General features: G+C 73.0%; 86 protein-coding genes, 3 pseudogenes and 1 riboswitch. Of the genes and pseudogenes, 38 read left to right on the forward strand and 51 right to left on the reverse strand.

The window, feature by feature from the left end; genetic code table 11:
- Nucleotides 1-118: 118 nt before the first annotated feature.
- Together ACZ5NJ_RS32140 and ACZ5NJ_RS32145 are read right to left on the reverse strand one after the other, a co-directional pair.
- Nucleotides 119-1,186: a Rossmann-fold NAD(P)-binding domain-containing protein gene (locus ACZ5NJ_RS32140; RefSeq protein ID WP_468769558.1), complete on the reverse strand. Its 1,068-nt coding sequence runs from the start codon at nt 1,184-1,186 to the stop codon at nt 119-121.
- 198 nt (nt 1,187-1,384) lie between these two features.
- On the reverse strand, nt 1,385-3,331 hold the full coding sequence (locus tag ACZ5NJ_RS32145; RefSeq protein ID WP_468769561.1) for an ATP-binding protein: 1,947 nt from the start codon (nt 3,329-3,331) through the stop codon (nt 1,385-1,387).
- A 167-nt stretch (nt 3,332-3,498) separates the two neighbouring features.
- Between ACZ5NJ_RS32145 and ACZ5NJ_RS32150 the strand changes: the two genes are divergently transcribed.
- A complete protein-coding gene (locus tag ACZ5NJ_RS32150) occupies nt 3,499-4,569 on the forward strand; it encodes an Lrp/AsnC family transcriptional regulator (RefSeq protein ID WP_468769565.1) in 1,071 nt (356 codons plus the stop codon).
- 134 nt (nt 4,570-4,703) lie between these two features.
- On the opposite strand, the gene ACZ5NJ_RS32155 is transcribed toward ACZ5NJ_RS32150, so the two are convergent.
- The 7 genes from ACZ5NJ_RS32155 to ACZ5NJ_RS32185 all read right to left on the reverse strand — a co-directional run bounded on the left by ACZ5NJ_RS32155 (nt 4,704) and on the right by ACZ5NJ_RS32185 (nt 10,688).
- Nucleotides 4,704-6,092 carry a nucleobase:cation symporter-2 family protein gene (locus ACZ5NJ_RS32155; protein WP_468769696.1) on the reverse strand — a complete coding sequence of 463 codons (1,389 nt, stop codon included), beginning with the start codon at nt 6,090-6,092 and terminating at the stop codon, nt 4,704-4,706.
- A 361-nt stretch (nt 6,093-6,453) separates the two neighbouring features.
- Complete coding sequence (locus ACZ5NJ_RS32160; protein WP_468769567.1) at nt 6,454-7,857, reverse strand: 8-oxoguanine deaminase; 1,404 nt, start codon at nt 7,855-7,857, stop codon at nt 6,454-6,456.
- A 185-nt stretch (nt 7,858-8,042) separates the two neighbouring features.
- A complete protein-coding gene (gene pucL / locus ACZ5NJ_RS32165) occupies nt 8,043-8,966 on the reverse strand; it encodes a factor-independent urate hydroxylase (protein ID WP_249768523.1) in 924 nt (307 codons plus the stop codon).
- Between the two features lies 1 nt (nt 8,967).
- Entirely contained in the window at nt 8,968-9,357 is a 390-nt protein-coding gene (uraH, locus tag ACZ5NJ_RS32170) for a hydroxyisourate hydrolase (RefSeq protein ID WP_468769570.1), read from the reverse strand.
- A gap of 2 nt (nt 9,358-9,359) precedes the next feature.
- Nucleotides 9,360-9,875 carry a 2-oxo-4-hydroxy-4-carboxy-5-ureidoimidazoline decarboxylase gene (uraD, locus tag ACZ5NJ_RS32175; RefSeq protein ID WP_468769572.1) on the reverse strand — a complete coding sequence of 172 codons (516 nt, stop codon included), beginning with the start codon at nt 9,873-9,875 and terminating at the stop codon, nt 9,360-9,362.
- Nucleotides 9,876-10,029: 154 nt separating this feature from the next.
- Nucleotides 10,030-10,440 carry a helix-turn-helix domain-containing protein gene (locus ACZ5NJ_RS32180; RefSeq protein ID WP_468769574.1) on the reverse strand — a complete coding sequence of 137 codons (411 nt, stop codon included), beginning with the start codon at nt 10,438-10,440 and terminating at the stop codon, nt 10,030-10,032.
- On the reverse strand, nt 10,437-10,688 hold the full coding sequence (locus tag ACZ5NJ_RS32185) for a thiamine-binding protein (protein ID WP_395508186.1): 252 nt from the start codon (nt 10,686-10,688) through the stop codon (nt 10,437-10,439). The genes ACZ5NJ_RS32180 and ACZ5NJ_RS32185 overlap by 4 nt, the downstream gene beginning before the upstream one ends.
- 126 nt (nt 10,689-10,814) lie before the next feature.
- Between ACZ5NJ_RS32185 and ACZ5NJ_RS32190 the strand changes: the two genes are divergently transcribed.
- The 3 genes from ACZ5NJ_RS32190 to ACZ5NJ_RS32200 all read left to right on the forward strand — a co-directional run bounded on the left by ACZ5NJ_RS32190 (nt 10,815) and on the right by ACZ5NJ_RS32200 (nt 14,308).
- Nucleotides 10,815-11,648: a TIM barrel protein gene (locus ACZ5NJ_RS32190; RefSeq protein ID WP_468769576.1), complete on the forward strand. Its 834-nt coding sequence runs from the start codon at nt 10,815-10,817 to the stop codon at nt 11,646-11,648.
- Between the two features lie 75 nt (nt 11,649-11,723).
- On the forward strand, nt 11,724-12,623 hold the full coding sequence (locus ACZ5NJ_RS32195) for a 2-hydroxy-3-oxopropionate reductase (RefSeq protein ID WP_468769578.1): 900 nt from the start codon (nt 11,724-11,726) through the stop codon (nt 12,621-12,623).
- A gap of 227 nt (nt 12,624-12,850) precedes the next feature.
- Nucleotides 12,851-14,308: a catalase gene (locus tag ACZ5NJ_RS32200; protein ID WP_468769580.1), complete on the forward strand. Its 1,458-nt coding sequence runs from the start codon at nt 12,851-12,853 to the stop codon at nt 14,306-14,308.
- A gap of 405 nt (nt 14,309-14,713) precedes the next feature.
- Here ACZ5NJ_RS32200 and ACZ5NJ_RS32205 read toward each other — a convergent pair whose 3' ends face one another.
- Both ACZ5NJ_RS32205 and gcl read right to left on the reverse strand, forming a co-directional pair.
- The gene (locus ACZ5NJ_RS32205) at nt 14,714-15,397 is read right to left on the reverse strand and encodes an alpha/beta fold hydrolase (protein ID WP_468769582.1); all 684 of its coding nucleotides are present in this window, start codon (nt 15,395-15,397) and stop codon (nt 14,714-14,716) included.
- Nucleotides 15,398-15,596: 199 nt separating this feature from the next.
- Nucleotides 15,597-17,384 carry a glyoxylate carboligase gene (gene gcl / locus ACZ5NJ_RS32210; protein ID WP_468769584.1) on the reverse strand — a complete coding sequence of 596 codons (1,788 nt, stop codon included), beginning with the start codon at nt 17,382-17,384 and terminating at the stop codon, nt 15,597-15,599.
- 268 nt (nt 17,385-17,652) lie between these two features.
- Here gcl and ACZ5NJ_RS32215 point away from each other — a divergent pair, with 268 nt between their 5' ends.
- Both ACZ5NJ_RS32215 and ACZ5NJ_RS32220 read left to right on the forward strand, forming a co-directional pair.
- Nucleotides 17,653-18,540: a hypothetical protein gene (locus ACZ5NJ_RS32215; protein WP_468769586.1), complete on the forward strand. Its 888-nt coding sequence runs from the start codon at nt 17,653-17,655 to the stop codon at nt 18,538-18,540.
- Nucleotides 18,541-18,632: 92 nt separating this feature from the next.
- Nucleotides 18,633-19,121, forward strand: coding sequence for a glutathione peroxidase (locus ACZ5NJ_RS32220; RefSeq protein ID WP_395508181.1), 489 nt, complete (start codon nt 18,633-18,635; stop codon nt 19,119-19,121).
- 118 nt (nt 19,122-19,239) lie between these two features.
- Here the strand turns inward: ACZ5NJ_RS32220 and ACZ5NJ_RS32225 are convergent, their stop codons facing one another.
- Together ACZ5NJ_RS32225 and ACZ5NJ_RS32230 are read right to left on the reverse strand one after the other, a co-directional pair.
- On the reverse strand, nt 19,240-20,922 hold the full coding sequence (locus ACZ5NJ_RS32225) for an AMP-binding protein (protein ID WP_468769698.1): 1,683 nt from the start codon (nt 20,920-20,922) through the stop codon (nt 19,240-19,242).
- A gap of 51 nt (nt 20,923-20,973) precedes the next feature.
- Nucleotides 20,974-22,074 carry a winged helix DNA-binding domain-containing protein gene (locus ACZ5NJ_RS32230; RefSeq protein WP_468769588.1) on the reverse strand — a complete coding sequence of 367 codons (1,101 nt, stop codon included), beginning with the start codon at nt 22,072-22,074 and terminating at the stop codon, nt 20,974-20,976.
- A 173-nt stretch (nt 22,075-22,247) separates the two neighbouring features.
- On the opposite strand from ACZ5NJ_RS32230, the pseudogene ACZ5NJ_RS32235 reads away from it, so the two are divergent.
- Nucleotides 22,248-22,720 (forward strand): annotated as a pseudogene (locus ACZ5NJ_RS32235) (CorA family divalent cation transporter); the annotation flags it as partial.
- A gap of 139 nt (nt 22,721-22,859) precedes the next feature.
- On the opposite strand, the gene ACZ5NJ_RS32240 reads toward ACZ5NJ_RS32235, so the two are convergent.
- Nucleotides 22,860-23,261: a DUF5958 family protein gene (locus tag ACZ5NJ_RS32240; protein ID WP_468769590.1), complete on the reverse strand. Its 402-nt coding sequence runs from the start codon at nt 23,259-23,261 to the stop codon at nt 22,860-22,862.
- 453 nt (nt 23,262-23,714) lie between these two features.
- Between ACZ5NJ_RS32240 and ACZ5NJ_RS32245 the strand changes: the two genes are divergently transcribed.
- Both ACZ5NJ_RS32245 and ACZ5NJ_RS32250 read left to right on the forward strand, forming a co-directional pair.
- Nucleotides 23,715-24,242: an SMI1/KNR4 family protein gene (locus ACZ5NJ_RS32245; RefSeq protein WP_468769591.1), complete on the forward strand. Its 528-nt coding sequence runs from the start codon at nt 23,715-23,717 to the stop codon at nt 24,240-24,242.
- A gap of 1,512 nt (nt 24,243-25,754) precedes the next feature.
- Nucleotides 25,755-28,790 (forward strand): hypothetical protein, encoded by a 3,036-nt coding sequence (locus tag ACZ5NJ_RS32250; protein WP_468769593.1) that lies wholly within the window; start codon nt 25,755-25,757, stop codon nt 28,788-28,790.
- 349 nt (nt 28,791-29,139) lie between these two features.
- Here ACZ5NJ_RS32250 and ACZ5NJ_RS32255 read toward each other — a convergent pair whose 3' ends face one another.
- The 4 genes from ACZ5NJ_RS32255 to ACZ5NJ_RS32270 form a co-directional block, all read right to left on the reverse strand.
- Nucleotides 29,140-30,336 (reverse strand): amidohydrolase family protein, encoded by a 1,197-nt coding sequence (locus tag ACZ5NJ_RS32255; protein ID WP_468769595.1) that lies wholly within the window; start codon nt 30,334-30,336, stop codon nt 29,140-29,142.
- 61 nt (nt 30,337-30,397) lie between these two features.
- Entirely contained in the window at nt 30,398-31,615 is a 1,218-nt protein-coding gene (locus tag ACZ5NJ_RS32260; RefSeq protein WP_468769597.1) for an FAD-dependent oxidoreductase, read from the reverse strand.
- 356 nt (nt 31,616-31,971) lie between these two features.
- Nucleotides 31,972-33,375 carry an FAD-dependent oxidoreductase gene (locus tag ACZ5NJ_RS32265; RefSeq protein ID WP_468769599.1) on the reverse strand — a complete coding sequence of 468 codons (1,404 nt, stop codon included), beginning with the start codon at nt 33,373-33,375 and terminating at the stop codon, nt 31,972-31,974.
- Nucleotides 33,372-34,808 (reverse strand): FGGY family carbohydrate kinase, encoded by a 1,437-nt coding sequence (locus ACZ5NJ_RS32270; protein WP_468769602.1) that lies wholly within the window; start codon nt 34,806-34,808, stop codon nt 33,372-33,374. Before ACZ5NJ_RS32270 ends, ACZ5NJ_RS32265 begins: the two co-directional genes overlap by 4 nt.
- A 386-nt stretch (nt 34,809-35,194) precedes the next feature.
- Here ACZ5NJ_RS32270 and ACZ5NJ_RS32275 point away from each other — a divergent pair, with 386 nt between their 5' ends.
- Both ACZ5NJ_RS32275 and ACZ5NJ_RS32280 read left to right on the forward strand, forming a co-directional pair.
- Nucleotides 35,195-36,175 (forward strand): hypothetical protein, encoded by a 981-nt coding sequence (locus ACZ5NJ_RS32275; RefSeq protein ID WP_468769700.1) that lies wholly within the window; start codon nt 35,195-35,197, stop codon nt 36,173-36,175.
- Between the two features lie 93 nt (nt 36,176-36,268).
- Nucleotides 36,269-37,801, forward strand: a complete 1,533-nt coding sequence (locus ACZ5NJ_RS32280) for an amino acid permease (protein WP_468769604.1) — start codon at nt 36,269-36,271, stop codon at nt 37,799-37,801.
- A 63-nt stretch (nt 37,802-37,864) separates the two neighbouring features.
- Here the strand turns inward: ACZ5NJ_RS32280 and ACZ5NJ_RS32285 are convergent, their stop codons facing one another.
- From ACZ5NJ_RS32285 to ACZ5NJ_RS32330, 10 genes are all read right to left on the reverse strand, one after another.
- Nucleotides 37,865-38,101 carry a DUF6213 family protein gene (locus ACZ5NJ_RS32285; RefSeq protein WP_468769606.1) on the reverse strand — a complete coding sequence of 79 codons (237 nt, stop codon included), beginning with the start codon at nt 38,099-38,101 and terminating at the stop codon, nt 37,865-37,867.
- Between the two features lie 46 nt (nt 38,102-38,147).
- Nucleotides 38,148-38,618 carry a CBS domain-containing protein gene (locus tag ACZ5NJ_RS32290; protein WP_468769608.1) on the reverse strand — a complete coding sequence of 157 codons (471 nt, stop codon included), beginning with the start codon at nt 38,616-38,618 and terminating at the stop codon, nt 38,148-38,150.
- Between the two features lie 86 nt (nt 38,619-38,704).
- Nucleotides 38,705-40,042: an MFS transporter gene (locus tag ACZ5NJ_RS32295; protein ID WP_468769610.1), complete on the reverse strand. Its 1,338-nt coding sequence runs from the start codon at nt 40,040-40,042 to the stop codon at nt 38,705-38,707.
- A gap of 136 nt (nt 40,043-40,178) precedes the next feature.
- Complete coding sequence (fusA, locus tag ACZ5NJ_RS32300) at nt 40,179-42,242, reverse strand: elongation factor G (protein WP_468769611.1); 2,064 nt, start codon at nt 42,240-42,242, stop codon at nt 40,179-40,181.
- A gap of 352 nt (nt 42,243-42,594) precedes the next feature.
- On the reverse strand, nt 42,595-46,698 hold the full coding sequence (locus ACZ5NJ_RS32305) for an SAV_2336 N-terminal domain-related protein (protein ID WP_468769612.1): 4,104 nt from the start codon (nt 46,696-46,698) through the stop codon (nt 42,595-42,597).
- Entirely contained in the window at nt 46,695-47,813 is a 1,119-nt protein-coding gene (locus tag ACZ5NJ_RS32310; protein ID WP_468769613.1) for an AAA family ATPase, read from the reverse strand. The genes ACZ5NJ_RS32305 and ACZ5NJ_RS32310 overlap by 4 nt, the downstream gene beginning before the upstream one ends.
- A gap of 62 nt (nt 47,814-47,875) precedes the next feature.
- Entirely contained in the window at nt 47,876-49,951 is a 2,076-nt protein-coding gene (locus ACZ5NJ_RS32315) for a VMAP-C domain-containing protein (RefSeq protein WP_468769614.1), read from the reverse strand.
- A complete protein-coding gene (locus tag ACZ5NJ_RS32320; protein ID WP_468769616.1) occupies nt 49,948-51,204 on the reverse strand; it encodes a hypothetical protein in 1,257 nt (418 codons plus the stop codon). Before ACZ5NJ_RS32320 ends, ACZ5NJ_RS32315 begins: the two co-directional genes overlap by 4 nt.
- Before the next feature lie 104 nt (nt 51,205-51,308).
- Nucleotides 51,309-51,977 (reverse strand): O-methyltransferase, encoded by a 669-nt coding sequence (locus ACZ5NJ_RS32325; protein ID WP_468769618.1) that lies wholly within the window; start codon nt 51,975-51,977, stop codon nt 51,309-51,311.
- Between the two features lie 112 nt (nt 51,978-52,089).
- Nucleotides 52,090-53,214, reverse strand: a complete 1,125-nt coding sequence (locus ACZ5NJ_RS32330; RefSeq protein WP_468769620.1) for an AMP-binding protein — start codon at nt 53,212-53,214, stop codon at nt 52,090-52,092.
- Between the two features lie 207 nt (nt 53,215-53,421).
- Here ACZ5NJ_RS32330 and ACZ5NJ_RS32335 point away from each other — a divergent pair, with 207 nt between their 5' ends.
- Nucleotides 53,422-55,692, forward strand: a complete 2,271-nt coding sequence (locus ACZ5NJ_RS32335) for an immune inhibitor A domain-containing protein (RefSeq protein ID WP_468769622.1) — start codon at nt 53,422-53,424, stop codon at nt 55,690-55,692.
- 70 nt (nt 55,693-55,762) lie between these two features.
- Here the strand turns inward: ACZ5NJ_RS32335 and ACZ5NJ_RS32340 are convergent, their stop codons facing one another.
- The gene (locus tag ACZ5NJ_RS32340) at nt 55,763-56,791 is read right to left on the reverse strand and encodes a phosphatidylinositol-specific phospholipase C domain-containing protein (protein WP_468769623.1); all 1,029 of its coding nucleotides are present in this window, start codon (nt 56,789-56,791) and stop codon (nt 55,763-55,765) included.
- Nucleotides 56,792-56,987: 196 nt separating this feature from the next.
- Between ACZ5NJ_RS32340 and ACZ5NJ_RS32345 the strand changes: the two genes are divergently transcribed.
- Nucleotides 56,988-57,884, forward strand: a complete 897-nt coding sequence (locus ACZ5NJ_RS32345; RefSeq protein ID WP_468769625.1) for a trypsin-like serine peptidase — start codon at nt 56,988-56,990, stop codon at nt 57,882-57,884.
- Between the two features lie 81 nt (nt 57,885-57,965).
- Here ACZ5NJ_RS32345 and ACZ5NJ_RS32350 read toward each other — a convergent pair whose 3' ends face one another.
- Nucleotides 57,966-59,450: an FAD-dependent oxidoreductase gene (locus ACZ5NJ_RS32350; protein ID WP_468769627.1), complete on the reverse strand. Its 1,485-nt coding sequence runs from the start codon at nt 59,448-59,450 to the stop codon at nt 57,966-57,968.
- Nucleotides 59,451-59,746: 296 nt separating this feature from the next.
- Here ACZ5NJ_RS32350 and cbiE point away from each other — a divergent pair, with 296 nt between their 5' ends.
- The 4 genes from cbiE to ACZ5NJ_RS32370 all read left to right on the forward strand — a co-directional run bounded on the left by cbiE (nt 59,747) and on the right by ACZ5NJ_RS32370 (nt 63,193).
- Entirely contained in the window at nt 59,747-60,997 is a 1,251-nt protein-coding gene (cbiE, locus tag ACZ5NJ_RS32355) for a precorrin-6y C5,15-methyltransferase (decarboxylating) subunit CbiE (protein ID WP_468769628.1), read from the forward strand.
- Nucleotides 60,998-61,072: 75 nt separating this feature from the next.
- Nucleotides 61,073-61,822, forward strand: coding sequence for a precorrin-4 C(11)-methyltransferase (cobM, locus tag ACZ5NJ_RS32360; RefSeq protein ID WP_468769630.1), 750 nt, complete (start codon nt 61,073-61,075; stop codon nt 61,820-61,822).
- Nucleotides 61,812-62,591: a cobalt-precorrin-6A reductase gene (locus tag ACZ5NJ_RS32365; RefSeq protein ID WP_468769632.1), complete on the forward strand. Its 780-nt coding sequence runs from the start codon at nt 61,812-61,814 to the stop codon at nt 62,589-62,591. Before cobM ends, ACZ5NJ_RS32365 begins: the two co-directional genes overlap by 11 nt.
- Before the next feature lie 83 nt (nt 62,592-62,674).
- Nucleotides 62,675-63,193 carry a hypothetical protein gene (locus ACZ5NJ_RS32370; RefSeq protein WP_468769634.1) on the forward strand — a complete coding sequence of 173 codons (519 nt, stop codon included), beginning with the start codon at nt 62,675-62,677 and terminating at the stop codon, nt 63,191-63,193.
- 87 nt (nt 63,194-63,280) lie between these two features.
- On the opposite strand, the gene ACZ5NJ_RS32375 is transcribed toward ACZ5NJ_RS32370, so the two are convergent.
- From ACZ5NJ_RS32375 to ACZ5NJ_RS32385, 3 genes are read right to left on the reverse strand one after another with little or no spacing between them, the layout of a single operon-like run.
- A complete protein-coding gene (locus ACZ5NJ_RS32375) occupies nt 63,281-64,792 on the reverse strand; it encodes a precorrin-2 C(20)-methyltransferase (RefSeq protein WP_468769636.1) in 1,512 nt (503 codons plus the stop codon).
- The gene (locus ACZ5NJ_RS32380) at nt 64,789-65,436 is read right to left on the reverse strand and encodes a precorrin-8X methylmutase (RefSeq protein ID WP_468769638.1); all 648 of its coding nucleotides are present in this window, start codon (nt 65,434-65,436) and stop codon (nt 64,789-64,791) included. The genes ACZ5NJ_RS32375 and ACZ5NJ_RS32380 overlap by 4 nt, the downstream gene beginning before the upstream one ends.
- Nucleotides 65,433-66,776 (reverse strand): cobalamin biosynthesis protein CobG, encoded by a 1,344-nt coding sequence (locus tag ACZ5NJ_RS32385; protein WP_468769702.1) that lies wholly within the window; start codon nt 66,774-66,776, stop codon nt 65,433-65,435. Before ACZ5NJ_RS32385 ends, ACZ5NJ_RS32380 begins: the two co-directional genes overlap by 4 nt.
- Nucleotides 66,777-67,145: 369 nt before the next feature.
- Nucleotides 67,146-67,224: riboswitch (cobalamin riboswitch) on the forward strand.
- Between the two features lie 53 nt (nt 67,225-67,277).
- On the opposite strand from ACZ5NJ_RS32385, the gene cobN reads away from it, so the two are divergent.
- Both cobN and ACZ5NJ_RS32395 read left to right on the forward strand, forming a co-directional pair.
- On the forward strand, nt 67,278-70,898 hold the full coding sequence (cobN, locus tag ACZ5NJ_RS32390) for a cobaltochelatase subunit CobN (protein WP_468769640.1): 3,621 nt from the start codon (nt 67,278-67,280) through the stop codon (nt 70,896-70,898).
- A 467-nt stretch (nt 70,899-71,365) separates the two neighbouring features.
- Nucleotides 71,366-71,815, forward strand: a pseudogene (locus ACZ5NJ_RS32395) (tyrosine-type recombinase/integrase); the annotation flags it as partial.
- A 680-nt stretch (nt 71,816-72,495) separates the two neighbouring features.
- On the opposite strand, the gene ACZ5NJ_RS32400 reads toward ACZ5NJ_RS32395, so the two are convergent.
- A complete protein-coding gene (locus tag ACZ5NJ_RS32400; RefSeq protein ID WP_468769642.1) occupies nt 72,496-72,873 on the reverse strand; it encodes a DNA/RNA non-specific endonuclease in 378 nt (125 codons plus the stop codon).
- On the reverse strand, nt 72,768-75,746 hold the full coding sequence (locus ACZ5NJ_RS32405; RefSeq protein WP_468769644.1) for a polymorphic toxin-type HINT domain-containing protein: 2,979 nt from the start codon (nt 75,744-75,746) through the stop codon (nt 72,768-72,770). Before ACZ5NJ_RS32405 ends, ACZ5NJ_RS32400 begins: the two co-directional genes overlap by 106 nt.
- A gap of 104 nt (nt 75,747-75,850) precedes the next feature.
- Between ACZ5NJ_RS32405 and ACZ5NJ_RS32410 the strand changes: the two genes are divergently transcribed.
- Nucleotides 75,851-77,833: a ricin-type beta-trefoil lectin domain protein gene (locus ACZ5NJ_RS32410; RefSeq protein WP_468769645.1), complete on the forward strand. Its 1,983-nt coding sequence runs from the start codon at nt 75,851-75,853 to the stop codon at nt 77,831-77,833.
- Nucleotides 77,834-78,067: 234 nt separating this feature from the next.
- Complete coding sequence (locus ACZ5NJ_RS32415) at nt 78,068-80,290, forward strand: terpene synthase family protein (RefSeq protein WP_468769647.1); 2,223 nt, start codon at nt 78,068-78,070, stop codon at nt 80,288-80,290.
- 43 nt (nt 80,291-80,333) lie between these two features.
- Here ACZ5NJ_RS32415 and ACZ5NJ_RS32420 read toward each other — a convergent pair whose 3' ends face one another.
- The 8 genes from ACZ5NJ_RS32420 to ACZ5NJ_RS32455 all read right to left on the reverse strand — a co-directional run bounded on the left by ACZ5NJ_RS32420 (nt 80,334) and on the right by ACZ5NJ_RS32455 (nt 90,630).
- Complete coding sequence (locus ACZ5NJ_RS32420; RefSeq protein WP_468769648.1) at nt 80,334-81,572, reverse strand: GNAT family N-acetyltransferase; 1,239 nt, start codon at nt 81,570-81,572, stop codon at nt 80,334-80,336.
- 62 nt (nt 81,573-81,634) lie between these two features.
- Complete coding sequence (locus ACZ5NJ_RS32425; RefSeq protein WP_468769650.1) at nt 81,635-82,174, reverse strand: septum formation family protein; 540 nt, start codon at nt 82,172-82,174, stop codon at nt 81,635-81,637.
- 57 nt (nt 82,175-82,231) lie between these two features.
- Entirely contained in the window at nt 82,232-83,533 is a 1,302-nt protein-coding gene (locus tag ACZ5NJ_RS32430) for a YncE family protein (RefSeq protein ID WP_468769651.1), read from the reverse strand.
- A gap of 134 nt (nt 83,534-83,667) precedes the next feature.
- Complete coding sequence (locus ACZ5NJ_RS32435; RefSeq protein WP_468769653.1) at nt 83,668-84,831, reverse strand: XdhC family protein; 1,164 nt, start codon at nt 84,829-84,831, stop codon at nt 83,668-83,670.
- 116 nt (nt 84,832-84,947) lie between these two features.
- Entirely contained in the window at nt 84,948-86,411 is a 1,464-nt protein-coding gene (locus tag ACZ5NJ_RS32440) for an NCS2 family permease (RefSeq protein ID WP_468769655.1), read from the reverse strand.
- A 321-nt stretch (nt 86,412-86,732) separates the two neighbouring features.
- A complete protein-coding gene (gene pucD / locus ACZ5NJ_RS32445) occupies nt 86,733-89,132 on the reverse strand; it encodes a xanthine dehydrogenase subunit D (protein WP_388955319.1) in 2,400 nt (799 codons plus the stop codon).
- A gap of 2 nt (nt 89,133-89,134) precedes the next feature.
- A complete protein-coding gene (locus tag ACZ5NJ_RS32450; RefSeq protein WP_468769657.1) occupies nt 89,135-89,734 on the reverse strand; it encodes a (2Fe-2S)-binding protein in 600 nt (199 codons plus the stop codon).
- Nucleotides 89,735-89,736: 2 nt separating this feature from the next.
- Entirely contained in the window at nt 89,737-90,630 is an 894-nt protein-coding gene (locus ACZ5NJ_RS32455) for an FAD binding domain-containing protein (RefSeq protein WP_468769659.1), read from the reverse strand.
- Nucleotides 90,631-90,882: 252 nt separating this feature from the next.
- On the opposite strand from ACZ5NJ_RS32455, the gene ACZ5NJ_RS32460 reads away from it, so the two are divergent.
- Nucleotides 90,883-92,559 (forward strand): PucR family transcriptional regulator, encoded by a 1,677-nt coding sequence (locus ACZ5NJ_RS32460; RefSeq protein ID WP_468769661.1) that lies wholly within the window; start codon nt 90,883-90,885, stop codon nt 92,557-92,559.
- Between the two features lie 172 nt (nt 92,560-92,731).
- Nucleotides 92,732-93,490: a hypothetical protein gene (locus ACZ5NJ_RS32465; protein WP_468769704.1), complete on the forward strand. Its 759-nt coding sequence runs from the start codon at nt 92,732-92,734 to the stop codon at nt 93,488-93,490.
- An 88-nt stretch (nt 93,491-93,578) separates the two neighbouring features.
- On the opposite strand, the gene ACZ5NJ_RS32470 is transcribed toward ACZ5NJ_RS32465, so the two are convergent.
- Nucleotides 93,579-94,346, reverse strand: a complete 768-nt coding sequence (locus tag ACZ5NJ_RS32470) for a GntR family transcriptional regulator (RefSeq protein WP_468769663.1) — start codon at nt 94,344-94,346, stop codon at nt 93,579-93,581.
- A gap of 23 nt (nt 94,347-94,369) precedes the next feature.
- Here ACZ5NJ_RS32470 and ACZ5NJ_RS32475 point away from each other — a divergent pair, with 23 nt between their 5' ends.
- On the forward strand, nt 94,370-95,233 hold the full coding sequence (locus tag ACZ5NJ_RS32475) for a (2Fe-2S)-binding protein (RefSeq protein ID WP_468769665.1): 864 nt from the start codon (nt 94,370-94,372) through the stop codon (nt 95,231-95,233).
- 192 nt (nt 95,234-95,425) lie between these two features.
- On the forward strand, nt 95,426-96,484 hold the full coding sequence (locus tag ACZ5NJ_RS32480; protein ID WP_468769667.1) for a DUF2637 domain-containing protein: 1,059 nt from the start codon (nt 95,426-95,428) through the stop codon (nt 96,482-96,484).
- An 87-nt stretch (nt 96,485-96,571) separates the two neighbouring features.
- Here ACZ5NJ_RS32480 and ACZ5NJ_RS32485 read toward each other — a convergent pair whose 3' ends face one another.
- Together ACZ5NJ_RS32485 and ACZ5NJ_RS32490 are read right to left on the reverse strand one after the other, a co-directional pair.
- Nucleotides 96,572-96,949 (reverse strand): ATP-binding protein, encoded by a 378-nt coding sequence (locus ACZ5NJ_RS32485; protein WP_468769706.1) that lies wholly within the window; start codon nt 96,947-96,949, stop codon nt 96,572-96,574.
- A 548-nt stretch (nt 96,950-97,497) separates the two neighbouring features.
- Entirely contained in the window at nt 97,498-98,688 is a 1,191-nt protein-coding gene (locus ACZ5NJ_RS32490) for a protein phosphatase 2C domain-containing protein (protein ID WP_468769668.1), read from the reverse strand.
- Between the two features lie 141 nt (nt 98,689-98,829).
- Between ACZ5NJ_RS32490 and ACZ5NJ_RS32495 the strand changes: the two genes are divergently transcribed.
- Together ACZ5NJ_RS32495 and ACZ5NJ_RS32500 are read left to right on the forward strand one after the other, a co-directional pair.
- Entirely contained in the window at nt 98,830-99,810 is a 981-nt protein-coding gene (locus ACZ5NJ_RS32495; RefSeq protein ID WP_468769708.1) for a helix-turn-helix domain-containing protein, read from the forward strand.
- 24 nt (nt 99,811-99,834) lie between these two features.
- Complete coding sequence (locus tag ACZ5NJ_RS32500) at nt 99,835-100,317, forward strand: DUF456 domain-containing protein (protein ID WP_468769670.1); 483 nt, start codon at nt 99,835-99,837, stop codon at nt 100,315-100,317.
- Between the two features lie 43 nt (nt 100,318-100,360).
- On the opposite strand, the gene rsgA is transcribed toward ACZ5NJ_RS32500, so the two are convergent.
- The 5 genes from rsgA to ACZ5NJ_RS32525 form a co-directional block, all read right to left on the reverse strand.
- On the reverse strand, nt 100,361-101,464 hold the full coding sequence (gene rsgA / locus ACZ5NJ_RS32505; RefSeq protein WP_468769672.1) for a ribosome small subunit-dependent GTPase A: 1,104 nt from the start codon (nt 101,462-101,464) through the stop codon (nt 100,361-100,363).
- A gap of 259 nt (nt 101,465-101,723) precedes the next feature.
- Nucleotides 101,724-102,404, reverse strand: coding sequence for a response regulator (locus tag ACZ5NJ_RS32510; protein WP_468769674.1), 681 nt, complete (start codon nt 102,402-102,404; stop codon nt 101,724-101,726).
- Nucleotides 102,401-103,492: a sensor histidine kinase gene (locus tag ACZ5NJ_RS32515; RefSeq protein ID WP_468769676.1), complete on the reverse strand. Its 1,092-nt coding sequence runs from the start codon at nt 103,490-103,492 to the stop codon at nt 102,401-102,403. Before ACZ5NJ_RS32515 ends, ACZ5NJ_RS32510 begins: the two co-directional genes overlap by 4 nt.
- Nucleotides 103,493-103,548: 56 nt before the next feature.
- Nucleotides 103,549-104,013 carry a CcdC protein domain-containing protein gene (locus ACZ5NJ_RS32520; RefSeq protein WP_468769678.1) on the reverse strand — a complete coding sequence of 155 codons (465 nt, stop codon included), beginning with the start codon at nt 104,011-104,013 and terminating at the stop codon, nt 103,549-103,551.
- Between the two features lie 111 nt (nt 104,014-104,124).
- Nucleotides 104,125-105,249: a YihY/virulence factor BrkB family protein gene (locus ACZ5NJ_RS32525; protein ID WP_468769680.1), complete on the reverse strand. Its 1,125-nt coding sequence runs from the start codon at nt 105,247-105,249 to the stop codon at nt 104,125-104,127.
- A 17-nt stretch (nt 105,250-105,266) separates the two neighbouring features.
- Between ACZ5NJ_RS32525 and ACZ5NJ_RS32530 the strand changes: the two genes are divergently transcribed.
- The 11 genes and pseudogenes from ACZ5NJ_RS32530 to ACZ5NJ_RS32580 all read left to right on the forward strand — a co-directional run.
- A complete protein-coding gene (locus ACZ5NJ_RS32530) occupies nt 105,267-105,494 on the forward strand; it encodes a hypothetical protein (protein WP_468769682.1) in 228 nt (75 codons plus the stop codon).
- Between the two features lie 437 nt (nt 105,495-105,931).
- Nucleotides 105,932-107,221: a GAF domain-containing protein gene (locus ACZ5NJ_RS32535; RefSeq protein WP_468769710.1), complete on the forward strand. Its 1,290-nt coding sequence runs from the start codon at nt 105,932-105,934 to the stop codon at nt 107,219-107,221.
- A gap of 5 nt (nt 107,222-107,226) precedes the next feature.
- Nucleotides 107,227-107,790 (forward strand): GNAT family N-acetyltransferase, encoded by a 564-nt coding sequence (locus ACZ5NJ_RS32540; protein WP_468769684.1) that lies wholly within the window; start codon nt 107,227-107,229, stop codon nt 107,788-107,790.
- Between the two features lie 189 nt (nt 107,791-107,979).
- Entirely contained in the window at nt 107,980-108,063 is an 84-nt protein-coding gene (locus ACZ5NJ_RS32545) for a putative leader peptide (RefSeq protein WP_344166751.1), read from the forward strand.
- A gap of 216 nt (nt 108,064-108,279) precedes the next feature.
- Nucleotides 108,280-109,986 carry a nitrite/sulfite reductase gene (locus ACZ5NJ_RS32550; protein ID WP_468769686.1) on the forward strand — a complete coding sequence of 569 codons (1,707 nt, stop codon included), beginning with the start codon at nt 108,280-108,282 and terminating at the stop codon, nt 109,984-109,986.
- The gene (locus ACZ5NJ_RS32555) at nt 109,983-110,162 is read left to right on the forward strand and encodes a hypothetical protein (protein WP_355969574.1); all 180 of its coding nucleotides are present in this window, start codon (nt 109,983-109,985) and stop codon (nt 110,160-110,162) included. The genes ACZ5NJ_RS32550 and ACZ5NJ_RS32555 overlap by 4 nt, the downstream gene beginning before the upstream one ends.
- Nucleotides 110,159-110,866: a phosphoadenylyl-sulfate reductase gene (locus ACZ5NJ_RS32560; protein WP_468769689.1), complete on the forward strand. Its 708-nt coding sequence runs from the start codon at nt 110,159-110,161 to the stop codon at nt 110,864-110,866. The genes ACZ5NJ_RS32555 and ACZ5NJ_RS32560 overlap by 4 nt, the downstream gene beginning before the upstream one ends.
- Nucleotides 110,866-111,456 carry an adenylyl-sulfate kinase gene (gene cysC, locus ACZ5NJ_RS32565; RefSeq protein WP_468769690.1) on the forward strand — a complete coding sequence of 197 codons (591 nt, stop codon included), beginning with the start codon at nt 110,866-110,868 and terminating at the stop codon, nt 111,454-111,456. Before ACZ5NJ_RS32560 ends, cysC begins: the two co-directional genes overlap by 1 nt.
- A complete protein-coding gene (gene cysD, locus ACZ5NJ_RS32570; protein ID WP_468769692.1) occupies nt 111,453-112,394 on the forward strand; it encodes a sulfate adenylyltransferase subunit CysD in 942 nt (313 codons plus the stop codon). Before cysC ends, cysD begins: the two co-directional genes overlap by 4 nt.
- 2 nt (nt 112,395-112,396) lie before the next feature.
- Nucleotides 112,397-113,725 carry a sulfate adenylyltransferase subunit 1 gene (locus ACZ5NJ_RS32575; RefSeq protein ID WP_468769694.1) on the forward strand — a complete coding sequence of 443 codons (1,329 nt, stop codon included), beginning with the start codon at nt 112,397-112,399 and terminating at the stop codon, nt 113,723-113,725.
- Between the two features lie 218 nt (nt 113,726-113,943).
- A pseudogene (locus ACZ5NJ_RS32580) lies at nt 113,944-114,196 on the forward strand (sulfate ABC transporter substrate-binding protein); the annotation flags it as partial.

Here is a 114,196-nt window from a genome sequence, read left to right on the forward strand (position 1 = left end):
TTTCGGGCCCTCGACGCTTGGGCGGGCCCCCCCTTCCTTGGCTGTCTTTTTTCCCCCGCCAAGGCGCCGAGGTGCGGTGCCGGGCGGCGCGGGCCAGGCACGATCCGGAAGAGACGGCCTACGCCGCCCGGTCCGGGCGGGTGAGTGCCCGCATCGCCGTGGTGAAGGCGTCCCGGCAGCGCAGCCAGTCCGGGTCCGGGGCGGGGGCGTGCAGGTCGACGAGCTTGGGCAGCAGGTCCGCGGAGAAGGCCCGGGCCGCCTCGGCCGGGAGCAGCGAGGGCAGGTTGTCGATGGCGATCACGTCGACCGGCCGGCCGCCTCCGCGCAGCCGGCGGGCCGGGGCCGCCCAGTCGGTGAGGCGGTCGTAGACGGGCAGCAGGTGCAGTTCTGATCCTGTGTCACAGGTGATGTCGGCGATCACCGAGAGCCGGCCGGTACCGGACTCCAGGTCGGCGGGGGTCAGGAACGGCGGCACGGGCCGGGTGGTGAGCACGGCGTTGACCAGGATGTCGTGGTCCAGCAGTGCGGCCCGGTCCAGCCGGCGGGTCGCCCCGCGCCCCCAGCGGGTGACCGCGATCCCGGCGGTGGCGAGGGCGTCGCAGGCGCCGCGCCCGCTGCGCCCGCCCGCGCCGATCACCAGGGCCCGTAACCCGTCGGCCGGCGCGTCGCGCAGCCGGGCGTCCAGCTCCGGCCGGGGCGCCGGGACCAGGGGCGCCGTGAGCCGGCCCCGGGCGTGCAGGGCGGCCAGGGCGGCGCCCGCGTACCCGGCCCAGTAGCCGAAGGCGGCCAGCCGGCGGCCCTGCGCGTCGGCCAGGTACTCCAGGTCGAGCAGGGTCCCGCCGCCCGCGGCGAACCGGCGCAGCAGTCCGGGGGCCTGGGGCTGGCCCTTGTAGGCGTGGCCGAAGTAGACGTGCCGGTGGTGCAGGGCCTCGGGCGCCGGCGGGAGTTCCTTGAGGCCGAGGACGTACGCCGATCCGGGTGCGGCCCGCGTCCAGGAGCCGGCCGGCACGGTGCGGCAGCCGGCGGCGGCGTACGCGTCGAGCGGGAAGACGCGGTGACCGGAGTCCTCCACGGTGATCCGTACGCCCTGCCGGACGAGGAACCCGGCGTCGTCGGGGGTCAGCGGCGCGCGCCGCTCGGTGGGTCGGGTCTCGCTGCGCATCCACAGCTGCGGGGTTTCGGCCATCGCTGTACCACCTGTCCGGTCAGAGGGGTGGGGCGGGCAGAGGAGCGGGGGCGAGCCGGCGCTCTAGCGATGTCTTTCCGCGTCCTGTACGCCGTACGCCGGATCGGGCCGGCAACTCCGGGCCCCCTGGCACCCCGTGCCCCGCCGCGCCCCCAGGGCCTCAGCACCACCCTCGGTACGGCCGTGGCGGGGCCGGGGTCACCGTTCCGCGAGGAGCTCCCGCAGCGGGGTCCGGGTGCCCTCCGCGTAGGCCGTGCGCAGGGCCTCCGGGGACAGGCGCAGCCGCAGGACGCGTTCGGCGCGCGGGGCGCGCGCGGAGGCCGGGCGGTGTCCGGAGACCGCGCCGAGCAGCCGGGCGGCGAACTCGTAGCGGCCCAGGTCGGCCTCCATCTGGGCCAGCAGCTCCGCCGACAGGGCCTGGCCCAGCCGGTCCCCCAGGGCGAACTGGGTCTCCAGGGAGCGCAGCAGCCAGGTGCGGGCCAGCGCGGGGCGGCCCTCGCGGCGCTGGAGCAGAGCCTGCGCGTAGCCGGCCCAGGAACGGGCCCACAGGTCGGGGCCGTCGGAGGTGCCCTCGGTGAACGGGAGGGCCTGCGGGTCGGTATGTGCGACGGCCATCGCCAGGGCGGCCTCCAACGCCGCCCGGCCGGGCCCGAACTCGGGCTCCTCCGGCAGCAGTTCGAGGGCCTCGCGGTACTCCTCGGCGGCCTCGGCGGGCCGGTCCCGCCACAGGGCGACGGTACCCCGGACGTGCGCGAGGTAGGCCAGGACGGCGTCCTCCCCCTCCTGCACGGCCGCCGTCCAGGCCTCCACCAGCAGCGGATCCGCCTCCTCCGCCTGGCCGAAGCTCGCCACCAGCCAGGCCGCCAGCCACAGCGGCCGGGCCGGCCGGGGCGCCGGGTGCGCCGCCAGGGCCCGCTCCAGATGGCCGCGCCCCTCCTCCATGAGCCCGCAGGCGGACCAGAGGAACCACAGCGACACGGCGATCTCCAGCGCGCCGGCCGGGCCGGCCGGCGAGCCGGGGTCCATCGCGAGCCGCAGCTCGGGCAGCTCCCGCAGGGCCAGGGCGCGTGCCTCCAGCTGCGCCCCCGACCGCCACAGCTGCGCGGCCCGTTCGGCGCTGACGCGGCACCGCTCGTGGTGGCGGCGGGCGGCGATGGCCGCGTCGCCGCGCGGACCGCGGGCCGGCCGCCGGGCCGCGTAGGCCCGTACGGCCAGCGGCAGCCGGTAGCGGCCGGCGTGCCCGGGCTCCGCCAGCAGGGCGGGGGCCAGCCGGCGCAGGGCCTGGACCGCGGCGTCCGGGCCGAGCTCGCCGAACCCGCACACCTCCGCGACTGCGGCCTCGTCGAAGGAGCCCGCGAAGACCGGGAGCCGCTCCCACAGCAGCCGCTCCCCGGCCGGTGCCAGCCGGCACAGGCGCAGCGCGTCCGCCCCGCCGGCCCGCCCGGCGCCGCCGGCGAGGAACCCCAGCGGATCGGCGGTCAGCCGGCGCAGCGCCTCGGCGGGTCCGTGGCGGCGGGCCCGGGCGGCCGCGAGCTCCAGTACCCCGGGGATCCCGTCGAGGGCGCGGCACAGGGCGGCCACGGCCCCGGCGTTGTGCTCGGTGAGCTCGAAGCGGGGGTCGGCCCCGCGCGCCCGCTCCGCGTAGAGGCGTACGGCGGCGTAGCGGGCGACCGCGGCCGGCGGGAGCGGGGCGTCCGGGTCGTCGGGCGCGGGGGGCAGGGGCAGCGGGCCGACGGCGAGCAGGGCCTCTCCGTCCACTCCGAGGATCCGCTGCGATGTGGCCAGAATCCGTACCCCGGCGCAGCGTGCGAGCAGCTCTTCCACGAGCTCACCGGCCCGTTCGCCGAGCTGCTCGCCACCGTCGAGGACCAGGAGCGCCTCGCGCCCGGCGAGTCCCTCGCACAGCTCCGCGGCCAGGGTGCCCGCACGGGCGGACGACAGCCGGGACAGGCCGGCCCAGACGATGTCGGCGCCGCTCCCTCCGCAGAGCTCGCGGGCGGTGCGCACGGCGACCCGGGTCTTGCCCACTCCGGCCGGGCCCGTGAGCGTGACCAGGCGTTCTGTGGCCAGCAGGGCCCGGGCACGCGCGACTTCGCCGGCCCGCCCGACGAGGCTGGACAGCTCGGCGGGCACCGCTTGAAGCACGCTTGAGCCGGCCTCCCCCATACGTCCTCCCGCTGCTCTCCTGGGGCTGCACACGTCCGTCCCGTCCGGCCCGACCGTCCGATGCGGCGGTTCGGCGTATGAAGAGAGATGATCAGTCGAAAGTCCGGTTAACCGGTCCGGGGCCGGGAAAACCGCCAGGGGTAAGTATGAACTCGGCCATTTCCACCATTGACGACACCGACCGGGCGCTCGTGCACGCGCTCCAGCTCGCCCCCCGCGCCAGCTGGGAGCGGCTGGCCCCGGTGCTCGGGGCGCGCCCGGAGACTCTGGCGCGCCGCTGGGAGCGGATGACGTCGGCCGGGGAGGCATGGGTTTCGGGGCTGGGGCTGCGGACGGGGAACCATGCGCCCTGTATGGCCTGGGTGGAGGTGATGTGCGCGGCGGGCACCTCGCCGGCGGTGGGCGCGGCCCTGACGGGGGACCCCCACACGCTGGGGGTGGAGCACACGACGGGCGGGCGCGACCTGCTGGCCTTCGTGGCCGTACCGGACCTGCACATGCTGTTCCGCTACCTCTCGTTCCGGGTCCAGCGGATCCCCGGGGTGACCGGCACCCGCTCCTCGATGGTCACGGCCGTGCACTCGGCTCCCGACCGCTGGCGGATGGACCACCTGTCGCCGGCCCAGACCGCCCTGCTGACCGGGCGGACGCGGCGCGCCCCGGGGCCGCCGGGCCCGGGGGCCCCGACGGTCGCCCCGGTCCCGGAGGAGGACCGGCCGCTGATGATGGCACTGGCCGCGGACGGGCGGCGCAGCGTGGCCTCGCTGGCGCGGGAGTCGGGGATGAGCGAGTCGACCGTACGGCGGCGGCTGGGCCGGCTGGAGGCGGGGCAGAGCCTGCGCTACAGCTGTGCGATGGCCTCGGGGCTGTCCGGCTGGCCGGTGTCGGCGACCCTGTGGGCGGAGGTGCGCGAGCACGAGGTGCCCGACTGCGCGGCGGTGGCGGCGGGGCTGCGCGAGACCCGGACCTGTATGTCGGTGAGCGGCACGTGGAACTTCGTGATCAGCGCCCGGCTGCGCACCATCGAGGGGCTGGCGCGCTACACCGCCGACCTGTCACGGCGGCTGCCGGGGCTGCGGATCACCGATACCGCGGTGGCCCTGCACGTCCGCAAGTCGGAGGCGCAGGAGCTGGACCAGTGGGGGCGGCGGGTACGGACGGTGCCGCCGGACATCTGGACGGACCCGGCGCCGGGGGTGCCGGACGACCGGACCTGAGCCGTACGACCGCACCCGCGACGGCGCCCCCGGCGGGCGGGGGGGGGGGGGGGGGGGGGGGGGGAAAGGGGGGGGGGGGGGGGGCCCCCCCCCCCCCCCCCCCCACACCCGCCGGGGGCGGGGTGCGCGGGTCCTCAGTGCACGAAGGCCGGTTCCGGGGCGGGTTCCGCCGCGGTCCTGCGGACTCCGAGGTGGTTGAAGGCCAGGTTGAGCAGGATGGCGACCACGCAGCCGGTGCTGATGCCGGAGTCGAGGACGACGAGGAGGTCCTTCGGGAAGGCGTGGTAGAAGTTCGGCGCGGCGATCGGGATCAGGCCGATGCCGACCGAGGCGGCGACGATCAGGGCGTTCTCGCCCTTCTCCATGGCCGCGCCCGCCAGGGTCTGGATGCCGCTGGCCGCCACCGAGCCGAAGAGGACGATGCCGGCGCCGCCCAGGACGGGCAGCGGGACGACCCCGATGACGGAGGCGGCCACCGGACACAGGCCCAGCAGGATCAGGATGCCGCCGCCCGCGGCGACGACGAAGCGGCTGCGGACCTTGGTCATGGCGACGAGTCCGATGTTCTGCGCGAAGGCGCTGCACATGAACCCGTTGAACAGGGGGCTGAGCGCGCTGCCGAGGGTGTCGGCGCGCAGGCCGCCCTCGATGGTCCTCGCGTCGGCCGGGCGGCCCACGATCCTGCCGAGGGCCAGGATGTCGGCGGTGGACTCGGTCATGCAGACCAGCATCACGATGCACATCGAGATGATCGCCGCGACCTGGAACTGGGGGGCGCCGAAGTGGAAGGGGGTCGGGAAGCCGACGAGGTCCGCGTTCCGGACGGCGTCGAAGTGCGCCATGCCCAGCGGTATCGCGATGAGGGTGCCCGCGACCAGGCCGAGCAGGATGGAGATCTGCTGGAGGAACCCGCGCAGCAACTTGCGCATCACCAGGACGATCGCCAGGGTCAGGGCGGCCATGCCGATGTTCTTCATGGAGCCGTAGTCGGCGGCGGTGCGGTTGCCGCCCTGGGACCAGTTGAAGGCCACGGGCAGCAGGGAGACGCCGATCAGGGTGATGACGGTGCCGGTGACCACGGGCGGGAAGAACCGGACGAGCTTGCCGAAGTAGGGGGCGGCGAGGAACCCGACGACTCCGGCGACGATGATCGCGCCGAAGATGACGGGAATGGCGTCGTGCCCCTGCCCCTTGCCGATGGCGATCATCGGGGTCACACCGGCGAAGGAGACGCCGTTGACGAAGGGGAGTTTGGCGCCGATCTTCCAGAACCCGAGGGTCTGGAGGAGGGTGGCGAGCCCGGCGGTGAAGAGGGAGGCGCCCATCAGGAAGGCGGTCTCGGTCGCGGAGAGGCCCACGGCGGGGCCGACGATCATGGGCGGGGCCACGACACCCGCGTACATGGCGGCCACGTGCTGGAGGCCGCTGGTGAACATGCGGAGCGGAGGCAGGGTCTCGTCGACCGGGTGCTTCTCCTCCGGTACTGCGACTGCATCTTTGCGGAACCTGGGCGCATCGGCCACGGCTTCCTCCGGTCGGTTAGACACGTCGGCAGGGACGTGGGTGTCAGGGAGGTGGTGCGAAAGCGTGCTGGTCGAGCCTGTATGGAGTTGTGGGTGGAGCGACTTCCTGGTCCCAAGGGGTGCGGAATCGATTCGCCCAAAAACCGGTTCCACGCGGTGGTGCCAGCCCGGTCAGGGCTGGGGGTGCCGTGGCGTCGGCGCGGGTGACGCGCCGTGCTGGGGTGTGGTGTCACGAGTCACCGCCCCCGGGGGCGCCGTCGGATCTCTCCTCGGGCGCTTCCCGGGAACGGCTGCCGCGGACCCCGCTCGGGTCCGCGGCCGCCGGCCGAGGGCCGTCCCCCCCGGCCGGACTCCGTGGGGGTCAGGCCTGCGCGGAGATCCGGGCCAGGCGCTGGGCCTCCGCGCGGGTGGACACCGCGATGGCGTCCTCGTCCGCGAAGAGCAGCCGGTTGTTCTCGACGATCTGCTTGCCGTTGACGAACGAGGCGGTGACCGGGGCGGCCGCGCCGAAGACGAGCGCGGTGACCGGGTCGGCGATCGAGGAGTGCAGGAAGGTGTTCAGGTTCCACAGCACCAGGTCGGCGCACTTGCCGACCTCCAGCGAACCGATGTTGTCGGCGCGGCCGAGGACCTGGGCGCCGCCGTAGGTGCCCAGGCGCAGCGACTGGCGGGCGTTGAGCGCGGCCTCGCGGTGCACCGGGTTCAGGCGGTTGATCAGCAGCGCGTTGCGCAGCTCGGTGTGCAGCTCACCGGACTCGTTGGAGGCGGTGCCGTCCACGCCGAGGCCGACCGGGACACCGGCGGCCAGCATGTCCGGGACGCGGGCGATGCCGGCGGCCAGCCGCGCGTTGGAGGAGGGGCAGTGCGCGACACCGGTCTTGGTGCGGGCGAACGCGGCGATGTCGGAGTCGTTCATGTGGACGCTGTGCGCCATCCACACGTCCTCACCGAGCCAGCCGGTCGACTCGAAGTAGTCGGTCGGGCCCATGCCGAAGAGCTCGTGGCAGAACTTCTCCTCCTCGACGGTCTCCGAGCCGTGCGTGTGCATGCGCACACCGAGGCGGCGGGCCAGCTCGGCGCCCTGCTTCAGCAGCTCGGTGGAGACCGAGAAGGGGGAGCACGGGGCGACGGCGACCTGGGTCATCGCGTCGAAGGAGGCGTCGTGGAACTTCTTGATGGTCGCCTCGGTGTCCGCGAGGGCACCTTCGAGGGTCTCGACGGCGTGGTCCGGCGGCAGGCCGCCGTCCTTCTCGCTGCGGTCCATGGAGCCGCGGGCGAGGGTGAAGCGGACGCCCATCTCGGACGCGGCGCGGATGATCGCGCCGGAGAGGTCGCCGGAGTTCTTGGGGTAGACGTAGTGGTGGTCCATCGCGGTGGTGACACCGCCGCGGGCCATCGCGGCCAGGGAGCCCTGGGCCGCCGTGTACGCCATCTGCTCGTCGATGCGCGCCCAGGTCGGGTACAGGGCGACGAGCCAGTTGAAGAGGTTGTGGTCGGTGGCCAGGCCACGCGTGATCCACTGGTAGAAGTGGTGGTGCGTGTTGACCAGACCGGGGGTCACGAGGTGCCCGGTGCCGTCGATGCGGCGGACGACGTTGTCGAGGTTCTCGGGGGCTTTGCCCGCGCCGACGAACTCGATCTTGTTGCCTGCGATGACGACGTGACCCGAGGCGTACTCGGTGTCGTTGGCGTCGACGGTCGCGATCGCACAGTTCTCGATGACGGTGCGCGCTACGGCGCCGTCATGGGCTGCCGATGCTGCCATGGGACTTCCTCGTGCTTTCAGTGGCGGTGCGGGCACGGCAAAGCCCTGGGGATTTGAGTGCCGGAGCCGGGGGCCTGACAGCTGACAGTACTGCCGCCCCGTGTGGTGCGTCCGGGTGCCGATTCAGGAAGCTGTGGGGTGTCGCCCCGGGGCCACTGCGGAGCCCCGGGACGCGCGTGCGCTGCTCAGAGGTTGGTCATGTCCACGGGGATACGGGCGTCGGCGCCGTCGCGGAGGACCGTCGCCTCGATCAGACCGTACGGACGGTCCGCGGCGAAGTACACCTCGTTGTCGTTCTTGAGGCCGAAGGGCTCCAGGTCGACGAGGAAGTGGTGCTTGTTCGGGAGCGAGAAGCGGACCTCGTCGATCTCCGAACGGTGGTTGATGATGCGCGAACCCATCTGGTACAGGGTCTGCTGGAGCGACAGGGAGTAGGTCTCCGCGAAGGCCTGGAGCATGTGCTTCTTGGTCTCGGCGTAGGACTTCTCCCAGTTGGGCATCCGCTGCTCGTCGTCGGTCCAGTTGAAGCGCCAGCGGCCCGACACCTGGGTGGCCAGGATGCGGTCGTACGCCTCCTGCAGGGTCGTGTACTTGTCCTTCACGTAACCCCAGAACTCGGAGTTCGTGGAGTTCATGACGATCAGGTCCTTGAGGCCGGAGATGACCTCCCAGTTCTGGCCGTCGTACGTGATCTGGGTGACGCGGGTCTCCATGCCCTTGCGGACGAAGGAGTGGTTGACCTCGTCGGAGCCGATGAACTTGGAGTTGGCGTCCGAGGTGGCGATCCGGTCCCAGGCGTACTCCTCGATCCTGATGCGCGCGCGCTGGATCGGCTCCTGGCTGTTCACGAACCAGCGGGCCAGGTGGATGCCGAACTGCTCGGCGGACTCGATGCCGTACTCCTTGGCGAACGCGTACACCGTGTTCTTGGTGGTGTCCGTCGGGAGGACGTTGGCGTTCGAGCCGGAGTAGTGGACGTCGTCCATGTCGCCGGAGAGGGCGACCGAGACGTTCAGGTCCTTGATGTGGTGCGTGTCGCCGTCCCGCGTGATCTTGACGACGCGGTTCTCTGCTTTGCCGTACTGGTTCTGGCCCAGAATCGTGGCCATGCTAGCTCCCTCGGTAAACGGAGTAGCCGAACGGGTTGAGCAGCAGCGGTACGTGGTAGTGCTCGCCCGGGTTCACCGCGAAGGTGATGGTTACCTCGGGGAAGAACGCACCGCTGTCCCTTACGCGGGGGGCGTCCTGCTGCGCCTCGGCTTGCTTCTTTGAGAAGTACGTCTCGGTCTCGAAGTCGAGACGCACGTGTGTGGTGCCCTCCGGCAGGGCCGGCAGGTCCTTGCAGCGCCCGTCGGCGTCGGTGGCGGAGCCGCCCAGGGCCGCCCACTCGCCGTCCAGGCCCGTACGGGCCGACAGGGAGATGGCGACGCCCTCGGCGGGGCGGCCGATGCTGGTGTCCAGAATGTGCGTGGACACCGACGCGGTGGTCTCGGTGCTCATGTTCACTCTCCTTCTGCGAGCTCGACGAGTCGGGTCAGACGGATCCGGTTGATCTTCACGAGTTCGCCGCGGGCGATCTCTCGCTCCTGCTCCGGCGTGTTCTCGATCCGGACCTTGACCGCGTCCCGCATGAACTCACCGGTGGCACCGGTGGCGCAGATGAGGAACACGTGGCCGAACTTGTCCTGGTAGGCCAGGTTCAGTTCGAGGAGCTCCTTCTTGAGCTCCTCCGAGGCACCGGCCATGCCACGCTGCTCGCGGGCGGAGGTCGGGTCTCCCGGCTTCGGCCGGCCGATCGGCGCGTGGCCTCCCATCGCCTCGCCCAGGTCGTCCGCGGTGAGCTCGGCCATGGCGGCCTCGTTCGCGGCGAAGAGGGAGTCGGCGGCGGCGAAGGGGCGCTGGGCGAGCATCTTGCTCCCCCACGCCGAACTGGCGCACACCTCGTGCAGCTCGGCCGTGGCCTCGCTGTCGTCCAAGGCGTTGAACCGGGTCAGACCCGGGGTCGGGCTCGAAGTCACGGTAGGCCTCCGTGGCCTGTTGTTGCTTTGACGGGCTGCGCATAGCTAACGCCCTCGACAACACGGCGTCAACACTTTGTTGAAACTTCGCGTACACAAAAGCCGCCGCCCGGGTGAATTGGGCGGCGGCTCGTGACCGTCGGTGGAGCGTCCCTCACTCGGGGCTGTTCTGTTTCGATGCCTTGGCAGGCCGATTCTGAGCGCCGGACTCCCGGTTCAAATAGTTGTAGACCGTGAAACGGCTGACACCCAGGGCCCCCGCGACCGTTTCCACGCCATGGCGCACGGCGAAGGCGCCCCGCGCCTCCAGTATGCGTACCACGTCCTGCTTGGACTTCCGGTCGAGCTGCGCCAGCGGCACGCCGTGGCGCCGTTCCAGCGCCGCCAGGATGTGGTCGAGCGAGTCGGAGAGCTGCGGCAGCCGCACCGCCAGCACCTCCTGGCCCTCCCAGCTCAGCACGACGTCGTCGGGTTCGGCGCGGGCGGGGTCCATCAGCTCGCCGCCCATCGCGTCCACCAGCGGCTTGACCGCGGTGACGAACGGGTGGTCGCGGGGCTCGGTCATGCTCCGTCCTCACCGATCACGTTGACCTGGAGCGAGACGCGCGTGGCGCCGGCGTCCAGCGCGTCGCGCAGCAGCGCGGCCACCGCCTTCAGCACCGGGTCGGAATCGCCCTCGGCCGTATTGCCGAAGGGGCCCACGTCGACCGCGTCCAGCTGGGCCTTCTGGATGACCTCGCGGGCGGCCACGGCGTGGGCGGGGGCCTCTTCGAGGTCGAAGGGCTCGGTCGTGAACTCCACTCTCAATCGCACGCCGCCCAAGCTACCGGGCGGTCGTGAGATTCCGGGAGCCGGCACTTGACAAGTCGGACGCTCTGCTTGCAGTCTTCCATCAAGCAGAAAGTAACTTCCGCAATACGGAAGGAGCGCACACCCCTCATGGGATACTCGGACCAGCGCTTCGATGTGAACCTTTCGATCCTCTTCACGGAACTCCCGCTCCTGGAGCGCCCCGCGGCCGCCGCCGCGGCGGGCTTCACCGCGGTCGAGCTGTGGTGGCCCTGGATCGAGACCCCCACCCCCGCCCAGGAGGAGCTCGACGCTCTCAAGAAGGCTCTTGAGGACGCCGGCACCCAGCTGGTGGGCCTGAACTTCTACGCCGGCCGGCTCCCCGGCCCGGACCGCGGCGCGGTCTCGGTGCCGGGCGAGGAGTCGGACCGCTTCAACGCCAACATCAACGTCGCGGCCGACTTCGCCGCCTCGGTCGGCTGCAAGGCGCTCAACGCCCTCTACGGCAACCGCGTCGAAGGCGTGGACCCGGCCGTCCAGGACGAGCTGGCCCTGAAGAACCTGGTCGTCGCGGCCCAGGCCGCGGACCGGGTGGGCGCGATCCTCCTGATCGAGACCCTCAACAAGCCGGAGTCGCCGCTCTACCCGCTGGTGAGCGCCCCGGCCGGCATCGAGGTGGTGGACAAGGTGAACGAGGCCACCGGCCTCGGCAACGCCAAGTTCCTCCTCGACCTGTACCACCTGGCGATGAACGATGAGGACCTCTCCGAGGTCATCGAAAAGTACGCCGCCAAGACCGGACACGTCCAGATCGCGGACAAGCCCGGACGCGGTGCCCCCGGCACCGGCGAGCTGCCCCTTGAGGACCTCCTCGACCAGCTCAAGAAGGCCGGCTACCAGGGCTTTGTCGGCCTGGAGTACAAGGCCGCCGACGCCGCGGCCTCCTTCGACTGGCTGCCGGCCGAGGCCCGCGCCGCCAAGTAAGAGGACAAAGTCCGGGCGATCAGCCAGGCACCTCACGCACTTTTCGTACAAAGCTTGAAGAAGAAGGACCTCATCATGAGCAACCTCGCCGCCCTCCCGAAGATTGCCTGGATCGGACTCGGCATCATGGGCTCCCCCATGTCCGAGAACCTCCTGAAGGCCGGCTACTCGGTCACCGGCTTCACGCTGGAGCAGGACAAGCTGGAGCGCCTGGCCGCCGCCGGCGGCACCGCCGCCGGCTCGATCGCCGAGGCCGTCGCGGACGCCGACGTCATCATCACGATGGTGCCCGCCTCCCCGCAGGTCGAGGCCATCAACTACGGCCCGAACGGCATCCTGGAGAACGCCAAGTCCGGCGCGCTCATCATCGACATGTCGTCGATCACCCCGCAGACCTCCGTCGACCTGGCGAAGAACGCCGCCGAGAAGGGCATCCGCGTCATCGACGCCCCGGTGTCCGGCGGCGAGGCCGGCGCCATCGAGGCCGTGCTGTCGATCATGGTGGGTGGCGAGCAGGCCGACTTCGACGCGGCCCTGCCGATCCTCGAGGCCCTCGGCAAGGTCATCGTCCTGTGCGGTCCGCACGGCTCCGGCCAGACGGTGAAGGCCGCCAACCAGCTCATCGTCGCGGTGAACATCCAGGCGTGCGCCGAGGCCGTGGTCTTCCTGGAGAAGTCCGGCGTGAACCTCGAGGCCGCCCTCGACGTCCTCAACGGCGGTCTGGCCGGCTCCACGGTCCTGACCCGCAAGAAGGACAACTTCCTGAACCGCGACTTCAAGCCCGGTTTCCGGATCGACCTGCACCACAAGGACATGGGCATCGTCACCGACGCCGCCCGCAACGTCGGCGCCGCCCTGCCCGTCGGCGCGGTCGTGGCCCAGCTGGTCGCCTCCCTGCGCGCCCAGGGTGACGGCGGCCTGGACCACTCCGCCCTGCTCCGCGCGGTCGAGCGCCTCTCCGGCGCCCAGGTCTGATCCCCAGCGGCCCGCTGCCCCGGGCCGCCTCCCCCTCACGGGGGCCCGAGTTTCCGGATGGTGCCGGTGCTGACACCTGTCCTGTCGCGCCCAAGCGCCGGCACCGTCCGGATTACCTCCTCATTCTTTCTTTCAACAAACTGTTGACGACGCGTTCACGCCGAATTTAGGCTGTTCCGCATGACGGAAGACGCTTTCCGTCGCAGTTACCCGTACGGAAGGTCACCATGTCGAAGCGCACGCTGACGACCGAGTCCGGCGCCCCGGTCGCCGACAATCAGAACTCCGCCACCGCCGGCGTCGGTGGCCCGCTCCTGATCCAGGACCAGCAGCTCCTTGAGAAGCTCGCCCGCTTCAACCGTGAGCGCATCCCGGAGCGCGTGGTGCACGCCCGCGGCTCGGCCGCGTACGGCTACTTCGAGGTGACCGACGACGTCACCGCCTACACCTCGGCCAAGTTCCTCTCCGAGGTCGGCAAGAAGACCGAGACCTTCCTGCGGTTCTCCACCGTGGCCGACTCCCTCGGTGGCGCGGACGCCGTCCGCGACCCGCGCGGCTTCGCGCTGAAGTTCTACACCGAGGACGGCAACTACGACCTCGTCGGCAACAACACCCCGGTGTTCTTCATCAAGGACCCGATCAAGTTCCCCGACTTCATCCACTCCCAGAAGCGCGACCCCTTCACGGGCAAGCAGGAGCCGGACAACGTCTGGGACTTCTGGGCGCACGCCCCCGAGGCGACGCACCAGATCACCTGGCTGATGGGTGACCGCGGCATCCCGGCGTCCTACCGCCACATGAACGGCTACGGCTCCCACACCTACCAGTGGACCAACGCCCAGGGCGAGGCCTTCTTCGTCAAGTACCACTTCAAGACGAACCAGGGCATCCGCTGCCTGTCGGCCGAGCAGGCCGCCGAGCTCGTCGGCAAGGACGCGAACTCGCACCAGACCGACCTGCTCCAGGCCATCGAGCGCGGTGTGAACCCGAGCTGGACCCTCTACGTCCAGGTCATGCCGGCCGCCGAGGCCGCGGACTACCGCTTCAACCCGTTCGACCTCACCAAGGTGTGGCCGCACGCCGACTACCCGCTGCAGCGCGTGGGCCGCCTGGTCCTCGACCGCAACCCGGACAACGTCTTCGCCGAGGTCGAGCAGTCCGCGTTCTCCCCGAACAACTTCGTCCCGGGCATCACCGCCTCGCCGGACAAGATGCTCCAGGGCCGCCTGTTCGCGTACGCCGACGCCCAGCGCTACCGCCTCGGTGTGAACCACACCCAGCTGCCGGTCAATGCCCCGAAGGCGACCAAGGCCGACAACTACGGCCGCGACGGCGTCATGGCGCTGCGCAACGGCTCGCGCCACGACAAGAACTACGAGCCCAACTCGTACCAGGGTCCGGCCGAGACCGGTCTCGCGCTCGGCGCCCCGAAGGCCGTCTCCGGCTACACGGGCACCCACGAGGCCCCGGCCCACACCAAGGACGACGACTTCTTCCAGGCCGGCGAGCTCTACCGCCTGATGTCCGAGGCCGAGAAGCAGCGTCTGGTGGCGAACATAGCCGGCGGCCTGTCGCAGGTCACGCTGGAGGACGTCATCGAGAAGAACCTGGCTCACTTCCACGCCGCGGACGCCGACTACGGCCGCCGCGTCGAGGAGGCCGTGCGCGCCCTGCGCGACGCCTGAGCCCCACAGATGTACCGGGGGCCTGACGGGAGGTCAGGCCCCGGGTGCTGAGCCCGCACCGCGGACCCGGATGAGGGGTGGTACGTGGTGAGGGCAGGACGAGGACCGTGGCGAGCGTGCGAGCCAGTGCGGTGGTAATGGGTTCCGAGGCCCGTCTCTTGACCTGAGGGAGACGACGCCGGAGTTCTCGTCGCCCGCCCGCCACGGTCCCAGCCACTCCTCTTGTACAGGGGCCACGCACAGGGTCCCCTGTACAAGAGGAGAACCGACCTCCCCCCATGTCTCCGCCCGGCGGTGCGAACGTCCTGTCGCGCCAGCCTCGCTCCGTCGGGCGGTAACAACCAGAGCGCCGAGTCACGGACGGTCCCGTGACTCGGCGCTTTGTCGTACCCGGTGCCGCGTCCTCTAGAGAGAGCCCGCGGCCCTGCGGATGAGGTCCAGGACCTCCTGCGGCCGGGACAGCATGGGGACGTGCGAGGAGTCGACCTCCGCGACGGTGGCGCCCATCCGCTGGGCGGCGAAGCGCTGGAGCTCGGGGTTGACCGCACGGTCCCGCGTGGTGACGAGGAACCAGCTGGGCCTGGTCCGCCAGGCCGGCTCGCCGACCGAGGAACCCAGGACCTCCGCGCGGGGCGCGCCCTGCGTCGCCCACACCAGGCGCTGCTCCTCCTCCGGCAGGTCGCCGCAGAAGTCGGAGATGCCGTCACGGGAGATCCAGATGCGGCCGTCCTCGCTGTCCAGGTGCGAGAAGAGCGGCGGCGGGTCGAACTTGCCGATCAGCGCCTCGGGGGTCTCCCCGGTGTCCGGCCCCAGCGCGGCGATGTACACGAGCCCCGCGACCCTCTCGTCCGTGCCGGCGGCGGTGATGACGTACCCGCCCCAGGAGTGCCCGACGAGGAGGGCCGGGGCGCTGACGCGGGCCAGCGCACGGTGGACGGCGTCCACGTCCCCGTCCAGGGAGTCCAGGCTGTTCTGCGCGGAGACCACCTCGTGCCCCTCGCGCTGGAGGACCGGGATCAGCTTGCTGTAACAGGATCCGTCGGCCCACAGGCCGTGGGCGAAGACGATGCTCGGCTTGCCGGTCGACATCTGCGTGCTCCTGACGTGACGTGGGAAGACGGCACGGGCCGCGGGAGGCGGCCGCGCACACCGGCAAGTCCACACCAGGACCCGGCGACCCGCATCTCGGAGGCGGACGCCGGAGGGGAACGCCGGAGGGGAACGCGGAGCGGCCCCCGCCCCTCCTGCCGGAGGGACGGGGGCCGCTTCGTGGCGCTGCCGCGGCGGATCAGACCTGGAGGGCCTTGATCGCGGTCGGGGCGTGGCCCGGCTCGGTCGCGAGCTCCTCGAACTCGGTGACGTCGCTCATGTCGACCGTCTTGCTCATCGCGATGTTGGTGACGCGCTCCAGGATGGCCTCGACGACGACCGGGACCTGGAACTCCTGCGCCAGCTTCTTGGCCTCCTCGAAGGCCTCGCCCAGCTTCTCCGGGTCGGTGACGCGGATGGCCTTGACGCCCAGGCCCTCGGCGACCTTGACGTGGTCGACGCCGTAGACGCCGATCTCCGGGGTGTTGATGTTCTCGAACTCCAGGTTGACCTCGAAGTTGATGCCGAGGCCGCCCTGCGCCTGGCGGATCAGACCCAGGTAGGCGTTGTTCACGAGGACGTGGACGTAGGGGACCTTGTGCTGGGCGGCGACCGCCAGCTCCTCGATCATGAACTGGAAGTCGTAGTCGCCGGAGAGGGCGACGACCGGGACGTCGGGCTGCGCGGTGGCGGCGCCGATGGCGGCCGGGATGGTCCAGCCGAGGGGGCCGGCCTGGCCGCAGTTGACCCAGTGGCGCGGCTTGTAGACGTGCAGGAACTGCGCGGCGGCGATCTGCGAGAGGCCGATGGTGGTGACGTAGCGGGTCTCCGGGCCGAACGCCTTGTTCATCTCCTCGTAGACGCGCTGCGGCTTCATGGGGATGTTCTCGAAGTGCGTACGGCGCTGCAGGGTGGCCTTGCGCTCCTGCGCGGAGGCGGCCCAGGCGGAGAAGTCCGGCAGCTTGCCCTCGGCCTTCCACTCCTTGGCGACCTCGATGAAGAGCTCCAGGGCGACCTTGGCGTCGGAGGCGATGCCGAAGTCCGGGGCGAAGATCTTGCCCAGCTGGGTGGGCTCGATGTCGACGTGGACGAACTTGCGGCCCTTGGTGTAGGCGTCCAGGTTGTAACCGGTGTGGCGGTTGGCCCAGCGGTTGCCGATGCCGATGACGGTGTCGGACTCCAGGAACGTCGCGTTGCCGTAGCGGTGGGCGGTCTGCACGCCGACCATGCCGGCGGCCAGCTCGTGGTCGTCCGGGATGGTGCCCCAGCCCATCAGGGTGGAGATGACCGGGATGCCCGTCAGCTCGGCGAACTCGACCAGCAGGTCGGAGGCGTCGGCGTTGATGATGCCGCCACCGGCGACGATCAGCGGGCGCTCGGCCTCCAGCAGGAAGCCCAGGGCCTTCTCCGCCTGCGGGCGGCTGGCCTGCGGCTTGTAGACCGGCAGCGGGGTGTAGGTCTCGGGGTCGAACTCGATCTCGGTCAGCTGGACGTCGATCGGCAGGTCGATCAGGACCGGGCCCGGACGGCCGGAGCGCATCAGGTGGAAGGCCTGCTGGAAGACGCCGGGGACCTGCGCGGCCTCCAGGACCGTGGTGGCGGCCTTGGTGACGGGCTTGGCGATCGTGGCGATGTCGACGGCCTGGAAGTCCTCCTTGTGGAGCTTCGAGACCGGGGCCTGGCCGGTGATGCACAGGATCGGGATCGAGTCCGCGATCGCCGAGTACAGACCGGTGATCATGTCGGTGCCGGCCGGGCCCGAGGTACCGATGCAGACGCCGATGTTGCCCGCCTTGGCGCGGGTGTAGCCCTCGGCCATGTGCGAGGCACCCTCGACGTGACGGGCCAGCGTGTGCGCGATTCCGCCCACGTTCTTGAGCTCGCGGTAGAACGGGTTGATCGCGGCACCGGGCACGCCGAACGCCTGTTCGACACCCTCAAGCTTGAGGATCTCAACGGCGGCAGCGGCGGCTGTCATACGAGGCATCAGGTTCTCCTGCGGGTCTGGCGGTCAGACTTTTTCCGGCATCCGGAATTTTTGTTCTGCTATACGAAACAAGCTAAGTGTCGGCTTCCCGCACGTCAAGGCGCCGGAGCACCCCGGAACCCACCAAAAGCCGCATCTGTTTCGGTGAGTTGCACAAATGGCCGGGCCCGTGGGGTGAATCGGCGGGATTCGGCGGGCTCGCTCGCCCCGGCGGTGGCGGGTGGTGGAGCATGGACCCACGCACAGCGACGGAGGGGGTCCAGGGCTCATGGCGGAAGCGGTACCGGTGCGCTGCCCGGCGTGCCAGCGAGAGAACGGTTACATCTCCCCGGTCTTCCCGTGCTCCTGCGGGAGCCCGGTCACCCCGCCGCTGGACCTGGCGGCCCCGGCCCTCCCGCTGACCCACCGGACCTGGCAGGACAGCTGGGTGACGGTGCGGTGCGGGTCCTGCGGGCAGGAGAGCGAGTGGCCGCACCCGGAGGTCGGCTGCGGTGCGTGCGGAACGGTGGTGCTGGTGCCCGTACGGCCGCCGGCTCCGGCGGAGGCCGGGGCGGACACGGAAACCGGGGCGGACGCGGAAACCGGGAACGGGGCGGGGGCGGGTTCCGACGCCGGTCCGGGGGCCGGTTCCGGGGCCGGTTCCGGGGCCGGTTCCGCCCGGCGGGACGCGGCGGGCGCGGGGGACGGCGTACGCGGGGACGGGCGTCCGGCCGGCCGGGCTCCCGGGTCCGGGGGCGGCGCCGCCGGCGCGGTGCGGGGGCCCGCCTCGCGGCCGCCGTTCCGGCCCGTGACCATCCGTACCACCCGGGACGCGGTGGCGACGGCCGCGCTCTACCTGCGCTGGCTCGGCTTCCGGGACGTCCGCCAGCCCGACGGGGTGCCCATCCCCTCGGCGGCGGTGGACCTGCGGGCGCCCGGGGTGGTGGCGCAGGTCGACGCGACCACGGCGCCGGCCGGGCTGCGGGCCGTGGAGTGCGTGTGGCTGAACGGTCTGACGGCCTCCGCGACCAGCGTCTACTTCGCCCTCGCGGGCTACACCGAGGAGGCGCGGGGCCGCGCCGACGACCTGGGGATACCGCTGTTCGTCATGGACCTCACGGGCATGCCGCAGCCGGTCAACGACCCGGCGGACGCACTGGTGGGGCGGGGGGCCTAGGCTCGGAGGCTGTTCGCACGTGTTGTCCGATCACGTCGCCTGCCTGCCCGCCCACTACCTGGCCGCACGCATGCCGAGCCGAGGAGCGCCCGATGAGCCTGTACGACATCCCGCTGACCACCCTGGACGACGAGCCCACCAGCCTGGCGGCCCACCGCGGCAAGGCCATCCTGCTGGTGAACACCGCCTCCCAGTGCGGGCTCACCCCCCAGTACTCGGGGCTGGCCCGGCTGCAGTTCAAGTACGAGGAGAAGGGCTTCACCGTCATCGGTGTGCCCTGCAACCAGTTCGGCGGCCAGGAGCCGGGCACCGCGGAGGACATCCAGACCTTCTGCGCGGCCGGCTTCGGGGTGACCTTCCCGATGCTGGAGAAGTCCGAGGTGAACGGCGAGAACCGGCACCCGCTGTACCAGGAGCTGGTGAAGACCCCGGACGCCGACGGCGAGGCGGGGGACATCCAGTGGAACTTCGAGAAGTTCCTGATCTCCCCCGCCGGCGAGGTCGTGGCGCGCTTCCGCCCGCGCACCGAGCCGGAGGCCCCCGAGGTCATCGCCGCGATCGAGGCGCAGCTGCCGGCCTGACTCCGCCTTCCCGCGTACGGACGCCCGCTTCCGCGCGGGCGCCCGTACGCGTACGGGCCGATCCCGCGCCGGCCGCCCGTACGCACGCTCGTACGCGTGCGGGCGCCCGGGGCGGAGCTCACCCCGCCAGGTCGGCCTCGTCGTACTCCTGGAGGGAGCCGGCGGCCGTGAGGTCGCGCAGCTCCACCCGGCGGATCTTCCCCGACACGGTCTTGGGGAGCTCGGCGAACTCGATGCGCCGGATCCGCTTGTACGGGGCGAGCACCGCCCGGGAGTGCGCGAACAGCAGCCGCGCGGTCTCCTCCCCGGGCTCCCAGCCGGCGGCGAGGGTGATGTACGCCTTGGGCACGGCGAGCCGCAGCGCGTCCGGGGCCGGGACGACGGCCGCCTCGGCGACCGCCTCGTGCTCCAGCAGGGCGCTCTCCAGCTCGAACGGGCTGATCTTGTAGTCGGAGGCCTTGAACACGTCGTCGGCCCGGCCCACGTAGGTGAGGTGGCCGTCGGCGTCGCGCGAGGCGATGTCCCCGGTGCGGTACAGCCCGTCCGCCATGGCCTCGGCGGTGCGCTCGGGGTCGTCGCGGTAGCCGGTCATCACCCCGGCGGGACGCCGGCGCAGGTCCACGCACAGCTCGCCCTCGTCGGGGGACTCCTTGCCGGTGACGGGGTCCAGCAGCACGATCTCGTACCCGGGCGCGGGCCGGCCCATCGAGCCCGGCTTGACGGGGGCGCCGGGGAAGTTGCCCACCTGGAGGGTGGTCTCGGTCTGCCCGAACCCGTCGCGGATGGTGATGCCCCAGGCCTCCTTCACCCGCTCGATGACCTCGGGGTTCAGGGGCTCGCCGGCGGCCACGGCCTCGCGCGGGGGCTGCCGCAGGGCGGTCAGGTCGGACTGGATCAGCATGCGCCAGACGGTGGGCGGGGCGCAGAAGGTGGTGACCCCGGCGCGGTCCATCTCGGCCATGAGCCGCTGCGCGTCGAAGCGGGTGTAGTTGTGGACGAAGACGGTGGCGCCGGCGTTCCAGGGGGCGAAGAGGTTGGACCAGGCGTGCTTGGCCCAGCCGGGCGAGGCGATGTTGAGGTGGACGTCGCCGGGGCGCAGGCCGAGCCAGTACATGGTGGAGAGGTGCCCGATGGGGTACGAGGCGTGCGTGTGCTCGACGAGCTTGGGGCGGGCGGTGGTGCCCGAGGTGAAGTAGAGCATCAGCGGGTCGGAGGCGAGGGTTTCCCCGTCGGGGCGGAAGGCGCTGTCGGCCCCGGCCATGTCCGCGAGGCGCAGCCAGCCGGCCGGGACCCCGTCACCGGCGGCGATCCGCGTGTAGTCGCCCGGCACCTCGTCGAACTTCGGGGTGTCGGCGACGCGCGCGATCACGTGGCGGACCTTGCCGCGCTCGATGCGGTCGCGCAGGTCGGCGGGGCCGAGCAACGGGGTGGCGGGGATGACGACGGCGCGCAGCTTCATCGCGCCGAGCATCACCTCCCACAGCTCGCGCTGGTTGCCCAGCATGACCAGGATCCGGTCGCCGGCGGCGACGCCCTGCCCGCGCAGCCAGGTGGCGGCGGACCCGGACCGCCGCCGCATCGCGTCGAAGGTGACGCTCTCGGTGGTGCCGTCCTCCTCGACGATCCGCAGCGCGTCGGCCTCATTGCCCTCCGCGACGCGGTCGAACCAGTCGAACGCCCAGTTGAAGCGCTCGGGGCGGGGCCAGGTGAATCCGGCGCGGGCGGCCTCGTACTGCCCGCGGTGGGCGAGCAGGAAGTCCCGCGCGGCCAGGAAGCTGTCGGAGCCGCTGTTCTCGGTCATGGTCATGGGAGGCATCGTGCCGCGCCGGGCAGGGCCTCCACCAGGGCGGCGTCAGCCTCGGATTGACCCGAAGCGCACCGTCGCGGGCCCGCCGCCCAGAGCGGCGAGCATCGCCTCCCCCTCGGCGGCGATCTCCTCCCGCACCGCGGGCGCCGGCTCCCGGAACAACTCGACGGTGACCACGCCCTCCTCGGCGCTCCACACCCCTCCCAGGAACCCGTCGACCAGGACCACGCACCGGCTCTGGTTGCCGTCGGTGTTGCGCCCCTTGAACTCCGGGGGGACGACGCGGGCCCGGTCGGCGTGCGAGAGCAGCAGGTTGTCGAACTCGGGGAGGAAGCGGGGCGGCGCGGGGGTGGCGGGGTCGGGTCGGGGCGCGTCGGGCAGGTCGAACAGCTCGACCCCGTTCTCGTCGCGGAAGGTCACCAGGCGCGGCCGAAGCCGCTCGAAGACCTCCCGAAGGCGGGTGAGCCCCGCCCAGGTCTGCATGTCCTTGACGGAGGCGGGCCCGAAGGCCCCGAGGTACCGCAGCACGACGCCGTCGATCCCTCCACTCTCCTCCTCCTCTGCGGAAGGGCCCGCCCAGGCCTCCAGGGTGGTCAGCCGCACCTGGCCGCTGCGCCCCCACACCCCGCGCGGGGTGACCTGCACGAGCGGCAGCAGACACCGCGCCGCCACGGCCAGCGCCTGCGGATCGGCCCCGGGCCACACCCGGAGCAGCTCTTCGCGGATCTCCCCCATGGTCCGCGGCTCCTCCTCGACGAACGCCCGGGCCCGGGCGGCGAGCACCGCCGGATCCACCCCGACGAGCCCCTTCCGGAAGTACCCCACTTCCCGGTCCCGGGCCCCCTGCACCAGGGGCCTCAGGATCCGGGCGTCCTCCACGGTGTGGGTGTGCAGGGTGGACCGCATGGTCACCATCCGCACCACCTCCCGCTCCTCCATCAGCCGCCCCAGCTCCTCGGGCCGGAACCCGGCGAGCCGGGCGTGCAACTGGAAGTAGGGCGGCTTGACGTTCTGCGCCTGCAAACCGAGCAGGTGCCCGACGGCATCCCGCGCGGGCATCCCGACACGGCCCAGCAACAGCTGCCGCGCGAGCGTGGCACGGTTCAGAGCGCGGACACCGAGAACGGAACTCGAAAGGAAGGCCATACCCAAAACCTAACCCCCGTAACGGACACCTTCTGTCCGCAATCCCCCCGGACCACCACAGCGTGATCGGCTCGGCCGTCTACCACGCAGGCCGCCGCGTCGCCTCCCCCACCACCCTCACCGAAACCTTCCGCCGACTGCGCAAACAGCCCGACGGCATGGCCTGAATCGGCCTCCACCGCCGCATGGAGGCCTCCCTGGACCTCCTCTCCCTCGGCCCGGAAGCCGCCCTCTACGCCATCCTCGACGCGGTGGTCGACGGCTACGCCCCGGTCGTGTCGGGCGTCCAGAACGACATGGACGAGATCGAGACGGAGGTCTTCCGCGGCGACCCGGAGGTCTCCCGCCGTTTCTACGAACTCTCCCGCGAAATGGTCGAGCTCCAACGCGCCCCCCGCCCCCTAGGTCGGCATGCTCCACGCCCTGATGGCCGGCTTCGCCAAGTACGCACGGACGAGGAAATCATGAAGATCTCCTCCTGGGCCGCCATCCTCTTCGCCCCGACCCTGGTCAGCACGATCTACGGTATGAACTTCGAGGCCACGCCCGAGCTGAGCTGGAGCTTTGGCTACCCTTCGCGATCCTCCTGAAGGCGGTGGTCTGCACGAGCCTCTACGTCATCTTCAAGAAGCGCGACTGGCTGTAGAGCATGCCTCGACCTTTATTAACTTGACGATTACGAGCATCAGGAAGCAGCCTCCTGGGCCCCTGGGAGATTCTTGGGGGAGAATGCGTCGGGCACTGGGGAAGCAGCGGATCTGAGGAACGAAACCGGCTGCGAGAAGTCAGTCAGCAGCACACAGACGGTGCCACCAGTGGTCACAGCCGCCGGAGCAGAAGCACTTGCGGCGCCGCCCGTCGGCCACTGTGAGCACCGCGATCAGCAGCCTGAACGCCTTACGGTGTGCGTTGACAGGCGTGAGGCCGGCGATCTTTACCAGTTGCATGTCCATATCGCCCCGTGAGAGCAGCACCCCGGGCGTAAGCGTCGAGCGCAGCCCGGAACGACGGATGCTCTCCGAGGCATCCTCACCGGCAGCGCGCGCCTGGACACAGTGATGACGAAGGAACAGCAGCACCTCGGATTGTTCTTCCGAGTCGAGCTCATCGAAGCACACGATGCCTTCAGACATGGGGCGCAGCCCCTGAGCGAGTTCGTTGAGCAGAACATCCCGTTCGTTCACCACCGCCCCAGGAGATCAGGCGGCACGCGGCCTCGGTCTCGGCGCGGATCCACATCCGCCCACGTCAGGTCCCATGCCCAACTCACTGGCCACGCCACACTGCCGTGCGCAACCGCTCGCACGCCAATCCAAGTACGAGCAGCATCGGCGCAGTACGGGGAAACGGTCTCCAGCCAGACGGGAAGCGATCGTGATCCGTGCCTGAAGGCCTGGTCAACGGTACTCGTGAGCAGCCCCGCCGAGCCCATGCCCCTCACCCTGCCTCTGCCCCTCGCAAGCCGAAGCCGCACTGCAGCCGCGCAGCGTGCCGGCGGACGGTAACGAAAACGGGTGGCACAGCATCTGTTGTGCCAGCCGTTCGCCGTTTCAGGCCTGCCCCTTCTCGCTGGGTGGCTACGACCGAACGTCCAGCGTCCGTAGGCCACCGATGTCGGACCCCATGGCTAGCCTGTCCCTGTGACACCCACCCATGACCGACAGCTTCCCGCCACGCTGGCCACTGCGCTCGCCATTCAATACGACCACGCAGCCGAGAACGGGATCGACTTCGAGCCCTTCCCGGCCTTCTTGACCGCCGCCGATACAACCGACTGGTTCCAGGCATGGACCGGGAACAGTGAAGTCGATGGCGACGACTTCCGTGTGTTCGGGCAGGACGGCTCGGGCGGGTACGCGGCGTTCTGGCTGATCCGCCCGAACCAACCCCCGGCCGAGCAGCCCATCGTCTTCCTCGGGTCCGAAGGAGAGACTGGTGTTGTCGCCCGCGACCTGGGTGACTTCCTGTGGCTACTGGCGGACGGCTTCGGCCCTTGGGAAGCTGCCACCTCTTACGAGCCCGACTGGATCCCGCGTCCTCATCGGGAACTGGCTGCCATCGCCGAACAATTCGCACCGCACCAGCGCCGGTCGGCGACTTCTGTGATCGAACTGGCCGCCCGGGAGTTCCCAGACTTCGACGACACCATCATGGAGCTCTGCCGCTGAACCAGGGGCGGCTGCTCATTCGAACGAACGCGCCGACCCGCCACGGGCAAGCTCCGCTGGAGCCTCTGGCCATGAAGCATGGGGAAGACAAGGACGCGCTGCTTCTGGATGCCCGCACGATGCTTGGCACTGGACGGGACGCAGAGGAGGACTGCACCGAACTGGCCGTGCGCACCGGCGATTGGGGGGCTGCGCGTTGGCCGTGTCTCTGGCCCTAGCCTCCCCCGGACGGATGCCGGAGCCCGAATCCGCGAGGTACACCCCCTGCTCGACGAGGAGAGCTCGCGGCGGGAGAGGAAGACTTCGCCGCCTCGCCCCTCACCTGAGGCCAGGCATTCGCTATTGACCGGATGCCACGGTAGGGACAAATAGGCTGCTTGTCGGACCTGACGGGAAGAGAGCGATGCAATACTGCGAACGCCACGAAATGCACAACTGCGCAGACTGCGCTCGCCGCGCAACGCGCCGTAGCACGCCCGCCAGTGAATGGGACGGCTGGCCGGCGGCTGCGATCATCATCCACGCCAGCGGCAAGGCCCACCTGCCCGGCTGCACGCACATCGTCCCGGCCGACATCCAGCCACCCCGCTATGGCTGGATCCCCGCCCCGTCCCCCGGGGCATGGCGCCGTCTCTCGACCTCAAACCCGCTCCACGCCACCCAGGGCAACCCCGAGCGGGTGGCCGTGAGCCGCTGCGAGAGCTGCGACGCGACGCAATAGGGACGTCCGACCCTGGCGCCATGGTCTCGCCACGCGTGCTCTCGCCTGCCTCTTGGGTCAGGGGGTGGACTCGTCCGCCCCTGCCTCGAAGGGACCTCTCGTAACCAGGGCCCGCTCAGCCCGTGTCGGGCAGGATCGAATGGGTTCGCCAGACTTCCGACCAACGTGAACGCGTCCACGGTCCAGAACGCCCGCCCGCTTGGTCGCCCTCTTTGCCACAGAGGACCCCGATATGACTGCGGGGAAGCTACCCCAGCGCACTGACACGTTGACCGAGAGCATCAGCTCGGCCATCGAGCCGTCGAAGTGTCGCAACTGCCGGAAACCCATCGCGCTGGGCCCTGCCGAAGACAACTGGGTCCATTGCAAACCTGTCCGCAACGGGGGCCGCAGGGCAGCGTCCTTCGGCTACGACGCCGAGTCTGCGTGGGACGAGTCTCTGGCCCGCTCTCGGAAGGCCCGGCCTTCGGCCTGAGATGCGGCCGGTTCGGATGTCGTCCCCGACGCTCTCCAGCTATTCGCTAGCGGGTGCAATCATGCGCAAGGGCGACCTACCAACCAGGTCCCGACCACCGGCATGCCAGGCAGCTCGTGCCTCTTCCTCACCACCACCACGAGGGTGTACCACAGACCATGCCCTTGAGAACGATCAACAGTCGTCCGGATGTGCATGATCGCAGCCAACTCTCCCACGTCTTGCGTGATCCTCACAGGACACACCGCGTTGTCAGCGGGTCTGCTTAGCCTTGAACGACCAGCAAAGGCTTGCCGCTAGGGAAGGAACAGCAGATATGGCGGAGCGTGGGGGGCAGGCTGCTGCCTCCGGATTTCAGTACCAATATCTCGTCACGCTGGAAGAGTTACTGGCCGCTGCCGAAGGGCTGCGCCCAGGCATAAGTGCGGCGCTAATCGAACCAACGTGTACCACCGGTGAGGCAGTCCATGACCCGGATGCCATCGACTTCGATTTGGTGGGTGGCGACCGCGCCCCCGTGCTCGCGGCACAAGTGAAATCAGGAGGCCGAGGCACCGAGCTGTCCGCCCCGGCCGCCTTCGCCGTACTCGTACGGATGATCAAAGCCAGGCCGAGCGCCAAGACCTACAGCTTGATCACGAACATGAGACTGCATGCTAAGGCCGTTCACCTGAACCGCGTGCTGGGCCTCACCGATCCTGACGAGTTGCGACTGGAGCTGGCCAAGCTCCTGGAGCGAAGCCCGAAACAGGAAGAGAACGTGCACAGCCTTGGCCACGACGAGTTGTTGCGGTTGAATCGCGCTCGCATCGTGCCGGATTCCCGCGAGCCTCATGAGCTGCGCGAACACCTACGGGAGCGCATCAGGAGGTTCCGTTCGCAGCAGAGCAGCGGCCTCGGCCTGCGCTCAGCGGGTCGCATGACCAATCACCTGGTGTCGGAGATCTTCCGAAGGGCCTGCGGCGAGTTCGACGGTGTGCTGACCCTGGACGAATTCCGTTCCGAACTGCTGACAGAGTCCACTCACCTCGCCCACGATCTGGGGAACTTCGACTGGGGCATCATGGTGGGGCCCGTTCCTTCGCAACCGGATCTACCCAGGCCTGAACTGCTGGAGCGCATGCACCGGGCGCTTACTGAATCACCCGAGGACCGAGTGGTACGAAGCTGTGCCGTGCTGGGCCTGTCCGGGATCGGAAAGACCAGTGCCGCTGCCGCGTATGCCCACGACGTCGCGGATTCGTACGACCAGATCTTCTGGCTCGATGCGGAAAGCGATGCCGCTCTGGTCGCCTCCTACCGCATCTTGCACGATTGGCTCGCGCCGCAGCACGAGCAGGCGAGCATGGACTCCGGGGTCCTGCGGAACAGGGTGCGCGCCCTCCTGAGCGCGCTCCCAGGCCGATGGCTCATGGTCGTCGACAACGCATCGGACCGTCGCCGGCTTCTTCCGTGGTTGCCCACCGGCGGACGAGGCCACGTGATCATCACTTCCACCAACCAGAGCAGCTGGGCAACCCACCCCCGGCGGGTGAACGTCGCACAGCTCACCACCGAAGAGGCCGTGTCATTGGTCCGCCTGCGCCTGTCCGCGGACGACGCCTTCTGGAGCGAGACGCATGAGCAGGCGGCAACCGAGCTGGTGCGGAACCTGGAGCACTGGCCTCTTGCCATCGAGCTGGCCTGTGGCTACCTGGCCGGCTGCGGGCTCGGCCTCGCGGAGGTACCGCGCTATCTGGAGATCATCCGGGATCGAGCGCTGGACGACGAGCAGTCAGTCCCGCCCGATTACCCGCGCACGTTGGTCGCGGCCATCCTCGTGGCCCTGCAGCGGATCGGCCGCGCTGCGAAGGACGGGCGGCAGCAGGAGACATCGAGCGCGGCGCTCGCGTCGATCATCACGGCCTCGTACATGGCCTCCCGTCAAATCCCGCTCCAGCTTCTGGTCGCTGCAGCCGTGCTATCGAAGGGGTCCGTCCTGCGCAGTGGCCTGAAGGGGCCCACGGTGATGGTCGAGTCGCCTGGGAACTCGCTCAGCGTGCTGGAGATCCACCGCGCACTGCGGAGCGAGTCCCTCGTCCAGCGAGGTGAACCACTCAGTGCAGGCGCCCCGCATCGACAGGACGGGTCGGATCACAACCACGAGCTCGACGAGACGATCAGCATCAACGAGATCGTGCAGCATGTCGTACGAGGACGGCTGGAAGGCTCCGGCGACATGGAGCGGATTCTAAGCCGCGCTGCCTTTCACACCCAAAGCTGGCTCGCGGAGTTCATCGACAACGAGGACGAACACCGCATGCACCAGTTGGTTCCCCATGCACAAAGTCTCGCCGGGCACGCCCTTCGGCTCAGGATCAGCTCCGACGATCTAGCCGTCCTGTACGGCAACCTCGGCGGGGCCCACTTCCGTACGGGAAGCCTGGACGAAGCCCGGGTCTGCTTCGAGTCGGAGTTGGCCATCCTCATGGCCCGCACGGTCCCGGCACCCGTACTCGAACTCAAGACACGGGTGCCGCTCGTTGATCTGATGAGGAAGCAGGGTGCACGACTGGACGAATTGGTCCCGAACCTGAAGCGCATCCACGAACTATCGCTCCAGATCGCGGAATCCCGCCCGGCCGATGTGGTCAACGCGGTCGCCAACGTCCTGGCCATGCTCCGTACTGCAACACATCGCGAGGTGCCGGGCGAACCTGTTGCCCGTCTGATCACCGACCTGAGAGCGCTTGCCGAACGACTCCCCACCACGGCTGTCTCCCAGCTCCTCGCCGACATCGCTCGGATCACACAGGCCTTGAGCGACAAGAACCTGCCCGACCACGAGATCGAGCAACTCTGTCGGGCACTGTTGGACGACCCTCGGCTTCCCGTGGTGCTGCGGATCAATGTCATCGCCCTGCTGGCGGAGGCTCTCGCGTTCCAGAAGTGCTGGGCTGGGACTGAGGCGGAACTCGCGAAGCTCGCCACCTTCGCGACAACTTCGAAACTGGACCCCATGCCCATCGCGACGGCCGTACACAACGTCGGCTTGCAAGTCGGCATGGCCTTCATCCAGAACGACATCGCCGCCCTTCCTGTGCTCCGGAAGCTGGTGGAGATCATCAACCACCCCGATGGGGAACGTCTGGCCAGAGAGCCCGAACAGTTTGTGAAGCTACTGGTTCTGCGGCTCCTGGGCGCCGTCGATCGTGGCGACCGGACCGAGATCAAGGCGCTCCTTGCAGCGCTCGAAGCGGCCGACAAGTCCCTGCTCAACGCAGCCCACGATATCGGGTGGCGGCTGATCGCCTCCGTGGCTGCCATAACAGCCACTGCAGCCCTTTCTGTCGAACCGACGAAATTGATCTGAGAAGCCGATACTCGACAGCCCCATCCGAGGCACAGCTTCAACTCTCGTCGGCGAGGAGGCCTTCTACGCCCCCACCACACTGGGCGGAGGCGCCGCCGGACCAGCACGAGTCGCACGACCCGGTGGGGGCCGCGTCCGCGGGGCGCCGCCCCCTCGGACGCGCAGCCGGAACGGGCTCGCCGACAGGCTGGGGAGAAATCTGGGGAGAATGCAGCGTTGGGGAGCGGGTCAGGGGTGTGGAGGTGACGGCTCAAGAAGATCTCCTCTTAGGCCGCCATCCTCTTCGCGCCGACTCTGGTCGGCGCGAGCAGGAAACCGGCGTCTGGGCTGTTGCGGCTCGTGCGCCCCTTCAGGGTCGGGTGGTCTGCGGCGGGTCGTGGTGGGTGCCGGCGGCGAATACCGCCTGGACCGCGCGCAGGTGGCCGAGATCCGCGAGCGGGTTGCCGTCCACGACGAGGAGGTCGGCGCTGTGACCGGGTCGCAGCAGCCCCGTCTGGTCGGCGATGCCGAGCGCGCGTGCTGCCTCCGTGGTGGCCATGTCGATGATCCGCGCGTTGTTCAGCCCCAGGTGTTCGTAGAACATCAGGCTGGAGACGATCCCGTCGAACCCGGACCGCTGGACCCCGGCGTCCGTGCCGGCGATCAGCCTCACGCCGGCGTCCGCCATCTGCCGGACGAGGTCGAACATGACGGCCGCCTTCTCGGCTCCGAAGACCTTCGGGAGCATCTGCCAGTGCGGGCTGATCGTCGGACAGACGTGGATGCCCTCGTCGACGATCATGGCCAGCACGTCTTCCCGGAGCTCGAAGCCTTCGGCCGTCATCCACGTGCAGTGTTCCAGCGTGTCGACGCCGGCCGCGACGGCGGCGGCGATGCCGTCGGTTCCGTGGGCATGGGCGGCGACGGGGAGTCCGGCGCCGTGGGCTGCCTCCACGACCACGGTGAGTTCGTCCGGTGAGAACTGGGACTCCCAGCTCTTGGGGCCGCCCTTGGTGAGTCCGCCGCCGGCTTCCATCACCTTGATGACCTTCGCACCCGCGCCGGCATTGCGCCGCACGAGCCGGCGGATCTCGTCGGGGCCGGACACCTCGCCACCGAGGAACCAGCAGTGTCCGCCGGGCGGAGTGACGGGTGTGGCGGCGGAGACGATGCGCGGTCCGACCACCTCTCCCCGGGCGATCGATCCGGCCAGCTGCAAGGCGAGGTGGTCACGGTCCCCCAGGTCGCGCACTGTGGTGACCCCGGTGGCGAGCAATTGTTCGGCCCTGGCTTCCATGTCCTTCAGGAGGGCGGCGTGGTCGCGTTCCCGCAGGGCGGTGACGGGATCGGGTCCCCCGTCGAAGACGAGGTGGACGTGCGCGTCAATGAGCCCCGGCAGCACGGTGGAACGGGGGAAGGCCAGCCGGCGTACGCCGGCGGGTGCTTGCGCCTCGACTTCGGCCCGGGGTCCCACGGCGGCGATCGTGGTGCCGTCGATGAGTACCGCGCCGTCGAGAACGGGCTGGCGTGACGTCCCGGTGAGGACGCGTTCGGCGGTGATCAGCATTGCGACTCTCCCTTCTTGCGGGCGTTCTCCGTGACCCCGTGCACGGCCGGCGTGCTCCGCCTCACCGCGTGTCCCGGCCGGCCGGGTCCGCGCCTTCGGCTCCGTGGTCCGCGAGGGTGAGGATCACCGGGCCGCCGGTCGGGTTCACGCGGGTGGTCCAGTGTGCCGGGAGGCGTAGGGAGCGGGTGGGGGTGAGGAGGGTCCAGGGGCGGTGGTGCCAGAGGAGGTGGGTGTCCTGGTGGATCCGGAGGGTCGGGGCCGTCAGGTGGGTGGCCGTGCGGAGGAGGAAGGGGCCGTGGGGTGAGGGTGTGGGTGTGAGGTGGGTGGGGGTGGTCCAGGCCAGTGGGGGGCGGACCAGGAGGGGTGGGCCGGGGGTGGGCCAGGGGGCGCCGGAGAGGTGGGCCAGGAGCGGGGGCACGGCGGCGGCGCCCTCGGCGGCGGCGGTGGCGGCGGGCTCGATGCCGTGGAGGGCGTTGCCCACCGCGAAGACCCCGGGGGTGTGGGTGCGGTAGGCGGCGTCCACGGAGGGGCCCCGGGTGCCGGGGGCCAGGGGGATGCCGCCGCGGCGGGCCAGGTCGTGCTCGGGGATCCAGTCGCCGGTGAAGACCACCGTGTCGCAGGCGATGAACCCCGACCGGCCGTCGCGGTGGCGGACGGACACGCCCGAGAGCCGGCCCCGGCCGTGCAGTTCCGTCACCGTGGTGCGGGTGAGGAGGGGGATCCCGGTGACGGCGGTGGCGCGCGGGTGTTCCGTGAGCATCGCCACCACCTGCGTGCCGGTGCGGCGGAGGGCGCGGGCCGCGTGGCGGGCCACCGGTTCGGCTCCGATCAGGACGGCCCGGCGGCCGACGGGGTGGGGGGATCGCAGGAGTTCCCCCGTGGTGAGGACGCCCGCAGGGCGGGTGCCCGGGACCAGGCGGGCGCTGCGGGGGCGTTCGCGGGCGCCGGTGGCGAGGACGACGGCCCGGGCGGTGATCCGTTCCAGGCCCGACGGGCTCGTGGTCTCCAGGGTCAGCGGTCCGGCCCAGCCGGTGGCGGTGACGCCGGTGCGGAGGGCGGCGCCGGCGTCCAGTGCCGCCGCCACCGAGCGGCGTGCGTACGCCGGGCCGGTGAGCCAGGGCAGCGGGGGGCTGCCGAAGCCGCCGTGGTGCAGGTGGCGGGGTACGCCGCCCGGCTCCTCCTCACGTTCCAGTACCTCGACCCGGCCGATGCCGGCGCGGGCGGCGCCGGCGGCGAGGGCGAGTCCGGCGGGACCCGCGCCGATGACCAGTACGTCCACGGTCCGGTCCGTGCGGTGGAGGCCGGACGGGCCGTCCGGCCGGGGGATGCCGTGCGGCCGGGAGGTGCCGTGCGGCCGGGGGGCGCGGTGTGGCAGGGAGGTGCCGTCTGGCAGGAATGCGCCCTCCGGCCGGCATCGGCTGGCCGGCCCGGATCCGCCGTTCGGCCGGGATCCGCTGTCCGGCCTGGGTGAGCGATCCGACCCAGGTGAGCTGTCCGGGCCAGACGAGCCGTCCCGCCCGGGCGAGTTGTCCGGGGGCGAGCAGTCCGGCCGGGGTGGGCCGTCCGGCTCGGGCGCGTCGGGCCGGGCGGGTGCGTTGTCCCGGGTGCGGGGGTGGGGTGGGGTGGGTGGGTGGGTCACCGGTGGGGGGTCTCCGGGGTGAGCAGGGTGTGGAGCGTCGCGCCGCAGTGGAAGCCCTGGCAGCGGCCGGCCCGGGCTCGGGTGCGGCGGCGGAGGCCGTCGGGTGAGGCGGGCGGGATGGTGGAGGCGAGGGCGTCGCGGATCTCCCCGCGGGTCACGCGCTCGCAGTGGCAGACGATCCGCCCGTACTCCGGGTCCGCCGCGATCATCCCGGCGTCGCGGTAGGGGCGGGGGAACGCCTCCCCCAGGTTCGGCATCCGCACCGGTTCCGGGTCCCGCACGCCGGACAGGGGCAGGCCGCCTTCGGCGAGCAGGTGGACGACGTGCGCCGCGATCGCCATCGAGGCGGTCAGCCCCGTCGAGCGGATCCCGCCGACGGTGACGTACCGCTGGGCGGGGTGGGCGCGGATCGCGTAGTCCTCGGATGCGGTGGCCGCCCGCAGGCCCGCGTAGACGGCGGTGACCTCCTCGTCGAGGAGGGCGGGCAGGATCCGCCGGCCCTTCGCCCGGAGCAGGGCGAGGCCTTCGGCGGTCGAGCCGGTGGCGGTCTTGTCGTCCAGGTCCTCGGCGGTCGGGCCGAGCATCACCTTGCCGTGCACCGTCGGGGTCACCAGGACCCCCTTGCCGAGCGCGGTCGGCACCGGCAGCAGGATGTGGCGTACGAGGCCCCGTGCCAGTTCGTCGAAGACGATGAGCTGGCCGCGCCGGGGGGTCACGGTGAAGTCCGCGTGCCCGAGGAGCCGGTCGACGCGGTCGGCGTACAGGCCGGCCGCGTTGACCAGGTGGCGGGTGCGCAGCGGGCCGCGCCCGGTGTGCAGGACGTGCGGTTCGCCCGAAGTGACGGCTTCCACACGGCAGTTGAGGTGGAGGTCGACGCCCGTGCGGACCGCCTGCGTGGCGTAGGCGAGGGTGGTGGTCCAGGGGCAGACGACCGACTCCCCCGGCACCTCCAGCGCGCCCAGTACGCCCGGGCCGAGGTGCGGTTCGCGGGCCCGTACCTCCTCGGGCGGGAGGATGCGCGTGTCGTGGCAGCCGTTGCGCTCCGCCTTGGCGGCGAGGCCGGGGAGGGCGGCCAGCTGGTCCGCGTCCCAGGCGACGAGGAGCGCGCCGAGCGGTTCGACGGGGATGCCGCTCGCGGCGGCGTACGCGGTGAGCAGCCGGCTGCCCTCGCGGACGAGCCGGGACTCCAGGGAGCCGGGCACGGCGTCGAAGCCGGTGTGCAGGATGGCGGTGTTGGCCTTGGAGGTGCCGTCGCCGACGTCGTCGGAGGCTTCGACCAGGGCGGTCCGCAGCGGGAGCCGGGCCAGTTCGCGGGCGATGGCGGAGCCGACGACCCCGGCGCCGATGACCGTGACGTCGTACTCCCCGCCGGGGAGGGCGCCCCGGGTGGTGACGCTCACGCCGGGCCGTCGAGCAGGGTCGCGACCGCGGCGCGGAACCGGGCGCGGCGCTCGGCGGCCTCGTCGGCGCCGGCCCTGGGCTCGTAGACGGCGGAGGGCTTCCATTCCGGGACGGCGTCGCGGACGGTGAGGGAGGGGTCGAGGCCGAGCCGGGCGACGGCGCCGACGCCGAGGGCGGTGGCGTCCGGCAGGGCGGACACCTCGACGGGGATCCCGAGCAGATCGGCCTGGGCCTGCATCAGCAGGGCGGAACGGGTCAGTCCGCCGTCGACGCGCAGGGTGGTGAGCGGCGCGCCGAGGTCGGTCGCGGCGGCCTCCGCGAGTTCGGCGACCTGGGCGGCGATGCCGTCGCACAGGGCGTGTACGAGGTGGCCGGCGGTGGTGCCGAGGCCGAGGCCGGTGACGGAGCCGCGCAGGTCGCCCCGCCACCAGGGCGCGGCGAGCCCGGCGAGGGCGGGGACGAATGTGACGCCGCCGGAGTCCGGGACGCTCGCGCCCACGGTGTCGATGTCCTCGGCGCCGGAGATCACGCCGAGGTCGGTGAGCCAGCGGACGGCGGAGGCGGCCGTGTACACCTGTCCGTCGAGGCAGTAGCTGGTGCGGCCGGCGATCCGCCAGGCCACGCAGCCGACCAGTCCGGTGGAGCTGCGGCGCGGCTCGGGGCCGGTCTGGGCGAGGAGGAACGCCCCCGTGCCGTAGGTGCACTTGGCGGCGCCGGGCACCGTGACGCTCTGGGCGAGCAGGGCGGCCTGCTGGTCGACGAGCAGCCCGGTCAGCGGCAGTTCGGGGCCGAAGGCGGTGGTCGTGCCGACGCGGGTGTCCGCGTCGACGATCGTGGGCAGCGGTTCGCCGTCGAGTCCGAAGGCGCCGAGCGCCGGCCGCGACCAGCCGACGGTGTCGAGGTCGAGCAGCTGCGTACGGCCGGCGGTCGCCGCGTCGGTGACGAACGCGCCGGTCAGGCGGTGCACCAGCCAGGAGTCGCTGGTCGTGACGACGCCCCGGCGCGTCTGGTGGCGGCGGATCCAGGCCATCTTGGGGGCGGCGAAGTAGGGGTCGAGCGGCAGGCCGGTGCGCTCCCGCAGCAGGTCGGCGTGCGGGGCGAGTTCGGTGCAGAGGCCGGCGGCGCGCCGGTCCTGCCAGACGATCGCGTCGGTCAGCGGCTCGCCGTCCGCCGGGTCCCAGGCGAGCACGGTCTCGCCCTGGTTGGCCAGGCCCACCGCCACCGCCGGTTCGCCGGCCGCCGCGAGGGCGGCCCGTCCGGCGTCGACCACCGATCGCAGCAGGTCACGCGGGTCGACTTCGACGCGGCCGTCCGGCAGGTAGCGGGGGCGTACGGGGGCGGAGGCGGAGCCGATGACCCCGCGGTCCGGGCACAGGACGAGGGCCTTGGTTCCCGAGGTGCCTTGGTCCACTGCGAGCACGGGGCCCGTCATCACGACTCCGTCCGCGTTCCGGCAGGTCAATCGATGGTCGGTCGATCGCCGGTCGATCGCCGGTCGGAAGCCTTCCCCAGCGGTGGGGCGCCCGTCAAGATCCGCCCGGGCGGCGGAGGGTACGAATGACGCCACATCACATCCCGGTGTTGGCTTGAAACTTGCGCTCGAAAAAGTTTCCGGGTGCGGTCGGCCGGACTCGCCTTATAGTGATCGCCGATCAACGGTCGGTAAGGGCGCCGTCCGTGGGTCCAACGGCGGGGGTTCGCCGAACAGTTCACGCATGGTTCACGCATCCCCGTACCTCCATGCGATCCGAGGACCCCGATGACCACGATGACCGCAAGACGAGCCCGGACCGGCCGCAGCGCGCCCGGGACGAGGTGATGGCCGGCAGCGACTTCCGGCCCGTCTACCACCCCGCCGGCCTCGACGACGACCTGCGCGCCGCCGTCCAGGACCTGCGGACGGGGCGCTGGCTGGCGATGGCCCGGCTGCTGGAGCGCACCGACGACTGGGGTCTGTGGACCCAGCGCACCCAGGTCCTCGCGGCGGTCGCGGCCGGCTCCGACGTGGTCCTGGCCTGGCGGGCCGAGCAGCCCACCAGTCTCGCCGCGACCGTCATGCACACCCGGGTGGCCGTCGAGCGCGCCGTCCGCGCCCACCGCGCGGGCCACCCCCGCACGCACGAGCTGTGGCAGGAGGCCTGGCAGGCCTGCCGGAACACCGCCGCGATCAGCCCGGCCGACCCCGTGCCGTGGGTCTGTCTGCTCGCCCTCGCCCTCCTCGACGGGCACCGGCAGATGGACGAGCACCGGCTGCCACCGCCCGGCCCGATGCTGCCCCCGGGCCCCTGGGGGATCCTCGCGCAGGCCGACGAGCGGGACCCGTACAACCGCGAGGCCTACCACCGGATGCTGCAGTTCGTGCACACGGGAACGGCCGGCGTGCGCACCGAGGCCGTCAACTTCGCCCGCTGGGCGGCCGGTACGGCCCCGCCCGGGTCGGCCGTCCACCTCCTGCCGCTCTACGTCCACGTCGAGCGGTACCGCCGCGAGGGGGGCCAGGAGCGGGCACTGGACCTGCACTGGGTCGCGGAGGACGCCATCCGCGACGCCACGCACGCCCTGAACGCCTGGTTCGAGTACGCCGACCCGGTCCGCGCCTCCCCCCTCGACCTGAACCACCTCGCCCACGCCCTGTGGGGGGCCCACCAGTTCGGCGAGGCGGCCCGCGTCTTCGACGCGATGGGCGGCTACTGGACCACCGCGCCGTGGGCCCAGCGGACCCGCGACCCCGCGGACCAGGCCCTCGCCGAAGAGGTCTTCCTGCGCGCCAGGTCCCGCAGCCTGGCCGACCGGGACTGACCTCCCGCCGCGCCCCCACGCGGCGGCCCCCGCGCACCACCCCCGCTCTCCCCTCCCCCGTCCCCGTGTTCCACCCCCCTCGGAGGTATCCCCGTGTCGCGCACCACGCCGGCAGCCCGCCCGGACCGCAAGGACCCGCTCCTCAAGGACGAGGAGGAACGGCTGAGGGAACTCGGCTACCAGCCCGTCCTCGCCCGCCGGATGGGCGGCTTCGGCAACTTCGCCATCAGCTTCTCGGTCATATCCGTGCTGTCCGGCTGCATGACCCTGTACGGCTTCGGCCTGGGCACCGGCGGCCCGGCCGTGATGCTGTGGGGCTGGGCCGGAGTGGGCCTCTTCGTCCTCTGCGTGGGCCTCGCCCTGGCCGAGGTGACCAGCGCCTACCCCACCTCCGGCGCGCTCTACTACATGGCCGACCGGCTCGGCGGGCGCCGCTGGGGCTGGTACACGGGCTGGCTGAACCTGCTCGGACTGCTCGGCGCCATCGCTGGCATCGACTACGGCGCGGCCCTGTTCACCGGCGCCTTCCTGAACCTCCAGTTCGGTTTCGTGCCCACCCCCGGCTCGACCTTCCTGATCTTCCTGGTGATCCTGCTGCTGCACGCCGTGCTCAACCTCTTCGGCGTCCGCCTGGTGAGCGTGCTCAACTCGGTCAGCGTCTGGTGGCACCTGGGCGGCGTCGCGCTGATCGTCGGCGCCCTGGCCATCGTCCCCGACCACCACCAGTCGGTCTCGTTCGTCTTCACGAAGTTCGTCAACGACACCGGCTGGGCCAACCCGTTCTACGTGGCCGCCGTCGGCCTGCTGCTCGCCCAGTACACCTTCTCCGGCTACGACGCCTCCGCGCACCTCTCGGAGGAGACCTCCAACGCCTCCGTCTCCGCGGCCAAGGGCATCGTGCGGGCCATCTGGGCCTCCTGGCTCGCCGGGTTCGCGCTGCTCGCGGGGCTCACGTTCGCCATCCAGGACTACGCGGCCGTCGCGGGCAGCGCCACCGGCGTCCCGCCCGCCCAGATCTTCCTCGACGCGCTCGGCGCCGGCGGCGCCAAGGCCCTGCTGCTCGTGGTCATCGTGGCGCAGCTGTTCTGCGGCAACGCCGAGGTCGCCGCGGCGAGCCGGATGGTCTTCGCCTTCAGCCGTGACAACGCGCTGCCCGGCTCGGACCTGTGGCGCAAGGTCAGCGGCCGCACCCAGACCCCGGTCCCGGCCGTGTGGCTCTCGGTGGCCGTGGCCGGCGTCCTCGCCCTTCCCTCGCTCTGGTCCGCCACCGCGTACGGCGCCGTGACGGCCATCAACGTCATCGGCATCACCCCGGCCTACGCGATCCCGATCTACCTGAGGCTGCGCGCCGGCGACCGGTTCGAGCCGGGCCCCTGGCACCTGGGCCGCTGGAGCCGGCCGATCGGCTGGACCGCCGTCGTGTGGGTGGCCGTGGTCACCGTCCTGTTCTGCCTGCCGCAGAAGTCCCCGGTGACGATCGACTCGATGAACTACGCGGTGATCGCCCTGGCGGTCGTCCTGGTGCTCGCCAGCGTCTGGTGGTACGCGGCCCGGCGCTCGTACGGCACCCCGGCCGCCTACGGCACCGCCCGCGAGCAGGCGGACATCGCCGAGGGCATCGTCTGATCCCGCCCCTCCGGTCCCGCTCCTCCCCTCCGGACGCCCCGGCGCCTCCCGCGCGCCGGGGCGTCAGCCTTCCCCGTCGGCGACCGGCATGTAGCCGATGCACTCGACGTCGATCTGGTCGGCGAGCTCCACCAGTACGTTGGCCAGCCCGAGGGTCGTGCCCGGGTCGAGGTCCGTCTCCCCGTCGTACACCGTGTGCAGCCAGCCGCCCGCGAGCCGCCGCAGCAGCGCGGTGACCTCGTCGGCGGGGATCAGCAGCCCGCCGTCCGCCACCGAGACCAGGGGTACGTACGCGTTCATGCGCTGCCTCCTCCGCTCCGTGCCGCTGCGCCCGACGGCGAGCCGCTCAGCTGTCGTGTCCGCTCCCGGGCCCGCTGTCCGGGCCGCTGTCGGGTCCGCTGTCGGGCCCGGCCGCCGCGATCGCCGCGAGCGCCGACCCCGGATCCTGTTCGACGACCAGGTCGCCCAGGCTGACCACGCCGACCAGCGCCCCGTCCGCGGTCACCACCGGCAGACGGCGCAGCGCCTTCCGCCGCATGAGGGCGATGGCCGCGTCGACCCCCTCGTCGGGCCCGACGGTGACCGGGTCGGTGGTGCAGACGGCGTGCACGGTCGTCTCGGCGGGGTCCCGGTTGCCGGCCACGGCCCGTACGACGAGGTCCCGGTCGGTCAGGATGCCGCGGAGCCGGCCGCCGTCGACGACGAGCACGTCCCCGATGTCGGCGTCGCGCATCACCCGCGCGGCCTCGGCCAGCGAGGTCGACTTGTCGACGGTCACCGGATTCCCGGTCATCACCTCGTGCACTCTGCGGGCCATGGATCCTCCCAGTGCCGGACACGGCTCCCCACGGGGCGGTTACCCGCCCCGGGGCGGCGCAATCGCCCTCCCGGAGCGGCGCGGGGTCAGACGGCGGGCAGGACGGCGTCCAGCCGGCGCCGCGCGGCCCGCCGCTGGACCAGGGCCACGCCCGCCACACCGGCGCCGAGCGCCAGCCAGCCGGCCGGTCCCGCGACCATGACGGCGCCGGTCAGCAGCAGCGGCCCGACGGCCTTCTGGGCGGACGGGGAGATGCCGGCCACCCCCAGGTAGGAGGCCCTGGACTCCTGCGGCGCCAGGGAGACGGCCAGTTCCCAGGAGCACACCGACCGCACGAGCTCGGCGGCGGTGACCAGGACGGCCGCCCCGAGCAGGGTGGCGGAGGCGGCCCAGGGGCCATGGGCGGGGGTGAGCGCGAGGAGCGCGCAGGCGGCGAACAGGAACGACCCGTACCAGGCGACGGCCGAGGCCGCCTGCCGCGCGGTGCGGACCCTCGCCGACACGCTGAGCTGGAGGACGACGACGAGCACGGTGTTGACGGTGAGGAAGGCCGGGACGACGGCGTGCGGCGCGTCGGTGTGGTGGACGAGCCACAGCGGCAGGCCGACGTTGAGGAGCGAGTCGTCCAGGTTGAGCGGCATGTCCAGCAGGACGAAGCGGAGGTAGCCCCGGTCCCGCCACGGGCTCCTGCGGCCGGGCGGGGTGCCGTCCCGCGCCGGCCGGGCGGGGGTGACCGGGCGGCGGTGGCCCTGCGGCTCCCGCGTGCGCCACACCAGCGCGGAGGCCACGAGGAAGGACAGGGCGTTGCCGAGGATGAGGACCTCGTACGCGCCCCGGGTGCCGACGGCGAGGCCGATCGCGGCGAGGCCCGCGCCGACGGCGTAGCCCGCGTTGGCGGCGCTGCGCGACAGGGCCTGGTAGGTGGCGCGGCGTTCGCCGGCGACGCGGGTGGCGAAGAGCATTTCGAGGGTCTTGGCGGACCGGTCGCCGAGGTGGGTGAGGGCGACGATCAGCAGGAACAGCTCGAAGCGGGTGACGACGAGCATCGCGCAGAGGGCGGCGAGCCGCAGCAGGTGACAGGTGATCAGGAGGGGGCGCACGGGGAACCGGTCGGCCAGGTGGCCCGCGATCGGGGAGCCCGCGATACCGGCGACGGCGCCGACGCCGAGCATGAGGCCGAGGCGTCCGGCGTCGAGGCCGACGACGAAGGTGAAGAAGAGGACGGAGGAGGCGGCCCAGACGCCGGTTCCGGTGCGGTCGAGGAGCTGGGCGAGCAGCATGATCCGCGCGTCGCGGCCCCCGGGCGGCCGCCGCAGCTGCGCGAGCAGTCCACCGGCGGCCTCGCCGACGTCGGCGTCCCCCCGGACGTCGGCGTCCCCCCGGACGTCGGTTCCGTCCTGCCCTGTCGTTCCGAGCCGCCCCATGCCGGCACCCCGCCTTCCCCCGTCCGAAAGTATCTCGATGTCGAGATACCACGCGGTAGCCTGCCCCCTCACCTATCTCGACGTCAAGATATTTCGGAGGAAGGCCCCCGCCCCGGAGCGGGGCGGGGGCTTTCGGCTAACCGGGCGGGAGGGCCGGGGCCACGGACGCCGGGACCGGGGCCAGGCCCGCCGGGCGGGTGGTGAAGGTGCCCCGGCCCTGGGTGCGGCCCCGCAGGCGGGACGCGTAGCCGAACAGTTCGGCCAGCGGCACCGTCGCCGTCACCACCGCGGTCCCGGCCCGCGTCGCCGAGCCCGTGACCCGGCCCCGCCGGGCGGCGAGATCGCCGAGGACCGCGCCGACCGACTCGTCCGGGACGGTCACGGTGACCTCCGCGACCGGCTCCAGCAGCTCCAGCGCGCTCGCCCGCAGGGCCTCCCGCAGCGCGAACCGGCCGGCCGCGCGGAAGGCGAGCTCCGAGGAGTCCTTGGAGTGGGTCGCCCCGTCGGTCAGGACGACCCGCACCCCGGTCACCGGGTGCCCGCCGAGGGGGCCCTCGGCAAGGGCGTCCCGGCAGCCGGCCTCCACGGCCCGCGCGTACTCCTGCGGGACCCGGCCCCCGACGACCGCCGAACGGAACGCGAAGCCGGGCTCGCCCAGCGGCTCGACGTCGATCACCACATGGGCGAACTGCCCCGCGCCGCCGTCCTGTTTGACGTGCCGGTACACCAGCCCGGCGACCCCGCGCACCACCGTCTCCCGGTAGGACACCCGGGGCCGGCCCACGACGACCTCCACCCCCTGGTCCCGGCGGATCTTCTCCACCGCGACCTCCAGATGGAGCTCGCCCAGCCCCGACAGCACCGTCTGCCCGGTCTCCGCGTCGGTCCGGACCACCAGCGAGGGGTCCTCCTCGGCGATCCGTGCCAGCGCGGCCGCGAGCCGGCCGGTGTCGGTGCTGCGGCCCGCCTCGACCGCCACCGACACCACCGGGTCGGCCACGGTGGGCGGTTCGAGGAGCAGCGGTGCCCCCGGCGCGCACAGCGTGGTGCCGGCCCGGGCCGCCTTGGGCCCGATCACCGCGACGATGTCACCGGCCACCGCCTCCTCCCGTTCCTCGTGCCGGTCGGCCTGCACCCGCAGGATCCGCCCGATCCGTTCCGTCCTGCCCGTACCGGGGTCCAGTACGGTGTCGCCCTTGCGCAGGGTGCCCGCGTAGAGGCGTACGTACGTCAGCCGCCCGGTCGCGGTCGCCGTCACCTTGAAGGCGAGCGCCGCCAGCGGCTCCGCCGGGTCGGCGGGACGGCCCTGCACGGCAGGCATGTCCGCCGGCGACGGCAGGTACGCCACGACGGCGTCCAGCAGCGGCTCGATGCCGCGGTTGCGGTACGCCGAACCGCACAGCACCACGACGCCGTCCCCGGCGAGGGTCAGCTCGCGCAGGGCCCGCACCAGCGTGGCCTCGGTGAGGGAACCGGCCGCGCAGAACTCCTCCAGGGCGTCGGCGTGGAGTTCGGCCACCGCCTCCTCCAGGGCCCGGCGGCGCCGCAGCGCCTCCTCCCGCAGTTCTTCGGGGACGGGCGCGGTCTCGTACGGGCCGGCGTCCGCGCCCCAGAGCAGGGCGCGCATGCGCAGGAGGTCGACGACGCCGGTGAAGACGTCCTCGCGGCCGACGGGCAGCTGGACGACCAGGGGGACGGCGGCGAGCCGGTCGCGGATCGAGGCCACCGCCGCGTCGAGGTCGGCGCCGGTCCGGTCCAGCTTGTTGACGAACGCGATGCGCGGCACGCCGTGCCGGTCCGCCTGCCGCCACACCGACTCGCTCTGCGGTTCGACCCCCGCCACGGCGTCGAACACGGCGACGGCCCCGTCGAGCACCCGCAGGGAGCGTTCGACCTCGTCGGCGAAGTCGACGTGCCCGGGGGTGTCGATCAGGTTGACCCGGTGTCCGTCCCAGGCGCAGCTGACGGCCGCGGCGAAGATCGTGATGCCGCGGGCCCGTTCCTGGGCGTCGAAGTCGGTGACGGTCGTCCCGTCGTGGACCTCGCCGCGCTTGTGGATGGCGCCGGTGGCGAAGAGGATCCGTTCGGTGACCGTGGTCTTGCCGGCGTCGACGTGGGCGAGGATGCCCAGGTTGCGGACGGCGGTGAGCGGGTTGGCGTTGGCGTTGGCGTTGGTGTCGGCGTGGATACGGGTGCGCATGGCCCAGGGCCTTTCGGATGCCGTGGAGCGGGTGAAGGGGGCGGCGCGATTCCCGTGCGTGCGGGACCGCAACGTTCCTGACGTACGGTCAGGAACGGTCGGTGGAGGCCCGGTTACGGGCACACGTCACGGGCGTACGGTGACAGCCGCGCAGCTGTTACCGCGCGCTGCGAGACACCGGGATCACGTCGTACCGGGCCGGGGGAACGAGGGCGGCGGCGGTGTGCGTACGCATGGCCCTGTTCCCCTTCTCTTCGTGCGACGGCATGAGGCGCGGGCCGTATCGGCGGCGCGCACGGCGAGTGTAGGCAGTGCGCGGCGGGCGGGGCACCGCATTTTCGCGCGGCTCCCGTCATGCGCCGCCCGGGGCGGAGCCGGGCGGGCGGTCGGCGGGGGGCGGGGAGGTGATGTGCCACAGGCCCGCGTCCGAGCGGGTCGCCGACCAGTCGTCGGGCAGGGAGAGCGGCCCGGTGACCTCGACGCCGGTGAACTCGGCCCGGGCGTGGAACGCCGCGCCGTGGAAGGCCAGTCCGGCCCGGAAGACCGAGTCCTCGATGGAGACGGCGCCGTCGAAGGAGGCCGCGTCGAATCCCGAGTCGGTCGCGAACGTGGCGCGCAGGAAGTGCACGGACCCCTGGAACCGCGCGCCCGTGAAGTCGGCCCCCGCGTCGCCCACCGTCAGGTCCGTGCAGTGCAGGGGGCCCGAGAAGACCGCGCGGTCGAAGGAGGCCCCGGCGAGGCAGCCGACCTCCTTGAACCGGGCCTCGCCGGTGAACACGGCCCGGCCGAAGTCCACCGGCGACGCGAAGTCGGCGGCGTCGAACTCCGCTCCGCCGTCGAACCGGGCGGCCGCGAAGGAGGTCCGCGCCTCGAAGGAGGTCTCCCGCAACAGCGCCCGCCCCCGGCACACGGCGAGGTCGAAGACCGCCGGGGCCAGGAAGCGCACGCCGGACACCCACAACGGGCCGTCCCACAGCGCGCGTTCACAGGACACCCGCTCGGCGAAGAAGGACCGGTCGAGCTCCATTCGCCCCTGGCAGGCGGCGTCGCGGAAGTCGAACGATCCGTCCACCGTCATCCCGGTCATCGAGGCTCCCCGTTGCAGGAGGGCGCGCCGGAAGGAGACATCGGCCGCCCAGGTCGCCCCTTCGAAGTCCGCCCGCCCGGTGAAGACCGCGCGCCGGAAGTCGGCCGGCCCGCCGAACTCGGCGATCGTGAACCGTGCCCCTTCCTGGAAGACCGAGCCCTCGAAGGACGTCCTGCCCCTGAACGCGGCCCGGGTGAAGTCCGCCGGGCCGTCGAACACGGCCCGGGAGAAGTCGGCCTCCCCCGTGAAGACGGTCTCCGCCTCCGCCCAGCCCTCCTCGAAGCGCGCGTCCTCGAAGGTCACCGCGCCCAGTGCGAGCCGCGAAGTCCCCGGCTCGCGCACCGCGTCGAGGACCCGCCGCAGCAGGCCCGGGCCGAAGGGGACGCCCCGGAAGTCGAGCGGCGCGCCGGGGCCCAGCGCGGCCAGCACCTCCTCCTGCTCCCCGCGCGGCAGATGGGCCAGGCAGGCGTGGCGGCCCGCCAGGCGGATGCCCGGGCAGCCGCGCGGTTCGGCGTCCGAGGAGCCGGCGCGGCAGCGCAGCCAGGCGACCGCCGCGCCGCGCGTGGACTCCTCGGCCTCGGTCAGGAGCTCCGCCAGCTGCCCGGGCGTGCCCCGGTAGGCCCATCCCCCGGCGTCGCCGTCGCCGCCGAGCGGGACGAGGTCGCGCAGGGCGGCCGGGCCGAGGAGCCGGCCGAGCTCCTCGTACAGCGGGTGGGTCAGGGCGAGCAGGAGGCGGGCGCCGTGTCCGGGGCCGGCCACCAGCCGGGCCGTGACCAGGTCGTGCAGGAGCAGCCCCTCCGTGTCCCCCGGGAGGGTGCCGGCGTTCCGCGTCCCGAGGACCACGGCGAACGCGGGCCGCGTGCCCTCCGGCCGCGTCTCGGCGTCGGCGGCCAGGACATCGGGCAGCGCGGCGAGCAGCCGCCCGCCCTGGCCGAGGCTGCCGGGCGGGTCCAGCAGCAGGTACGCCGTCCTCGGATCCGGCCCCGGCACCCCCTCCCCCAGCTCCGCGTCGACGGAGGCGTCCGCCGTCAGCCGCGACAGCAGCCGCCGCAGGGCCGGTTCGCCCCGGCCGCCGCGCGGCGCCACCCCGCCCGCCCGTACGCCGACGGTCACCCAGGGGCCCTGGAAACCCGTCCGGTACCCGGAGGCCCTCGGATGGGCGTCCAGGACCGAGCGGAAGGCGACCTGGTCCAGCAGGGCCGCGCCCGACAGGAACACCAGACGGTCGGGCCGGACGGTGTGCACCACCCCCAGCAGCCAGCCCTCGTAGGAGACGGGGGCGCCGGCGAAGTGGGTCCAGCCCTCCGGTTCGGCGGAGAGCCGGACGAGTTCCCCGTTGGCCGCTCCGCCGTCCCGGACCAGGGATCCGGTCAGCGGGGCCGGCCGCCCCCCGTCCGTGACCCCGTCGACGCGCAGGCGCGCCTCGGCGCCCGCCGGACGCGTCCCCCACAGCTGCGGGGCGAAGTCCGCGTCACCGGCCAGGTCCTCCTCGCTCTCCAGCAGCAGCACCGGCGGGCTCGCGTCGTCCCACCACACCGGTCTGCAGGGGACCTCCCGGCCGCCCGACCGGATCCAGGCGACCGCCTCCCCCGGCCGCGGCCCGTCCCCGACCGTGAGCACCAGCCGCGGCGCGAGCAGGGTCCCCACCGCGGCGGGCTCCGCCAGCGGCTCGAAGCGGACCCGGACCACCCGGTCGGCCAGCCCCCCGTCGGAGGCCGCGCCCCGCCCGGCGGGCCCCCGCTCGCCCCCGGCCGGCTCCTGCGCCTGGTCCGGCTTCCCGCCGGCGGCCGCCCCGTCCGGACCGTGTTCCCCGTCGGCGGCGGGCCCGTCCGGCCTCCGCTCGGCGAACGGCAGGGCCTCCGCCGGGACCAGCCGCCGGCCCTCCCGCCCCGTGGTGACCCGGGTCGCCGAGAAGTCGGGGCCGGTGCCCCGGTGGAGGGACATGAACTCCCACACCCGGCGGCGCACCAGTTCCCGTACCGCCGCCACGTCCCCGCGCAGCTGGGAGCCCAGCAGCACGTCCCGTACGCCCGGCAGGAACTCGAACTCGGCCTCCTCCGGGCGCTGCTCCGCGTCCCAGGGCGCGAAGAGCCCGCCGAGGGCCACCTCCGCGAGGTGACCGTGTTCGGAGCCGCGCAGCAGGGAGCGGCGCACGAGGGTCATCACCGGCAGGGTCAGCGGTACGGCGGCCAGGTGCGCGGCCAGCTGCTGGGCGGTCGGGGAGGCGCCGGCCCGGAAGCGCTCCACCAGTTCCAGCGGGTCGGCGGCCCGGCGCGGCGGGGCGGCCGGGCGCGGGGGTGGGGGCGCGGCCGCGTCCAGGCGCAGGCAGGCCAGGCGGCGCCAGCGCCCGTCGCCGGACACCACCCGGACCAGGCGGGCCAGGCTGCCGGAGGCGAGGCCGACGACGGGGACGACCGGTCCGCCGCCCCGCGCCCGCCGGGCGGCCGCCACCCGCTGCCAGGAGCGGGTGGCGGCGGCGGGCCGGTCGGAGCGGACGGCGAAGGGCACGGGCCGTACGGCGCCGCGGGTCCACAGCCGTTCGGGCAGGACGTTCAGCACGGCCACGGCGTTGTGGCTGCTCCAGTGGCGCAGGACGGCGCGCAGCGGGCCCTCCTGCCAGCCTCCGGCGACGGTGTCGGAGACGACGAGGATCAGCCGCCGGCCGGCCGGGTCGGCGAGTTCGAGGGGGTTGCGGGGCGCGGTGCCGGGGCCCCGGGCGAGCTGCGGGGTGCCGCCGCGGCCGGTGCCGGTGAGCTGCCAGGCGCGTACGTCGCGGAAGACGCCGCTGCGGGTGAGGACCCCGCGCAGTTCGGCGACCAGGTCGGCCCACAGCAGCATCGAGGGATGGCTGTCGACGACGAGGGCCAGGTCCAGCCAGCGGCTCTCGGCGGGGCGCAGCACCGGGGTGGGGACCATGGCCTCGATGCTGCGTTCCACGGTGAGCTGCTCGTCGAGTTCCTCCCCGGGGCCGCCGATGGAGCGGCGGCCGACGGGCCGCAGGGAGCGCATCAGGCCGAGCGGGTCGTCGAGGGAGGCGGTGCGCGGTAGGCGCAGGGGCACGCCGCGCCTGCCGCGCCCGGCGCCGGGAGGCCCGGCGGCGGGGCCGGGCCGGGCGGTGGCGGGGAAGAGCTGGGCGGCGTCGGCGCCGGACGCGGGGGCCGGTACGGGTACGGGGCCGGGCGGGGCGGGCGTGGGCGGGGCGGCCGAGGCGTCGTCGGACGCGGGGGCGGGCGTACGGGTGCGGGCGGCGGGGTCGACGCGTGCGGCGAGCCACAGGATGTCGGCGATCTCCTCGGCGCCGACGGCGGTGCGCGGGGCGGCGCCGTCCTCGGCGCCTTCGGCGAAGGCGGCGAGGAGCCTCTCGATCACGCGGTGGGCCCGGTCAGGTGCTGCATGACGGTGGCGAGGAAGCGGTCGCGGTCGGCGGGCGCCGACCAGGCTCCGGCCAGGCGCAGTTGGATGGCGTTGAGGAGCTGGTCGGTGGCCAGGTCGCCGTCCTCGGCGCGTTCGAGGAAGCTCCGGACGAGGTCCCGGTACTCGGCCCCGTCGGCGCCGGTGATGTCGACGCCGAGCCGTCCGCGCACGATGCGGGCGAGCTTCTCGGGGCCGGGCGCGTCCAGGTGGAGGCGGACGCAGCGGCGCAGGAAGGCGGGCGGGAAGTCGCGTTCGCCGTTGCTGGTGAGGACGACCACGGGGAAGTAGCGGCACTGCACCCGGCCCTGGGTGACGGCGACACCGGCGTCGGGGTCGTCGTCCGTGCCGATGGCGACGGTCGGCTCCTCCTTGGCGAGGCGGGCGAGTTCGGGGATGACGAACCCGCCGTCCTCGAAGACGGTGAGGAGGTCGCCGGGCAGGTCGATGTCGCTCTTGTCGATCTCGTCGATGAGCAGGACGCGGGGCCTGGGCTGCGGCAGCAGGGCGGTGCCGAGCGGGCCGAGGCGCAGGTAGCGGGCGATGGAGGGCGCGGTGGGGGCGCCGGGGGCGGGGGCAGCGGCGCCGGGGACGGCGGCCGGGACGCCGGGGACGGCGGCGGCGGCCGGGACGCCGGGGAGGCGGACCTGTTCGAGTCCGGCCTCCTGGAGGCGGCCGATGGCGTCGTAGAGGTAGAGGCCGTCGCGCAGGACGGTGCGGCTGGTGATGGGCCAGTGCAGTACGGGCCCCAGGGCGAGGTCGGCGGCGATGCTGTAGGCCAGGGTGGACTTGCCGACGCCGGGCTTGCCGGTGATGAGCAGGGGCCGGCGCAGGTGGAGGGCGGTGTTGACGACGTCCTTCTCGGGGTCGTCGGGGACGTAGCCCTCGCCGCGCCGGCGGGTGCGCTCCCAGGCCTCGCCCGCGCAGCCGGGCGGCCCGTAGTCCGGGTCGGGGTCGCCGGTGAAGTCCCGCCAGGGCGGCGGCGATCCGGCTTCCAGCCGGGCGCGGCGCTCCTCTCCCGGGCCCGCGCCCTGGTACAGCCACCAGTCCTTCGCCACTGCCTCTGCCTCCATCGTCGCGTCAGGTCGTGCGGTCGGTCCGGTCGTCGGGGTCGAACGGGCGGTGGGGTGGGGGGTCAGGCCAGGGAGCGGAGGTCGATCGTGTCGTCGGGATCGTCCCACAACAGCACCAGCCGGTCTGCCCCTTCCGCCGCGCCCCCGGCGGCCGCCCGGCGCGCTTCGGTCACGCGGGCGGGCAGGCCGAGCACCGCCGGTGCGCCGGGGAGCGCCTCCGGGGAGAGGCACGCGGGCAAGCCGCCGGCGGGCGCTCCGCCGCCGCGCTGCCAGACGGCGGCCGGCACCCCGCCTTCGAGGACCGCCTCCAGCAGGGCCTCCGTCCGGCCCGCCGAGGCGTGGCCGAGGACGCAGGCGGGGCCGGTGCGGGCACCCAGCTGCACCCCGAGGGCATCGGTGACCTCCGCGTCCTCGACGACCCGTACGGTGTCCGGGTGGCGGCCGCCGTGGGCGTGCATCCAGCGCCACTTGGCGTGCCAGGCGGTGCGGGTGTCCTCGCGCTCCTGCGGGCAGCGCACCACCACCTCGTAGAGCATGCCGAGGGGGCGGGTCCGCCCCGCCGGTCCGCGGGGCACGGGCCATTGGTCGAAGTCCGTCTCCAGCAGTTCGTACGGCACGTGGAACTCGATCCGCTCGACGCTCTCGTAGGGCTGTCCGGCCCCTCCGTCGGCCTCCGGGCCGGCCGCGAGCTGCGCGAGCCGGCGCACGAGTTCGGCCCGTACGGCGGCCGGGGCGACCGGGCTGCCCTCCGACTCCCAGACGTGGCGGGTGTGTTCGCCGCGCAGCCACATCCGGGCGAGCAGGCCGTCCTCGCCGCCGGGCGGGGACTCCAGGCGGACGTGCAGCGCGGTCCGGCGGGCGGGGGCGGGCGGGGGGCGCAGCACGGGCAGGGCGAGGCGTCCGCGGGTGGCGCGGACCCACGCGGCGAGCCGGGCCGCCCAGTCCGGCTCTCCCAGGCCGCCGGCGGCGCCGCGGGGGCGGGCGGCCCGGTCGGCGAGGTAGTGGACGAAGGGCACGGCCAGGGGCATGCCGGTGCGGCCGCCCTGCCGCTCGTCGAGGTCCGCGACCACGTCGAGGAGGCTGTCGGCGGGCAGTCCGTGGTGGACGGGGGTGGCACAGCCGGCCTCCTTGAACGCCCAGGCGTAGGCCTCGTAGGCGCAGCGCGGCAGTCCGCGGTCCTCGAACAGGTCGCCGAGGCCGTCCCAGCCGGTCTGGTCGAGGCGGGCGGCCCGGGGCAGGGCCGGCCCGTACGGTCCGTCGTCGAGGAAGGAGCACGCGTCCCAGTCCCGGTCGACGAGGAACTGGGGCAGCTGCCAGCCCTCGCCGCGGGCGCGCAGGTCCTGGAAGGTCCGGTGGATCCGGCGGGCGGCCTGCGGGAGGCCGGTGGCGCCCTCGCGGACGGAGCGGCCGCGGAGTTCGCCGAGCAGCGCGTCGGTGAAGCGGCCGGCGCCCCGCTCGGCGTCGTTCTGGGCGGCTTCGCCCTCGCGGGAGGCGTAGAGCCGGAACTGGCGCCGTCCGGGGACGGTGGCGCCGCCGCCGTAGTCGGTGCTGCCGAAGTTCCACCGGGTGTCGCGGGGGGCGTCGACCCGGCAGGCGTCCACCAGGGCGGCCTGGAGCGGGAAGCGGCGGTTCTTGACCAGGTCCGTCTTCCACCAGCGCAGGGCCGAGTCTAGGTTGAGGTGGCGGATCTGGCCGGGCCGGGCGTCGGCGCAGGGCAGCATCAGCTCCCCGGCGCCGCCGAGGTAGCCGTGGCCGGCCCAGAAGATCCAGAGCAGGTCGCCGTCGCACTGCGGGAGTTCTTCGAGCAGGACCGACTTGGCGTTCGCCTCGGTGGCGGGCCGGTAGGCCGGTCTCAGCTCGGCCAGGGCGGGCGAGGCCGTCCAGTCGAGCCGGTCGGGGTCGTCGAGCGGGGAGAGCAGCAGCCGTACGTTCGCCGCCGGGACCTCGCCGGGGCCGGTCAGCCAGTGGGCGAAGCGCAGGGCGTCGCGGGCGGGGCCGCGCAGGTTCCAGCGGTGGCTGATCTCGTACCGTTCGACCCCGGCGACGAGCGCGAAGGTCCGCCGGGGTGTCAGCGCTTCGGGCAGGTCCAGGGTGCCGGGCGGGAGTCCGGGGTCGGCCCGGGTTCCGGGATGGGTCACCCGATGCCCGCCTCGGCCACCGCCCGTTCGATGCGCTCGTAGAGGGACTGCTGTTTCCAGTAGGCGCTGTGGGAGGCGGGGAAGGGCTGGCGGCTGCGGATCTCGTGGTCGGTGACGCGCGGGTCGCCGGGGAAGACGGGCCCGGCGAGGTAGGAGAGCACGTCCTGCCGGTCGTAGACGTTGAGCCAGCGCGGGAAGCCGTACGGGAGGGCGCTGCCGGGCGGGAGGGACGTGAGGGCGCCGAGTTCGTACAGGTACGGGGCCTGCGAGCCGACGGTGACGAGCAGTTCGGCGCCGGGTACGGGCCCGCCGGTGGCGGCCTCCAGGGCGAGGAGGTCCACCAGGGCGATCCCGCCGAGGCTGTGGCCGATGAGGACGGTGGGGCCGGGCTCGACGGTGATCCGCTGGTGCAGGAACGCCCGCAGTTCGGTGCCCCGTGCCTGGTAGCGCAGGATGTCGCCGAGGGCGGGGGTGGCGCCGACGGTGAGGGAGCCCCGCCAGGCGTTGAGCAGCGGCTGCGTCGAGACCCGCAGGGCGAGCCGGCCGAGGAAGGCGGCCGCGCGGGCGCCGGGGACGCGGGCGCCGCCGCCCAGGCGGGTGGTGAGCAGGTCGACGAGCCGGTCGCGTTCGGCGGCGGTGCAGTCGGCGTCGGCCCCGGCGGTGGCGAGGGCTCCGGCGGTGACGGCGCGGGCGAGGGCGGCGGCCAGTTCGCGGGCCTGCGGTTCGGCGGTGGCACGGGCCCCGGCGCGGGCGGCCTCGGCGGAGTCGGCGGCGGCCTCCAGGGCCGGGCGGAAGCCGGGGGCCAGGCCGGTGCCGTCCAGCAGGGCGCGGAGCTCGCCGGGCGCGCCGCGGGGGTCGTACGGGGCTTCGGCGAGGCGGTGCAGGAGCTCCAGGACGCGTGTGCCGGCGGCCTGTACCCCGGGCGGGGCGAAGGGGTCGTCGCCGGCCTCCTCCTCGGACCCGTCCGTGTCCCAGCCGGCCTCCGCCAGCACGCGCAGCTCGCACAGCGGGTCGGCGAGCAGCAGCCCCCACTCGGCGGTCTCGGTGTCCGCCGCGTCCGCGTTCGCGGCGGAGCGCAGGCCGGGGACGGAGCGGCCGCCCGAGCCGAGTCCGGCCCCGAACCGCTCGCCCCAGAAGCAGGAGTCGACGGCGGCGCCGGGGAAGCGGGCGGTGAGCCGCTCGCGGACCAGCGCGAAGAGGGTGTCGTGCCGGTCGCGCCGCACCCCCGTGCCGTGTACGAACAGAAACCGCATCGTCGGCCCTCCCCCTCGCGACCTCGCCCCGCCCGCACGATAGCGCCGCGCGGGCGGGAGGGCAGGGGGAACGCGGAGTTCGGCCGGTGGCGGGAGGGCCGGGTTCAGCGTTTGCGGGCGAGGGTGAGGCCGTCGGCGACCGGCAGCAGCACGGATTCCACCCGTCCGTCGGCGCGGACGTGGGCGTTGAACTCGCGGACGGCCAGCGCGTTCCCCTCGGCCCGGGGGTCGGCCGCCGCGCCCCCGTAGAGGGTGTTGTCGGCGAGGAGCAGCCCGCCCGGGCGGACGCGGGGCACCAGTTCCTCCCAGTAGGCGCGGTATCCGGCTTTGTCGGCGTCGAGGAAGACGAGGTCGGTCACGGGGTCGGGCGGCAGGGAGCGGAGGGTGTCCAGGGCGGGGGCGAGCCGCAGTTCGATCCGCTCCGCGACCCCGGCCTCCCGCCAGGCCTCCTGGGCGATGTCGGTCCACTCCTCGGAGACGTCGCAGGTCAGGACCTGTCCGCCGGGGGCGAGTCCGGTGGCGAGCGCGAGGGTGGAGTAGCCGGTGAAGGTGCCGACCTCGATGACGCGGCGGGCGGCGGTGAGCCGGGCCAGCAGGGTGAGGAACACGCCCTGCTCGTGCGGGACCTGCATGACGGCGGCGCCGCCGAGCCCGCGGGTCCGCTCGGCCAGCCGCTGCTGGACGGCGGTCCGGGGTTCGGCCTGGGCGACCAGGTAGGCGTACACGTCGGGGGTGAGGGGGACGGTCTTGACCTCGTCCGGGAACCGGCTCACCGGGTGGCTCCCGCCGCGGCGACGTCCCAGCCGCTGTCGGGCAGCGGCCGGGGGGCGGCCGGCGGGGGCGGGGGTGCGGTGGGGGTCGGGGTCGGGGTCGTGGGGCGGGTGGTCATGCGGGCGGCTCCTCGGGTGCGGCCAGGGGTTTGCCGAGCGGGCCGCGGGGGATCCGGTCGACCAGGCGCACCTGCCGCGGCTCGGCCCCGAGGCCGCGCGCCGCCGCCCGTACGCCCTCCGCCGTCAGCGGGCCGCCCCCGGCGACGAGGACGTCGTACGCCTCCCCGCCGGGCGGCCCGGCGGCGCGCACGCAGGCGACGTCCGCCCCGGGGAGCGCGGCGCGCAGGCGGGCGGCGATGGCGCCGAGGTCGCGGCGACGGCCGTTGGCCTTGATCAGGTGGGCGCGGCGGCCCAGGCGCAGGAACAGCCGGTCGCCGAGCCGGCGGACCAGGTCGTCCATCTCGTGCCGGTCGGGGCGGCCGCCGTCGGGGAGGGAGGCGAGGCGCGGGCCGGTGACGGTGAGCGGGCCCTCCGTGCCGGCGCGCGGGGCGGTGAAGGCGACGTCGTCGAGCAGGGTCCAGGGGGCGTGCGGGTCCCAGCCGGTGCGGTGCGCGACGGCGCCGGTCTCGGTGGAACCCAGCAGCTCGATCAGGGCGGCCCCGGGGTGCTCACGGAACTTGCGGGCCTCGGGCGGGAGTTCGGCGGAGCCGTGCAGGAGGACGAGCCGCTCGAAGGAGGCGGTCCAGCGGGGGTGACCGGCGAGGGTCCGGAAGGTCCCGGGGATGGCGACGACGGCGATCCGCCGGGCCGTGACGGGCGGCGGCGGGCAGTCGGGTCCGGGCCAGAACCACACCGGCAGCCCGGTCAGGGCGGGCAGCATCACCGTGGCCGAGGCCCCGTAGGCGTGCCGGGGCGGGACGAAGCTGACGACCGCCTCGGGGGCGTACGGGGCCAGCAGGCGGGCGGCGTGCGCGGCGTCGGCCAGGAGCTGCTCGCCGGAGAGGACGCGCCGGACGGGCTCGCCGGTGACGCCGGAGGTGTCGAACGGGTACGCCCCGGCCCGGAGCCGGCCGCGGACGCGCTCGGCGTCGGCCGGGGCGAGCCGGTCCCAGGGCAGGTGCCAGCCGCCTGCGGCGGGCGCGGGCGGGGCGCCGACGCCGAGGTGCTCCGGCAGGGTGTCGAAGGGGAGGGTCGCGTAGCCCTGCGCGGGGATCGCCGGGCCGGCGGGGTCGAGGCACATGCGCGGGGTCCCCTCGTACGGTGCGGCCGCGTCGGGGCGTGACGGGCCTTGAAGGCCTAACGACCGGGCGGCCCGGGGGAAACGGGTGCGGCGCCGCCGCACGGGCCGGCGCCCCACCGGCTGATGGCCCCGCACGGCCTCTAGCCGTGACCTGTGACATGTGAAATATTACCTGCGCTCTCCGAACTCCCGGAAAGGTCACCCCCGTTGCGCAGACTCCTCGCGGCCGGAGCGGCGATATCGCTCACCGCTCTCGCCTTCCTCGCCACTCCCGCCCAGGCGGCCGCCCCGCCGCCGGCGGCCCCCGCCGCCCCACAGGCCGGGCAGGAGGCGGCCCCGCCGCCCGCCCCGCTCGAACTCCGCCGCCAAGCCCTGCGCCGCCAGGCCCTGGAGGGCGTCGCGGCGGGCGGCGCCGGATCGCGGCGGGCCGGGCCGGGCCCCCGTACCGCCAGGATCGGCGACCAGTACGTCGAGCTCTCCCAGGAACGCAAGGACAAGGTCTTCGTCATCCTCGCCGAGTTCGGCGACCAGACGGACCCGCGCTTCGGCGGCACCCCCGGCCCCCTGCACAACACGATCGCCAAGCCGCCGAAGGACGACAACCACACCCTCTGGCGCAAGGACTTCGACCGCGACTTCTACCAGCGGCAGTTCTTCTCCGCCGACCCCGGCGCGGCGTCCATGCGCGCGTACTACGACCTCCAGTCCTCCGGCCGCTACGACATGGACGGCACGGTCACCGACTGGGTCAAGCTGCCCTACAACGAGGCCCGTTACGGCACCGACAAGTGCACCGAGACCGGCCAGTGCCGCACCAACTGGGACCTGGTCCGCGACGCCACGAAGGCCTGGTACGACGCCCAGCTCGCCAAGGGCCGCACCCCGCAGGACGTCAAGGCCGAGCTCGCCCAGTACGACGTGTGGGACCGCTACGACGCCGACCACGACGGCAACTTCAACGAGCCCGACGGCTACCTCGACCACCTGGTCGTCGTCCACGCCGGCAAGGACCAGACCTGGGGCGGCGGCGACCAGGGCAAGGACGCCATCTGGGCGCACCGCTGGTTCGCCTACTGGGACCAGGCGGGCACCGCGGGCCCGGAGGGCAACAAGGCCGGCGGCACCCCGGTCGGGGACACCGGCATCTGGGCCGGCGACTACCTCACCGGCGGCGAGAACAGCGGGGCGGGCCTCTTCTCCCACGAGTTCGGCCACGACCTGGGCCTCCCCGACCTGTACAGCTCGGACGGGGACAACGGCGTCAACTTCTGGTCCCTGATGTCCTCGGCCTCCTACCTGGGCAAGGGCCCCAACACCACGGGCCAGTGGCCCGGCGACCTGGACCCGTGGAGCAAGCTCCAGCTGGGCTGGCTGGACTACACGGAGGCCGACGCGGGCCGCAGGACCCGCGCCACCCTGGGCGTCTCGGGCTACCACACCCAGGACCCCCAGGCCCTGCTGGTGCACCTGCCGCCCTCCACCACCCGCACGGACCTCACGGACCCCACCGAGGGTGCGAGCCAGTGGTGGAGCGGCACCGGTGACCTCATGGACAACACCCTCACCCGCCCGCTGGACCTCTCGCACCGCCCGGCGACCCTCAACGCCCGCCTGTGGTACGACACGGAGAAGGACTTCGACTTCCTCACGGTCGAAGGCTCCACCGACGGCGGCGCCACCTGGACCCCGCTCCCCGGCACCGTGAACGGCACGCCCCTCCCCCCGAAGGGCGTCTCCGGCACCTCCGGCGGCTGGACCGACCTCGCGGTCCCCCTGCCCGCCGACACCGACCGGCTGCGCTTCCGCGTCACCTCGGACGGCAACACGCACGGCCGCGGCGTCACCTTCGACGACCTCCGCATCACCGCGGACGACGACGGCCGCACCCTCTTCACGGACGGCGCGGAAGCCGGCGCGAACGGCTGGACCGCCCTCAAGTGGTCCCGCACCGAGGGCCGTACGGGCACGGAGTCCCACCCGCGCGCCTACTTCGCGGAGAACCGCCGCTACACCGGCTACGGCTCCTTCCTCCGCACGGGCCCGTACAACTTCACCTCGACCGACAACCGGGTCGAGTTCTACCCCTACCAGCAGGGCGTGCTGCTCTGGCTCTGGGACACCGCCTACAGCGACAACACCACCAAGGCGCACCCGGGTTCGGGCCTGATCCTGCCCGTCGACGCCCGTCCGGACGCCCTCCGCTTCCCGGACGGCACCCTGGCGAACGCCCGCGCCCAGACCTTCGACGCGCCCTTCTCCACCCGCCCCACCGACCGCGTCACCCTCCACAGGCCCGGCAGCACCCTGACGGTCCCCTCCCGCCCGGGCGTCGCCGTCTTCGACGACCACCGCACGTCCTACTGGAACCCGGACCTGCCCCAGGTGGGCGTCAAGGTCCCGGACACCGGCACCCGCCTCCAGGTGCTCCGCGAATCCGCCACGACCGCCACCCTCCAGCTGTCCCCGTCCGCCCCCTGACCCCGGGCCCGCACGCGCGAGCGCCCCGCCGGGAGGTCCCGGCGGGGCGCTTTCGGTTCCGGTCCGCGGCTCAGCCGCGGGGCAGGACCGTGGCGAGGACCGAGGGGAGGGGGTACCAGTCCGCGGAGGTGATCGAGGCGTGGTGGGCCGCCATCAGGGCCACCCGTTCGCGGGCCTGGGCCTCCGTGGGGTGGACCGCGTCGATCGCCGGGGCGACGTTCTGGGCGTCCGTGGCGATCAGGAGGTAGTGGTTGCGGTCGTACCAGGACGCGTCGACCGAGCCCGAGGCGTAGGCGGACGCGTCGCCGTCGAAGACCACGAACCAGGGGCGCAGGGCCGGGTCGGCGTAGCGGTTGCGGGGATCGCCCGCCTCGGCGCGGTGGACCGCCGGGAAGGCGGCGGCCGTGGCGAGGTGGCCGCGCAGGTGCTCGGCGTACTCGCGGTCCGTCCAGAGCTTGTCGGCGCTGTTGCCCTCCTCCACGGTGCCCGGGATCAGCTCGACCAGGAACGTGCCCGCCATCTGCGCCCGGGTCGGCCAGGCGTCGGCGCGGGCCGCCGTGTCCAGGTCCGGGTGCCCGGCGGCCAGCCGGCCCGGGGTGTAGAGGGCGTCGCCCAGTTTCGCGGTGAGGAGGGAGTCGAGAGCGGCGGGACCCCGGCCCAGGTTCGCGGCGAAGCCGTCCTTCAGCTCCAGCTTCAGGACGATCGGGCGGTGGCCGGGGTGGGCGTCGTGCCAGCTGCGGATGTCGGAGAGGCAGCCCGCCAGGTTCTGGTCGCGGGACTTCGTGCGCAGCTGGGCGGGGGTGGTGGCGTTCTCGCAGTTGCTGTTGTTGCCGAAGGGGTTGTCGTGGGAGACGCGCCAGCCGCTGCCGAAGAAGTTGGTCCAGACGTCCAGCTCCAGCATGGCGGCGCCCGAGTCCAGGGCGTCAGCGAGGTAGGGGTATTTGGTCTTCTCGTAGGCGTTGTGCACGCCCACGCCGGTGGAGGCGGAGTAGCGCGGATCTCCGGTGGCGGCCGGGGCGGGGCCGGCGGCCACGGCGAGGGCCGCGACGGCGGCGGTCAGCAGGGCGGCTGCCGTGCGGAGGCGGGTGCGGATGGGCATGGGTGGGCGACTCCCCTGGTTACCGAGTGGTAAGGCGCCTGGAGCGTAGGCGAGTTGGATGAAGAGGGGAAGGACCGGGGATGGCCGTCCGGGGGCGCCGTGTGAGGAGGGGCACATTCCGGCCGGGAACCCAGGGAGGCCGCCGTCCGTTCCGGGAGGTTGACGGGTGATCCTCGGCGGTGGCGGGAGTGGCGCGATGACGGGCAGGGCCGTACGGGTCTGCGTGCTGGCCGGGATGTGCTGCGCCCTGGTGGCCGCCGGGGTCGCCTTCGGCCTGGGCCGGATGGGGACCCTCGACCGGGGGGACGCCGAGCAGGGGCGGTACGTACAGGACACCTCGCTCGCCGACGAGGCCGCCGTCGCGGCCCTGGGGAAGCTCGTCGAGGGCGGCCCGGAGGCGCCGCCGCCCGTACGCGGCTTCGCCGGGGGCGACGGGAAGCCGTCCGACCCTCTGGAGGCGCGGGACGTGCCCGCGGAGCCCGCGATCGGGGCGCTGTTCTCCCCCGGGCCGGACTGGGACGACGACCACCACTGTTCGGGGAGCGTGGTGCACTCCGCCGACGGGGACCTCGTCGTCACCGCCGCCCACTGCGTGTACGCCGGCGGGTTCCGCAACAACCTGGCCTTCGTGCCGGCGTACGAGGAGGGGAAGGCGCCCTACGGGGTGTGGGTGCCCACCCGGATCGACGTGGACCCGCGCTGGGTGCGGGACGCCGATCCCGATGTCGACGTGGCCTTCATCCGCGTGCGCCGCGCCGGGCACCCCGGGCAGCGGCTGGAGGACGTCACGGGGGCGAACCCCGTGGGCTTCGGCCGGCGGCTGCCGGTGCCGGCCCGGCTGGTGGGGTACCCGAACGACACCGAACGGCCGCTGGGCTGCTCCGGCACGGCCGTGGCCGACGGGCCGTCCCAACTGCGGTTCGACTGCGCCGACGTCCCCGACGGGACCAGCGGCGGTCCCGTGCTGAGCACCGGGAACACCCTGATCGGGGTCATCGGCGGCCGGGACGGCGGCGGGGACGAGACCACCTCGTACAGCAGCCGGTTCGGGGACGACATACGGGCGCTGTACGAGCGGGCCGTACGCGGGTAGCCCGGTGCGGGCGGCGGGTAGCCCGGTGCGGGCGGCGGGTAGCCCGGTGCGGGCGGCGGGCGGCCCGCGTACGGCCGGCCCCTACCCCCGGTGGTGGGGCGGGTAGGGCGGGGTGTCGGGGGCGGTGGGCAGGCGCCACTTCGACAGGACGCGGAGCACCGTGCCGGGGGCGAGGAGGGTGTTCGGCGGGGCGGACAGGGACAGGACCCCGAAGAACGGGGCCGAGATGGCCGGATCGGTGTTGGCCCCGACCATCACGCGGGACATGTACCGCTGGAGGACGCGTGTCGCCCGGTCGGGCGGCGGCCCCTCGGTCCAGGGGTAGCGGAGGTCCTCGCTGGTGGCGATCTGCCAGGCGACGCCGGCGGCCTCCGCCGTGCGCCGCTGGAGGGCGCGGGCCTCGGCCGGGACGCGGTGCGCCGGGAGGCCGGCCAGGGCCGAGCCCAGGGCGTGCGCCGCGGCGGCGGCGACGGTCATGCCGTGCCCGTACACGGGGTTGAAGCGGCAGGCGGCGTCACCGACGACGAGGAGCCCCTCGGGCCAGCGGTCCATCCGCTCGTAGTGGCGCCACTCGTTGGCGGTGGCCCGGAACCCGGTCGGTTCGGACAGCGGCTCGGCGTCGCGGATGGCCTCGTAGAGGGCGGGGCTGCGCAGGCTGCGGGCGAACTCCAGGAACCCGGGGTCCTTGGTGGGCGGGACGTGCTCCCCGTTGCCGAGGAGGGTGACCAGCCAGCTGCCGTCCTCCTGCGGCACCAGCACCCCGCCGCGCGGGCTGTCGGGACGGCCCTGGACGTACATGCCCCGCCAGCGGCGCGCCGCCGGCCCGGCCTGCGGGGATTCCGGCAGGGCGTAGGCGCGGCTGGCGTAGCCGAGGTGGGAGTCGTACCGGGTGACCTCGGGGGCGGGGTAGCCGAGGGCGGCGAGCCAGGCGGGCGCCTTGGAGGTGCGGCCGGTGGCGTCGACCACGAGACGGGCGGCCAGCGGGGCGCGGTCGCGCAGGGTGACCCCGGTGACCGCGCGGCCGTCCGGGCCGGCGACGAGGCCGGTCACGGCCCGGCCGCCCAGCACCTCGACGCGGCGGTCGCGGCGCACGGCCCGGCGCAGGGTCCAGTCGAGCAGTTCGCGGCTGCCGACCAGCATCCTGGCTCCGGGAACGGGCTGGAACCAGTCGGCCGGGCTGAGCCAGAGGAAGTCGCGCGGGGACTCCAGGAGGGCGGCGCCGGCGCCGGTCAGCTCGGCCGTGATCCCGGGGAGCAGCCGCTCCATGACCTCGATGCCACGCGACCACAGGACGTGCGCGTGCCGGGACTGCGGGACGCCGGGCCGGAACACGGGGCCGTCGTCGGGGAGTTCGTCCCGCTCCAGCACCGTCACGCGGGGGAAGTGCCCGGCGAGGACGCGCGCCGTGAGCAGCCCGGCCAGTCCGGCGCCGAGGACCACGGCGTGGTCCCGGCCGTCGTCGTCATCGGGGCCCCGGCCGCCGCCGTCCGGGGGGCGGGGGCCGGCGCCGGGGCGTGCGCGGGCGTCGTCCGAGCCGGCTGGGTGGTTGTCCGGAGTGTCGTCCATCGTCCGAGTGTGGGGCGAGGGGCGCGGGCCGGGCAGGATCCCTCCGGGGCGGACGGGGGCGCGGCGGGGGCGGACGGGGGCGGACGGGGGCACGCCACCGCCCGGGGCCCGGCGGGGCGGCGGGGGGCGGGGCGGCGACGCGGAGGGGCGGCACGGGGTCGCTTCCGGCGGGGTGCGCCCGCCGGGTCGGGGGCGGTGTCGTCGCCGGTCACCCTGGCACGGGTGGCGGGGCCGCACCCCAGTAAGCTGCGGGTCCGTCCCGCGCGTCCGCCCTCTCCCGTTCCCGAGGTACCGCAGTGAGCTCCGCAGCACCCCCCATAGCCGTGGCGGTCGTCGGCCTCGGGGCCGACGGCTGGACCGGGCTCACCGCCGCCGCCCGGGACGCGCTGGCCGGCGCCGAGGTGCTGATCGGCGGGCCCCGGCAGCTGGACCTGCTCCCGGCCGCCGTCTGCGCCGGGCTGCGGGTCGCGTGGCCCAGTCCGCTGCGCCCCGCCGTGCCGAAGCTGACGGCCGAGCACGCCGGGCGCCGGATCGCGGTACTGGCCAGCGGGGACCCGATGTTCTACGGGATCGGCCGCGCGCTCGCCGAGGAGCTGGGCCCGGACGCGCTGCACGTCCATCCGCACCCCTCCTCCGTCTCGTACGCCTGCGCCCGCCTCGGCTGGCCGGTGGAGGACACCGAGGTGGTGACCGTGGTCGGGCGGCCGGTGGCCCGGGTGGCGGCCGCGCTGCACGAGGGGCGGCGGGTGCTGGTGCTGAGCGCCGGCGCGGCGACCCCCGAGGCGATCGCCGCCCTGCTGCGGGAGCGGGGCTTCGGGCCGAGCCGGATGCGGGTCCTCGAACAGCTGGGCTCCGAGCGCGAGGACGCGTACGAGGGCACCGCGGACGACTGGCGCCGCCCGCCCGGCGACCCCCTCAACGTGGTGGCCGTGGAGTGCCGGCGGGATCCGGCCACGGCGGTCCCCCGGCTCGGCGCCACCCCCGGGCTGCCCGACGCCGCGTACGAGCACGACGGCCAGCTGACCAAGCGCCACGTCCGCGCCGCGACCCTCTGCGCGCTGGCCCCCGCCCCCGGCGAGCTGCTGTGGGACATCGGCGGCGGCTCCGGGTCGATCGGCATCGAGTGGATGCGTACGCACCCCTCCTGCCGCGCCGTGGCCGTCGAGCGCGTCCCCGAACGGGCGGCGCGCATCACCCGCAACGCGGCGGCCCTCGGCGTCCCCGGCCTGCGCGTGGTCGTCGGCGCGGCCCCCGCCGCGCTGGAGGGACTGGCCACGCCCGACGCGGTGTTCATCGGCGGCGGGCTCACCGCGCCGGGGCTGCTGGACGCCGTCTGGGCGGCGCTGGCGCCCGGCGGCCGGCTGGTCGTCAACACCGTGACGCTGGAGTCGGAGGCGGTCCTCGCCGGGCAGCACCGGCGCCACGGCGGCGAACTGGTGAAGCTGGCCGTCGCGCACGCCGTGCCGGTCGGCGGTTTCACGGGGTGGCGCCAGGCGATGCCGGTCACGCAGTGGTCCGTGACGAAGCCGGCGCGGGAGACACCGTGACGAAGGACCGGGAGCGGGCGCGGGAGCGGCCGCACCCCCCGCAGCAGACGCAGACGCAGACGCAAGGAGACTGACATGACCGTGTACTTCATCGGCGCGGGCCCCGGCGCCGCCGACCTGATCACCGTACGCGGTGCCCGTACCCTCGCCGCCGCCCCCGTCTGCCTCTACGCCGGCAGCCTGGTCCCGCGCGAGCTGCTCGACGAGTGCCCCGAGGGGGCCCGGCTGGTCGACACCTCGCAGCTGGACCTCGACGCGATCATCGCCGAGTGCGTACGGGCCCACGCGGCGGGCCTGGACGTGGCGCGGCTGCACTCCGGCGACCCCTCCATCTTCAGCGCCGTCGCCGAGCAGATGCGGCGCCTGGACGCGGCCGGCATCCCGTACGAGGTCGTCCCGGGCGTGCCGGCGTTCGCGGCGGCGGCCGCCTCGCTCAAGCGGGAGCTGACCGTCCCGACCGTCGGCCAGACCGTGATCCTGACCCGGATCGCCCAGCAGGCCACGCCGATGCCGCCCGGCGAGGACCTGGCCACGCTCGGCCGCAGCGGCGCCCTGCTGGTGCTGCACCTGGCCACCCGCTACGTGGACCGGGTCGTGGACGAACTCCTGCCGCACTACGGGGCCGAGTGCCCGGTGGCGGTGGTGGCGATGGCCAGCCGCCCCGACGAGCTGATCCTGCGCGGGACCCTCTCCGACATCGCGGGGCAGGTGAAGGAGGCGGGGCTGGTGCGCACCGCGGTGATCGTGGTGGGCCGGACGCTGAACGCGGAGCAGTTCCGCGACAGCCACCTCTACTCCCCCGAGCGCGACCGGCATGTCTGCTGAGCCGGCCGTCCCGGCGGGCCCGGCGCGGCACGTCCTGATCCTGGGCGGCACCACCGAGGCGCGCCGGCTGGCGGAGGCGCTGGCGCGGGAGCCCGCGTACGCGTCCTCGTACCGGGTGACGAACTCCCTCGCGGGCCGGGTCGGCTCGCCCGTGCTGCCGCCGGGCGGGACCCGGATCGGCGGCTTCGGCGGGGTCGAGGGGCTGGCGGGCTGGATCACCGCCCACGGCGTCACGCACGTGGTCGACGCCACGCACCCCTTCGCGGAGCGGATGAGCTTCCACGCGGCCGAGGCGGAGGCGCTGACGGGCGTGCCGACGCTGGCGCTGCGCCGGCCCGGCTGGAGTCCGGGCCCGGGTGACGCCTGGACCTTCGCGGACGACCTCACGGGGGCGGCCGCCGTGCTGCCCTCGCTGGGCCGGCGGGCCTTCCTGACCACCGGCCGGACGGGCCTGCACGCGTTCGCGCACCTCACCGATACCTGGTTCCTGGTGCGTTCGGTGGACCCGCCGCTGGGGCCGGTGCCGCCGCGCATGGAGACGCTGCTGGCGCGCGGGCCGTTCGGACTCGCGCAGGAGCGGGAGCTGATGGACCGCCACCGCGTCGACGTACTCGTCACCAAGGACAGCGGGGGCGAGGCGACGGCCCCCAAGCTCACCGCGGCCCGCGAGGCGGGGATCCCGGTCCTGATCGTCCGCCGCCCGCCGGTACCGCGGGGCGTGGCGCGGGCGGAGTCGGTGGAGGCGGCCCTGCACTGGCTCACCCCCTAGGGGGTGTCCGCAAAGTCCCGCCTGCCCCGCGACGCCCTGCGGGCGGACGACGCTACTTTGCGGACACCCCCTAGGCTGAAGGAATGCGGATACGTCACTCCCTCGTCCTCGCCCTGGTCCTCGCCGCCGTGTCGCCGCTCGTCGCGGGGTGCGGCGGGGGTCCGGCGCCGGAGGCCAAGGGCTGGGAGCCCAGCGACGCGCTCCAGCGGGCCGACGAGAGCCTGGGCAAGGGCGTCCCGGACGGCGCCCGGGTGACGATGCGGGGGACGGGCTTCCTCAAGGCCGGGATGGAGAAGGTCCTGGAGACCGGCGGGGAGCGCCCGTACCGCTTCGACATCGCCTGCGACAGCGAGGAGAGTTCCCGGGTCACCCTGCTGCTGTCCCGTGAAGGCGGCCCCGGGGACCGGTCGTTCGACGTGTCGTGCACGGCCGGGGAGGTCACCCGGCTGAACCTTCCGGCGGGTTCGGCGCCGACCGCGCACATCGACCCCGCCCCGCAGGACGACTCGCCCCCGGCCGGGGTGCTGTCGTGGCAGCTGCTCATGGTCGACCCGTCGACGGTCCAGGGCTGTCCGGACGCCTACGCGGGCTGCCCGGGCTGAGCCGGCGCCGGCCGGACGCCGCGGCGGCCCGCCCCGGGGTGGTGTGCCCCGGGGCGGGCGGCCGCGCTCAGCGCCTCGGCCGCACGGTCACGGGTAGCGGCGCGGGGTCCACGTCACCCGGGACCCGTCGGGCCGCTCGGTCACCCGGGTCTGCGAGGAGCCGATCAGCAGGATCGTCCGCATGTCCACCTCGGACGGCTCCAGTTCGGCCAGCGTGACGATCCGCACCGACTGCTCCGGCCCGCCCACGTCCCGGGCCACGACCACCGGGGTCTGCGGCGGGCGCAGCTCCAGCAGCAGCTCCCGGGCCTGCGCCACCTGCCAGGTCCGGCTGCGCGAGCCCGGGTTGTACAGGGCGAGCACCAGGTCGGCGGCGGCGGCCGCGCGCAGCCGCTCCGCGATGACCTCCCAGGGCTTGAGCCGGTCGGAGAGGGAGACGGTGGCGTAGTCGTGGCCCAGCGGGGCGCCGGCCGCGGCGGCAGCGGCGTTGGCCGCCGTCACCCCGGGCAGCACCCGTACGGGCACGTCCGCGTAGGGGGCCTGCCCGGCCACCTCCAGGACGGCGGTGGCCATGGCGAAGACCCCGGGGTCGCCGCCGGACACCACGGCCACCCGCTTGCCGCGCCGGGCGAGGTCGAGGGCGAACTCGGCGCGCTCGGACTCCACCTTGTTGTCGGAGCCGTGCCGCACCTGGCCCGGCTTGACCGGCACCCGGTCCAGGTACGTGGTGTACCCGACCAGCACCTCGGCGTCGGCCAGCGCCCGCCGCGTCTCCGGGGTCAGCCACAGCGGCCCGGCCGGGCCGGTGCCGACGACGGCGACCTCGCCGGGCCCGGACGGCACGCTGCCCGGGTTGCCGATCCGGCTGGGCACGACGGCGACGGCGAAGTACGGGACGCTGTCGGGGTCGGTGTCGGCCAGGACGCCGGTCCGCTCGCCCTCCATGGTGGCGCGCTCGACGTACCGGGCCTCCGCGAGGCGGCCGCTGCCCTCCATGGCCCGCCGGACGGCCGGGAAGGTGCGGCCGAGCTTCATGACGACCGCGGAGTCGGTGGCGGCGAGGCGGGCGGTGAGCTCCTCCTCGGGCAGGGTGCCGGGCAGGATCGTCAGCACCTCCTCGCCCTCCACGAGCGGGGTGCCGAGCCGGGCTGCGGCGGCGCTGACCGAGGTGACGCCGGGGATGACCTCGGCCTCGTAGCGGTCGGCGAGCCGCTTGTGCATGTGCATGTACGAGCCGTAGAAGAGCGGGTCGCCCTCCGCGAGCACGGCGACGGTGCGGCCGGCGTCCAGGTGCGCGGCCAGCCGGGCGGCGGAGGCCTCGTAGAACTCCTCCATCGCGCCCTGGTAGCCGCCGGGGTGGTCGGTGGTCTCGGTGGTGACCGGGTAGACCAGCGGCTCCTCGACGTGGTCGGCGCGCAGGTGCTTCGCGGCGATCGAGCGGGCGATGGAGCGGCCGTGGCGGGCGCTGTGGTACGCGACGACGTCCGCCTGCGCGATCACCTCGACGGCCCGCAGGGTCATCAGCGACGGGTCGCCGGGCCCGAGCCCGACCCCGTACAGCCTGCCCTTGGCCGGGTTCTGCTGCTGCGCGTCGCTCATTCTTCCTCGCTCGCGATCGCGTTGACCGCGGCGGCCGCGATGGCGCTGCCGCCGCGCCGGCCCCGCACGATCAGGTGGTCGAGGCCCGAGGGGTGGGCGGCGAGGGCGTCCTTGGACTCGGCGGCGCCGATGAAGCCGACGGGCACGCCGATGACGGCGGCGGGGCGCGGGGCGCCCTCCTCGATCATCTCCAGCAGCCGGAACAGCGCCGTGGGGGCGTTGCCGACGGCGATGACGGAGTTCTCCAGCAGGCCCCGGTCGCGCCAGACTTCGAGGGCGGCGGCGCTGCGGGTGGTGCCCATCTTCGCGGCGAGGGCGGGCACGGCCGGGTCGGAGAGGGTGCAGACCACCTCGTTGCCGGCGGGCAGCCGCTTGCGGGTGACGCCGCTGGCGACCATCTGGACGTCGCACAGGATCGGCGCGCCGGCGTGCAGGGCGGCACGGGCCCGCAGGACGACGTCGGGGGTGTAGCCGAGGTCCTGGGGGAGGTCGGTCATGCCACAGGCGTGAATCATGCGCACCGCGACCTGGGCGACCGAGGCGGGCAGCCCGGAGAGGTCCGCCTCGGCGCGGATCGTGGCAAAGGACTGGCGGTAGATCGCGGCGCCGTCCTTCTCGTACTCGAACACGGTGTACTCGCTCATTTCTTCACTGCGGCATCGGTTGTGGTGGGGGTGGTACGTGCGGCCGTGAGGGTGGCCGCGAGGTCTGCGTGCGGGACGGGCCGCGCGTCGAGCGCGTAGCCGTCGGGAGTGGCGACGAGGTCCACCCAGGCGGTGCCGCGCGGATGCCCGCAGCGGCGGGCGCAGCCGGACCAGTGCACGGGCAGGCCGCCGGTCGCCGCCCGTTCCACGACGGCGCGCGCGTCGGCGCGGACGTCCGCGAGGGATTTGGCGCAACCGGGCTTGCCCGTACAGGCGGTGACGGACCGCCAGGGGCTGTCGGGGGCGACGACCAGGCCGGCGGCCTCGATGCGGGCGTAGCCGTCGACGGACCCGCGGGTGGCCGCCCGGGGGAGGATGACGTTCCGCCAGGGGGTGACGCGCAGTTCGCCGTTCCCGTGGCCGGCGACCTCGCGGAGGACCTCCCACTGGGCGGTGCTCAGCCGGCCGAGCGGGGGCAGTACGCACAGGGCGGTCAGCTCGCCGTCGCCGCCGGGCCCCCAGGGCTGGGGCGGCTCGGCGTACGGCCAGGCCACCTCGGGGGCGTGCCCGGCGGTGATCCCCTCCGCGGCCAGCCGGCGGGCGAACTCGCCCGTGTCCAGAGAGTGTTCGGGGGGCAGTTCGGCCACCCGCCAGGCCCGGGTGCCGGCGGCTTCGGCGGCGTCGAGGAAGTACGCGGCGGCCAGCAGCGCCGCCCGGGGCGCGTCGGCGGCATCGACCTCGACACCGTCCGCCCCCGCCCCCAGCCGCACCACGGCCCGACCGGCACGGCCGCCGCCACCGCTGTCGGGTCCCTCCGCGCCACCGGCGCCGCGACCCAGTACGGTCACGTCCGGGTCGAGGGCGGCCACGTCCCCGCGCCCGTCGTCGAGGGCGAACAGGAACCGTCCGGACAGGGCGGCCGCCCGGGTACTGGCGCACAGCAGCCGGTCCAGTTCCCGGACCCAGTGCACGACCTGGGGCCCGCCCATCGGGGTGGCCACGATGTTGCGCACCCGCTCGTGGCTCGGCGCGGGCAGCAGCCCGGCGCCGTCCAGCAGTCGCGCCAGCCCCTCGCCGCACCCGTCGGCGAGGCCGCGCAGCTGGACGTTGCCGCGCGAGGTGAGTTCCAGGTGGCCGTCGCCGAACCGGTCGGCGGCGAGCCCGAGGGCGAGGGCCTGCCGGGTGGTGAGCAGCCCGCCGGGGACGCGGACGCGCGCCAGGTACCCGTCGTCGGCGGCGTGCAGCCGCAGCGCGCCGGGGCAGGCGTCGCCGCGGTCGCGTATGACGGGTTCGTCCCGCGACGCGGCGGAAGGGGGCTGGGGCGGCATGGCCGCGAGCATACCCACGATTCCGCACCCCCGACCTGTGTCCGTCGCCACCCCGACCAGCCTGATTGAGCCCCGCCGGGCAAACTCCGGCCTCGCCGGCGTTTGGGGCGCGGGGTCCGGGGCGGAGCCCCTGGGGGCACCTCCCAGCGGTAGCTGGGGGAGAAACGGTGAAGGTGAATGGGCGGGGCGGGGAGACGGCTCCGCGCAGCGGCCCCCACCCGTACCCGGCGTTTGCGGCGCGGCCCACAGGGCAGAGCCCCGGCAGCGGCGCCGCACCGGACCGACCTCGCCCCCACCCCACCTCCCGGCCAGGGGAAAGGCCACCTAAGATGACCTTCCGGCGGACCACTCGGCCCGTCACCGCCGAGGACGGCGACATGGGAGGAAGCCCGGTGCGATTCCGGCGCGGTCCCGCCACTGTGAGCCCCGCGGAACGATCCGCGGGGTGAGTCAGGAACTCCCGCTGTCCTCACTGCCCGGGGCGCGGAAACCCCGAGGAAGGCCTGCCGCCGCATGATCCTGCTGCTGTCGACGTCCGACACCGATCTGCTCAGCGCCCGCGCCGCGAACACCGCCGACGGCCCCGTGCCGTACCGGTTCGCGAACCCCTCCCGCCTCCCCCTCGACGACCTCCCCGGTCTGCTCGACGGCGCCGAGCTGGTCGTCGTCCGCCTCCTCGGCGGTCTGCGCGCCTGGCAGGAGGGCCTCGACGTGCTCCTGGCCGCCGACCAGACCCGCCCCGTGGTGGTCCTGACCGGCGAACAGGCCCCGGACGCCCAGCTGATGGAGGCCTCCACGGTCCCGATCGGCATCGCCGCGGAGGCCCACCGCTACCTCGCGCACGGCGGCCCGGCCAACCTCGGCCAGCTGGCCCGCTTCCTCTCCGACACGGTCCTGCTCACCGGCCACGGCTTCGAACCCCCGGCCGCCTCCCCCACCTGGGGCCCCCTGGAACGCCCCGCGTCCGAGGCCACCGGCCCCCAGGTGGCGGTGCTCTACTACCGCGCCCACCAGATGAGCGGCAACACGGCCTTCGTGCACGCCCTCTGCGACGCCATCGAGGGCAAGGGCGGCCGCCCCCTGCCCCTGTACGTCTCCTCCCTGCGCAGCCCGGAGCCGGAGCTGCTCCAGGCCCTGGAGACGGCGGACGCCATCGTCACGACCGTCCTCGCCGCCGGCGGCACCCGGCCCGCCACCGCCTCCGCGGGCGGGGACGACGAGTCGTGGGACGCGGGCGCCCTGGCCGGGCTCGGCGTGCCGATCCTCCAGGCCCTGTGCCTGACCGGCTCGCGCGGCAACTGGGAGGAGAACGACGAGGGCCTGTCTCCCCTCGACGCCGCCACCCAGGTCGCCGTGCCCGAGTTCGACGGCCGGCTGATCACCGTCCCGTTCTCCTTCAAGGAGATCGACGAGGACGGCCTGCCCGCCTACGTCGCCGACGCCGAGCGTGCCTCGCGCGTGGCCGGCATCGCGGTGCGCCACGCCCGGCTGCGCCACATCGAGCGTGCCGACAAGCGCATCGCCCTCGTCCTCTCCGCGTACCCCACCAAGCACTCCCGCATCGGCAACGCGGTCGGCCTCGACACCCCGGCCAGCGCCGTGGAACTCCTGCGCACCCTCATCTCGGCCGGCTACGACTTCGGCCCGGAGGCCGACATCCCGGGCCTGGTCTCCGGTGACGGCGACGAGCTGATCCGTGCCCTCATCGAGGCCGGCGGCCACGACCAGGACTGGCTCACCGAGGAGCAGCTGGCCCGCAACCCGGTCCGCATCCCCGCGGCCGACTACAAGCGCTGGTTCGCCGAACTCCCCGCCGACCTCCGCGAAAGCGTCGAGGAGCACTGGGGCGAGGCCCCCGGCAACATGTTCGTCGACCGCTCCTCGAACCCCGAGGGCGACATCGTCCTCGCCGCGCTGCGCCGCGGGAACCTCCTCATCCTCATCCAGCCGCCGCGCGGCTTCGGCGAGAACCCGATCGCGATCTACCACGACCCGGACCTGCCGCCGTCGCACCACTACCTGGCCGCGTACCGCTGGATCCAGGCGGCCGCGGCGGACGGCGGCTTCGGCGCCGACGCGATGATCCACCTGGGCAAGCACGGCAACCTCGAATGGCTCCCCGGCAAGAACGCGGGCCTCTCCGCCTCCTGCGCGCCCGACGCCGCCCTCGGTGACCTCCCCCTCATCTACCCCTTCCTGGTCAACGACCCGGGTGAGGGCACCCAGGCCAAGCGCCGGGTGCACGCCACCCTGGTCGACCACCTGGTCCCGCCGATGGCGCGCGCGGAGTCGTACGGCGACATCGCCCGCCTGGAGCAGCACCTGGACGAGTACGCCCAGATCAGCTCCATGGACCCCTCCAAGCTCCCGGCGATCCGCGCCCAGATCTGGACCCTCATCCAGGCGGCGAAGCTCGACCACGACCTCGGCCTGGACGAACGCCCGGACGACGACGGCTTCGACGACTTCCTCCTCCACGTCGACGGCTGGCTGTGCGAGGTCAAGGACGCCCAGATCCGCGACGGCCTGCACGTGCTGGGCGGCGCCCCGACCGGTGAGGCGCGGGTCAACCTGGTCCTGTCCATCCTCCGCGCCCGCCAGATCTGGGGCGGCGCCTCGGCCCTGCCCGGTCTGCGCGAGGCCCTCGGCCTCGACGAGTCGGCGGCCACCCGTACGACGGCGGACGCCGTCGAGGAGACGGCCCGCGCCCTGGTGCAGGCGATGGAGGACGCGAACTGGGCCCCGTCGGCGGTCGCTTCGGTCGCGGCGGGCCACCCTGAGGCCGTCGCGGACATCCTGACCTTCGCGGCGCACGAGGTCGTCCCCCGCCTGGCCGGCACCACCGACGAGATCGCCCACGTGGTCCGCGCCCTGGACGGCGGCTTCGTCCCGGCGGGCCCGTCGGGCTCCCCGCTGCGCGGCCTGGTCAACGTCCTCCCGACGGGCCGCAACTTCTACTCGGTCGACCCCAAGGCCGTCCCGTCCCGCCTCGCGTGGGAGACGGGGCAGGCCCTGGCCGACTCCCTCCTGGCCCGCTACCGCGCGGACCACGAGGACGCGTGGCCGGCCTCGGTCGGCCTGTCCCTGTGGGGCACGAGCGCGATGCGCACGGCGGGCGACGACGTCGCCGAGGCCCTGGCCCTCCTCGGCGTCCGCCCGGTCTGGGACGAGGCCTCGCGCCGCGTCACGGGCGTCGAGGCGATCCCCCTCGCGGAACTGAACCGCCCCCGCATCGACGTCACCCTCCGCATCTCGGGCTTCTTCCGCGACGCGTTCCCGCACGTCATCGGCCTCCTCGACGACGCGGTCCGCCTGGCGGCCTCCCTGGACGAGCCCGCCGACTCCAACTTCATCCGGGCCCACGCCCAGGCCGACCTCGCCGCCCACGGCGACGAACGCAAGGCCACCACCCGCATCTTCGGCTCCCGCCCCGGCACGTACGGCGCGGGCATCCTCCAGCTGATCGACTCCCGCGACTGGCGCACCGACGCCGACCTCGCGGAGGTCTACACGGTCTGGGGCGGCTACGCGTACGGCCGCGGCCTCGAAGGCCGCCCGGCCCGCACGGAAATGGAGACGGCGTACAAGCGCATCACCGTCGCGGCGAAGAACACGGACACCCGCGAACACGACATCGCCGACTCGGACGACTACTTCCAGTACCACGGCGGCATGGTGGCCACGGTCCGCGCCCTGCGCGGCACGGCCCCCGAGGCCTACATCGGCGACTCCACCCGCCCGGAAACGGTCAAGACCCGCACCCTCGTCGAGGAGACCAGCCGGGTCTTCCGCGCCCGCGTGGTCAACCCCAAGTGGATCGAGGCGATGCGCCGCCACGGCTACAAGGGCGCCTTCGAACTCGCGGCAACGGTCGACTACCTCTTCGGCTACGACGCGACCACCGGCGTGGTGGCGGACTGGATGTACGACAAGCTCACGGAAACCTACGTCCTGGACCCCACGAACCGCGCCTTCCTGGAGGAAGCCAACCCCTGGGCCCTCCACGGCATCGCGGAACGCCTCCTGGAGGCGGAATCCCGCGGCATGTGGGAAAAGCCGGACCCCCAGATCCTCGAATCCCTCCGCCAGGTCTACCTGGACACGGAGGGCAACCTGGAGGGCGAATCGGAGTAGCCCCACCGTCAGCGCAGCGAAGGCCGTCTTCCCCACCCTCCACCGTCGGGAGGACGGCCCTTGCCGTGCCCGGGACCTGCGCCCCCGCCGCGTCAGCTCAGCCCGACCGCTACCTCAGCGACGCCGATCCCCCAAGCAGCGCCAGGCCCGCTCCGACCACCCTGTCCACACCGGTCTGATCGGCATCAAGAGCGCCGAACGTCACGGTCGCTATCACACCATTCAACCGGTCTGCGATCCCCCTGGAATCGAGTGCCAGCAGGAGCCCGATCGCCGCAAAGAGTGCCGTGAGAACAACGAATGGGACGCTCGCCTCAGACGGTGCCCGTCCTGCTGCGCACCCCTTGGGCGCGGATCTTCAACGGGCAGCTCTCCGACGGCTCAGCACCCCGCTCGGTAGCCCGGCAATCACCAAGGCCGACGGTGACAGTGCCGAACCGACGCGCCCCGCGCCATGGTCCGCTGCCGGTCTCACCTCGCTGCCCACCAAGACCCGAGCATCTGAACGTCGCATCGCTCTACCGATCGAGTGCGTCCGGTCCCTGCTCAACCACCGGGAGCAGCAGGAGGAAGAGCAACAAGCAGCAGGCGCTGGTTGGAAGGGCTCTGGTCTCGTCTTCACGACAACGGCGGGTAGCCCCCTCGATCCCGCCACCTCACACGCCACTTCCGAGGCCTCCTCGACCGCGCAGAGCTGCGCCGCACCCGCTTCCACGACCTACGCCACTCGACCGCCACCCTGCTTCTGGAGCAAGGCGTCGACCTCGTCGTCATCAAAGAGCACCGCCGGCGTCTATGCCCACGTAAGGCTGCGCCTCCAACGCCAGGCCATTGACACCCTTGCCAACGCCCTTAACCCGGCCGACCAGGGCCCCCACGACCCGCACCTACCGTCCGCTGACGTTTCCGTCAAATAGCTGCTAAGGCCCCCGCAGGAACTCCTCCTGCGGGGGGCTTCGCGGTTTTCCGCTCATCGTAGGGATGAATCAGATCGCCTTAGCCGTGCTCGCATACCTTCGCTAGGGATGGTGTTGCGCTAAGGCGCCTCATCGTCACCCGCCTGACCGCCCGACCATCTCTCGAAGAGAGGATCGGAGTCCCTCCATTCGGCAGGGAAGAAGGGACAGTCGACTGTCCCTTCAAGGAGGCCGAGGACGACTGCTGGCGACTGCTCTTCGATCATAATGAAGTCCAGTTGCCCAGCCTCGATAATTAGGGTTGGCCAGACATCTTCCGGGCCTACAGGGATCCAGAAGAGGGAATCCGCGTTATCGGTACTCCCCCACTGGATCAAATCGCCTGGAGCCGCACCAAGTCGCCCAATTGCGGATCGAATCTTGGGGATGCCCTTCCCTGAAAGGATCTCCGATGACTCTCGACTGCGTGCTCCGATGTTCGGCCAAATGTCAGGGCGCGAATTCTCGTAGATCCAGAGAAAATCATTGAAGCAGCCAGGACCATAGAGCCCAACCATGGCTGTGTGACTTGGCGGGATGAGCAGACCTTCCTCGCTGGTCAACCTTCTAGGTGATCCCGCCTGCGTCAACGGCGGTGGACACAAGTGGGTCAGTGAACTTAGCGCGCTCATGGCAAGGTCCTAGAAATTTGGAATCTCCCCAGAATCGAATGACCAACCGAAGTCATCTACGGCCTCGATTCGAACGTGTGTTGCACGATACTTCGCTTCGCCGTAGATGGGCGTCACGCTCATGATGATCGTATTTCCACTGCTTCGGACGTGCGCTGCGATGGCGTTCTCGGCAGTCGAGATGGCTCCATTATTTTGCACTCCCCCCTGCACGATAATATTCCGCATATCGCGCCCATCGCCGCCGAACTGTCTGCCGATCAAGTGGCCGCGAGAATCGCCTACGCCACTCCGGAAACCATCAGGCTTCCTCTTTCCAGGCTCACTGCCAATGTGTCCGGCGCTCGCATCATCCAGAGTTTGAGGGGAAACCTCCGCGTAAGCCACCCCCGGCGCCCATCGGAAATTTCCGAATATACGGGACCGCAATTGTGAACCAGGACCGGCGTGGCCCCCGCCAGCACATAGTACGTGTGGAGGTCTTCGACCGTGAGGTTGTGGGTCGTGACGGCGTACGGGTAGTTGCGGACCGATGCCACCGTCAGGGTGGTGCCGTCCGGCTGGCGGAGGTGTTCGGCGGGGGTGAGTTCGCCGGCGTCGACCCACTGCTGGCGGGATTCGCTCCAGTAGGGGTGGTGGTAGGTGGAGGTGATCCTCGCGGGCGGGCCGCGGGGGTTGGCGTCGTCGGTGAGGGTGAGGTCGGTGAAGTCCTTGTCGTCGGGGGTGGTGATCGTCGCCGTGACGGGCTTGGGGGTGGTTTGGCCTGTCTGGGGGTCGGTCGCCATGACGGTGTCGCCGTCATGGACGTCCTCGATGGCCTTGGTGGTGCCGTCGGCCATCAGGACCCGGACGCCGGTGGGGAAGCTGTTTTTGCAGGTCGGGTACTCAGGGCCGTCGGACTCGCCGCCTCTGCCCGAGCTGGACTCGCTCTTGGCCGCGTCGGCTTCGCCCTTGGCTGCCTTACTCTCGGTTCCCGCAGCGTCGCCGGCTGTCTCCTTCGCTGCTTTCTCTTCTGCTGCTTTGACCGTTTTGGCTTCAGCTGCGCGGGCTTCGGCTGTGGCCCTCTTGACCTTGCTGAACGCACTCGATGCTTCGAGGGCACCGCGCTCAGCCGCGTGGATGGCGTCGTAGGTCTTGTTGACCTCCTTGTAGATCTTCAAGGCCTTGATGCCGATCTTGATGGCCTTGAAGAGCTTCCCCCACGGGACCGCGTTGAGGGCCGTGTTGATGCAGGCCATCACGTCGCCCTTGGTGAAGCAGTCGCGGGCGTCGTTGAAGCCGATCAGGTCGCCGATCAGGTCGACGACCTGGTCGACCAGCTGGTCCCGCTTCTTCTTCGCCGCCGACAGGGTGTTGTTCGCCCGCGAGAGTGCACGGCCCGCTTCCGCCTCGCCGCCGTCGTCATCGTCGTACCAGTGGCTGACGTGTGACTCGCTGTAGTCCCAGCCCGGGTGGCTTTCGTCGCACGCGCTCCCCTCGCAGGTGAACATCTTGCCGCTGGGGTCCGACGCGTTGACGGGGTTGTTGTTGGAGTACGCGTACGCGTTCCACTGCTGCGGATCACCCGCGTCGATCAGCGGGTCCGGGCTGATGAAGCGGGCCGTCGTCGGGTCGTACTCGCGGGCTCCCAGGAGGGTGAGGCCGGTGGCCGCCTCCTTGATGCCGCCTACGAAGCCCTTGTCCCCGGCCCAGGCGCCCTGCGTCGGCTGGGTGCCGCGCTCGTTGCCGAAGGGGTCGGAGGGGCGGCGGACCTGGGCCAGGTCGGTGGCGTTGAACTGGATGCCGTTCGTGCCGTGGTGGTCCGAGGACTGGTACGCCAGGGTCGACGTGCCGCCCGTGGTCGTACGGGTGACGGAAAGGCCGCCGCCCGCCGGGTAGGTGCGGACGTTGGTGACCTTGTTGGAACCGGCTTCCACGGTGAGCTGGTCGGTGCCCAGGTTGAGGGTGGTCTTGCCAGGGTCGCGGCGGATCAGCTGGTTGCCGCCCGTGTCGTACAGGTAGCTCGTGCCCGCGCTCTCGCCGGTGCCGGTGAGCTTGTCCAGCTTGCCCTGGTCGTTCCAGGTGAGGGTCTTGGTGCCGGGCGTGCTGGTGATGGACGCCGTGTTGCCGGTGGCGTCGTAGGTGTAGGACGTGACCTTGGTGCCGGACGGGCCGGTCTCCGTGGAGCTCATCAGCGCGTGCGGGCCGCCCGTGCCGCCGCCCGTCTTCGGGTCGGTGGAGGGGGTGTTGGGGCCGGAGCCGAAGGTCTGGGTGACCGTCGTGTCCTTGGCCTGGTTGCCCGTGACGTCCTTCTTGACCAGCTTCTTGCGGTTGCCGAGGTTGTCGTACTCGTACTGCTGCCAGTACGGCGCCGGCCCGCCCACGCTGGGCTTGCCGGTGCCGTCGACCGCCGGGCCGCCGCCGTTGGCGCAGCCGCCGATGCCGCGGACGCTGGGCTGCGGTGCCGTGTTCTGCGTGCCGGTGTCCGTCCAGGCCTGCGTCAGCCGGCCCAGGTAGTCGGTGGTGAAGCACTGCAGGTCGCGGGCCGCGCCGTCCTGGGTGTCGCTGATCGACGTGAGCTGGCCGACCTGGTTGTAGGTGTAGTCGAAGACGTCGACGCTGGAGCGCGCCGCCGTCTGCTTGTCCAGGGTCGAACGGACCGGGCGGCCCGTCGCCGCGTCGTAGTCGACCGTCGAGACGATCTGCTTGCCGGAGTTGCCGACCGTGTTGCGGATGGGCCGGCCGAAGGCGTCGTAGCGGACGTCGACCAGGTACGGGGTCCAGGTCGTGTCGATGGTGCTGTCGAGGGCGAGAAGGTTGCCGACGATGTCGACGTTGTAGGTGAGGGTCTCGGCCTTAAGGCCCGCCTCCGGGATGGCCGGGAGCGTGGTCTTCTGCAGTTCGCCGAACTCGCTGTACGTGTTGGCCGTCTCGTAGACGCCCTGAAGCTTGCCCTCCTTGGCGGGGATGGTCGTCTTCGTGCCGAGCGGACGGTAACCGCCGTCGTAGCCGGTCACCTGCGTGGTGTAGGCGCTGCCGGCCGCGCCACCGACGTAGCGGGTGCTGGCGGTGGGCTTGCCGAGGACGAGGGAGTCGTAGGTGAAGGCGCCGACCTGCTTGGCGGGGTCGACGGCCGTGCCCTCATAGGTGGCCGTGGTCCGGCCGAGGAGATCCGTGATCGTCGTCGCGCTCTTGCCGCGGGCGTCGGTGGCGGTGACGAGGTTGCGGCTGTCGTCGAAGGACGTGGTCGCCGTGCCGGCGTCCGGGTCCGTGGTCTGCACCGTGCGGCCGAGGAGGTCGTAGGTGAAGGTCCACTCATTGCCCGCGGAGTCCCTGCGGCGCAGCTCCTTGCCCTGCGCGTTGGACTCGTACGTCGTCTCGTCGTATGCGCCCGTCGGGGTGTTGCTCTTGTACTGGCGTAGCAGGGACGTGGTGCCGTTGGTGGCTGCCCGACTCGGCGGGCAACCTGCGCCAGTTCGGCGGCGGCTCGGACCCCGCGGCCGCGCCCAACGCCCGCATCCGGCCGGCCCCCGGGGGCAACGGCTGGAACGGCATCCAGATCAGCCACCGGGGCAGCCTCGGCCTCAAGACCGTCGACGACCTGCTCGCGCACCAGCCCGGCAATCCGGACCTGCACCAGTACCTCAACGACGGAAACGGCGGACAGTTCGACGGCCAGGCCCCCAGCCGGGTCGTCAAGCCCGCCTCCTGCGCCCTGCCCTCCGGCACTGCCATCGACTGCGCCACGTACGGCTACGGCACCAACTGGGCCAACGTCACCCAGATCGCCTCGTTCGGCTCCCCGAACGGTGACGTGGTGAACGCGAACGGCGCTCTGCCCCGCTCCTCCCTGCTGTTCGTGGAGAACGGCCGCCTGTGGCTGGCGTCGCCGGGGTCGACCAACCAGCTGACGTCACCGGCCGTCCTCCTGTCGGCCAACGACACCCGCTGGTCGGGATACGACCTCATCACCCCCGGCCGTGCCCAGGGCACCGCCTTCCCGACCCTGTGGGCCCGCTCCCGGGCGGACGGCAGTCTGCACGCCTTCTCCGTCAAGGGCACCGCCCAGTCCCCCGACCTCACCGGGTTCACGGACCCCGCCGGCGGCCTGATCGCCGGCAAGGCGGACCCCAAGCTCTACCCCCGGGTCGGATCCGACGGCGACATCAGCGGTGACGGCGTCCCCGACCTCTGGGCCGTCGACGCCAACCAGCAGCTGGTCGCGTTCAACGGCGTCGGCAGCGCCACGCCGCACCCGTCCGTCACCGGTGTCGACCAGGCCCCCGTCTCCCTGGGCAACCTCAACACCCCGAAGGCACAGTGGAAGCTGACCGGGCAGACGGGGACCAGCACCCCCAGCGCCGTCGGCAACTACCCGGCCACCACGACGGGCGTCACCTTCCCGACCGAGCGGATCGGCGGCCGCGACACCGCCTCCGCGGCATTCACCAGCAGCCCCGCGGCGATCACCACCACCGGTCCGGTCGTCGACACCCGCAAGAGCTTCACCATCAGCACCTGGGCCAAGCCCGGTGCCCAGGGCGGGCTCATCGCCAGCCAGGACGGGCTCAGGAACAGCGCCTTCGCCCTGTACGCCGACCCCGCGAACAGCAACTGGCGCTTCGCCCTGGCCAAGGGCGACGACGGAGGCTGGCCGTACGACTGGTCCGACGCCGTCAACGAGGCCGCCCGTTACGCCCCGGACACGTGGGCTCTCATCACGGCCGTGTACAACGCCGACACCGGCCTGATGAGCCTGTATGTCAACGGCACCCTCGCCGCCAGCGGCAACCACCAGGCCGCCACGAGCCCCGCGCCGGCCGGACCGTTCGTCCTCGGCCGCTACCAGTCGGGGGCGAAGCCCGACTGGTTCTACGGCGGCTTCACCGGCGGCATCAGCAACCTGGCCGTCTACCCGTACGCCGCTTCGCCCACCGCACCCGCCACCACGGGCAAGATCACGCTCAGCGCCGTCGGCAAGTGCCTCGACGACGAGCACGCCGACGCCACCGACGGCAACAAGATCCAGGTCTGGGACTGCAACGAGAACGAGGGCGGCTACGCCCAGAAGTTCGAGGTGCGCGGCGACGGCACCGTCCGCGTCGCCGGAAAGTGCCTGGACGCCACGAACGCCGGTACCGCCAACGGGACGCCCATCCAGCTGTACACCTGCCACGACCATCCCGCGCAGCAGTTCCTGCCCCGCGGCGACGGCAGCCTCTACAACCCCGTCTCCGGGCGCTGCCTCGATGCGAGCAGCATGATCATCGGCACTCAGCCGTACCTCTGGGACTGCAACCGCACCGGCCCTCAGCGCTGGAACGTGCCCACCCTCAACACCGCACCCCTGCCGATCCCGACACCCTGACCGCGCCACCGCGCCACCGGCCGGCCCGGCTCCTCGCTCCGAGGGGCCGGGCCGGTCTCGTGAGACCCGCATTAGCCCCCCGCCGTCCCCTCGCGCCCCGAAACGCCAGCCGGATCACCTGAAGCGGTGAAATGCGCCTTGGGCGGGGGGTCGGCGGGGTAGGGCAGTGCTGATCTCGTGCGGGGGGCCGGGTCGGCCGGTTCTCCGTGTAGCCGAGGAAAGGCCCGCCCCGTCGTGACGCAGCAGCCGTTTCAACTGCCGGAGTTCTACGTGCCGTATCCGGCGCGGCTGAACCCCCACCTGGAGGAGGCCCGCGCGCACAGCAGGCGATGGGCGCGCGGGTTCGGGATGCTGGAGGGGTCCGGGGTCTGGGAGGAGCGGGACCTCGACGCGCACGACTACGCCCTGCTCTGCTCGTACACGCACACCGACTGCGACGGCGAGGCCCTGTCGCTGGTCACCGACTGGTACGTGTGGGTCTTCTTCTTCGACGACCACTTCCTGGAGATGTTCAAGCGCTCCCAGGACCACGACGGGGCCCGGGCCTACCTCGACCGGCTCGCGGCCTTCATGCCGATGGACCTGGCGGAAGGTTTCCCCGTGGCGACCAACCCGGTCGAGGCCGGCCTCGCCGACCTGTGGGCGCGGACCGTGCCCGCCATGTCGGCCGACTGGCGGGAGCGGTTCTCGCTGTCCACGAAGAACCTCCTCGACGAGTCCATGTGGGAGCTCGCCAACATCGGCATCGGCCGCGTGGCCAACCCCCTCGAGTACATCGAGATGCGGCGGAAGGTCGGCGGAGCGCCGTGGTCCGCCGGGCTGGTGGAGTACGCCGCCGCCGAGGTGCCGGCGCGCGTGGCGCACTCGCGGCCGCTGGGCGTCCTGCGCGACGCCTTCTCCGACGCCGTGCACGTCCGCAACGACATCTTCTCCTACCAGCGGGAGGTCACCGACGAGGGCGAGCTGTCGAACGCCGTCCTGGTGCTGGAGACCTTCCTCGGCTGCTCCACCCAGGAGGCCGCCGAGATCTCCAACGACCTGATCACCTCCCGCCTCCTGCAGTTCGAGCAGACCGCGCTCGCCGAACTCCCCCGGCTCTTCGCCGACCACGCCCTCGCCCCGGACGAGATCGCGGCCGTCCTCGCCTACGTCAAGGGACTCCAGGACTGGCAGTCCGGCGGGCACGAGTGGCACATGGTCTCCAGCCGCTACATGAACGAGGGGGCCAGACCCACCGCCCGGCTGTCCCTGCCCTTCCTGCCGAGCGGGCTCGGGACCAGCGCCTTCGACCTGGGGTCCGTGTTCACCCGGCGGTCGGTGGAGCTGCGCCGCCGGTCCTTCTCCTTCACCCCCTTCGAGCGCACCGGCCCGTCCGTGATCCCCGAGATGAGCCTGCCCTTCGAGGTGTCCCTCAGCCCGCACCTCGCGCACGCGCGCGAGGGTTCGGTGGAGTGGGCCCGGAGGATGGGGCTGCTGGAGCCGCATCCAGGTGACCCGGGCTCGGTGATCTGGACCGAAGAGAAGGTGCGCGGCTTCGACTTCGCCCTCTGCGCGGCCGGTATCGACCCCGACGCGACGGCCGCGGAACTGCTGCTCAGCGCGTGCTGGCTGACCTGGGGGACGTACGCGGACGACTACTACCCGCTGGTGTTCGGGCGGTCCGGGAACATCGCGGCGGCCAAGGCCGCCACGGCACGGCTCCTCTCGATGATGCCTACGGACAGCGCCGCCACCGGGCCGGAGCCGGTCACCGTGCTGGAACGCTCCCTCGCCGACCTGTGGGAACGGACCGTCGCGGGCATGACCGGGACCGCCCGCGCCGAGTTCCGGGCGACCATGGCGGAGATGCTGGAGAGCTGGGTGTGGGAGGTGGAGAACCTGGCCCACCACCGCGTCCCGGACCCGGTGGACTACGCGGAGATGCGCCGCCGCACCTTCGGCTCACGACTGACCATGTACATGTGCCGGCTCGGCCACGAGGGCCGGGGCGTCCCGGAGGAGATCTACCGTTCGGGGACCGTCCGGTCGTTGGAGAACGCGGCCGCGGACATCGGCTGCCTCATCAACGACATCTTCTCCTACCAGAAGGAGGTGGAGTTCGAGGGCGACATGCACAACCACCTGGTCGTCACCCGCACCTTCTTCGACATCGGCTACCCCGAGGCCCTGCGCATCTGCCACTCCCTCATGAACCAGCGGGTGGAGGAGTTCCAGCACATCGTCGCGAACCTCCTGCCACGGCTCTGCGAGGACCGCGGGCTGGACGCGGCGGGCCGGGCCGGTCTCGACGCCTACGCGGACGAACTCCGGGACTGGCTGGCAGGAGTCCTCAACTGGCACCGGAGTGTGCGGCGCTATGGTGAGGACGATCTGCGCCGGCAGGGCGGCGGGCTGTCCGGCGCCGTCCTGAGCGGCGGCTTCGGCATGGCGGCGGCGCGGATCGGGCTGCCCGCCTGAGCCGGGCAGCGGCGGGGGCGGTCCGCTCGCCCGCCCCCGCCGCTCAGAACTCGTCGGCGGTGTGCGGCAGCAGATCCGTGCGCAGGGCCGCGTCCAGTGCCGCCGCCGCGCCCGGCGTGTGCTCGGCGACCAGCCCGGCGGCCACGAGTTCGGCGACCCGGGTTCCGCCCAGATAGCAGGCGGCCAGCTCCCGTACGTCCAGGCTCAGGTCCGGGGAGGCGCGGGCGGTCTCGTACGTCGCCCCGCCCGGCCCGGCCTTGAGCCGGTACCGTCCGGCGTTCGACGGGAGCCGGGCGTCGCGCAGTTCGAGGACGAGTTCCACCGGCGCCGCCCACGCGCGGGCGGTCAGGGCCTCCTTGACGTCGGCCAGGCGCAGCCAGAGCGCCGGGAACTGGGCGGTGACCCTGACCTGGTCGCGGTCGGCGGCGAAGTGCAGCAGGGGGTCGTCCGCGGGACGGCCCCAGGCGCGGACGGTGCCGGTGAGGTCGAGGGAGGCCGCGTACGACCACAGGGCGGCGGCGACGGCCGGGGTGTCGGCCTCCAGTTCGTCGACGCGGACCAGGCCGGGGCCGCGGCCGCGCCCCTCGCCGTCCTCGTCCTCGTGCTTCGTGCGGTAGAGGACGTAGCCGGCCACCGGCTCGCCGGGAGCGCCCAGGGCGGCGATCCGCGGCGGGCCCAACTCCTCGTCGTCTTCGTCCTGTTCGCCGAGCCACTCCTCGGTCCACCGCGCGGGGCTGCGGTTCGGGCGGCCGGCCCGGCGGCGGCGGGCGGCCTCGTGACAGGGGCCGACGACGGCGAGGGCGTCGGCCGGGTCGACCAGTCGCAGGGGGCGCGGGTCGGGGGCGATGCGCAGGGCGAGGGGGCGGGTGGAGTCGATCTCGACGGTGAGGCCCTGGGTGGCGGGGCCGTAGCCGAAGCGGCCGTAGATGGCGGCTTCGGAGGCCCACAGGCAGACGAGCGGGTCCCCGGCGGCCCGTGCGCGGCGCAGCCGTTCGTCCATCAGGGCGGTGAGCACGCCGCGCCGGCGGTGGGTGGGGGCGACGGAGACGAAGGTCAGTCCGGGGCAGCCGAGTTCGGTTCCGGGGACGGAGAGCCGGAAGGGGTGGGCCGCCATGAAGCCGACGAGGGTGTCCCCGTCGTAGGCGCCGAGGCGGTCGCAGCGGCTCAGCAAGGCGTGGTGGCGTGCGCGCCGTTCGGGTCCGGGCCGGTCGTGGAAGACCAGGTAGGCGTGCTCCTGGGCGCGGGCGATGTCGTCCTCGGGTACCTCGCGGATGTCCACCATGATCAGGAGACTAATCGGTCATCGCGGACGGCTCGCACCATAGTGGCTTGATCTGTACGAACTCAGGTGGAGGAGGCCCGGAGGGATCCGGTGGTCTTGCCGCCGGGTTCGCTGAGGTAGCAGATGAGGTGGCGGTCGCCGGCCTTCCAGCTGTCGGCGCCCGGAGCGTAGAAGTACTCCGTCAACGTGGCCGAGAGTTTCGCGTGGGGGCCCACGTAGTCGGTGACCGTGGTGCCGCCGCACTTCTCGCGTGCGAGGGGGAGGAGTCCGGCCTCTCCCGGGTACGGCCCGTCGGGCAGGGTGAGGACGGCGTACGCCTCCGACTGGTGCGGTTGGCCGCACGGGACGATGTCCACGGACACGGGCCCTTGGGTCACCTTGTCGGTCTTGTAGTCCTTGGGGGCGGTGCTGGCGTCGAAGCAGTCCCCCACCTTGAGGTCGCCCGGGTCGCCGAAGGGCACGGCCGCGTACGCCCGGCCGGCCCCGGAGATCCCGAGGAACAGCGTGAGCGCGAGGGCCGCGCCGTGGGCGGCGCGGGTGCGCGGTGATCGGGGCGATCGGGGCGATCGGGGCGATCGGGGCGATCGGGGCGGTCTGGACATGGGCGCGGCTCTCCTTGCACTGGGGCACGAGACGCGGCGGCCGCTGCGCTTCCCACGCTACTCCCGGACCGGCTCCGGGGCCCGGCGGGAGCCGGGGCCGGTCCAGTCGGCCGGGACCCGGCCGAGGCGGACCCGCTGGGGGTGGTCGCCGACGGGGACGGACACCCGCTTGGCGCCGGTGGCGAAGTCGATGGCCGTGACGCGGTCGGCGCCGCTCTCGGAGATGACGCAGCCCTTGCCGTCGCCGTCGACGGTGGCCCAGTAGGGCTTGTCGGCGGGGACCAGCGGGCCTTCGGCGAGGGTGGCGCGGTCGACGACGGTGGCGTAGTCGTCCATGGTGCCGGCGACGCAGAGCTTGTTGCCGTCGGGGCTCACGGACAGGCCGTGGTGACGGGAGTCGTTGACCCAGGTGGTGCGGTCGGTGCTGGTGGCGGGGTTCTCGGGGAGGGTCTTGATCCGGGTGATCCGGTCCGTGGCGACGTCGTACTCGACGAGGCCGTTGAAGAAGGAGACCTGGAAGTAGAGCTTCGACTCGTCGGGGGTGAAGACCCTGGGGCGGACGGCGTCGGAGAGGTCCCTCCGTCCGAAGGCGTCGAGGCGTTCGCGCATGTCGACGGTGCGGACGGTGCGGAAGGTCCGCGCGTCGACGACGGTGAGCCTGCGGTCGCCCTTCGTCCAGTCCAGCCAGGGCGCGTCGAGGGCGGAGGTGACGTCGCCGATGGAGCTGTTCCACAGGAGGCTGCCGCCCTGGGTGAAGGTGTTCTCGTGCGGCTTGTCGCCGGTGGCGAAGGACCCGACCTGACGGCCGGTGGCGATGTCGAGGACGTGCACGGTGTTCGCCGTGGAGGCGGAGACGGCCACCCGGGTGCCGTCGGGCGAGACGGCCATGTGGTCGGAGCGGTGACCGGCGACCGGGAAGCGCCAGTTGACGCGGCCCGTGCGCAGGTCGAGGGAGACGACGTCGGCGAAGCTGGGGCGGGAGACGACCACCGCCGTGCCGTCGGGGGTGGTGTACATGTCGTCGACGAACTGGTCGTGGCCCTCGCCGGCCGTGGCGCGGATGCCGAGGAAGAAGCCCAGCTTGACGGGGTCGAGGTAGATCTCCCGGAGCCGTTCCTCCTTGTCGGGGACCACGTTGATCCGGCCGACGCGGGCGAGGTCGCCGGTGGAGGCGAGGACGTCGGCGGTGCCCTCCCAGTTGTTGCCGACGAAGAGCACCTCCCGCAGCCCGGGTGCGGCGGCGGGCTCCGCCCGGGGGGATGCGGCGGCGGCCGGGCCCAGGGCGGCCGCGAGGCCCGCCAGCGCCAGGGCGCAGGCCAGGCGGAGGGTGCGTGAAGGGGTGCGACCGTACCGGGACATCCGCTCAACTCCGTTGCGAAGAAGCTCCGTTACCGGCCGGTAAAATATGCGGCACGCGAAGAAGGCGCAACCCTCGGGAGGGTGCGCCTTCGGTCGTGGCCGGTCATGGCCGGTCGTCGCCGGGCTCCGCCGGCTCAGGCGACGGAGCCGATGCGGCCGATCACGGTGTTCGAGGAGTCGCGGTGGATCGGGATGTGCGCGCCGGTCAGGGCCGCGCCGCTGCCGCCGCGGCGGTTCGCCACGATCTCGGCGGCGATGGACAGCGCGGTCTCCTCCGGGGAGCGGGCGCCCAGGTCCAGGCCGACCGGGGAGCGCAGCCGGGCCAGTTCGAGCTCGGTGACGCCGACCTCGCGCAGCCGCTTGTTGCGGTCCTCGTGGGTGCGGCGCGATCCCATGGCGCCGACGTAGGCGACGGGCAGTCGGAGGGCCAGTTCGAGGAGCGGGACGTCGAACTTGGCGTCGTGGGTCAGGACGCACAGGACGGTGCGCGCGTCGGTGCCGCCGGACTCGGCCTGGGCCTGGAGGTAGCGGTGCGGCCAGTCGACGACGATCTCGTCCGCCTCGGGGAAACGCTTCTTCGTGGCGAACACGGGCCGGGCGTCGCACAGGGTCACGTGGTACCCGAGGAACTTGCCGATGCGCACCAGGGCGGAGGCGAAGTCGATGGCACCGAAGACGATCATCCGCGGGGGCGGGACGCTGGACTCGACGAGGACCTTGAGGGGCTCGCCGCAGAGCCGGCCGTCGGCGCCGATCTCCAGTACGCCGGTCCTGCCGGCGTCCAGCATGGCGCGGGCCTCCTCGGCGATGGTGCGGTCCAGCTCGGGGTGGCCGCCGAAGCCGCCCTCGAAGGTGCCGTCGCCCAGGACGACCACCGCGCGGCCCCTGAGCTCGGCCGGGCCCTCGGCCACCCGGGCCAGGGCGGCCGCCTCGCCGTTCGCCGCGGCGCGCAGGGCGATGGCCAGGGCCTCGCGCTGCGGGGAGCCCACGGGCACCGGGGTGACCAGGATGTCGATGATCCCGCCGCAGGTCAGGCCCACGGCGAAGGCGTCGTCGTCGCTGTAGCCGAAGCGCTCCTGGACGGTCTCGCCGTCCTCCAGGGCCTGCCGGCACAGCTCGTACACCGCGCCCTCCACGCAACCGCCGGAAACCGAGCCGATGGCCGTGCCCTCCGCGTCGACGGCGAGGGCGGCTCCGGGCTGCCGGGGCGCGCTGCCGCCCACCGCCACCACGGTGGCGACGGCGAAGTCACGTCCCTGCCCGACCCACCGGTTCAGTTCTTCGGCGATGTCCAGCATGTGCGGCCTCCTCGGAGGTTCGGTTTCCAGTATGGGATGCGGGAAGGGTGGTGACCCGACCGGCACCGGGCCGCGGGGGCCGGGTGCCGATCGGGTCGGTACCGATCTTCGCCGGACTACTTGACGCCGAGCCACGCCTCGATGGGGTGGAGGGCGAAGAAGACCAGGAAGACGCCGGTGAGCACCCACATGAAGGCACCGATTTCGCGGGCCTTGCCCTGCGCGACCTTGATGGCCACGTAGGAGAGGACACCGGCGGCGACACCGGGGGTGATCGAGTAGGTGAACGGCATGATCACGACGGTCAGGAAGACCGGGATCGCGGTCGCGCTGTCGGCCCAGTCCACGTGGCGGGCGTTCTGCATCATCATCGCGCCGATGACGACCAGCGCGGCGGAGGCGACCTCACCGGGGACGATCTGGGTGATCGGGGTGAAGAAGAGGCAGGCGGCGAAGAGCAGACCGCTGACGACGGAGGCGAGACCTGTGCGGGCACCCTCACCGACGCCGGTGGCGGACTCGACGAAGACGGTCTGGCCGGAGCCGCCGGCGATGCCGCCGATGGCGCCACCGGCACCGTCGATGAACAGCGCCTTGGACAGGCCCGGCATGCGGCCCTGGGAGTCGGCCAGCTTGGCCTCGGTGCCGACGCCGATGATGGTGGCCATGGCGTCGAAGAACCCGGCGAGCACGAGGGTGAAGACGATCATGCCGACCGTCATGACGCCGACGTCGCCCCAGCCGCCGAACTCGACCTTGCCGAAGAGCGAGAAGTCCGGCATCGAGATCGCGGAGCCGTCGAGGACCGGCGGACCGTTCTTCCACGCCTTCGGGTCGATGTCGACGACGGCGTTGACGATGGCCGCGATGACGGTGCCGCCGACGATGCCGATCAGGATCGCGCCCGGGACCTTGCGGGCCTGGAGCATGAAGATCGCCAGCAGGGTGATGCAGAAGATCAGGACGGGCCAGCCGGCGAGCTCGCCGACCGAACCGAGCTGGACGGGGGGACCGAACTCGGGACCCTTGCCGACGAAGCCGGCCTTCACGAGACCGATCAGGGCGACGAACATGCCGATGCCCATGGTGATCGCGTGCTTGAGCGCGAGCGGGATCGCGTTCATGATCATCTCGCGGAGGCCGGTGACGACCAGGAGACAGATCACGACGCCGTACATGACGCACATGCCCATGGCCTGCGGCCAGGTCATCTGCGGGGCGACCTGCGAGGACAGGACACCGGAGACGGACAGGCCGGCGGCGAGGACCAGCGGGACCTTGCCGATGAAGCCCATCAGCAGGGTGGTCGCGGCGGCCGCGAAGGCCGTGGCCGTGATCAGGGCCTTCTGGCTCATCGTGTCGCCGGCGACGTCCTTGCCGGAGAGGATCAGCGGGTTGAGCAGGAGGATGTACGCCATGGCCATGAAGGTCGTGACGCCGCCACGAATCTCGGTGCCGACGGACGACCCTCTATGGGTGATGTGAAAGTAACGGTCGAGCCAAGAACGCCCAGCGGGGTTGAGAGTGCCGTCGCCGGCCTCTTCCGCGGTGGTCTTGGGCTCCACAGACGACTGGGTCATGGTGCCTGACTCCCAAGGTTCAAAGGGGCACCCGCATGGAGATTGGAGACGCGGGATTTGGGAAATTGCGTTGGCTGCACGACCCGGGGTGACGGCCCGAGGCGACGCGGAATGTGCACTGCGTGTACTGCGGGTAGTGCGGGGGTGACCGCTGGTACTACGTGGGGGTTCTCGCAGGGGTACTGCGGGTGAAGCTGACCGCGAGCGGTGCGGTGACTTCGTGGCTCCGGGCGGTGTGGCGGCAAGTGTGACGTTCCCGTGTCACACCGCCCGGAGAGTCCGAGGGGATCCGGGGCCTGGCGGCCCCCGGACCGCGCCGTCCTAGAGGGTCCCGGTGAGGGCTTCCGGACGGATCGGCGTCTTGTTGAGCTCCAGACCCGTCGCCGCCCGGATGGCCGCGAGCACGGCCGGGGTGGACGACAGGGTCGGGGCCTCGCCCAGACCGCGGAGGCCGTAGGGCGCGTTCGGGTCGGCGAGCTCCAGGACGTCGACCGGGATGGTCGGGGTGTCGAGGATGGTCGGGATCAGGTAGTCCGTGAAGGAGGGGTTGCGCACCTTCGCGGTCTTCGGGTCCACGATGATCTCTTCCATGACCGCCACGCCGAGGCCCTGGGTGGTGCCACCCTGGATCTGGCCGACGACGGAGAGCATGTTGAGCGCCTTGCCGACGTCCTGGGCGGTCGCCAGCTCGACGACCTTGACCAGACCGAGCTCGGTGTCCACCTCGACGACCGCGCGGTGCGCGGCGAAGGTGTACTGGACGTGGCCGTCGCCCTGGCCGGTGACCAGGTCGAACGCGACGGTCGGACGGTGACGGAATTCGAGTTCGAGGTCGATGGCCTCGTTCTCCAGGATGTCGGCGATGTCCGCGAGGACCTCCCCGCCGTCCGTGACGACCTTGCCGCCCTCCAGGAGGAGCTCCGCGTGGGCCCACGCCGGGTGGTACGAGCCGTTCTTGCGGCGGCCCATCTCCAGCAGCGCCTCGCGCACGGCCTCACAGGTGTTCTTCACGGCGCCACCGGTCATGTACGTCTGCCGCGAGGCGGACGTGGAACCGGCGGAGCCGACCTGCGTGTCGGCCGGGTGGATGGTCACCTGCGTGACACCCAGCTCGGTACGGGCGATCTGCGCGTGGACGGTGACACCGCCCTGGCCGACCTCCGCCATGGCCGTGTGGACCATCGCGACGGGCTCGCCGTTGATGACCTCCAGGCGCACGCGGGCGGTGGAGTAGTCGTCGAAGCCCTCGGAGAAGCCGACGTTCTTGATGCCGACCGCGTAGCCCACGCCGCGGACGACGCCCTCGCCGTGCGTGGTGTTCGACAGGCCACCCGGCAGGGCGCGCAGGTCCGCGGCCTCGCCGGCGGTCTCCCACTGGCGCTCCGGCGGCAGCGGGCGGGCCTTGACCCGGCGCAGCAGCTCGGCGACCGGGGCCGGGGAGTCCACGACCTGGCCGGTGGGCATGATCGTGCCCATCTCCATGGCGTTCAGCTGGCGGAACTCGACCGGGTCCATGCCCAGCTTCGCCGCGAGCTTGTCCATCTGGGCCTCGTACGCGAAGCAGGCCTGGACGGCGCCGAAGCCGCGCATCGCGCCGCAGGGCGGGTTGTTCGTGTAGAGCGCGATCGCCTCGATGTCCACGTCGTCGATGACGTACGGGCCCACCGAGAGGGAGGACGCGTTGCCGACGACGGCCGGGGAGGCCGAGGCGTAGGCACCGCCGTCGAGCACGATCTTGCACTTCATGTGCGTGATCTTGCCGTCCTTGGTGGCGCCGTGCTCGTACCAGAGCTTCGCCGGGTGGCGGTGCACGTGGCCGAAGAAGGACTCGAACCGGTTGTAGACGATCTTGACCGGCTTGCCGGTGGCCAGGGCCAGGAGGCAGGCGTGGATCTGCATCGAGATGTCCTCGCGGCCGCCGAAGGCACCGCCGACGCCGGAGAGCGTCATGCGCACCTTCTCCTCGGGCAGGCCGAGGACGGGGGCGATCTGCTTGAGGTCCGAGTGCAGCCACTGGGTGGCGACGTAGAGGTCGACGCCGCCGTCCTCGGAGGGCACGGCGAGGCCGGACTCCGGGCCGAGGAAGGCCTGGTCCTGCATGCCGAAGGTGTACTCGCCCTCGACGATCACGTCGGCCCGCTTGCGGGCCTCCTCCACGTTGCCGCGGATGATCGGCTGGCGGTGCACGATGTTCGGGTGCGGGACGTGACCGGAGTGGTGGTCGTCGCGGCCCGGGTGGATCAGCGGCGCGTCGGCGGCGAGGGCGGAGGCCTCGTCCGTGACGAGCGGCAGCTCCTTGTAGTCGATCTTGATCTTGGCGGCCGCGCGGCGGGCGGTCTCCGGGTGGTCGGCGGCCACGAGGGCGACCGGCTCACCGTGGTGGCGTACCCGGCCGTTGGCGAGAACCGGGGTGTCCTGGATCTCCAGGCCGTAGTTCTTCATCTCGGCCGGCAGGTCGTCGTACGTCAGCACCGAGTAGACGCCCGGCATGGCCAGGGCCTCGGAGATGTCGATGGAGACGATCTCGGCGTGGGCGACGGTGGAGCGCAGGGTCTGGCCCCACAGCATGTCCTCGTGCCACATGTCCGAGGAGTACGCGAACTCGCCGGTGACCTTGAGGGTGCCGTCGGGGCGGAGCGTCGACTCGCCGATGCCGCCCTTGGTGTGCTTCTGGGTGACGTTCGTCGGGGTCCCGGAAGGCGTGGTGCGGGTGTTGGCCATGATCAGACAGCCTCTCCCTGACGGGCGGCCGCGAGGCGGACCGCGTCGAGGATCTTCTCGTAGCCCGTGCAGCGGCAGAGGTTGCCGGACAGGGCCTCACGGATGTCCTGGTCGGACGGGGACGAGTTGCTCTCGAGCAGCGCGTCGGCCTGCACCAGCAGACCCGGGGTGCAGAACCCGCACTGGACGGCGCCGGCGTCGATGAACGCCTGCTGGATGTTGGAGAGCTCCACGCCCTCACCGGTCTGGGAGTCGGTGCCCTTGGCGGACCACTGCCTGGCCTCGTCCGTGGACACGCCCTTGCCGCTGCCGCAGGCGCCGGTGCCACAGGCGTGCCCGTGCTCCTCGCGCTGCTTGGCGAAGTCGGCCAGGCCCTCGACGGTCACGACGTCGCGGCCCTCGACCTGACCGGCCGCGACCAGGCAGGAACAGACCGGCACGCCGTCGAGGCGGACCGTGCAGGAACCGCACTCGCCCTGCTCACACGCGTTCTTCGAGCCGGGCAGGCCCAGGCGCTCGCGCAGCACGTAGAGGAGGGACTCGCCCTCCCAGACGTCGTCGGCTTCCTGCGGACGACCGTTGACGGTGAAATTGACGCGCATGGTTACGCAGCCCCTTCAAGCGAGCGGCCGTTGCTGCCGCGGTACTGCTCCCAGGTCCAGACGAGCTGGCGGCGAGCAAGGATGCCAACCGCGTGACGGCGGTACTTCGCCGTGCCGCGGACGTCGTCGATCGGGTTGCACGCGGCGGACGCGAGCTCACCGAACTGCTTGGCGATCGACGGGGTGATGACCTTGCCGTTGTCCCAGAAACCGCCCTCTTCGAGCGCGGCGTTCAGGAACTCCTCGGCGGCCTTCGCCCGGACCGGGGTCGGGGCGGCCGAGCCGATGCCCGTACGGACCGTGCGGGTGTCGGGGTGCAGCGCGAGACCGAAGCCGCAGACCGCGATGACCATCGCGTTGCGGGTGCCGACCTTCGAGTACTGCTGGGGACCCGTGGCGTTCTTGATGTGCACCGACTTGATGAGCTCGTCGGCGGCGAGCGCGTTGCGCTTCACTCCGGTGTAGAACTCGTCGATCGGGATCAGGCGGGAACCGCGTACGGACTCCACCTCGACCTCGCAGCCGGCGGCCAGCAGCGCGGGGTGGGAGTCACCGGCGGGCGAGGCGCAACCGAGGTTGCCGCCGACGCCGCCGCGGTTGCGGATCTGCGGGGACGCGACCGTGTGCGAGGCGAGCGCGAGACCCGGCAGCGTACCGCGCAGGTTCTCCATGATCTGGGTGTACGGGACGGAGGCGCCCAGCTTGGTGACCTCCTCGCCTACCTCCCACTCCCGCAGCAGCTCGATGCGGTTGAGGTCCAGGAGGTATTCCGGACGGCGGTGATCGAAGTTGATCTCGACCATGATGTCGGTGCCACCCGCAATCGGCACAGCTGTGGGGTACTCGGCCTTGGCGGCGAGTGCCTCCTCCCAGCTGGCGGGGCGAAGGAAGTCCATGTGCGGCTCTCTTCTTCTTAGTCGGGCCGTTCACTTCAAGCCAGGAGGCCTAGGGCCCTCGACTGGTCGTTCACGTGCTGTTAACGCGGTGTGGAGCCAGTACACAAGCCCGGCGCCCCGGGGTGCAGTCACCGAAACCATGAAGCAGTTGGCTGGGCGCCTCCCTCGTCTTGTAGATTCGTATGAAAGGCAGGATGCGACGACCTGCCCGATTTCCAACGGCAACATTCGAGACAGATCGGCGGCGACATCATGCGGCTGCGCGCACTGCTGGAAACCGAGGCGCTGGGGCTGCGGCTGCTGGGCGGCGAGGAAGAACTCGACCGGACGGTCCGCGGGGTCATGACGACCGACCTGAGGGATCCCAGCCGATACCTCTCCGGAGGAGAACTCGTCCTCACCGGCCTGGCATGGCGAAGAAATTCAGCCGACTCCGAGCCATTCGTACGAATCCTCGCGAGCGCGGGCGTGGCCGGCCTCGCGGCCGGCGAGGCGGAACTGGGCGACATCCCCGACGATCTCGTTTCAGCCTGTCGGCGCAACCGGCTCCCGCTGTTCGCGGTGAACGAGGACGTTGCATTCGCCACCATCACGGAGTACGTGGTGCGGCAGGTCTCAGGCGAGCGCGCGGGGGACCTGGCGGCGGTCGTGGACCGGCACCGGCGGCTGATGACCTCGGGGCCGGCGGGCGGCGGTCCCGACGTGGTGCTGGATCTGCTCACCACCGACCTCGATCTGCGGGCCTGGGTGCTCTCGCCCACCGGCCGGCAGATCGCCGGAGCCGGCGAGCCCCTGGCCCCGGGCGTCTGCGCGACGCTGGCCGGCGAACACCTCGCGGCGGTCCGGACCGGCCGCAGGGGCCCGCACCGGATGTCCATCCAGGGTATTACCTACTCCCTCTTCCCGATCAGGGGAGCGGGCCGGGGCCAGGGCCCCGGGGCCCGTGACGTGCGCGAGAGCGTGCTGTCCGACTGGCTGCTGGCCGTCGAGGCGGACGCGGGCGACTGGCCCGCCGAGCGGCTCGACCTGCTCCAGGGCGTCACCCAGCTGATCGCCGTCGAGCGGGACCGCCGTGACGCGGCCCGTACGGTGCGCCGCCGGCTGGCGCAGGAGGTGCTGGAGCTGGTCCAGACGGGTGCGCCGCCCGCCGAGATCGCCGCCCGCCTGCGGGTGGCCGCGCCGGTGCTGCTGCCCGGCCTCGGCTCCGCCCCGCACTGGCAGGTCGTGGTGGCGCGGGTGGACTGGGAGGGCGCGGACATCCCCGGCGGCCCGGTGGCCCAGTCGCTGCTGGAGGAGATCCTCGTCGACCAGTCGCTGTCCGGCCCGGAACCGTCCGACCGGATCGCGGTGGCCCACGCGGGTGACGAGGCCATCGCGCTCGTGCCGCTGCCCGCGCTCTCCGGCGACTCCGGCGAGGACAAGGGCCCGGACTCCGCCCTGCACGCCGACGCCCTGCTGTCGTCCGTACGCGAGCCGCTGGCGGCCGGCCTGGCCGAGGACGGCCGGCTCACGCTGGGCGTCAGCGCGGCCGTGCACTCCGCCGAGGGTCTGCGCGGGGCGCTGGAGGAGGCCCGGCACGCCCGCCGGGTGGCCGCCGCCCGTCCCGGCCGGGTCTGCGCCGCCGGCCACCACGAGCTCGCCTCGCACGTGCTGCTGCTGCCGTTCGTCCCGGACGACGTGCGCCGCGCCTTCACGGCCCGGCTGCTGGACCCGCTGCGGGACTACGACCGCCGCCACCGCGCGGAGCTGATCCCGACCCTGGAGGCGTTCCTCGACTGCGACGGTTCCTGGACCCGCTGCGCGACGCGGCTGCACCTCCACGTCAACACGCTGCGCTACCGGGTCGGGCGAATCGAGCAGCTGACGGCGCGCGACCTCTCCCGTCTGGAGGACAAGCTGGACTTCTTCCTGGCACTGCGCATGAGCTGACGAAACGGGTGCGAAGGGGCCGGACGGGGGCCGCTGACGAACCGTCCGGACTTTGTGAAAGAGTTCACCCGACCCCTTGGCCGATGCGGCCGATCCGTGCTCTCATTTCGCCCCAGGGCTCAACGACGTGCTGCTTGGTTGCTTCGGGGAGGGCAATGTGGCGGATACCGCCATGTCCGGTGCGGGATCAACGGGGGGCGACGACCCCCTCCAGCGGGCGATATGGCGGCTGCGCTCGCGCGGCTGTTGGACGGACGCGGCGGCCCTGCTGACGCCGTACGCGCACGAGGCCGGGGCGGCGGTCCAGCGGACCGCGCTCCTGGTGGAACGGTGCCTGTTCACCGGGCAGGGCTGGGCCGAGGCGGAGGACGCGCTCCGGGCGGCGGAGGCCACGGCCCGGGACGACGACGAGCGCGGGGCGGCCGCCTGCGAGCGGGGCCAGCTGGCCTACGCCGCGACGGTGCTCGGCGTACGGGACCGGGCGGACGAGGCCCGCTCGGCGCTCGGCCGGGCGGCGGCGCTGCTGTCCCCGGCGTCGCGGACCCGGCCGCTGCTGGACTTCCGGCGGGGCCTGGTCGCCGAACACCTGGCGGACGCCCCACAGGCGGCCCGGCCGGCCTACCACCGTGCCCACGCGGGGGCGGAGGCGCACGGGGACGTGCTGCTGCTGTCCTTCACGTGGCGGCACCTGGCCGCGCTGTCCCTGCGGGACGGGGAGGTCGCCGAGGCCCGCAAGGGGTTCGCGGAGTCCCTGCGGATCCGGGAGGACCTGGGCTTCCTGGTCGGCACGGCCCCCGCGCTGGCCTCGCTGGCGGAGGTCGAGCCCGAGCCGGAGGCCTCGCGGCTGCGGGCGGAGGCGCGGCGGCTGTTCCACCTCCTGGGCGGCATCCCGACCTGGCTGGCGGACCAGCTCCACCCGGCGACCCCCTGACACCCCGCCCGGGCGCCGCCGCGGGCGGACCTCGATTCCGTGCGCTTCGCGCCCGGTGCGAGGTCCCGGGCGGAGCCCCGGGGCGGGCCTACGCGCCCGCGAAGTGTTCGCGGACGAGGGACTCGACCACCGGGAGGTCCCGGGCGATCAGGGCCTCCAGGAGCGCCCAGTGCTCGGCCGCATCGGCCACGAGGTCCGCGCACCGCACCCGCGGAGCCCCCGGCAGCGGCCACTGCGCCCGCCGGTGCAGCTCCTCGGCGACCTGCACCAGCTGGCCGTTGTCCGCCAGCGAGAGCACCGCACGGTGGAAGGCCCGGTCCGCCTCCGCGTACGCCGGCAGGTCCCCGGCGGCGGCCGCCTCGGCGGTGGCGAGGGCGGCCGGGCGCAGCCCCTCCCAGGTGGCGGCCGGCACCGAGCGGGCCAGCCGGAGCATCACCGGCACCTCGATCAGCGCCCGCACCTCGGCCAGCTCCGCCAGGCTCCGGGCGGTCCGGGTCAGCACCCGGAAGCCCCGGTTGGGCAGGCATTCCACCGCCCCCTCCAGCGCCAGCTGCTGCATCGCCTCGCGCACCGGGGTGGCGGAGACGCCGAACCGTTCGCCGAGCGCCGGGCCCGAGTAGATCTCCCCGGGCACCAGCTCCCCGTCGACCAGCGCGGCGCGCAGCGCGTCGAGGACCTGTCCGCGCACCGAATGGCGCAACACCTTCTGCGCCGGTATCACCGGCTCCGACACCAGGGCATGGGCCGCTTCGCGCACTCGGTCCTCCTCCGGGTCTCGACCGCATCCGAGGATAGGCGACGGCCCCGGCGCGGACGGATCGCAGAGATCAGCTAAGGTAAGGCTTACCTTGCTCATCACGCATGATTCGGCGGTCCGTCATGTCCCGCTCGGCTCCCCCCGCCCCGCCCGCGCCCCCGCCGGCCCCCTCCCCCGTGACGCGCGCCTACGGGCGCCTGACGGCCGCCTACCCCGGCCTGCGGATCCGTGAGCTCGGCGCGCACGAACCCCTTCCCGGCGGCGGGGGCTGGGTCGGCGCGCGCGAGCTCGCGGCGGGCGGCGGGGCCCTCGACGCCCACCTCGCCCGGGACGCGGCCCAGGTCGTACGGGACTACGGGCGCCCGGCGCGGCCCGACGTCGCGGCCGGCTTCGCCCTGCACCGGTACGCCTGGCCGGCCTGCCTGCTGATCACCGTCCCGTGGTTCCTGGAGCGCCGGGTGCCCCGGCTGCCGGTGGACCGGGTGGCCTTCCACGGGGCGGAGGGGCGGTTGGCCGTGGGCGTCGAGGAGTTCGCCTGCCTGCCCGGCGACCCCGCGGCCGCCCTCCCCGGGGCGCGGACCGTGGCCGGCGAGGAGGAGCTGCGGGAGGAGGTGCGGGCGGCGGTGGCACAGCACCTCGGACCGCTGCTGGAGGGGTTCGGCCCGCGGATGCGGCGCGGCCCGCGCGCCCTGTGGGCCACCGCCACGGACGAGGTCGTCGAGGGCCTCTGGTACCTCGGGAACCTGCTCGGGGAGGAGGCGCGGGCGGTGCGCGAGCTGGAGCTGCTGCTGCCCGGCCCGCTCACGCCGTACCCGGGCGGCGCGCGTTTCCGTACGCTCGCCGGACCCGGCGGGACGGAGCTCACCACCCGGGACCGGGCCGGCTGCTGCTTCTTCTACACGGTCCGCCCCGAGGACACCTGTACGACCTGCCCCCGCACCCGGGACACCGAAAGGGTCGCCCGGCTCACGGCCGCCACCGGATGAACCCACTCCGCCGGATGAAGCGGATTCGAACTCGACTCGGCATGTACGAGCAGGAGTTCGAGATACAACACCCTATCCGACGGGACGCGCCCCCCGATGGCGTCCACTTGACCCGAAACCCACGTGCACCACGGACCGGCTGCGCCACTATGTCGCCCGGAACGCCGCATACGCGAGGCAAGGGACAACCGCATGAGACTGACCGACATATCGCTGGACTGGCTGCTGCCCGGCAGCCTGTTGATCCTGGGCGTGCTTGCGGCAGTGGCGGTGCTGGCCCGGGGCAAGCGTGAGGGCGAGAAGGCCGCGGCCGACGACAGCTGGGAACGCAGCGAGGAGCGGCGGCGGCGCAAGGAGGCCGTCTACGGCACCGCCTCCTACGTCCTGCTCTTCTGCTGCGCGGCAGTGGCCGCCGCGCTCTCCTTCCACGGGCTGGTCGGCTTCGGCCGGCAGAACCTGAACCTCTCCGGCGGCTGGGAGTACCTGGTCCCCTTCGGCCTCGACGGCGCCGCCATGTTCTGCTCGGTGCTCGCCGTCCGCGAGGCCAGCCACGGTGACGCGGCCCTGGGGTCCCGGATGCTGGTCTGGCTGTTCGCCGGCGCGGCCGCCTGGTTCAACTGGGTGCACGCGCCCCGGGGTTCGGGCCACGACGGCGCCCCGCAGTTCTTCGCCGGGATGTCGCTCTCGGCGGCCGTGCTCTTCGACCGCGCGCTCAAGCAGACCCGCCGGGCGGCGCTGCGCGAGCAGGGCCTGATCCCGCGCCCGCTGCCGCAGATCCGCATGGTCCGCTGGCTGCGGGCCCCCCGGGAGACCTTCGGCGCCTGGTCGCTGATGCTGCTGGAGGGCGTGCGCACGCTCGACGAGGCCGTCGACGAGGTGCGCGAGGACAAGAAGGAGCGGGAGCAGGACCGCCACCGCAGGCGCGAGCAGCACCGTCTGGACCGCGCCCGCATCAAGGCGCTGGGCCGGCAGAACAGGGCGTTCGGGCGGGCCCGGGCGCGTCAGGTCGACCTGCCGGGGCTGGCCCCCGGGACGGGCTCCGCGCCGGTCGGCGCGGAGCCGGCCATATCGGAACCGGGACAGCTGCCCTTGCGACGAAGGCCCTCCCTGCAGGCCGTGAACGCGGCCGAGTCCGCTGACCCGGCCGGATCCCGGACGGTGGACCTCACCGCCGAGGACGACACCCAGACGATCCCCCGGCTCGACTCACTGGAGCGCAAACTGAAGGACCTGGAGCAGCAGTTCGGCTGACCGGCCGGACGGCCGGACCGCCACCCGTCCCCCGGCGGGGCGGCCTTCGGGCTGCCCCGCCCCCGCACGTCCCGGGCCGTCGCACCGCTACCCGGCGTCCTCCAGCTCGAACCAGACCACCTTGCCCGGCCCCAGCGCCGGCGGGTCCACGCCCCAGGTGTCGGCGAGCGCCTCCACCAGGACCAGCCCCCGGCCGTGCGTACCGTCGTCGGCGGACGGTACGTACGGCCGGGGCCGGCGGGCGGCCCCGTCGCGGACCTCGACCCGTAAGCGGGCGTCCCTGACGCTCGCGGACACCTCGGCACCCCCTTCCGTGTGGACGAGGGCGTTCGTGACGAGCTCGGTGACCAGCAGTTCGGCCACGTGGGCCGTACCGGCCCCGCAGCGGTGCCGGAGCAGCTCCCGCAGGTCCCTGCGGACCTGGCCCACCGCCTTCAGGTCGGCCCGGTGCACGCTGCGCGTCATCTCCGCCTGGTCCTGGGACGGTTCGCGCGGCACGGGCCGGCCCCTCCGCCACGGCTTTCCGGTCTTCGCCCCCACGCGCACGGCGATGTACCTCCCCGCATTCCGGGGCCTGGCTCTCGAACAGGCCTACGGAATGCATGCCCCCGGGGCGGGTTCACACTCCTTGGCCCTCCTCCGCCGGGCGCACGGCACCGGCGGGATCCGGCCATCCGCGCCGGCCGGGCCGCACCCCGGGCCGACACGGTCGCGCTGTCGGATGGTGCGGATCCGGTCACCGCCCGGACACCGGTTCTCGGTGGAAGCGACGGCACACCGTCCTCCCGCACCCCGTCCACCAGAGCGGTCCCTCCTGCCGCGCGGCCGGGCGCCCCCCGCGGCCGCGTGCCCTCGGCGGCCGGAAACCGGCAGCCCCCGTGCGCCCCCGGCGGCCGCGGGCCGCCGAAGAGGGCCACATTGACGGGCGGGACGTACTGCACGGAGGGGAGGCAATCTCCGACCGCCATCGAGAAACCGCCATCGTCCGGCACGGGCACCCCTTGACGGCCCGGTCACGCCTCCCAGACCGCGGCGGCCGTCCGGTCGTCGGCGTACCCCTTGAGGCGGAGCTGGGTGTCGGCGAGGAAGGCCGCCAGTCCCGGCGGGTCCCCCTGGGACCAGCGGGCGGCGAGCTCGGCCCCGAGCAGGCCCTCCTCGCGCAGGGGGGCCGCGAGACCGCCGGAGCAGAGCAGCAGGGTGTCGCCCGGGCGGGCCACGGCGGCGCGGAAGCGGAAACCGGCGGCCCCGCCGGCGTCCTCCTCCAGGTCCTGCCAGCGGCCGCCGCGGAGCCGGAAGACCCCGCCCGCGCCGGCGCCGAAGCAGATCCGGTGGGGGCACCGGGGGTCCAGCGGCAGCAGCAGTCCGCGCAGCCCGGCCGTGTAGGCCTCCTGGTCGAGGCCGAGTTCGGCGGCCCGGGCGCGCAGCCGCCCGTAGCCCCGGTCGGTGAGCCGCTGGAGCCCCGAGAGCAGGGCCTCGCGGCGGCCCGCCCGGATGTCCTCGGCCAGCCGCTCCCGGCTGCGCCCCACGGCGGCCGCGACGGAGTGCCCCAGTTCGGCGGCGGCCTCCCGGGCCCCGGGGGCGGCCCGGTCCCCGCCGGCCAGGACCACCAGCACCAGGGCGTCGTCCCCGCTGCCGAAGCGGGCGGTGAGCAGGAAGTCCCGGCGGGCGTCGCCCCGGTAGCGAGCGGAGTCCCCGCGCAGCGAGGCGGCGCGCAGGGTGTAGGTGCCGTAGCGGGCCCCCTCCAGGACGGTGTCGGGGGTGAGGAAGTCCAGCGCGGCCGGGTCGGCGGCGGGGAGCGCTCCCGGCTCGGCGGCGTAGGTCGGGGCCCGGTCCCCGAGGTGGGTCACCGCCGGCCGCCCGGCCGGCTCGGGCCCGGGCCCGGGCCGCGGCTCCCGGCGCGTCTCCGGTGGTGCGGGCGGCACGGCCACGTCGCCCTCCGCGTACCCGGTGGCCCCGGTCACCCGCAGGTCGCGCGCGGGCGGCGGCGCGGACGGCGCGGCGGGCCCGGCCGGGGCGGGGTCCGGGGTGCGGGGCCCGGGCAGCAGCGGGGGCCGCGGTCCGGGCGGCGCCGGGGCGTCATCGCCCACCAGCACCGACGCCGAGCGGAAGCGCTGGTCCAGCGTGTCCCCCGGGTCGGGCCCGGACCCCGCTTCCGGGTCCTCGTACAGCTTCTGCCACCAGTCCTCCGCGCCCTGCTGACTCATGCCCTCATTGTCGGCCCCACCGGGCGGCGGAAAACCCCGAATGCACGAAAAGGTCCCCCGGTCCGGCGGCGCCACCTTGGCAAACGGACCGGGGGTGCGGGGAAGATGGCCCGGAACGGCTGTGAGAGTGGGGTGGACGGGTTGCTGGGGGCAATAGGCCTGGACGAGGGCCAGGAGTCGGCGTACCGCGCGCTGGTCGCACTGGGGGCGGCGGAGGCGGCCGACCTGGCCCACCGGCTGACGCTGCCGCTCCCGCAGACCGAGCGGACCCTGCGGCACCTGGAGCGGCACGGTCTGGCGGCGCGCTCCTCGGCCCGGCCCGGCCGCTGGGTGGCGGCGCCGCCGGAGGCGGCCCTGGGCGCCCTCCTCACCCGGCAGCGGCAGGAGCTGGAGCAGGCCGAGCTGGCCGCCGAGCTGCTGGCCCGGGAGTACCGGGCGGAGGCGGCGGAGGCGGGGGTGCCCGACCTGGTGGAGGTGGTGACGGGCGCGAGCGCCGTCGCGCACCGCTTCCACCAGATCCAGCTGGGCGCGGTGGAGGAGGTGTGCGCGCTGGCCAGCGCCCGCCCGCTGGTCGTGTCGGGGATGGAGAACGAGCCGACGGAGGAGGAGGCCGCCGTACGGGGCGTGGCGTACCGGGTGGTGATCGAGCGGGACGTCCTCGGGCTGCCCACGGGGATCAGGGAGGCGTCCACGGCACTGGTGCGGGGCGAACAGGTGCGGGTGACGGGCCGGGTCCCGACCAGCCTGGTCATCGCGGACCGCACCCTCGCCATGGTTCCGCTCAGCGCGCGGGGCACGGAGCCGGCGGCGCTCGTCGTGCACGCCTCGGGCCTGCTGGAGTCCCTGCTGGGGCTGTTCGAGGCGGTCTGGCGGGAGGCCGTCCCCCTGCGGCTGGGGACGACCGGGCAGCCGGAGGAGTCGGGCGGGGTGCCGGACGCCACGGACCTGGAGATCCTGACCCTGCTGCTGGCCGGGATGACGGACTCCAGCGTGGCCAAGCACCTGGAGCTGGGCCTGCGCACGGTCCAGCGCCGGGTGAAGGGGCTGATGGAACTGGCCGGGGTGACCACCCGGCTCCAGCTCGGCTGGCACGCCTACGAACGGGGCTGGGTGGCCCGGTAGCACCGCCTCGGGCACCCTGAGCCCATGGATCTGCCTCAGCTGTTCCTGGTGGGGCTGGTCATGCTGCTCGGGGTGCTGGGCGTGCTGGTGCCCGGCGTCCCCGGGACCTGGCTGGTGTGGGCGGGGCTGATGTGGTGGACGCTGCACGAGCGGACGGCGCCGGCCTGGGCCGTGCTGGCCACGGCGACGGCCCTGCTGCTGGTGGTCCAGGTGGTCGAGTGGCGCCTGCCGCCGCGCCGGCTGCGCGGGGTGGGGGTGACCCGCCGGATGGTGCGGTACGCCGGGGCAGGGGCGCTCGTGGGTTTCGTGGTGCTCCCGGTGGTGGGGGCGGTCCCGGGTTTCGTGGGCGGGATCTACCTGTGCGAGCGGCGGCGGCTGGGGTCGCACGAGGAGGCCGTCGCCTCGGTGCGGGCGGTGATGCGGGCGGTGGGGACGAGCGTGCTGGTCGAGCTGATGGCCTGCCTGGTCGTCGTGGCGGCGTGGGCGGTGACGGTCCTGGCCGCCTGACCGGCGCGGGGGCCCGGGGCGGAGCCCCGGACCCCCTGCCGGGTCAGACGCGGCCGCCCCGCTTCGCGGCGTGGTTGGCGCGGCCCTCGGCGGACTTGACGCGCCAGTCGCGGCGGATCTCCGCCCTCAGGCGGGCGTCCGTCTTGGCCACGATGCGCCGGTTCTCGCGCAGCAGCTTGCGGTAGCTCTCCAGGCGCCGCTCGGGGAGCGCGCCGTCGGCCACCGCCGCCCGCACCGCGCAGCCCGGCTCGCTCTCGTGGGCGCAGTCGTGGAAGCGGCAGTCGGCGGCGTAGTCCTCGATCTCCGAGAACACCTGCCCCACTCCCGCCTCCGCGTCGAAGAGCCCGACGCCCCGCAGCCCCGGGGTGTCGATCAGGACGCCCCCGCCCGGGAGGGCGAGCAGGTTGCGGGTGGTGGTGGTGTGGCGGCCCTTGCCGTCGACCTCGCGGGTGGCTTGGACGTCCATGACGTCCTCGCCGAGGAGGGCGTTGGCCAGCGTGGACTTGCCCGCGCCGGAGATCCCGAGGAGCACGCTCGTCCCGCCGGACACGACCGCCGCGAGGACGTCCGTGCCCTCCCCGGTGTGGGAGGAGACGGTGAGGACCTGGACGCCGGGCGCCGTGGTCTCCACGTCCTGGACGAGGTGGCCGAGGGCGTCCGGGTCCGGGACCAGATCGGCCTTGGTGAGGACGACCAGCGGCTGGGCGCCCGACTCCCACGCCAGGGCGAGGAAGCGTTCGATCCGGCCGAGGTCGAGCTCGACGGCCAGCGAGACCGCGATGATCGCGTGGTCGACGTTGGCGGCGAGGATCTGCCCCTCGGAGCGCTGCGAGGAGGTGGACCGCACGAAGGCGGTGCGGCGCGGCAGGTACGCCTTCACGTAGCGCGGGTTGCCGGTCGCCTCGACGGCGGCCCAGTCGCCCGTGCAGATGACCCGGAGCGGGTCGTGGGGGGTGACGAAGGCGGTGTCGGCGCGGACGACGCCGTTCTCCGTCATGAGGTCGCACTGTCCGCGGTCCACGCGGACGACCCGGCCGGGAAGGAGTCCTTCGGCGGCGTACGGGGCGAACTCGGCGGCCCAGGCCTCGTCCCAGCCGTAGGAGGCGAGGGCGTGCGGCTGGGCGGAAAGGGAGGAAGAGAGAGACAAGGGGAACCCTTCACAGGGTGGCCCCGGCAGGGTGCGCCCGGCGGCGCACGAAGAGGTGTGAGGTCAGCCGGAGACCACGGGGGCGGAAACGAAGACGAACTCCTGAACGCGGGCAGCACCCGTCACCGTGACAGTCATCGACGTTCTCACCTCCTGTGGGGATCTCGGCGAGCCAACGCGGCTCTCCCGGAAGGCGGTTGTGCCCCGCTCTTCCGCACTCCGGAACCATAGCCGGGCCCCGGGGGGCCGCACCACCGGATTAATCTCCGGGCGCGGCCACCAGCCCGTGCCGGTAGGCGTAGCGGACGGCCTGGGCGCGGTCGCGGACCCCGGTCTTGGCGAAGAGGTTGTTGATGTGCGTCTTGACGGTGGACTCGCCGATGGTGAGCCGGCGGGCGATCTCGGAGTTCGACCGTCCGTCGGCGATCAGGGCGAGCACCTCCCCCTCGCGCGCCGTCAGCCCGTCGGGCAGGGCGGTTTCCCGGGGCCGCACGGGCGGGTCGGCGGCGACGGCGGCCGCGACGAGGCGTTCCTGGGCCGCCCGGCCGAGGCTGGTGGCGCCGGCGCGCACGTCCGCCAGGGCGCGGGCGATCTCCTGCGCGTCGGCGTCCTTGGTGAGGTAGCCGCGGGCGCCGGCCCTGAGGGCGTCCATGACGGAGGTGTCGTCGCTGTAGGTGGTGAGGACGACGACCCCGGTCGCGGGGTGGTTCTCGGTGATCAGCCGGGTGGCCTCCACGCCGTCCATGCGGGGCATGCGCAGGTCCATCAGGACCACGTCGGGGGCGTGTTCGGCGACGAGCCGGACCGCTTCGGCGCCGTCGGCGGCGGAGGCGACCACCTCGGTGCCGGGCAGCAGGCCGAGCAGCAGGACCAGCCCTTCCCGTACGACGGTCTGGTCGTCGGCCACGACCACGCGGATCGGGGCGTCGGTCTGGGTCATGGGGCGAGGGGTCCTTCCAGGCGGACGCGGAAGCCGGTGCCGTGCGGTCCGGCGTCGAGTGAGGCTCCGATGAGCTGGGCCCGTTCGGCCATCCCGACGAGGCCGTATCCGCCGCCGGTGGCGGCGTGCGGGGCGGGTCCGGTGCCGCCGGAGTCGGTGACGCACAGCTCGTAGCGGCCGTCGGCACAGCCGAGGGTGATCTCCACGGCGGCCCCGGCGGCGTGCTTGCGCGCGTTGGTCAGGGCCTCCTGGGCGGTGCGGACGACGGCGAGCGCCGCCTCGGGCGGCAGGGGGCAGGGCCCGGGGCCGACGGTGAGGGCGCAGGCGGCCCCCGTCGTGCGGCGGTACTCCTCGGCGAGGGCGGTGAGGGCCTCGCGGGGGGCGGGGGTGTCGCCGCGCAGCACGGCGACGGCCCGGCGGGTCTCCTCCAGTCCGCCCTTGGCGAGGGCGCGGGCCCGCTCCACCAGGACCCCGGCCTCCTCGTAGCGGCCGGCCTCCAGGGTCAGCCGGGCGCTCTCCAGGTGGATGAGCTGGGCGGAGAGGGAGTGCGCGAGGATGTCGTGGACCTCGCGGGCGACGTGGGCCCGCTCGGCGAGCAGGGCGCGCTGGCGTTCGGACTCGGCGGCGGCGCGCCGGGTGCGGCCGGCCCGGACGTAGGCGAACATCCCGCAGAGGCCGACGACGTTCCACAGCTCGACCGGGTCGCGGCCGCGCACCAGGGTGACGGCGGCGGCAGCGGCGGCGGCCGCGCCGAGGAGGACGGCGGAGGCGACGCCCCCGAGGCGGGCGGCGGCGAAGCCGCACACGGCGAAGACGAGGACCACCCAGGGGGTGGCGGGCGCCAGCAGGCCGGTGGCGCAGGCGGCGGCCAGGGCGGCGGCGAGGACGGCCGCCCCGGTGCGGGGCCGGCCGTCGAGGAGGGGGACGCCGAGCAGGGTCAGGCCGAGGCCGGCCAGCCCGCAGGCGAGGGCCGCGGCGCCGGGCGGGGGCGTGAGCAGGCCGTGCACGAACCAGACGAGCAACGCCGCCTGGACGGCGACCCTGACGTGGGTGTCGGTGGGCAGGGGCAGGGTGCGTGGCATCGGCATCCCTGCCCACTGTATCCAGACCCGCCCGTCGTGGACGAAGAGCACGCGAGCGGCCCTCACACCGCGGCGGGGATCCGGCGGGCGCGGACGGCCAGGGCCAGGCCCTGGGCCAGGATCCAGGTCGCGAGGGTCACCAGCAGGGGCCCGTTGCGGACGGGGACGCCGGCCGCGGCCCCGAGGAGGGCGAGGCCGACCCGGGTGGCGAGGGAGAACCCGAACAGGGCGAGGACGGTGCGGTTGCCCTTGGCCCAGAGGGTGCCGTCGGGCTCGCGCCACAGGGTCATGGCGCGGCCCATCAGCAAGCCGGTGCATAGGGCCGCGGCGATCCCCGCGGCGAGCAGGACCACGCTGAGCACCGGGTGGCCGGGGGTGACCAGTCCGCCCTCGGAAACGCCGACGGCGGCGAGGATCGCGGGCAGCACCCAGAGGCGGTCCTGGTCCTTGACGGGCCGTCCGCCGAACCTGCGTACGAGGACGAAGACGACGACCAGCGCGATGACGAGCACACGTGCGATATCCATGCCCTTCACGCTAGGAACGGGCCGCGTCCGTGTGATCGGCGCCGGGGTGGATCCCGGGTGGAGGTTCCGTCTCCACCCACGGGTGGAGAGAGGCCGCCGGGGACGGGCCGGTCAGTGTTTGCGCAGGCGGGAGGTGTAGTCGTCCGGGGGCAGGAAGTTCGACCAGCGCTCGGGGAACTCCGAGGGCATCCCGCCGTCCTCGTCGTCCTCGGACTCCCCCTCGGCCAGGGCCCGCCAGGCGGCGGCGCGGGCGACGAGCTGGGCCGCCTCGGCCTCCCGGACGCGTTCGTTGGCCTCGCGGGCGGCGGCGGTGGCCACCGAGGGCCAGACGCGGTCGATGGCGGCGTTGACGGCGGCGCCGACGAGCACCGCGAAGGCCGAGATCCCGATCCACAGCAGGACCGCGACGGGCGCGGCCAGCGAACCGTAGATGGTCGGGCCCTCCATCGTGTTGGTGAGGTAGATCCGCAGCAGGAACGAGCCGAGCACCCACATCGCGAGGGCGACGAGCGCGCCGGGGGCGTCCTCGATCCACGGCGAGCGGACGGGCACGGAGACGTGGTAGAGCGTGGTGAGGAAGGCGATGGAGAGCAGGGTGACCACCGGCCAGTAGAGGACGGCGATCACCTCCGTGCTCCAGGGGACCAGGCGGACGACGGCGTCGGGTCCGACCACCATCAGCGGCAGCACGATCGCGCCGATCACCAGGGCGATGACGTAGAGGAGGAAGGCCAGCAGCCGGGTCTTGACGATGCCGCGCCGGCCGTCGAGCCCGTACATGACGGTGATGGTGTCGATGAAGACGTTGACGGCGCGGGAGCCGGACCACAGGGCGAAGGCGAAGCCCAGGGAGATCAGGTCGGGGCGGCCCTCGCGGGTGACGTCGTCGAGCATGGGGCGGGCGATGTCGTTGACGCCCCGGTCGGACAGGACGGTGCCGACCGCGCGCAGGATGTTCTCCTCGATGCTGGCCACGGACTGGGTGTCGGTCCAGCCGTCCACGTAGCCGAGCAGGCCGAGCAGGCCGAGGAAGAGCGGGGGCAGGGAGAGGAGCGTGAAGAAGGCGGCTTCGGCGGCGAGGCCGAGGATCCGGTACTCGATGCACGAGTTGACGGTGTCCTTGAGGAGCAGCCAGCCCATCTTGCGCTTGGAGACGTTGCGGTAGAGGACGCGGGCCCGGTGGAGCCGGCCAGGGCGTGCCGGGGTCCCCTCGGGTGTTTCTTCTGCTGGCTGCACGTCCTTACCGTAGCCGCATGGCAGCCACCACCCACACCGTCGGCGACCGGGCCCCGCCGCTCGTCGGCTACGAGGTCCACCTCGGAGACCGGGCGCTCGCGGAAGGGGTGGAGAGGCACCTCGCGGACGCGGCTTCAGGGAAAAACAGCCACGTAGAGGAGTCCGGGCCGGGGGCGGCCTTCGGAACGCCGGCGCACACCCTGGACCTGCGGGTGGTGGTGGCACGGGCGCGGATCGCGGGCTGAGCGCGGTCCCCTGACCGCTGCGGTTCGCGCGGTTCCCGGAGGTCCCCAAACCACCCGGGACCGCGGGGCCGTGGCGGTCCCCAAACCACCGCGGCCTTGAACCGTTCAGCACCGGGATCCGAACCCGTCCAGGTGGGACCGGGGGTGGCGCCGCGCCGACTCGGCACCACCCCTGGTCCCGAGAGCCCCGAGGAAGGAGCTGTCACGCCGCTCTGCGGCGTGCCGATAGTTTCGGTCGGGCGACCGGGGGTTGGCGAGAGTTGCATACCGTTGCAACCCTTCGGTCCACAGGTGGTCGCAGGTGCCCGCCGCACGTGCCCGGGGAAGGGGCGCGTACGCCGGCCCCGGCGGCTTCCGCAGTACGTCCTGTTCAGCACGGGGAGGTTCCGGTGGCCAACACCGCAGGCAGCGCGGTCGACGTGGCGCGCATCTCGGCCATGGACGCGCGGGAGGCCGCGCGTCTGCTCAAGGGAGTACGGGCGGCCGCGCTGGCCGGGGACCGCCTGCCGGCCTCCCCGCGCCCGGAGATCGCCGAGTCCTGGCGGCGGATGATGGCCGGCGGGGTCCACCCCGACCGGGACGCGCGGTCGCGGATGCTGTCGGCCGCCGAGACCGAGGAGCGGCGGCAGGTCTCACCGCTGCGGGAGATCCTTCCGGTGCTGCGGGAGGGGCTGCTGCCCGCGCTGGACGAGTCCCTGCACATCATGGTCGTCGCCGACTCCGACGGCCGGCTGCTGTGGCGGGAGGGGCACAGCAGCATCCTGCGCAAGGCGGACCGGCTGGGTTTCGCGGTGGGGGCCGACTGGGACGAGTCCGTGGTCGGCACGAACGGGGTGGGCACCTCGCTGGTGACCCGGAGGCCGGTGCAGGTGTTCTCGGCGGAGCACTTCGTCTCCAGCCACCACGACTGGACCTGCGCCGGAGCCCCCGTGCACGACCCCCGGGACGGGCAGCTGCTGGGCGTGGTCGACGTGAGCGGGCCGCTGGCGACCATGCACCCGGCGACCCTGGCCTGGGTCAGTTCGGTGGCCCGCCTCGCCGAGCGGGAGCTGCGGGTGCGCCACCTGGAGTCCCTGGAGCGGCTGCGGACGGTGGCGGCCCCGCTGCTGGCCCGGCTGCCGGGGCGGGCCGTGGCCGTGGACCCGCACGGCTGGACGGCGGCGGTGACGGGGCTGGCCCCGGCGGACCGGGTGCAGCTGCCGAAGGCGCCGGGCCCGGGGCGGCTGTGGATCCCGCAGCTCGGAGACTGCGTCGCGGAGCCGCTGCCGGGCGGCTGGCTGCTGCGCCTGGCGGAGCCCACGGCGGCCGCGGCCGTGAGCCGGGTGGTGCTGGACCTGAGCCGGCCCCGGTCCTGGTCGGCGACCGTGTACGGGGCCGCGGGCAGCTGGTCGCAGGAGCTGAGCCCGCGCCACGCGGAGCTGCTGTTCCTGCTGGCCGAGAGCCCGCGCGGGCGGACGGCGGCGGAGCTGGCGCAGGAGCTGTTCGGGGACCCGACGCGTACGGTGACGGTGCGCGCCGAGCTCTCCCGGGTGCGGCGCCACCTCGCGGGGGTGCTGAGCCACCGGCCGTACCGGTTCGCGGAGGACGTGGAGGTGGAGCTGATCCGCCCGCGGGACCCGGCCGGGCTGCTGCCGCACTCGACGGCTCCGGGGGTGGTCCGGGCCCGGCTGGGGCACGGGGGCCCCTGGGGGACCCCCGGGCGGCAGCCGGGGCATGTGGTTCCCTGAGGCGCATGAGCACCATCACCCTGACCACCTGGTCCCTAGAGATGACCTCGCCCGCCGACCTGGTCCCGGCGGCCGTGCCCGGCCCGGAGATCACGATCGGCCGGGCCGAGGTGCCCTCGCCCGAGTTCAGCCGCTTCCTGTACGCCTCGGTGGGCCAGGACATCCACTGGACGGACCGGCTGTCGCTGACCCGCGCGGAGTGGGTGGCGCACCTGGACCGGCCGGGCGTGGAGACCTGGGTGGCGTACGACCGGGGCACCCCGGCGGGGTACATCGAGCTGGACCCGCAGCCGGACGGGGTGGTGGAGATCATGTACTTCGGGCTGCTGCCGGACTTCCGGGGGCGCCGCATCGGCGGACACCTCCTGACGCTGGGGACGGCCCGGGCGTGGGACCTCGCGGAGCGGTGGCCGGGGCTGGAGCCCACCCGCCGCGTGTGGGTCCACACGTGCAGCCAGGACGGGCCGACGGCGATGGACAACTACCGGCGCCGCGGCTTCAAGGTCTTCAAGACGGAAACGGAAGAGAAGCAGGAGACCCCCACCCCGGGCCCCTGGCCCGGCGCGTAGCCCCTCCCCTTCTTTCGTACCGGGGGCCCGGCCGGCGTCGGCCCGGCCCCCGGGAGCTCCGGGCCGGGGCGGGAACGGAAAGCCCCGTGCGGCGTGACCCCTGTCACGTCGTCCCACGATCCGGGACGAGTTCGTCCGGATCGTGGACAGTAGTGGACTCCTCCAATCGGCCCGTGACACGCTTCGGCCATGAATGGAGCTGGAATCGCCTTGGTGAGTCGACGTCACGTCGACCTCGGCCGCATGTCCAGCGCCATGTGTCCGGCGAGCTGACGGAACCAGCCACCGCCGCACGTCGCCGCCGTCCCCGCCGCCGCGGACGCGTCGACCACCTGCAAGCCCCCTGAAGGCCGAACACCGCCCCCGCACGCCGGAAACCCCGGCAAAAGGGCGTAAATCGGCCGCACCTGCTCGGAGACTCCAGCGTGACAGGGGCGCGCCGCCGCTCCCCTGACCTGCCTCCAGCCGTTGACGAAGGACGTACCCGCCATGGCCGCCACCCCCGAAACGCCCGCAGCCGCACCTGCAGCCGCCGCGCGCCGCAAGACCGGCCGTCACCGCGGTGAGGGCCAGTGGGCCGTCGGACACCACACGCCCCTCAACGGCAACGAGCAGTTCAAGAAGGACGACGACGGTCTCAACGTGCGGACGCGCATTGAGACGATCTACTCCAAGACGGGCTTCGACTCGATCGACCCCAACGACCTGCGCGGCCGTATGCGCTGGTGGGGTCTCTACACCCAGCGCAAGCCCGGGATCGACGGCGGCAAGACCGCGATCCTGGAGCCGGAGGAGCTGGACGACAAGTACTTCATGCTGCGCGTCCGCATCGACGGCGGCCGGCTGACCACCGAGCAGCTCCGCGTCATCGGTGAGATCTCCGAGGAGTTCGCGCGCGGCACCGCCGACCTCACCGACCGCCAGAACGTGCAGTACCACTGGATCCGGATCGAGGACGTCCCCGAGATCTGGCGCCGCCTGGAGGCCGTCGGCCTGTCCACCACCGAGGCCTGCGGTGACACGCCCCGCGTCATCCTCGGCTCGCCGGTGGCCGGCATCGCCCAGGACGAGATCATCGACGGCACCCCCGCCATCGAGGAGATCTACCGCCGCATCGTCGGCAACAAGGACTTCTCCAACCTGCCCCGCAAGTTCAAGTCCGCGGTCTCCGGCTCGCCGCTGCTCGACGTGGCGCACGAGATCAACGACGTCGCCTTCGTCGGCGTGAACCACCCGGAGCACGGCCCCGGCTTCGACGTCTGGGTCGGCGGCGGCCTGTCCACCAACCCCAAGCTGGGCGTCCGCCTGGGCACCTGGGTCTCGCTCGACGAGGTCCCGGACGTCTACGAGGGCGTCATCTCGATCTTCCGCGACTACGGCTACCGGCGCCTGCGCACCCGCGCCCGCCTGAAGTTCCTCGTCGCCGACTGGGGCGCGGCCAAGTTCCGCCAGGTCCTGGAGGACGAGTACCTGGGGCGCAAGCTGTCCGACGGCCCCGCGCCCGAGCAGCCCAGCGGCCAGTGGCGCGACCACGTCGGCGTGCACCGGCAGCAGGACGGCAAGTTCTACGTCGGCTTCGCGCCCCGCGTCGGCCGTGTCGACGGCGCCACCCTGACCAAGATCGCGGACATCGCCGAGCAGCACGGCTCCGGCCGCCTGCGCACCACCGCCGAGCAGAAGATGATCGTCCTCGACGTCGAGGCCGACCGGGTCGACTCCCTCGTCGAGGCGCTGGAGGCGCTGGACCTGCGGGTCAAGCCGTCCCCGTTCCGCCGCGGCACGATGGCCTGCACCGGCATCGAGTTCTGCAAGCTGGCCATCGTGGAGACCAAGGCCCGCGGCGCCTCGCTCATCGACGAACTGGAGCGCCGCCTGCCGGACTTCGCCGAGCCGATCACCATCAACATCAACGGCTGCCCGAACGCCTGCGCCCGTATCCAGGTGGCGGACATCGGTCTCAAGGGCCAGCTGGTCCTGGACGACGAGGGCAACCAGGTCGAGGGCTACCAGGTCCACCTGGGCGGCGCCCTGGGCCTGGAGGCCGGCTTCGGCCGCAAGGTCCGCGGCCTCAAGGTCACCTCGGCCGGGCTGCCCGACTACGTCGAGCGGGTCGTCAAGCGCTTCGAGGAGCAGCGCGAGGACGGCGAGCGCTTCGCCGCCTGGGTGTCCCGTGCGAAGGACGGGGACCTCTCGTGAGCGAGCGCGCCGCACCGTTCTACTGCCCGTACTGCGGCGACGAGGACCTGTTTCCCCACGAGACGGGCCACGGCGCCTGGGAATGCAGGGCCTGCAACCGGGCCTTCCAGCTGAAGTACCTCGGGCTGCTGGCCCGGGGTGTTCGGACCGAATCCGCTGGAGGGGACGAGATATGACCACCGTTCAAGACACGCGTCTCACGGAACTGAAGGAACTCGCCGAGCGGGCGGGCCGGGAGCTGGAGGACGCCTCCGCGCTGGACATCCTGCGCTGGGCGGCCGACACCTTCGGGAAGAAGTTCTGCGTCACCTCCTCCATGGAGGACGCGGTGGTCGCCCACCTCGCCTCCCGCGCCTTCCCCGGCGTGGACGTGGTCTTCCTCGACACCGGCTACCACTTCGAGGAGACCATCGGCACCCGCGACGCGGTCGAGGCCGTGATGGACGTCAACGTCATCACCCTCACCCCGCGCCGGACGGTCGCCGAACAGGACGCCGAGTACGGCCCGAAGCTGCACGACCGCGACCCCGACCTGTGCTGCGCCCTGCGCAAGGTCAAGCCCCTCGAAGAGGGCCTGACCGCGTACGAGGCCTGGGCGACCGGCCTGCGCCGCGACGAGTCCCCCACCCGGGCCCACACCCCGGTGGTCGGCTGGGACGAGAAGCGGCGCAAGGTCAAGATCTCGCCGATCGCCCGCTGGACGCAGGACGACGTGGACGCGTACGTCGCCGAACACGGCGTGCTGACCAACCCGCTGCTGATGGACGGCTACGCCTCCGTCGGCTGCGCCCCCTGCACCCGCCGGGTCGCCGAGGGCGAGGACGTACGGGCCGGGCGCTGGGCCGGACGCGGCAAGACCGAGTGCGGACTGCACGGCTGATGACCACCACCTCTACGGACACCACGGAACTTACGGAGAAGCGGATGAGCGTGACCGGCCAGGGAGCCACCGTGTGGCTGACCGGTCTGCCCAGCGCGGGCAAGACCACCATCGCCCACGCGCTGGCGGAGCGGCTGCGCGGCGAGGGCCACCGGGTGGAGGTCCTCGACGGCGACGAGATCCGCGAGTTCCTCTCCGCCGGACTGGGCTTCGGCCGCGAGGACCGGCACACCAACGTCCAGCGGATCGGGTTCGTCGCCGAACTCCTCGCCAGCAACGGCGTCAAGGCCCTCGTCCCCGTGATCGCGCCCTACGCCGACAGCCGCGAGGCCGTCGCCAAGCGGCACGCCGCCGCCGGTACGCGCTACCTCGAAGTGCACGTCGCGACCCCGGTCGAGGTGTGCTCCGAGCGCGATGTGAAGGGCCTGTACGCCAAGCAGGCGGCGGGCGAGATCTCCGGCCTGACCGGCGTCGACGACCCGTACGAGGCCCCGCAGGCCCCCGACCTCCGCATCGAGTCGCACACGCAGACCGTGCAGGAGTCGGCCTCCGCCCTGCACGCACTGCTCACCGAGAGGGGTCTGGCATGACCACCGCCGCGCACCCGCACACCGAGTCCGGTTCCGACGCGCCCTACGCGCTGTCGCACCTCGACGCCCTCGAATCCGAGGCGGTGCACATCTTCCGCGAGGTGGCGGGCGAGTTCGAGAAGCCGGTGATCCTGTTCTCCGGCGGCAAGGACTCCATCGTCATGCTGCACCTGGCGCTCAAGGCCTTCGCCCCCGCGCCGGTGCCGTTCTCGCTGCTGCACGTGGACACCGGCCACAACTTCCCCGAGGTGCTGGCCTACCGCGACCGCGCCGTCGCGAAGCACGGCCTGCGCCTGCACGTGGCCTCCGTCCAGGAGTACATCGACGCCGGCACGCTCCGCGAGCGCCCCGACGGCGTCCGCAACCCGCTGCAGACCGTGCCCCTCACCGAGGCCATCCAGCAGCTCAAGTTCGACGCCGTCTTCGGCGGAGGCCGCCGCGACGAGGAGAAGGCCCGCGCCAAGGAGCGCGTCTTCTCCCTGCGCGACGAGTTCTCCCAGTGGGACCCCCGCCGCCAGCGCCCCGAGCTGTGGCAGCTCTACAACGGCCGCCACGCCCCCGGCGAGCACGTCCGCGTCTTCCCGCTCTCCAACTGGACCGAGCTGGACGTCTGGCAGTACATCGCCCGCGAGGACATCGAACTCCCCGAGATCTACTTCGCGCACGAGCGGGACGTCTTCCAGCGCAGCGGCATGTGGCTGACGGCCGGCGAGTGGGGCGGCCCGAAGGACACCGAGCCGGTGGAGAGGCGCCTCGTGCGCTACCGCACCGTCGGCGACATGTCCTGCACCGGCGCCGTCGACTCCGACGCCGCCGACCTGGACGCCGTGATCGCCGAGATCGCCGTCTCCCGCCTCACCGAGCGGGGTGCGACCCGCGCCGACGACAAGCTGTCCGAGGCCGCGATGGAAGACCGCAAGCGCGAAGGGTACTTCTAGCCATGACCACCACCACCGAGCAGCTCAGCGCCACCACGCTGCTGCGCTTCGCCACCGCGGGTTCCGTCGACGACGGCAAGTCCACCCTGGTGGGCCGCCTGCTGCACGACTCCAAGTCGGTCCTGGAGGACCAGCTGGAGGCCGTGGAGCGGGTCTCCGCCGACCGAGGCCAGGACGCCCCGGACCTGGCGCTGCTGACCGACGGCCTGCGGGCCGAGCGGGAACAGGGCATCACCATCGACGTGGCCTACCGCTACTTCGCCACCACCCGCCGCCGGTTCATCCTCGCCGACACCCCCGGCCACGTGCAGTACACCCGCAACATGGTCACCGGTGCCTCCACGGCCGACCTCGCCGTGGTCCTCGTCGACGCCCGCAACGGTGTCATCGAACAGACCCGCCGCCACGCCGCCGTCGCCGCCCTCCTGCGCGTCCCCCACGTCGTCCTCGCCGTCAACAAGATGGACCTCGTCGACTACCGCGAGAGCGTCTTCGCGACGATCGCCGAGGAGTTCACGGCGTACGCCTCGGAGCTGGGCGTCCCCGAGATCACCGCGATCCCGATCTCGGCCCTCGCCGGGGACAACGTGGTCGAGCCGTCGGCGAACATGGACTGGTACGGCGGCCCGACGGTGCTGGAGCACCTGGAGACGGTGCCGGTCAGCCACGACCTCACCGCCTGCCCGGCGCGTTTCCCGGTGCAGTACGTGATCCGCCCGCAGACCGCCGAGCACCCCGACTACCGCGGCTACGCGGGCCAGATCGCCTCCGGCGTGCTGCGCGTCGGCGAGGCCGTCACGGTCCTGCCGTCGGGGAAGACCTCGGTCATCGAGGGCATCGACGCGCTCGGCGAGTCCGTGGACATCGCCTGGTCCCCGCAGTCGGTGACCCTGCGCCTGAAGGACGACATCGACATCTCGCGCGGTGACCTGATCGCCCCGACCGCGAGCGCCCCGGCCACCACGCAGGACGTCGTCGCGACGGTCTGCCACGTGGCCGACCAGCCGCTGGCCGTCGGCGCGCGGGTGTTGCTGAAGCACACCACGCGCACGGTCAAGGCGATCGTCAAGGAGATCCCGTCCCGGCTGACCCTCGACGACCTCTCCCAGCACCCGAACCCGGGCCGGCTGGTGGCCAACGACATCGGCCGCGTCGTCGTCCGCACCGCCGAGCCCCTCGCGCTCGACGCGTACGCCGACTCGCGCCGCACCGGGTCCTTCCTGCTGATCGACCCCGCCGACGGGACCACCCTGGCGGCGGGCATGGCGGGCGAGTCCTTCGCCTCCAAGGCCGAAGAGGTACAGGCGGACGACGAAGGCTGGGACTTCTAGGCCATGCGGACCGACATGTACACCACCTTCGCCAAGGAGGGCGGCCGCGTCGGCAGCGGCTCCCTCGGCAGCGGCCAGGGAGGAGTGGCGCGATGTGCGTGATGACGTACGCGCACCGCATGCGCGCCCTCACCCCCCACCAGCCGCACCCGCCCCGGCTCCACCACCGAAGAACCGCGCCGTAAACGACAGACGGCGCGCCGAGAGGAAGTCCTCCCGTGCCTGCCATCCGTAAGAAGACCCTGTTCCGCCGCGGCGCCGTCGCCGCCACCGCCCTGCCCCTGCTGGTCGGCGTCCTCGCCTCCTGCGGCTACGGCTCCGAGGCGAAGAAGACGGAGGACAAGCCCGCCGGCGCCACCGCCGAGGGCGCCAAGGCGCTCTCCGCGTCCGAGGTCCGGATCGGCTACTTCCCGAACCTGACCCACGCCACCGCGCTGGTCGGCCTCCAGGAAGGCCTCCTCGCCAAGGAAC

This window comes from Streptomyces sp. NPDC032091 (assembly GCF_055580265.1).

Bases quoted from the DNA above. Each gene is read 5' to 3' on its own strand.
- ACZ5NJ_RS32510 (WP_468769674.1), bottom strand. From the start codon at position 102,404: ATGACCCAGACCGACGCCCCGATCCGCGTGGTCGTGGCCGACGACCAG.
- ACZ5NJ_RS32380 (WP_468769638.1), bottom strand. From the start codon at position 65,436: ATGAGCGAGTACACCGTGTTCGAGTACGAGAAGGACGGCGCCGCGATC.
- ACZ5NJ_RS32345 (WP_468769625.1), top strand. From the start codon at position 56,988: ATGACGGGCAGGGCCGTACGGGTCTGCGTGCTGGCCGGGATGTGCTGC.
- ACZ5NJ_RS32160 (WP_468769567.1), bottom strand. From the start codon at position 7,857: ATGGCAGCATCGGCAGCCCATGACGGCGCCGTAGCGCGCACCGTCATC.
- ACZ5NJ_RS32430 (WP_468769651.1), bottom strand. From the start codon at position 83,533: ATGTCCCGGTACGGTCGCACCCCTTCACGCACCCTCCGCCTGGCCTGC.
- ACZ5NJ_RS32375 (WP_468769636.1), bottom strand. From the start codon at position 64,792: ATGAGCGACGCGCAGCAGCAGAACCCGGCCAAGGGCAGGCTGTACGGG.
- ACZ5NJ_RS32200 (WP_468769580.1), top strand. From the start codon at position 12,851: ATGTCGAAGCGCACGCTGACGACCGAGTCCGGCGCCCCGGTCGCCGAC.
- ACZ5NJ_RS32285 (WP_468769606.1), bottom strand. From the start codon at position 38,101: ATGAACGCGTACGTACCCCTGGTCTCGGTGGCGGACGGCGGGCTGCTG.
- ACZ5NJ_RS32485 (WP_468769706.1), bottom strand. From the start codon at position 96,949: ATGACGCGCAGCGTGCACCGGGCCGACCTGAAGGCGGTGGGCCAGGTC.
- ACZ5NJ_RS32275 (WP_468769700.1), top strand. From the start codon at position 35,195: ATGGCCGGCAGCGACTTCCGGCCCGTCTACCACCCCGCCGGCCTCGAC.
- ACZ5NJ_RS32410 (WP_468769645.1), top strand. From the start codon at position 75,851: ATGCGCCCGTCGGGGTGTTGCTCTTGTACTGGCGTAGCAGGGACGTGG.
- ACZ5NJ_RS32310 (WP_468769613.1), bottom strand. From the start codon at position 47,813: ATGGAGGCAGAGGCAGTGGCGAAGGACTGGTGGCTGTACCAGGGCGCG.
- ACZ5NJ_RS32550 (WP_468769686.1), top strand. From the start codon at position 108,280: ATGGCCGCCACCCCCGAAACGCCCGCAGCCGCACCTGCAGCCGCCGCG.
- ACZ5NJ_RS32560 (WP_468769689.1), top strand. From the start codon at position 110,159: ATGACCACCGTTCAAGACACGCGTCTCACGGAACTGAAGGAACTCGCC.
- gcl (WP_468769584.1), bottom strand. From the start codon at position 17,384: ATGCCTCGTATGACAGCCGCCGCTGCCGCCGTTGAGATCCTCAAGCTT.
- ACZ5NJ_RS32500 (WP_468769670.1), top strand. From the start codon at position 99,835: ATGGATCTGCCTCAGCTGTTCCTGGTGGGGCTGGTCATGCTGCTCGGG.
- ACZ5NJ_RS32150 (WP_468769565.1), top strand. From the start codon at position 3,499: ATGAACTCGGCCATTTCCACCATTGACGACACCGACCGGGCGCTCGTG.
- pucD (WP_388955319.1), bottom strand. From the start codon at position 89,132: ATGGCCAACACCCGCACCACGCCTTCCGGGACCCCGACGAACGTCACC.
- ACZ5NJ_RS32465 (WP_468769704.1), top strand. From the start codon at position 92,732: ATGTCCGGTGCGGGATCAACGGGGGGCGACGACCCCCTCCAGCGGGCG.
- ACZ5NJ_RS32140 (WP_468769558.1), bottom strand. From the start codon at position 1,186: ATGGCCGAAACCCCGCAGCTGTGGATGCGCAGCGAGACCCGACCCACC.
- ACZ5NJ_RS32440 (WP_468769655.1), bottom strand. From the start codon at position 86,411: ATGACCCAGTCGTCTGTGGAGCCCAAGACCACCGCGGAAGAGGCCGGC.
- ACZ5NJ_RS32480 (WP_468769667.1), top strand. From the start codon at position 95,426: ATGAGACTGACCGACATATCGCTGGACTGGCTGCTGCCCGGCAGCCTG.
- ACZ5NJ_RS32435 (WP_468769653.1), bottom strand. From the start codon at position 84,831: ATGCTGGACATCGCCGAAGAACTGAACCGGTGGGTCGGGCAGGGACGT.
- ACZ5NJ_RS32340 (WP_468769623.1), bottom strand. From the start codon at position 56,791: ATGCCCATCCGCACCCGCCTCCGCACGGCAGCCGCCCTGCTGACCGCC.
- ACZ5NJ_RS32545 (WP_344166751.1), top strand. From the start codon at position 107,980: ATGAATGGAGCTGGAATCGCCTTGGTGAGTCGACGTCACGTCGACCTC.
- ACZ5NJ_RS32420 (WP_468769648.1), bottom strand. From the start codon at position 81,572: ATGGTGGACATCCGCGAGGTACCCGAGGACGACATCGCCCGCGCCCAG.
- ACZ5NJ_RS32455 (WP_468769659.1), bottom strand. From the start codon at position 90,630: ATGGACTTCCTTCGCCCCGCCAGCTGGGAGGAGGCACTCGCCGCCAAG.
- ACZ5NJ_RS32530 (WP_468769682.1), top strand. From the start codon at position 105,267: ATGGCAGCCACCACCCACACCGTCGGCGACCGGGCCCCGCCGCTCGTC.
- ACZ5NJ_RS32250 (WP_468769593.1), top strand. From the start codon at position 25,755: ATGGCGGAGCGTGGGGGGCAGGCTGCTGCCTCCGGATTTCAGTACCAA.
- ACZ5NJ_RS32385 (WP_468769702.1), bottom strand. From the start codon at position 66,776: ATGCTCGCGGCCATGCCGCCCCAGCCCCCTTCCGCCGCGTCGCGGGAC.
- ACZ5NJ_RS32180 (WP_468769574.1), bottom strand. From the start codon at position 10,440: ATGACCGAGCCCCGCGACCACCCGTTCGTCACCGCGGTCAAGCCGCTG.
- ACZ5NJ_RS32475 (WP_468769665.1), top strand. From the start codon at position 94,370: ATGTCCCGCTCGGCTCCCCCCGCCCCGCCCGCGCCCCCGCCGGCCCCC.
- ACZ5NJ_RS32535 (WP_468769710.1), top strand. From the start codon at position 105,932: ATGGACGCGCGGGAGGCCGCGCGTCTGCTCAAGGGAGTACGGGCGGCC.
- cobN (WP_468769640.1), top strand. From the start codon at position 67,278: ATGATCCTGCTGCTGTCGACGTCCGACACCGATCTGCTCAGCGCCCGC.
- ACZ5NJ_RS32230 (WP_468769588.1), bottom strand. From the start codon at position 22,074: ATGGCCTTCCTTTCGAGTTCCGTTCTCGGTGTCCGCGCTCTGAACCGT.
- ACZ5NJ_RS32520 (WP_468769678.1), bottom strand. From the start codon at position 104,013: ATGGATATCGCACGTGTGCTCGTCATCGCGCTGGTCGTCGTCTTCGTC.
- ACZ5NJ_RS32295 (WP_468769610.1), bottom strand. From the start codon at position 40,042: ATGGGGCGGCTCGGAACGACAGGGCAGGACGGAACCGACGTCCGGGGG.
- ACZ5NJ_RS32205 (WP_468769582.1), bottom strand. From the start codon at position 15,397: ATGTCGACCGGCAAGCCGAGCATCGTCTTCGCCCACGGCCTGTGGGCC.
- ACZ5NJ_RS32190 (WP_468769576.1), top strand. From the start codon at position 10,815: ATGGGATACTCGGACCAGCGCTTCGATGTGAACCTTTCGATCCTCTTC.
- ACZ5NJ_RS32270 (WP_468769602.1), bottom strand. From the start codon at position 34,808: ATGACGGGCCCCGTGCTCGCAGTGGACCAAGGCACCTCGGGAACCAAG.
- ACZ5NJ_RS32470 (WP_468769663.1), bottom strand. From the start codon at position 94,346: ATGAGCAAGGTAAGCCTTACCTTAGCTGATCTCTGCGATCCGTCCGCG.
- cysC (WP_468769690.1), top strand. From the start codon at position 110,866: ATGACCACCACCTCTACGGACACCACGGAACTTACGGAGAAGCGGATG.
- ACZ5NJ_RS32195 (WP_468769578.1), top strand. From the start codon at position 11,724: ATGAGCAACCTCGCCGCCCTCCCGAAGATTGCCTGGATCGGACTCGGC.
- ACZ5NJ_RS32515 (WP_468769676.1), bottom strand. From the start codon at position 103,492: ATGCCGATGCCACGCACCCTGCCCCTGCCCACCGACACCCACGTCAGG.
- ACZ5NJ_RS32365 (WP_468769632.1), top strand. From the start codon at position 61,812: ATGTCTGCTGAGCCGGCCGTCCCGGCGGGCCCGGCGCGGCACGTCCTG.
- ACZ5NJ_RS32290 (WP_468769608.1), bottom strand. From the start codon at position 38,618: ATGGCCCGCAGAGTGCACGAGGTGATGACCGGGAATCCGGTGACCGTC.
- ACZ5NJ_RS32460 (WP_468769661.1), top strand. From the start codon at position 90,883: ATGCGGCTGCGCGCACTGCTGGAAACCGAGGCGCTGGGGCTGCGGCTG.
- ACZ5NJ_RS32220 (WP_395508181.1), top strand. From the start codon at position 18,633: ATGAGCCTGTACGACATCCCGCTGACCACCCTGGACGACGAGCCCACC.
- ACZ5NJ_RS32255 (WP_468769595.1), bottom strand. From the start codon at position 30,336: ATGCTGATCACCGCCGAACGCGTCCTCACCGGGACGTCACGCCAGCCC.
- ACZ5NJ_RS32575 (WP_468769694.1), top strand. From the start codon at position 112,397: ATGACCACCACCACCGAGCAGCTCAGCGCCACCACGCTGCTGCGCTTC.
- ACZ5NJ_RS32540 (WP_468769684.1), top strand. From the start codon at position 107,227: ATGAGCACCATCACCCTGACCACCTGGTCCCTAGAGATGACCTCGCCC.
- ACZ5NJ_RS32225 (WP_468769698.1), bottom strand. From the start codon at position 20,922: ATGACCGAGAACAGCGGCTCCGACAGCTTCCTGGCCGCGCGGGACTTC.
- cobM (WP_468769630.1), top strand. From the start codon at position 61,073: ATGACCGTGTACTTCATCGGCGCGGGCCCCGGCGCCGCCGACCTGATC.
- ACZ5NJ_RS32370 (WP_468769634.1), top strand. From the start codon at position 62,675: ATGCGGATACGTCACTCCCTCGTCCTCGCCCTGGTCCTCGCCGCCGTG.
- ACZ5NJ_RS32490 (WP_468769668.1), bottom strand. From the start codon at position 98,688: ATGAGTCAGCAGGGCGCGGAGGACTGGTGGCAGAAGCTGTACGAGGAC.
- ACZ5NJ_RS32350 (WP_468769627.1), bottom strand. From the start codon at position 59,450: ATGGACGACACTCCGGACAACCACCCAGCCGGCTCGGACGACGCCCGC.
- ACZ5NJ_RS32450 (WP_468769657.1), bottom strand. From the start codon at position 89,734: ATGCGCGTCAATTTCACCGTCAACGGTCGTCCGCAGGAAGCCGACGAC.
- ACZ5NJ_RS32215 (WP_468769586.1), top strand. From the start codon at position 17,653: ATGGCGGAAGCGGTACCGGTGCGCTGCCCGGCGTGCCAGCGAGAGAAC.
- pucL (WP_249768523.1), bottom strand. From the start codon at position 8,966: ATGGCCACGATTCTGGGCCAGAACCAGTACGGCAAAGCAGAGAACCGC.
- ACZ5NJ_RS32320 (WP_468769616.1), bottom strand. From the start codon at position 51,204: ATGCGGTTTCTGTTCGTACACGGCACGGGGGTGCGGCGCGACCGGCAC.
- ACZ5NJ_RS32425 (WP_468769650.1), bottom strand. From the start codon at position 82,174: ATGTCCAGACCGCCCCGATCGCCCCGATCGCCCCGATCGCCCCGATCG.
- cysD (WP_468769692.1), top strand. From the start codon at position 111,453: ATGACCACCGCCGCGCACCCGCACACCGAGTCCGGTTCCGACGCGCCC.
- uraH (WP_468769570.1), bottom strand. From the start codon at position 9,357: ATGAGCACCGAGACCACCGCGTCGGTGTCCACGCACATTCTGGACACC.
- ACZ5NJ_RS32330 (WP_468769620.1), bottom strand. From the start codon at position 53,214: ATGTGCCTCGACCCCGCCGGCCCGGCGATCCCCGCGCAGGGCTACGCG.
- fusA (WP_468769611.1), bottom strand. From the start codon at position 42,242: ATGCGCACCCGTATCCACGCCGACACCAACGCCAACGCCAACGCCAAC.